Consider the following 115,343-nt stretch of genomic DNA (forward strand, 5'->3'; position numbering starts at 1 on the left):
ACCGGGTGGACGTTCTTCTGAACTCGACCACGCGACGGGATGCGACCGGCGCGATCGTCGGTGTGGTTGGCGTGGGCCAGGACATCACCGAGCTCAAGAAGTCGCAAGCTCAGGTGATCCATTCGTCAAAACTAGCAACGCTTGGCGAGATGGCCACTAGTGTAGCACACGAATTAAACCAGCCACTAAACGTAATCCGGCTTGCCGCAGGAAACTGCCGGATGCGTTTGGAGAGCAACGCCGCCAGTGAAGCATATCTGGAAAATAAATTGGAGCGTATCGAAGAACAAACTGCTCGTGCTGCATCCATCATCGACCACATGCGTATGTTTGGACGTAAAACCCTAGAGAGTGCGACGGAAATTGATATCGCATCAACAATTAGGAACGCTTTGGATCTGGTGGGAGAGCAATTGCGTTTGTCGGGAATCGAGGTGGTCTTGGATCTCCCAGAGCAAAGCGACGTATATGCTCTTGGGCACGCGATTCAGATGGAGCAAGTAATCCTAAATCTCATAACGAACTCTAGGGATGCAATCCTACAGAAAAACTCGGATGTTAAGCGGATCAGTATTAAGCAAGAAATAGAAGGAGATGAGGTGAAGATCAGGATTTCCGACACGGGTGGAGGGATTCCAGAGAAAGTCTTAGCAAGGATTTTTGAGCCGTTCTTTACGACAAAAGAAATCGGTCGGGGAACGGGGCTTGGGCTTTCCGTTAGCTACGGGATTGTAAATGATATGAAGGGGTCTATCGAAACTTGGAATGAAGAAAATGGTGCCTGCACGTTAATAAGGCTTCCTGTTAATCAGGTAGGATACGCCATATGAAAGTACTGATAGTCGACGATGAGAAGTATATCGGGGAAGAATTAGGAGAAGCGGTCCAATTGCTAGGCCATGATGCTATTGTGGTGCTGAGTGCAGACGAAGCGTTGTCTATTCTTCGGTCGGATGACAGCATTAATTTGGTGATTACCGACTTGAAGATGCCCCATAAATCGGGGCAAGAACTGATAAGCGAAACCAATAATACTATAAACCGAGACGTGAATTTTATAGTAATGTCCGGTCATGGCGGCGGCAATATTGATGACTATGAGGACTATGATCTTCTTCCAAATGCCTTTGCCTTTGTTCAAAAACCTGTTTCGTTCAAAGTGGTCGATAAAGTGCTGAAACAACATCAGAACTCTTAGACAGGCTGATCTTTTGATTTCGATAGTCTGAGCCGCATTCGGGAGACGCTGTTCGAGCGTTCATCAACCTCCATTTAGAAAGCACTAAAGATGCGGCCGCCACTGTTGTCGCCCCCTCGGAACAACCTCCAAGATGCGTAATTCGGACGAGATAGAACGCTTTAATTTATAGAGTTCGACATATTCGCAAACTTTGAAGCTTCCCCCATCAAATGGTTTCTTGTAAGTAATGTATGCAAGAGATGGCTGATTATTGGGCGCTACAACGATCTAATCCTCCGTTGGAGAAAGAAGTCGGGGATGGGGTATCGAGGGATTTTGAAGGCCAAAAGCCATGTCAGTGAGCCGCTAGCCTTCACATAATTTTTGTAAAGTGTAACCCTAGCAGCTAAGGGCAATCCCCAACATAAACTTTGGAGTGGATTAAACGAGGAACTCCAATTTTGGGATAATTGGAAACTACCAAATGTTTACCACTCAAATTCACATTTATGAGAATCGGGAAGTTCAAGAATTAGTCACTAGTAGTGCCCTTGATTTTGCGGAATTTATTGAGTTAAGGCGGCGAACCCGTGGTTGCCGTGGCGAGAACCCTCTTTTTATCTTTTTTTCAATCCCAGACCCGTCATTGTTCCTCGGAGAAAGAGCCGAGGATCCGTTTTTGGAAGCCATGCAAAATATGCCTGACGATATTATGGCGGCATGTTCAATAGCCGATAGGAATGGCGAAGCACTCTATGGCGAGATGCATGAATTTTTCGAGAATAAGCTAGCTGCTCTGGGTAAGCGGATCACTGTGCATCGGGCGAAAAACAAATCGGACGCTTTTGAATGGCTTTGCAAAGTTCCTTCGCCCTCTGGCAGCTTGGAAGCAGGCGAATGGATCGCGACGATGCACATAACAAAAGACAGATGTGTTTTCGAAACGAATCCGAAGGTGAGCATTGAACGCGCCTCCAGAACCATTGTTGAAAAAGTGGGCCACGAGGATGAGGTTTTCATTTTGTCCCACAGAGACGATTATTATGAGGGCAGAGATTTAAAAAACCAAGAAGAGGTGCGGGCCCGTTTTGAAGCTATGACCAATTGGAAACGAATGGTCGTACATAATGTGACAAAGCCAAGCGTTAGAAAAAAGATTGCATCACAGAGCCGGGCTCTGGACCGCGGCGCCAAGGAGATTGGTTTTTATATGGAGCATGCGACATTCTATGATCGAGACCTCGCCCTTTCTCGGCTCCTGAGTTACCCTCCTTTACCCAAGTCTAAAAGCTAGATGAGATCAGCTAACACAGCCCGTGGTCAGTGTTGGCACTCTTCTGGAAGTGTTTCATCTATTTTTTGAGAACAAAAAGTTGCTGCCGAAGCAGAGAATTTAGTTACCGCATCGAAACCATCGATTTGCAAAAAAGATTCTGCCGCCTTTCCTGAGTTGGTCCACCGTTATTTTTAGTGCACAACTGGTCGCGATTTTTTGGTGCGAATATTGAGTGATTGCCCTGTTTAGTGAGAAGGTATTCTGACTGCCTCATTGGAATAGCTGAGGATTGGTTCAGTTGTTTTTAGTCGACAACTTGGTTGCTCGTTTTTGGGTTAGCCGCATAGAAAGTGATGTGTTCTGTTCTGGCTCTTCGCCAACGAGGAGCTGTGGGAAGCAATGAGTCAGCTTTACCTGTTTTAGTGGTTTCGTTAGTTTAAATCAAAGAAGTGGGGTTGGTTCGCTTGAGCCCCCGAAAATGCCTTTCGATTGATAAGTGTTTCATTGGCTTCTTTGCTCAAGACAACGTCACACAACCTAGCATATTCGGCTTTGGGCTGAAATCTGGCCTGAAAAGTGTTTGTTCCCATCGCGATGATCGAATTGCTCTGTAAGGTGATTGTCGACACTGTGATCTTCAAGTTGGATGCAAGATTTCGGTGAAGTCAGGCTCCCGCAACCAGCTTTAGCACAATATATCAAACACTTAGCCCTGCCTCGCGCGGGGTTGTTCGCGTTTCCGTTTCCACGCTGGAAGCAACGTGGAGGCGAAATATTTTGCCTGTACAGACTGTCAGCCAAAAGAAACATAGGCATTTTGAAAATCACCAACAGCCGAAGACTTGACCCGTGGCTATATGACAGGCATCGTCGACGGGAAGACGAACTCCAGAATGAAAACGGATTCTACTGACCAGTGCGTGTTTGCGAGGGACTGAAGATTGGGCAATTAGTATTGGCGATGGGGGTTCTCTTCGTCACCTTAGCCCTGTCCGCAGATCAAGCTAGCGCGCATGGGGGCGACGGTGCCTTCCACGAGCCCGTCTCGGTTGGGTCCATCGTTGAAAACCATGTAGAGCAAGGGCATCCCGGACATTGTCACGGTGGCTCTTTCTGCGGTGGCGTCGCTGTCTTTGCAGGGGCGTTGCCATCGGTTCTGCCGATTTTCACTGCAATTCGGAACGCTATACCGACTGACCATTTCCGTTTGCTAAATATCAGCGCTTTTGATCCTCCGCCTCCGCGCCTTTTGTCCTGAAAAATGACACACCGCCCGCTCAAGGGCGCAACTACTTTTCATACAGGACAAGAAAATGAAACTTTCAAAACTTGCCGCCGGTGCTGCGGTGGTATCTTCGCTGGCAGTCACGGCTTTGGCACATGGTGGTGCGACTGGCGTCGTGAAAGAACGGATGGACGGAATGGGCGTCATGAAGGAAAGCATGAAAGTGCTGACCCCGATGATGCAGGGGAAAACGCCTTATGATGCCGATGTGATCAGAGAAGAGGCCAAAAAGATCGCCGCTCATTCAGGTGAGGCCATGACCAAATTGTTCCCGGAAGGGTCCACCGACAAACCCTCCGAGGCCAAATCAGAAATTTGGAGCCAGTGGGAAGATTTCTCCAATCTTGCAGCGCAATTGGAAGCCCTGTCCGAAGGGTTGGCATTGGCTGCTGAAAACGGGCTGATGATGGCGGGTTCCGGCCAAGGGAACCTGTTGGGAGGAAGCTCCATGATGGGTTCTGGTACCGGGATGATGGGGTCTGGAATGATGGGTTCCGGGATGATGGGCTCTGGCATGATGGGGAATGCTCCCATGATGGAACCCAGCGCACTCGCGCAGATGCCAGCTGACGGTGTCTTCACGATGCTTGGCCAGGCATGTTCGGCCTGCCATACCCGGTTCCGGGCAGAATGAACCCGAGCCATGAAAAAGCTATTCCGTTTGGGCCTTGCCGCCGCTGTTTCAGCGTCGGCGGGTTTCGCCGCAGTGGTGGCCTGGCCAATTGGCACCTCGCTGCAATCTTTTGATCTTGAAGGTGATGTGAACCGTGGGGCCTATCTGGCAAGGGCCAGTGGGTGTATCGCCTGCCACACGAACTTTGCCGAAGGTGGCGCGCCGCTGTCAGGTGGTGTGAAGCTGGATACGCCGTTCGGCACGCTTTACTCTCCGAACCTGACGACCGACCCGGACCACGGGATCGGGGACTGGACTATTGAGCAGTTTGCCAAAGCGGTGCGAGAGGGAGTTTCGCCGGAAGGTGACTCTTACTACCCGGCGTTTACCTACCCCTTCTATGCCAACTTCACGGATCAGGAAATTGCCGACCTTTGGGCTGCTTTCAAAACAGTTCCCGCCGTAGCCGAGCCGTCGAAGGAACAGGACATGGCCTTCCCCTTCAATCAGCGATGGGGTTTGAAACTGTGGCGGGCCGCTTTCCTTGAACCACCCCGGACAGATCCGGTCGAAGGTAATGATGATGTGTGGAACAGGGGGCGGCTTTTGGTCGAGGGGGCTGCGCATTGCGCTGCCTGCCATACGGGGCGGAACCTAGCCGGGGCCCGCAAGTCGGATACCGAACACTTCAAGGGCAGCGATGCCTTGCCCGGTGGCGGCAAGGCACCCGCGATCGACTTTGTTACCCTGCAAGAGGAAGGTTGGACAGTCGACAACCTTGCCTACGCCCTGCGTACCGGCCTGATGCCTGATGGAGACGCGTTTGGTGGTTCGATGGGAGAAGTCGTTCTCTACGGCACCAGCTTCCTGACGGAAGACGACAGGAAAGCCATGGCGACCTATCTGCTGGATGATCATTCCGGGGGATAGGTCAGAGTCCGAAGAGGACTTTGAAGTGCCTGTCAGCCGCAGGGCTATCTTGCCCGCGCCACCGCAAACTCAAGGTGCGGCGAGAAGCCGTCGCTGGTCGCGCGGAGGTACGCGACACAAGGCAAAAGAACTAAGTGCAATCCGAACTCTCGTTCGGGATTTCAGCGTCAACAAACGAAAAGGATGCAAACAATGATGGGAAATGGTTTTGGAATGGGCGGCATTGGTGCGCTGCTGATCTTGATACTCGTCGTTTTGGCGATCATCGCTTTGATAAAATATATCGCCAAATAATCGACAGCGCTCACTCCGAGTATGAACTAGCAATGGAGAACTCCGTGCCAATAAACAACTTCACTCGCCGCAGTGTTTTCAAAGGGGCTGTTGCGCTTTTCTGTAGCTCTGCCCTTCCTGCAAAAGCTCAGGACGCACCTCAACTGCATGTGTTGAAGGATCCAAGCTGCGGCTGCTGTGGATCATGGATCAAGATCATGCAATCCGAGGGGTTTGACCTGTCGGTTCAGAACACGTCGAATGAAGCCTTGTTCCAGTACAAACTCAGAAACGGGGTCAGTGAAGATCTGGCTTCCTGTCACACCGGACTTGTCGATGGATACGTGATCGAAGGGCATGTGCCACCCGCAGATGTCCGCCGCCTTCTGGCAGAGCGCCCCGATGCGGTCGGGTTGAGCGTCCCGGGCATGGTTGTTGGCTCGCCGGGTATGGGCCCCGAAAGTGAACGGGATGCCTATGACGTGATCCTGATCCGGAAGGATGGATCAACAGAGGTCTTCAGTCGCTATGAAGAGGGCTGAGCCATTGTTCTTTCGCTGTCTGTGAGCAGCAGGAACACGTGCCTAAACCCAAGTGGACTGGAGCCGCGTGATCAAGGCAGAGGCTGCCGTGATCGTCAGTGTGACGGCTCCAAATAGCGCGAGCGCAAGCAGGATCGGTCCAAGCTTTCCCGGAAGCTTGGACCTGAGATTCCGGAACCAATCTGGGCAGCGGTCACAGGTTTCAAGCCCGCGATCAATTACCGACGTGTAAAGTGGCAAGGCGCTGACCAATGTCGCGTAGAGATAAACGCCCGAAATATTTTCAAAGAACACAGACCGCGCCAGCGTCGGGCCAACCACCCGCAACGCCTGAAGACGGTCGCCCCCGAACGAACCAAACCAGTCGGCCGAAAGAACGTAGATCACAGCGTGCAAGAGGATGAAAAGGGTCACCCTTGCAGGCGGATCAATAAGTAGAACGCGCGAAAGAGCTGCCCCCTTTGCATGTTTGGAAGCGCTTAGCGCATACAGAAAAAAGCTCATGTAGTTGACGCAGAAGACGACCACCAAGCCGTTCGTCAGGACTTGCCGCAGCAATCGGCTGAAGGCTTGCCCACTGCCCAACAACATCGCGCCGAACCCCGGTGTCAGCACGATGTACAGCAACAGAATCGGCAGCAGGCCGAGGCAACTGAAGGCCGAAGTGTTGAGGGCAAACCGCCAGAACGGCATTCGGATGTCGAAATATTTTTCCATGATTGGCATCTTGTCAGAAAAGTCGCAGTAATTCGCGCAGTTTTGGGGCTTCGGTCCAAAGCCTTCTCAGACCTTCGTCCGATGCTGTTACATGGAAAGACAGGCATGTTGGGGTCAATAAACGAATTCAAGGAGCCCCCACATGTCCAAACTCTATCCATTCTCACTGTTCGGCACCGCCGCCACACTGGCATTCGTCTGGTTTTCTCCGTTCGACCTGAAGCTTTCCTTCGAAGACGGCGCACTGAAAGCTGAACCACGCTTCGCATTTGCTGCCAGCGGCAGCGGCAGCGAAGGCGACGGAGGTTCTGACGACGATGATGATGATGACAACTCTGATTCAGGATCTGACGACGACGATGATGACGATAACTCGGGTTCTGGATCGGGCTCTGATGACGATGACGATGATCGTGATGACGACGACGACCGCGACGACGATGATGATCGTGACGATGACAGGTCGGGCTCTGGGTCTGGGACGTCCGGCAGCACGTCGACCAGTTCTTCCAGCGACGACAGCGGTTCGTCCGGTCAGGTTGGCATTACCAAAGTTGAATCCACGGCCAACTCGATCGAGGTCCGCTATAGCGACGGCACCAAGGAAGAAATCGAAAACGGCATCTACGAGCGGAAAGACTCTAACAACCGCACCGTTGAAGAGCGCCCTGCGACACAGGCAGACTTTGATCGCCTGAACGGTCAGGTCGGCTCGATCTCGATCGACAATGTCCCGTCCAGTTCGGGTGGCGGAGATAGCTCTGAGGATATCTTGAAAGCAGAGGTCTTCGGCAACAACATCGAAATCCTATATGCCAATGGCTGGAAAGAAGAGATCGAGAACGGGATCTACGAACTCAAGGATCCGCGCAATCGCACTGTGGTCGAAAGACTTGCTACCGCAGAAGACATTGCACGCCTGACCGCTGCCTTGAACTAACCTCCTACCAAGACGAGGTTAAAACCTGAATGCCCCGGCATGTTATGCCGGGGCATTCTTTTATGGTTTGTGCATGCCCCAGGCGTCAGACGCGATCAGGGCGGCCTCGACCCGGTTGCGGGCATGCAGCTTGCTTAGGATGGCTGTCATGTAGTGCTTGATCGTCTTTTCCTGAAGGTCCAGTTCAAGCGCGATCTCCTTGTTGCTAAGGCCCTTTGCAACGCCCCGCAAAATGTCTTCTTCGCGCTTGGTCAGATCGTCGATCGGGCGCTTGGACGGCTTATCCATCTGCTGGCGCATAACCGACAAGACACGTGTGGCCAGAACAGGGGGGATGTAACTGTCACCTCGTGCAAGGCCACGAAGGCGTGCGCAAAGCTCGTCGCCTGATACGCCCTTCAGAATGTAGCCTTTGGCACCAGCCTCAAGGGCATCGGCAACGTCATCCGCCTCTTCCGAGACCGTCAAAATGGCAATGACAGGGGGGGCGTCCAACGCGGCAATGGCCCGCGCTGCATTGATGCCACTGCCCGGCATGGACAGGTCCAACAATGCGATGTCGGGGTTCAACCGTTTGACCAGATCAATTGCGTCCTGCGCGCTTTCACCGGTTCCGACAACTTCGAAATCGTCCGCCTCATCCAAGGTACGCGCGACACCGTCGCGAAAGATTGGATGGTCATCTGCAAGTATAATTCGGGTCACCATCATAGGTCCCTGCTTTGAAGGGGGAGGGTCAAAATCAATTCGCAACCTGCCCCCGGTTTAGATTGGATTTCCACCTGGCCACCAAGGCTTTCAGCTCTGTCGACCAGTCCCAAAAGACCCTGTCCGCCATCCGGGCGAATTTGCATCGCCTCTTCCGGATCGAAGCCCGGCCCTTCATCGCGGACTTTCAGGCAAACGGCTTTTTCACAGGCGCGTCCCCAAATCGTGACACCGGCCCCAGGCGCATGCCGGGCAGCGTTGGACAAGGCTTCTTGAAGAAAACGGAAGAGACAAAGTTTTGCGCTGTAGTCGATCTGAGGAGCTTCGTCGCCTTCGAAGGTCAAAACGGGAGGCGACGCAAAAGCCGTCGCTCCGTCCTGAACCGCACGATCAATCAATTTTCGCAGGGAAAGTCGGTCCAGGTCCGGAATAGCCAGACCGCGTGAAATGCTGCGGATCTCTGTCAGGGCGTTTGCAAGGGATTGGCGGATATCATCGACCTCGCCTGCAGCCTTTGTGCCTCCCAATGCCGAATCCAGCCTCAACGCTGCCAACGAAAGGTATTGTGCGGGGCCATCATGCAATTCGGCGCCCAACTGGCGCAGAAAACGGTCGCTTTGAGCCGTCGACCGTGAGGACGCTTCTACAACCCTGTTGCGCAGGCGCAGGTTCTGTTCCGATACCGCCTGAGTTTCCAAAAGTTGATCAAGCAGCATGGCCTTCTGTCTGCGGATGGTCCGCCCGCCAGCGGCTACGATTCCGAACAACATCAGGCCACTTCCTAAGAACGTGGCGCTGACAACCAGCCAGCTATTTCGCCGAGCATTGGTCATTTCAGCGGACAGCTCTTCAGCAGCCTCGTAAAACTCTGCCACAGCGATCACTTCGCCGCTCCATGCTTCGCGAATAGGGGTGTAGATTTCCAATAGTGGCACGCCAAGCGCCGCCTCAGATTCACTTTCGATATGATCAAGATCTTCAAACGTTGCCGCAACAGAGCCCAACCAAGCGCTGCGTAGGTCTTCGGTCACGGGAAAGGTCTTACCGATAATGTCCGGGTCAGAGGCATGCGCCACCAGCCCGCCCCGTTTCCACAACTTGTAAGAGACAATGCGGCCCTTGAGGGGGACAGTTTCAAAAACCTCTGCCAAAGCCCGTTGGGCCTGTATCGGCAGAACATCACTCTGGGAAAGATCCTGACTGATGGGGGAAACGAAACTCTCCATGAAGATCGCGGTGTCGTTGGCTGTGTTTTGAACAACCGCTTGCTCAATACGCGAAGACACCCATCCACCAACAAGCACCATCGCGACAATCATCACGACACCTCCTGCCGAGGCAAACTGCGTCGTAAGAGAGAGGTCGGACCATTTAAATTTGGTATTCATCAAAGACATACAGCCATACATACCCTTCCGGTTGGACTTAGGGCTACGGACTAAAGTCGGTAATTTCTAACTGTGTCTATAATTCTTCGGGGATTTGGAGGTGAGTCTTCAAACGAGGCTATGCCGTTGCCAGTGCTTCATAGCTATTGTTTGCTGGACAGCGTCGCATGCATTCCAAACAAAAACAAAAGGACTGGAGTTTAAGTTTTAAGATAGCGTTCAAGCGCCGCTTCGACGCCATGATCCCAAATCATGTTCAAATGTCTTTCGAAAGCGGCTGAAAACGTTTGGTTGTCCGCAAGATCTCCGTAGATCTCTCGCATTTCGAGCCATTTCAGAGGATCATCCTTGGCTAGCAGAGCAGTGCTTTGAAGATGGTCCCACACCGGATCATTTGGCTCAATTTCTGATCCATCTTCCCGAGTGCCTTCGCACATGCGAGCCCAAAGCGCCTGCACCAAAGCAAGGCCTTCGATCGAAGCCCCTGCGTCGATGGCCTCTCGGATGACGGGCAACAGCGCACCGGTATGACGAGATGAGCCATCAAATGCTACGCGGCGGACGGTGTCGACGATCTTGGGATTTGCAAAACGTTCCTCGATCAGATCGACATATTCGATCGGCGTCATGCCGGGGACCGCGCGTAAAAAGGGCGCCATCTCTTCCAGTGTTACTTTGCGGAAAAGGCCCCGGATCAGAGGGTTCTGCATGGCCTCTGCGATGGTTTCGATGCCAAGGATTTCGGCAGGGTCCGCGATGACCTGATGCCCACCGTTGAGGATACGCAGCTTCATGGCTTCGTAGTCGTGGACATTGTTGGTGAAGGTCGCGCCGACATCTTCCCAGGCAGGCCGACCTGCGCAGAAGTCGTCTTCAAGGACCCATTGGCGGAAATTCTCGTGCGTAACGGGCACTGCATCGTCCAGCCCAAACTCTTGCACCAAGGCCAGTTCGCGATTTCCGGTCGCAGGGACGATGCAGTCCACCATTGAGTTTGGAAAGCTGCAGTTATCCGCGACCCAGTCCGCGAATTCTGGATCCGTAAGGCGCGCGAGTGAAACCACGACTTTGCGCATGATCTCGCCGTTACCGGGAAGATTGTCGCAGCTTTGGATGGTAAAAGGGCCAGTTCCGGTAGCGCGACGCAGGCGCAGCGCGGCCAAAATCGCCCCGAAGGCTGTGGCAGGGGTTTCCGGAGTGGCGACGTCCTGCAGAATATCTGGATGGGTCGGGTCGAACGCTTTGGTTGACGGTGACAGGTAATAGCCGCCCTCAGTGACCGTCATTGAGACGATGCGAATATCGGGCTGTGCCATTCTTTCGATCAACGGGCCGTGCCCTTCGACGACGGGAATGTAATCGATCATGGACCCCACGATCTCGGCCGAGGTGCCTGAGGGGTCCAATTCGATCAAGGTGGTCAGATAGTCCTGAGGGGCCATCTTCAGGCGCTGCACCTCGTCATAGCTGCGCACGCCTGCGCCAATGATCGCCCAGTCCAGATCCTGACCCTGTTGGAACAAGCGGTGCAGATACCACGCCTGATGCGCTCGGTGGAAGTTTCCAAGACCGATGTGGATGATGCCGGGTCGCAGTTCTGCGCGGTCATAGGCCAAGCCTTTGACGCCTTCTGGCAGGTTATCCAACGCAGCGTTGTTTAGTTTGGTCCCCATGTTGCACCGGTTTTTTTGGCCTTCCTGTCGCGAAGGCGGGTTTCGTAGTTCATTTCTGGTCGCAAGCTGTTGTCAGCTCATCCAGTTGCCGCCGTCGACATTGTATGTCTGCGCGACGATGTAATTTGCGTCACTGCTGGCCAGAAAGACGGCCATGCCCGTCAGGTCTTCGGCTGTCCCCATGCGGCCATATGGGACGGCCTCGCCGACCTCTTTCTTCTTTTGCCCCAAGGGCTTGTTTTCGTATTTGGCGAAGAAAGCATCGACACCTTCCCAGTGCTCGCCATCGACCACGCCGGGTGCGATGGCGTTCACATTGATGCCGTGTTCGATCAAGTTCAGCCCGGCGGATTGAGTCAGGCTGATGACCGCCGCTTTTGACGCGCAATATACAGACACCAAAGCTTCGCCACGGCGCCCAGCTTGACTGGCCATGTTGATGATCTTGCCGCCCTTACCACGTTCAATCATGTGATTGGCGACGGCCTGCATGGTAAACAGTACCCCTGCGACGTTGATCGAGAAGACCTTGTCGTAATCGGCCCGTGTGATCTCGGCCAATGGGGCCGCAGTGAAGATCGCCGCGTTGTTGATCAGGATGTCGATCTGCCCAAAATTCGCGACGGTCTGTGCGACCGCTTGTTCGATGCTGCCTTGGTCAGAGACATCCATGCGCACAGCAATCGCTTGCTCTCCCAGATCCGCAGCGGCAACTTCAGCCGCGTTCAGATCGATATCGGCGATGGCAACACGGGCACCTTCGGCGATATAGGCGCGGGCGAATGCCAGTCCGATACCGCGTGCAGCACCCGTGATCAGGGCCGTTTTTCCTGCTAGCCGCGTCATTCGATCCGCAGGCCTTCAGCGTCAAACTTGTGGATGTTCTGCGACTGTGGGGTCAGGAAAACGGTCTCGCCGTTCTTGACCGACATGTCACCAGCCGCGCGCACCGTCATCGGGTCGCAGCCCTCAACGCCATGGACGTGGATGAACGTGTCAGAGCCCAGATGTTCGGCCACACCAACTTTGCCTTCCCACATCCCGTCCGTGGTCGAGACATCGATATGCTCTGGACGGATACCGATCGTTTGCGCGCCGTGTTTTGCGGCTTCGGACCCTTCGATCAGGTTCATTTTCGGCGAACCGATGAAGCCCGCGACGAACTTGTTGCGCGGCTTGTGATACAGCTCTAGCGGCGAACCCACCTGCTCGATCACGCCAGCTTGCAGAACGACGATCTTGTTGGCCATGGTCATCGCTTCGACCTGGTCGTGGGTCACGTAGATCATGGTGGTCTGCAACCGTTCATGCAGTTCGCCAATCTCAAGACGCATGCCCACGCGCAGCGCGGCATCAAGGTTCGACAAAGGTTCATCGAACAGGAATGCGGCAGGTTCGCGGACAATGGCCCGACCAATGGCAACACGCTGGCGCTGACCCCCGGACAGGTCTGCCGGTTTCCGGTCCAGATAGTCCATCAGGTTCAAAGACTTGGCCGCGGTTTCGACCTTCTTGTCGATCTCGGACTGATCCATCTTTGCCATGCGCAGCGGGAAGCCGATGTTCTTGCGAACCGTCATATGCGGGTACAGCGCGTAGGACTGGAACACCATCGCCAGACCACGTTCTGACGGGGGCACTTGGGTGGCGTCGTCCCCATCGATTTCGATGTAGCCAGAGGTCAGGTCCTCTAGCCCCGCGATCATGCGGAGGAGGGTGGATTTACCGCAGCCCGAGGGGCCAACGAACACCGTGAACTCTCCGTCTTCGATGGTCAGATCCAGAGGCGGAATGACCTGTGTGTTCCCAAAGCTCTTGGTCACATTTTTCAGTACGATACGTCCCATTGTCTTTCCCTATTTCACAGCGCCGAAGGTCAGGCCTTGGACAAGTTGTTTCTGACAGAACCACCCCAGTACAACGATGGGTCCGACTGCTGCTGCCGAGACTGCCGACAGGCGTCCGAAGAAGAGACCCTCTGGCGCTCGGTTGCCTTCGATTAGCTTGGACAGGGTCGCCGCGTCCGTAGTGGTCAGGCGAACAGTCCAGTAGGCTTCGTTCCAGCAGAAGATGAAGCACAAGAGTGCGGTTGATGCGATGCCGCCCCAAGCCAGCGGGATCAGGATCTCCTTGATCTCGCCCCATGTGTTCACACCGTCCATCTTGCCCGCTTCGATGATGTCCTTGGGGATCTCTTTGAAGTAGGTGAACAGCATCCAGATCACGATCGGCAGGTTGATCAGGCTTAGAACCATGACGATCAGGAACTTGGTGTCGAACAGGCCCACACTCTTGGTCAGGAAGGTCATCGGGTACAGCACGGCCGCAGCTGGCAGCATCTTGGTCGACAACATCCACATCAGCACGTCCTTGGTCGCACGGCTTGGGTTGAAGGCCATCGCATAGGCCGCTGGGATCCCCACGAACAGGGTGAACAGCGTCGCCATGACTGCAGTGATGACCGAGTTTTTGGCGAAGCGCCAATAATCGTAGTTCTCAGTCATATTCAGATAGTTTTCGAGCGTCGGGGTGAACCAGATCAGGTGCTCTGGTTTCACTGCGTCGGCGTCGGTTTTGAAGCTCGTCAGAACCATCCAGAAGATGGGGAAAAAGAAGAGCAGCCCGACAATCCAGGCCAACGTCGGCCGGCCGTATTTTCCGAACTTCGAGGATTTTGCAACAATAGCCATTGGTCTTTTCTCCTCTTATTCCATCAACGTCTTGCCAATCATGCGCAGCAGGAAGATTGCGACGATGTTGGCTAGGATGACTGCGAAGATGCCGGTGGCGCTGGCTGCGCCGATGTTGTTGTTGGCAAATTCACCGATCAGGTAGGGCAGGTTCTTGTTGCCGTTGCCCCGGCTTACGATTTCGATTTCCGCATAAAGCGACAGGTGGAAGATCGCCTGGATCATCACGACGATCGCAATCGGGCGGCCCAGATGCGGCAGCGTCAGAAAGCGGAACTGTGACCAGGCACCGGCCCCGTCCAGAACGGCGGCCTCTTTCTGCTGCTGGTCCTCAGATTGCAGAGAGGTCATGAAGATCAGAACCGCAAAGGGTGTCCACTGCCATGTCACCATGATGATCACAGCGTAAGCTGAGGTCTGCGTGGCGCGGAACGAGATTGGTTCAAGTTCTGGCCACAACGAGAAGAAGGCGCCAATCACGGGGGCTTCTCGAAGCGAGCCGATCAGATCGTTTATGCTGCCGACGGCGATACCTTGCAGGCCCAGAACCGGGTCAAGGATCATGTTGATCCACAGTACCGCGTTCACAGCAGGCATGACGAAGAAGGGCGAGATCAGCAGGACCCTTACAATACCCTGTCCGGGGAAGGTCTTGTTGATCAGGATGGCGATAACAACGCCAAGAATGACGGTCAGGAACAGGATGCTGCAAACGATCAGAAGGCTGTTCTGAATGGCGAGCACGAAGTCCTTGTTGTTCAGAACGAATTCGTAGTTCCCAAAGCCGCGCCAATTGCTAATGCTCGGGGTCGTCCATTCGGGGCGACGCAAGTTGTTCAGAACGTAGCGGATGAACGAGAAGTATAGTGTCAGCCCCAATGGGATCAGCATCCATACTAAAAGCAGCAAAACCGCGGGTGTTTGAAGAAGGCGGGGAAGCTTTCTGTCAGACATGATCCTATCCTCCCGGCAAAGCGATGTTTTGCCTTTGAAGCTTGGGTTAACCGATATTCGGACATTAAGCGTCGCAGGTGTGTGGGCTCAATAGATGCGACGTTGGGGCAAGAAGGCCCGGCGATCCCGGGCCTTCTTTAAGGCAAGTTACTCGTAGTAACCGGCTTCGCGCATGATCGAGTCTGCGGCTTCCTGCGAAGCGGCCAGCGCCTCTTCGACTGTCTTCGCGCCAGTCAGGGCAGCAGCCATTTCCTGGCCCATGATCACACCGATCTGCGGGAACTCAGGGATCGCTACGAACTGAACGCCTACATAGGGTTTCAGGTCGGTTGCACCCGGTGCAGCAGAGTCGATCGCCGCCATTTCAGCGTCTGCAAACTTCGCGACAGCCTTGAACTCGGGGATGTCGTAGGTTGAAGCACGCTGACCGGTCGGAACCGAACCCCAGCCAAATTCGGGGTGGTTGCCCACGGCTTTCACGTAGTCTTTCGATGTTGCCCATTCGATGAACTTCTGAGCTTCATCTGCGTTCGGCGAACCGGCCGGGATAGCAAAGGCCCAAGCCCACAGCCAGTTGGCGCCAACCGGGTTACCGGCGTTCGGCGACTGAGCATAGGCGACGTTCGGGTTTTCAAGGAAGGATGCAGCGATTGTCGCATCGATCCACAGGCCGCACTTGTCTTCGTTGTACAGAGCCAGAATCTCGTTAAACGAGTTGCCTTCCGAACCCGGAGGACCGTAGTTGCCAAGCAGGTCAACGTAGAAGTTAATCGCTGCGTTCCATGCGACCGAATCCAGGTCGGGGCGCATTTCTTCATCAAACCAGCGCGCACCGAACGAGTTCGCAATGGTGGTGATAAAGGCTGCGTTGTCACCCCAGCCGGGCTTGCCGCGCAGGCAGGCGCCGTAAACGCCGTTGTCCGGGTCGTGCATCGCAGCCGCCGCTTCTTTGACGTTCCACCAGCTGTCGTTGTCGCGAATGGTTACGCCTGCAGCATCAGCCAGATCCTTGCGGTACATAACCATCGAGCTTTCGCCGTAGAAAGGCGCAGCATAGAGCGTTCCTTCATGGCTAAGACCCGCACGCATTGCTGGCAAAAGGTCCTCGACGTCATATGCGTCAGAGAAGTTCAGGGGTTCGATCCAACCCGCAGCACCCCAGATCGGAGCTTCCTGCATGCCGATGTTGATAATGTCGTACTGGCCACCGCCGGTTGCGGTGTCTGAAGTGACCTGCTCACGCAGAACCCCTTCTTCCAAGGACACCCAATTCAGGTCGATGCCGGTTTCCGCAGTGTAGGCCTCTGCGACCTTCTGCATGTTGATCATGTGACCGTTGTTGACGATCGCGATTGTCAGTGACTCTGCCGAGGCGCTGCCTGCGGTCACCAGTGTTAGCGCGGTCGCCGCACGGAGTGCGTTCTTAACAAACATCCGTTCCTCCCTTTGTTGGATGTGATGGCAACAAGGTAGAGAGTAACGTGACGCGCAGTCAACTAAAATTTTACGCGCGCAAAGTTTAAGGGTGAGTTATGCGGAGTCCCTCATGACCAGCCTGCCTTCGAACAGCCTTGTTTCGTGTTTGTTTTCAGACCCTTCAATGGCTTTGAAAAGGGTTTCAACGGCGCACCGGGATATCGCGTCATAGTCCTGCGCAATCGTCGTCAACGGGGGGCATGTGAACCTAGAGAAAGGGTGGTCGTCCTGTCCGGCCACGCGAATCTGGCAATCCGAATCCCTTCCCACACGAACATTTTGCTCATAGCAGGCGGTCAAAAAACCGATGGCCAATCGGTCGTTGCTGCACAGAACCGTGTTACTTTTGAACAGACCTGCTGCAAGCGCTTTGCCGCCCTCGCTCCGCCCGATCTCTTCGAAATGCCAGCCCTCTCCATCGACCTGCACGACCTGAGGTTCATGCCCGCTTTGCTCCATCGCATTTATATAGGCGTGCCGACGCTTGTTGGCGTTTGGGTTGGCGGGGGTCTTCATCTCTAGGAAGCTCGGAGGTTCGCCGGTACGGCACAGATATTCGACAATCAGGGGCCCGAACTGAGAGTTGTCGGAGCCAACGAAGCCCAAGCCGACATCCGGAATAAAGCTGTCAAAGAGGATCGTGGGCACATCGTTACAGAATTTTTCGATCACCGCTTGGTTTGAGGTGCGTCCAAGCGGGGCCAGCAAAACACCAGCAGGTTTAAGCGATCGCAAACTGTCCAGAATGTCGTTTTCGCGGTCAGGATCCCCATAAGAACTGTAAAGCGTCGGTCGGAACCCGGCCGCAACACAGCGCTGTTCGATGTTGCGTGCGAGCTCTGCAAAGAACGGATCCGCCAAGTAAGGAACAACGATCCCAAGGTTCTTAGTCAGTTTTCGGTTCTGATTAATGGCGTAGATATTCGGACGGTAGTCGTATTTCTCAAGCGCGTCTTCAATCCTTTGTCGGGTCGATTGGCGAACACTCTCCGGGTCGTTGAAGTATTTCGATACCGTAGGACGAGAAATGCCACTTACGGCGGCAAACTCTTCCATGTTGCGGATAGTGTCCTTTGCCATTGCTGCCTCCAGATCGCGGGGAATTCGGTGTCGTTATGACACGTGTTCCCTCAATATTTTGACGCGCGGAAAATATTAGGAAAAAATTGTTTGACGCGAAAGTTAAATTTTTTTGACGAAGACGCTGGGGTGCAGCAGGAGCCATTTTTTAAATGCCGCCCAAACTTGTGCAATTTTTCGCGGAAATAGGGGCAAAGCCTTCGCTCATGCGCTCCCGTTGGGTTTAATGTCAGAACAGCCCGCCGAGCCCGAGAAGTTGCACGATTGAAGCGGTAAAGCGACGCGCGCCAGAGGCCCCTGGTTCAGCTGTGCGGGTCTTGGCGTCGACCTTGCCTGGCAAGATCCACTCAAGCTGCCCGGTTTCACTTTGAACAACCTCGTAAACCTGGCCAAGGGCAATTGGATTTGCGCGTCTCAGCACCCACTCGCTGAACGCCCGATCACGTATGACTAAGCTCGTTTCCGCGTTGTTCTTAACCGAAACGGGGTCGAAATTCATTGTTGTGACGATGGTTTCTCGGCGATCAATGACGGTCAGCTTTGAATGGAGTGTGGAGCGGATCCGCTCCTCACCCGGCAAGCCCGTCGCTTTTGGATGCAACTCGTAGATTTTGACACCGGCTTGCAGCAGTTTTTCCCGGAATGGGGCGTATCCCCCGTGGACCGCAGCATGGTTTGTAGAGGCGAGAGAATTCGTAACTATAGTCACATTAACGCCCCTCTTTGCCGCTTGGGTTAGTGCGTCCAAGCCATAGTTTTGGGGGATCAAGTATGGGGTAATAAACGTGATTTCATTCCGTGCTTTCGCAATAGACTGAAGATGATGTGCTACGACCAAGAACGGCCCTTCTGATCTGTCGTTACGCAACTTCAAGGGTCGGTCGGCCACCAAATTGGTTTGAACAGAAAAATTGGGAAGTTGTCGCGGAAGAAGACTTAGGTCTTCGCGGAGAAGATCTGGGTATTTCTCCGTTTGGGCCTCGACAGTGCGGCGGGCAATCAAAGGCTCTAACCGGTCGAATTGTGCGCCAAAGTCGATGTTTTCATACTTCCCGACCGGCACCGACCAAATGTCTTTCCAATATTCTTCAAATATTTTGGCCAATCCGGCGATTTGTCGTCCTTCGAGCAAAACATCGAAGTCAATAAATTCGGATCTGTCGTCGTCGCGAAAATACTCATCTCCTATGTTTCTGCCCCCAATAATGGCGCGTTGTTGGTCGGCGAGAATGACCCGGCTATGTTTGCGTCTGCTCACCCGGTCAAACTCTAGAACGAACCCCATGCTGGTTGTGCTGAACCGAGAGAGAGGATTGAATATCCGGACTTCTATGTTGGGGTGATGATCCATGACCATCAGGCGGCCAGCGGTAGATCGGTTAAATAGGTCGTCAACCAACAACCGGACTTTTACACCGCGTTTTGCAGCTTTGAGTATCCGGTCTACGAACAAGAAACCCGCGTGGTCTTGCCGAATGATAAAAGCACTAACGTCCAGCCGGTGTTTGGCTTCGTCAATCAGTTTAAGCCGCGCAAAGAGGGCATCATCTCCGTCGGCCAGAGGAGTAACGCGGGCCGTCGAAGAGGAAGTGATTTGATCCTTCGTGGGAGGGGCAGAGGCCATGACGGCCGACGACGTGCTAAGGCTGGCAGGTTGATCTGAAGATTTGGGAATTGGCGTGTAGGTGCAACCAGCTGTGGCCATCACTAAACCTACAAGCAGGCCGGCTAACCGTTTCCCGGCCAAGCAGGGTCCACCGTTTTTAGATTTTTCGCCCCCCGAGACCATATCCTCTCCGCTGAAAATATAATCACTGATTAATTAATATACATTGAAAATAATCGGCGATCAATTTATTAAATAAACTGCGATTTAACCTACAGAAACCAAACAAAAATCCATGGCGAGACGCTCTGATCACAGTCGACATGAGTTGAGAAAAATGATCCTCGATGCTACGCGAAGCCTTGTCGAGAAGGAAGGTTATTCAAAAGTTTCGATTCGCAAAATAACGAACGAGGTCGGTTACACATCGGGGACCTTGTACCTTGTTTTCAAAGATATTGATGAGCTCCTTCTGGAACTGCACATTGAAACTCTGGAAAGACTGCACGCCCTACTTCATGCCATTCCTATGACCGGCGACCCCGAGGCCGATCTGCTGAAGCTTTCAGATGGCTACTCAGAATTCACGAAGGAAAACAGGAACCTTTGGAATGCGTTGTTCGAGCATAAAATTGAAGATGGGAAAGTTCTGCCGGAAAGGTACGACAGGGCTATTTTCAAATTGATTGACTTGGCAATTGAAGCGATCCGACCTCTGTATCAAGGCGGAAGCGACGAGGACATTATCCACGATGCACGCGTTTTATGGGCGAGCCTCTATGGGATTTTGTCTTTGGATGCCTCCAAGAAACTATCCAGATATGAAGACACACAGTCTTTTATAGCTTCCTTGATCAAAAACTACGTTGCAGGCATTCGTTCTAACCTGTCTGACGCCAGCATCTCACTGTAAGCGTGGATGTCTCTTTTGACGCGCAGACATGATTGTTGTGGCGCCTGCTGACTATTACACGCCAAGTGTCATAGATTGTTGGTAAAGTTGCCGAATGGGATGGTCTAAAGACCTTCGGCCCGTACGACATTATCGACCGCGATTGAAAAGACTTGCTGCTCTGGTGAAAGGTTTGCGTTGGCGCGGGCCATAAGGCCCACGGGCCCCTTCGTGATGGCCGTGTCAAAGGGTAGCCTGATCAGGCGGCCGTCATTGATTTCGTTGGCAACAACACCTGAAGAGATGACCCATATCGCGTCGGTTTGTCGGGTATAGACGCGCCCAAAGGCACCGGACACGGTCTCCATCTTGTTGGGAAGATCCCCGACGCCGTGGGCGATCAGAAATCTCTCAACCATCGGCCGAATGGCCGAGTTCTCGGAGGGGTAGACCACTTGCCACTCGCCAATCCGCGAAAGGTTGGGGTCGTCCAAAAGCGGATGTCCAGGACGCACTACGAAATCCACGGTTTCGTTATAAAGCTGGGTAAATGCGATCCCTTTCATCATGTCTGGCGGCGCCAGACGTCCGATGACGACATCCAGCTCACCATCGCGCAGTTTCTGGATCAGATAGTTGATGGGCCCGTCTGAAATCTGAAGTGTGCTGCCGGATGACAGGTCAGAGTATTCCCGCGCCACCAAAGGCATCAACCGTGCCGCAACCGATGGCAGAGCCCCGACCTTAACCCGGGCCGCGCCTGCTTTTCCTTGCTGTTCGACCCCATCCAAGCCCTGTTGCAAGGCAGCAAGGCTCATCTCGGCGAAGTGCAGAAAGACCTCTCCCTGTTTGGTAAGCGAAATTCCGGCCCGGCTGCGTGACATTAGTTCTGCGCCAAGAATCTCTTCCAACTCTTTCAACGTTTTCGAGATCGCAGGCTGTGTCAGAAACAGCCGTTCGGCGGCAAGTTTCAAACTTTCTTGCCGACTGATTTCCACAAAACACTGGATATGGCGGAATTTAATGCGGCGATCGACCATTTGTTTTCCAAATATTGCAACTAAAAAGCAAAATAAGTCATTTTTATTGCAAAATACAATATTTTAAGCTGCTAGGAAGAGATAAGATCAACAGACATTCAGGAGGGCATGATGCAGATCGTCAACTTGCAGACCGTAGCGCTGCATGTCCGTGTGGATGGGCCGGAAGACGGTGTCCCTGTGGTCTTTGGCAATTCCTTGGGAACGGATCTGCGGCTCTGGGACAAAGTGGTGCCGCTGCTTCCGTCAGGTTTGAGGGTTATCCGTTTTGACAAACGGGGGCACGGCCTGTCGGACTGCCCTGCCGCGCCTTATTCAATGGACCAGTTGGTTGGTGATACAGAGGCCCTGTTGGATCAGCTGGGGGTTTCAGGGTGCGCCTTTGTCGGTCTTTCTATCGGTGGAATGATTGCCCAGAAACTGGCGGCGCGCCGTCCTGATCTGATTGCGTCGCTTGTTCTATCCAACACCGCTGCCAAAATGGGTGACGCTTCGATGTGGAAGGACCGCATTTCAGCCATCCAAGCCGGCGGTATCGAAGCTTTGGCCGATCCGATCATGGAACGCTGGTTTTCTGCTGAATTTTTGGCCTCGGACGAATTGGCAGCTTGGCGCAATATGCTGACCCGCACCCCGCGTGAAGGTTATATCGGTTGCTGTCATGCAATCGCTGGCACCGATCTGTCCGAAGCGACGTCTAAACTGACCCAGCCCACGCTGGGGATTGCAGGTTCGGAAGATGGTGCAAGCCCGCCAGAACTGGTCGAGGGCACCATTGCGATGATCAAGGGCGCCTCTTGCCACACGATTGAAGGCGCAGGCCATTTGCCCTGCGTCGAGCGGCCCACCGAATACGCGGCGCTTTTAACAGCCTTCCTGAAGGAGCTTGGCCATGTCTGACAAATTCGAACAGGGCATGAAGGTCCGCCGCTCGGTCCTTGGTGACGCGCATGTCGATCGGGCCGAGGCCAAAAAGACGGACTTTGACGAGCCGTTCCAGACCCTCATCACCGAAGGGGCCTGGGGGACTGTCTGGGCCAGTGATGGGATCAGCCCTCGGGAACGGTCGATGCTGACGTTGGCGCTTTTGGCCGCGCTTGGAAACTTTGAAGAAATACCGATGCATATCCGTGCCTCGGCCCGAACCGGGGCCAGCAAGCAGGACGTGCTAGAAGCCTTTCAACATGTGGCGATCTATGCCGGGGTGCCCCGTGCCAACCACGCGCTGAAACTGGCCAAAGAGACTTATGCAGAAATGGAAAAGGAATAACCGGGAAACGCGCTATAATCCCAGTTACTCGAAGGAGACCCGCCAATGCCAAAACCAGGTGAACTTTACCAACGGGACAGAGAGAGGCATCCGCCCGCACTGACCCGAGACTACAAGACCTCTGTGGCGCGTTCGCCGCAGTACTCGCTGATTTCCCTGCAGAACTCTGTCAGCGAAATTACCGGTCCGGTTTTTGGTCATAATGACATTGATCCGATCGATAACGACCTGATCCTGAATTACGCCAAGCCCGGTGAAAGCCCGATCGGCGAGCGGATCATCGTGCATGGCCGCGTGCTGGACGAAAACGGTCGTCCGGTTCCGAATACTCTGGTCGAGGCATGGCAGGCGAATGCCGGTGGGCGGTATCGCCACAAGAAAGACACCTATCTTGCGCCAATCGATCCGAACTTTGGCGGATGCGGTCGGACGCTGACCGACGAGAACGGATACTATTTCTTCCGGACCGTGAAGCCCGGTGCCTATCCGTGGCGTAACTGGGTCAATAACTGGCGCCCGGCACATATTCACCTGTCGATCTTTGGCACGGCTTTCGCGCAGCGCCTGATCACCCAGTGCTATTTTGAAGGCGATCCGCTGATCGACAAATGTCCGATCGTGAAAACGATCCCCAGTCAGGAAGCGCGCGACAGCCTTGTCGCCGCGTTGGATATGAATGGGAGCATCCCGCTGGATACCATCGCCTATAAGTTCGACATCGTGCTGCGCGGTCGTCGCTCGACCCTGTTCGAAAACCGGCTGGAGGGGAACTGATCATGGTACAGAAACTGGACTATCTACAGGAAACCCCGTCGCAAACCGCAGGCCCCTATGTTCACATTGGTCTTGCGCCCGGTGCCGCTGGGTTTGAGATCTACAAGCACGAGCTGGGCTGGGATATCGCCGGGCCGAATGCCAAGGGCGAGCGTATTCGCGTCGAAGGCCTTGTGATCGACGGAACCGGTTCTCCGGTCAAGGACGTGCTTCTGGAAGCATGGCAGGCCAATAGCGACGGCAATTATGCGCACCCCGAAGGCGGCGGTGACGTAGAAGAAGGCTTTCGCGGTTGGGGCCGCGTGATCACCAATTTTGAAACCGGTGAATGGGCTTTTGAGACCGTAAAACCGGGCCGCACCCAAGGCCGGAACGTTGGCGTTCAAGCGCCGCATATCAACCTGTGGATCGTGGCTCGCGGGATCAATGTCGGTCTTAGCACCCGCCTGTACTTCGAAGACGAAGTCGAGGCCAACGCCGCAGATCCGGTGCTGAACATCATCGAGTGGGAACGCCGCCGTGCGACCCTGATCGCCAAACGATCCGAGCGCGACGGACAGATCGTCTATCGCTTCGACATCAAACTTCAGGGTGAAGACGAGACGGTTTTCTTCGACATCTGAACCCTACGGCGCCGCCCTTACTTCCTGGGGGCGGCGTCACTAACTATTGGACGCGCGACATGACCAAACCCTGCATTATCTGCTGTGCCATCACGGGCTCTTTGCCCCGCAAGGAAAACAATCCGGCTGTACCGATTTCGGTTGAAGAGCAGGTGGAATCCACCCACGAAGCCTTTGAGGCCGGCGCCAGCATCGTCCATGCCCATGTGCGCAACGATGACGAGACGCCGACTTCGGACCCAGAGAAATTCGCGCGCTTGAAAGAAGGGCTGGAAAAGCACTGCCCGGGGATGATCATCCAATTCTCGACCGGTGGCCGCTCTGGCGCGGATAAAGAGCGTGGCGGGATGCTGCCTCTTCGCCCTGACATGGCGTCGCTGTCTGTCGGGTCGAACAACTTTCCGACGCGCGTGTACCAGAACAGCCCCGACCTTGTAGAATGGCTGGCAAGTGAGATGCGAACCTATAACGTCAAGCCCGAGATCGAGGCCTTTGACCTGTCCCACATCCATCAGGCCGCTGCGATGAATGCTGACGGCCGGATCCCGGGCGAGCTTTACGTGCAGTTCGTCATGGGCGTTAAAAACGCGATGCCCGTTGACCGCCCCTCGTTCGATTTCTTTATCGAAACCGTTAAGCGCCTAACGCCTAATGCAGAATGGTGTGCAGCCGGGGTTGGCCGCTATCAGATCACGGTAAACGAATGGTGCGTGGCCGAAGGTGGTCACTGCCGAACCGGACTTGAAGACAATGTGCGTATCGACAAGGACACGCTGGCCCCGTCGAACGCCGCACTGGTCAAGCGAGTGGTTGATCTTTGCGACAAGTACGAACGCCCGGTTGCAACGTGGCAGCAAGCCCGGGAAATTCTGGGGCTTCAGCAGCCCGGCTCGACAAACGCCTGATTTTCTCCGACTATCGCGCCAACTTCACTTCGGAGACTGCTGTGAATCCGCTTACACAGACCAATCGCTATTTCTCTGCTCTGTTCGAAGATACCGAGGTGTCAGACGCGTTTGGAACCAAGAGAACCTTGGGGCATTTCCTGGCCTTTGAGATCGCTTTGACCGAAGGCTTGGCGAAAAGCGGCGCTGTAGATGGGGCGGTTGCAGGGGCGGCTATCGAAAAGATGAAAAGCTTCGCTCCGGACATTGCCGCGATTGAAGCGAAGTGCCCGACAGATGGCTTGGCTGTGCCTGAGTTCGTGCGCCAGCTTAAGACCTATCTGGGTTCTGAGTTGACGCCAGCGGTGCACATCGGTGGCACTTCTCAGGACCTGATCGACACGGCAACCGTGCTGACACTGAAAGAGATCAACGGGGTTTTCACCACGCGTTTGGACTGTGCCATCGACGGCATCGCCCGTTTGATCTCGGAACATGGTGACAACACCATTATGGGGCGGACCCGTATGCAGGCCGCCTTGCCGATAACAGTGAAGCATCGGCTGGAAAGCTGGATCGCACCGTTGCGACAGCACCAAGATCGTCTGGCGGCCATGCGTCCCAAACTGGAAGTCTTGCAATTCGGCGGCGCCACCGGTGATCGAAGCGCTAACGGCGACAAAGCAGCACTGATTGGCGCAGTGATGGCCGAGCAGCTTGGTCTGACTGACCCCGGACGCTCTTGGCACAATGACCGTTCCCGTCTTGTTGATTATGCCGGTTGGCTGTCGATGGTTTCGGGCAGCCTTGGCAAAATCGGGCAGGATATTTGCCTGATGGCCCAGCAAGGCGTTGATGAGATTGCGCAATCCGGCGGAGGATCCAGTTCCGCCATGGCGCATAAGCAGAACCCGGTGACGGCGGAAATGTTGGTGTCACTTGCACAATACAATGCGGGGCAGGTGTCGTTGATGCACAACGCGCTAATGCATGAACAGGAACGTTCCGGCGTGGCTTGGACGCTGGAGTGGATGGTGCTTCCGGCCATGGCCTGCACCACCGGGAAAGCCCTGCAATTGGCAGACCGTCAGCTTTCTGCGATTACGCGGATTGGTTCCTGAATCTCAGGCGCTGGGCGGAAAAGGGGTAAATAGGGCCCCAAGCATTCGCCATCGCCACGTTTCCAGACGGTTTGCGGGATCCTAAGCCTCCAGTGTCGGGTTATCGGTTTTCGCTATGTCGCGAAGCACATGTTTCAGGATTTTCCCGGTGCTCGTTTTGGGAAGTTCACCGAAAACCACCAGTTTCGGGCGCATATATCCGGCCATCTTATCGCGGCAGTGCAGGATGATCTCGTCGCCAGAAACTGTGGCACTGGGTTTCAATTCGACAAAGGCGCAAGGCACTTCGCCCCATTTGTCGTCGGGTCGGGCAACGACGGCGGCGAATGCAACGTTCGGGTGTTCGACAATGGCGTTTTCGACTTCGATCGAAGAGATATTCTCGCCCCCCGAAATGATGATGTCCTTCGCGCGGTCACGAATTTCGACATAGCCGTCGGGATGCTGCACGGCCAGATCGCCAGACCAGAACCAGCCATCCTTAAAGGCTTTGTCGGTCTGTTCTTGCGATTTGAAATAGCCTTTCATGCAGATGTTTCCGCGGAAGACGATCTCTCCTTGTGTCTTCCCGTCCCAAGGGACAGGGTCACCGGTATCCGGGTCAATGACCAGCACATCCTCTTGCAACTCGTAAGCCACACCTTGCCGGGCCTTCAGGCGCGCACGTTCGTCGGCGGGCAGGTCGTCCCATTCTGGTTTCCACGCGCAGACCACGGCGGGGCCGTAGACCTCGGTCAGGCCATAAACGTGGGTAACGTGAAAGCCTTTCGCCTCGATACCTGCTATCACGCTGGCAGGCGGCGGGGCTGCTGCTGTCATCATTTCGACAGTCTGAGGGAAGTCACGCGTGTCTTCAGGCGCGGCATCAGCGATCAGCGACATGATTATGGGTGCACCACACAGATGCGTAACCCCGTGATCGGCAATCGCGTCGAAGATCGGCTTGGCGCGGGGCGCGCGCAGGAAGACATGGGTGCCGGCCAGCAGGGTAATGGTCCAGGGGAAGCACCAACCGTTGCAATGGAACATCGGCAGGGTCCACAGATAAACCGGGAAGTGCGGCATGGCCCATGTGATGGTGTTGTTGACCGCATTCACGTAGGCGCCACGATGCGAATAGACGACACCTTTGGGTCGGCCAGTTGTACCCGAAGTGTAATTCAGCGACAGCGCATCCCATTCGTCCGCTGGCAATCCATATTCAAACTCGGGATCTCCTTCGACCAGCAGGGCCTCGTAATCCATCGCCCCTATCTTTTCGCCCGGGGCTGCCGGATCGCAGATATCCACAACAAGCGGAGGGTTCTCCAGCGTGGCCAAGGCAGCCTTGGCAATGTCTGACAGTTCCGTGTCGACCAGCAGCACCTTTGCCGCGCCGTGCTCAAGGATATAAGCAATGGTCGCCGCATCCAGCCGGGTGTTGTTCGCGTTGAGAACCGCACCGATCATCGGCACCCCAAGGGCGCATTCCAGCGCTTCGGGGATATTCGGCGCCAACAGTGCGACGGTATCGCCTTTGCCAATGCCCCGCGCCTTAAGTGCCGACGCCAAGCGACGGCAGCGGGTTTCGACCTGTCCCCATGTTCGGCGCAGATCGCCATAGATCATGGCGGTGCGTTCAGGATGCACCCGTGCCGTGCGCTTTAACGTAGACACTGGTGACAGCGCGACATGGTTCGCGGCGGTCTTGGCAAGCTCGGGTCCTTCATAGATCGACATGACGGTTTATTCCCCGGTCCATTCTGGCATGGGCTTCTTGGTGACAAAGGCGCCAATTCCGCGTTCTGCATCACGAGCCATCATGTTCTCGGCCATTGTCCGGCCGGCAAATTCATATGCCTCCGCAAGTTCCATCTCGGCCTGTTGATAGAAAGCACCTTTGCCCATCTTAACGGCGACGGGGGACTTCCCAACAATGTTTTCAGCCATCTCACGCGTCGTGTCAGAGACCTTGTCCAGCGGGACCACCCTGTTGATCAGACCGTATTGTGCGGCCTTTTCGGCCTCGACGAATTCGCCCAGCAAAAGCATCTCCATCGCGGCTTTGCGTGGAACAGCCCGGCTAAGCGCAACCATCGGGGTCGAGCAGAACAGGCCGATATTGACGCCAGATGTCGCAAACCGCGCTGTGTCCGAAGCAACGGCAAGATCACAGGTGGCCACCAGTTGACAGCCCGCAGCCGTGGCTATGCCGGTCACTTCGGCGATCACCGGCTGCGGCAGGTTCACCATGGACAGCATCATCTTGGAGCAGGTGGAGAACAGATCGTTGAAGTACTGATGACCGCCGTCAGCGTCTTCACGGCGCGCGGTCATTTCCTTCAGGTTATGGCCTGCGCAGAAATGGTCCCCGGCTCCACGAAGGATCACGACCTTGACGTCGCGATTGGTGGCCAGGCCGTCCCAGGTTTCCTGCAACGCTGCCAGCATTTCTTCGGACAGGGCGTTGATCGACTTTGGCCTGTTCAGCGTAACCGTGGCAATGCCCGCTTCAATTTCCAGAAGGACAGGCGGGTCCGGGTTGGTCGATAGATCTTGCAAAGTTGTTCCTCCAAAATAGCTGTGCCAGCCCAAGGCCGACCTTCAGCTATCTCCCCCATTATTGTCGAATTTCGATATCAGAAATTCGCCAGCTCATGGTAGATAATTCTTGTTCTGGCAGCCAGATCGCAACCTGCCGCATGCGGCAAGCTGGCGTCCGAATAGGGTGTCCATCTTGCGAACCGGCATGGTCAATTAGACCAGCCTTCTGCTGGCTCAACACCTTTCAGTGGAAGCCCGCCAACCGGTAGAAACAAAGACCGAGATTATTCCAGTTCGGCGCGATCAACAAAGGGTATGCCGTCGCTCACGCGGTCGCTGGGGTGCACAACCACGCGGTCCCCGGGGGAGAGCCCGTCCAGCACCTGAGCGACGTGCGAATTCATACGCCCGAGTGTGACCGGAACTTGCCGCAGCACCGACCCTTCGGCGCGGAATGCATACCAGTTCCCATTGTTGCGAAACACGGCTGACAGGGGGACTTGCAGGATATCCTGCCCCTCCCATTCAAGCACACGCAGGAAGACCGCGAAGCCGTCTCCAAGCCCGGGGCGGTCTTCGGGCGGGCTAAGCAGGTCAAAGACAACATCAACCCTTTGCTCTTCGATCCCAAGGGCCGAGACCTTTGTGCGCGCAGACGGTTCAATTTTGCTCAGGACGGCCTCGAGTGGATCATCGCCCCCCCAACGTTCGACGATGGCCCGGGCACCCGGTGCGACCTTGACTGCGTCAGCAGACAGCAGGTCCGCAACGATTTCCAGATCTTCCCGCCGCCCGATGGTCAGCAGGGGTGCCCCCATCGTCACAGGGCGTTCCGAAATGCTTTGAATAGACAGAACAACCCCATCTGACGGCGCGTGCAACACAACGCAGCAAGAGTCATCAGCTGGGTTTTCCACGTCTGGCTGGATCAAGGCGGCCCGGGCGCGGGCCAAAGAGCCCTCGGCCATCGCTTGGCTGGATTGCGCGGCCTCAAGCGCTGCCTGTTTGATCGCGCGCAGCTGGGTGGCGCCTTCCAGTTGCGATGTGGTGGCGACCCCCCGGCTTACCAGTTCTGCTGTACGGGCGAAGTTGCTTTGCGACAGGGTCAGGTCTTCTTCGGCCTGCCGAACCTGGCTTTGAGCGACACGCAAAGCGGCCTCGGCTTCGGCAATGGCGGCTTCGGCGCTGGCACGGCTTCGGCTATCCAGAAGCGATGGCGCGACCGGTTGAACCACGGCAACCACTGTTTCGCCAGAGACCACCGGGTCGCCAACCGCAACCGGAGACCGCTTGGCCCGTCCGGTGATCGGCGCCGCGACCTCGTACACGTTGCGAATACGGGTTTTGCCATCGGCGTTCACGGTGATCATCATCTCTGCCTCGACCACCTCGGCCAGATCAACCGGTGCCGGATCGGCTCGGAAGCCCCAAGAGAGCAAACCACCAAGCGCCACCACAGCACATCCACCTACAATAAGGGTCTTTGCTTTCATCGCCTCATTCCCTTGTTTTCATTACTTCTATCAAATTCAATCGATCCAACCGCCGTCTGACCAGAAGTGTAGACGCGGCAGCAGCCGCCAGCACCACAACGCTGGACAGGGCAAAGGTATCGCGGCTCAGAACCAGCGGGATCGAGTAAAGGTCGCTTTCGAACCCCGCGATCATTGCTGTGGCAAGCCCCGCGCCCAACAGCCAGCCAATCGGTTGCGCCAGCAGGGCCAGAAATGCAATTTCACCGATCAGGATAAAGCTGACTTCGGTCTTGGTAAAACCGAGAATACGAAGAGAGGCCAGATCTCTGGCCCGTTCCGACAGTTGGATGCGGGCGCTGTTGTAGGTCACGCCAACCGTGATCAGCACGGCGATCACGATATAGACCACCATGCTGATGTTGATGTTCTGCTCAATGGTCTCTTCAAAAGCTTCAAGCGTGTCGGCAATCATCACGGTCCCGGCAAGCCGGGGCAGGTCTTTGATCGCGGCGTGAAATTCCTGTTCCTTGGCGGGGTCCAACGTGAGGTTGGCATAGCTGAAGGTCGAGCTGCGCCGCATCAAACGGTCAAGGGCTGTGTCCTCCATATAGGCTGGCAGCCCAATGTAGCTGGTGACGATCCCGGCGACATTCACAACATGGGTTTCGCGCTGTCCGGTCAGGAATTCCACGGTCAGCGGGTCGCCCACCCCAATCGCCAGTTGGCTGGCCAATCGCGTCGACAGCAGCAATCCGTTCGCGGGCGCCGCAACAACTTTGCCATCCTGATCAAGGATACGCGCCAGATCGGCCGTGGCAGGGCGGCCTTCGATCCCAACGCGTTTCTCCAGATGTCCGTTGCGCAGGATTGCCCCGTGCATCTGCGCTGGCTCTACCTGCAGAACGCCGGGCAGGCGACGGATGTCTTCCAAGGCGTCGCTGTTGACCTCTTGGGTCAGGATTAGCATCACATCCTGTCGATTGGTGGAATAGAAGGCGCTGTCGATCAGCTCTTCCAAGGTGTCTTCAAAGAAGAGGGATGCGACCAGTACCGCTACCGCCAGTGCAATACCCAGCATGGTCAGTCCGGCCCGAAGCGGCCAGCGCATGATGTTGCGCAGGACCATCATCGTTCGCTGCGAAGGGCGTGCCCGCAGCAATAGCCGGTCAATCATCGATGACTGATAGTTGGGCGGGGCAGGGGGCGACATTGCCACGGCGGGTGGCAGGCGGGCTGCACTAAGCGCGCTTTGGATCGCCCCAAGACTGGCCGTTGTCAGGCCAAGGGCTGTCGCGATGATGTAGATATCTGGCCGGACTGCAAAGATCAGATACGGGAAGCTGAAGAAAGTGGCGTAAAGCTCTGCCAGCCCGCGGGCCATCCATGTCCCGACAAGGATCCCAAGAAGCGTCCCAATCAGGGCGATCGCAACTGCTAGGGCAAGATAGTGCAAGCTGACTTCTAGGTTGGAATAGCCGATGGCCTTGAGCAGTCCGATCTCGGATCGGTCCAGCGCCACGATCCGACCGATGACCATGTTGACCAGAAAGATGGTGATGCCCAGAAAGACCGGCGGCAACACATAGGCCATGGATTGCAGCTGTTTAAGCTCGCCATCAATGAAGGCATGAGATTGCTGCTGCACACGATCATGCGCGCCCAGGCCACCGAACGGGTCCAACAAGTCATCCAACCGGTCGATCACGTCATCGCTTCGTGCGTGCCGGCGCAATTGCAGGCTGACATCGTTGAAGGCGCCATCCATGTCGAACGCGGCCGCCATGGCGGGTTCGGACATCCATAAAATCCCATAGCCCTGATTGTCGGGCATCATGTCTCCGGGCCCGATCGTATAGATGAACTCGGGGCTAAGGGCGGTTCCGGTGATGGTCAGTACGCGCTTTTGCCCATTCAGATTGGCCATCAGCGTGTCGCCGGGCACATACCCGTTGGCAATTGCGAAGGGTTCATTCACCATCACTTCGTCATCCGACTGCACGTCTGGGAAACGGCCAGAGCGCAAAAGCGGCAGGTTCAGGCGCGGCTCTCCGCTGGCGGGTAGGGAAATGAATTGGCCAACGGCGCTTTCCACCTGGCCCGGCAAATCAAGGATCGCGCTGCCCTTAACGCGTGTCTCGACAGCATATACCCCCTCAATTGCGGCGATTTCCGGCATCAGGCTTTGAGGCGCGCGTCGCAGAGAGGCAAAAACCTCGGCAAAGCGATTGCGTTCATAATAGGCCGCGCGGGTTTCCGTGAGCGCGGTGAACATGCCGTAGGACATCAGGAAAATCGCGACGCCACAGCCCAGCACCAGCGCAATGGCCAGACCCTGCGACCATAGCCGCAAGAGATCCCTGATCAGCTTTTTCTCCAGCGCGCGCATCTGATTACCACTCGATTTCCGAGGGTGTCAGGCGGGTTTCATTATGCTCGATCGAAACGATGCGTCCGTCCTGAAACCGAATTACCCGATGCGCCATTTTCCGGATTTCGGCAGCGTGCGTGATAATCGCAGTGGTGGTGCCCAAATCTTTGTTGATGCGATCAAGTGCTTCAAGCACCTGCACCCCGGTCTTGGAATCCAAGGCTCCGGTTGGCTCGTCGCACAGCAAGACTTCTGGCCGCTTGGCAATGGCGCGGGCAATGGCCACACGTTGTTGTTCCCCGCCGGAAAGTTCGGCTGGGAAGTGGTTCATTCGGTGGCCTAACCCAACGATATCCAGCGCCTCTTCCGGGGACATCGGGTTGGGGGCAATATCCGTCACCAGTGCTACGTTTTCACGCGCGCTAAGTGAAGCGACGAGGTTGTAGAACTGAAAGACAAAGCCGACATGGTCACGCCGAAACCGGGTAAGCGCGCGTTCGTTCAACTTGGTCAGTTCCAAGTCCTTGAACCAAACACGCCCTTCGCTGGCATGATCCAGCCCGCCCAGAATATTGAGAAGTGTGGACTTGCCACTGCCAGAGGGGCCAAGCAGCACCGTCAGTTCACCCGCGTGAAGCGTCAGATCGACGCCATCCAAGGCGACGACCCTGACCTCACCGGTCTCGTAGACTTTGGTTACTGCCTGCGTCCGAAACACAGCATTTTCTGCTAAAGTTTGATCCATAGCTTATCTTTAGCTGAGATTTCGGCGAATTCATTGATTAAGCTCAAATGAATGAGAACCTAAATCCGGCGCTCGTGACTGTCTGGCGCAGCAACCTTGGCGCTTGCCTCGGCCAAATGCCTATCAATGCAGCAGTCTGTCCGCAGGCTATAGCCTCTTCTGAAAAACACGCTAATTTGACGGCGGAAAGCGCTTCCGATTGGACATTCAATGTGTTTTGGGCCAAGAGGGGCAGCAAAGTGGAATGGGGGGAATGCAGTTGGTGAGGAAAAGCTCGATATTCGGCTTGATTTCTTGTGATTGCGAACACGCGAAACACCTTGGCGTGACCGACAAGACAGAACCGACTTCCCATGTTTTATTCCCTCGACCCGACGTGCTGGCGTCGCAAGCCGGTGGCGTTGGGCCCTGCTTGCAAGCCAAGGGCGCGTTCGGGCTGACCTCATTCGCACTGACTTCGCATTGATATTGTAGGAACGGGCCGTGTCACTTTTTCTTATCGTTGCTCTCCCTTTCTTTGGTGCCTTGCTGCCGGGGATCATGAATTCGGCTGGCCGTTCAGCCTGCTTTGGCGTCACTTTCACCGTCACGCTGTCGGCCTTCGTCGGGTTGCTAACAAACCTGCCCACCGTTCTGGCGGGCGAGGTTGTAATGGCCCGCGTAAACTGGATGCCAGAGCTTGGGCTGAACTTCACCCTGATGCTGGATGGTCTGGGCTTCTTCTTTGCCTTCCTGATCCTTGGCATCGGACTTTTGATCATCGCCTACGGTCGCCAGTACCTAAGCCGCGACGACCATATGGGCGAGTTCTTCACCTACTTGCTGCTTTTCCAAGGCGCGATGGTGGGGATCGTCCTAAGCGATAACATCCTGCTTTTGCTGGTTTTCTGGGAGCTGACCTCGCTGGCGTCCTTCCTTCTGATCGGATATTGGAAGCATCTGCCCGAGGGCCGTCAGGGCGCGCGAATGGCGCTGGCCGTGACCGGTATGGGCGGGCTGGCGATGATCGGTGGCATGCTGATCCTTGGCCAGATTGTCGGCAGCTATGACCTAAGCGTCATCCTGCAAAACCGCGAGGCCATTCAGGCTGATCCGCTTTACGTTCCGGCCCTGCTGCTGATCCTGCTGGGCTGTTTCACAAAATCTGCGCAGTTCCCGTTCCACTTCTGGCTGCCACACGCGATGGCCGCGCCCACTCCGGTGTCGGCCTATCTGCACTCTGCCACGATGGTGAAGGCGGGTATTTTCCTGATGGCGCGGATGTGGCCGGTCCTGTCGGGAACGCCCGAGTGGTTCTACATCGTCACGACTGCTGGTCTGGTGACGATGGTTCTGGGCGCGGTGATCGCGCTGTTTAAACATGATCTGAAGTCGCTTCTGGCGTTTTCAACAGTCAGCCACCTTGGCCTGATCACCATGCTTCTGGGCACCGGCACGGCCTTTGGTGCGCTGGCGGCGGTGTTCCACATCCTGAACCATGCAACGTTCAAGGCTGCGCTCTTTATGTCGGCCGGCATTGTCGATCACGAGGCGCATACCCGCGACATCCGTCGTCTGGGTGGCCTGCGCCATCTGATGCCGGTGACCTTTACCATTGCAACGATTGCCGCGTTGTCGATGGCAGGCATTCCGTTCCTGAACGGCTTCCTGTCGAAAGAGATGATGCTGGAAGAGGCCCATCATACGGTTCTCTTCGGTAGCCACTGGCTGGTGCCGGTGATGGCGACCGTTGGCTCGCTGTTCTCGGCGGCCTATTGCTTCCGCTTTATCGGGCACACCTTCCTGGGTCCGGTGCGCGATGACTATCCGCATAAACCCCATGATCCCGGCGCGGGTATGTGGCTGCCGCCAGCGATCCTTGTCGTTCTTGTGGTTGTGATCGGTGTTGCGCCGTTCCTTGTTCAGGACTTTGTCTTCATGGTCACTAAATCGGTGATCGGCGAAGCGGCAGAGCTGAAAACCAAATACATCAAAATCTGGCACGGTCTTGTGCCGGCGCTTTACATGTCGATCATCGCGGTTGTTGGCGGCCTAGCCATGATGCTGGTCTTCAAGCCGCTGTCGAAGGTCTGGGAGACCACCCCGCGCCCCGAGGCCAAGGTGATCTTCGAGGCCATTGTAGAGGCCATCGTGCGACTGGCACAGGCCCTGACCCATCCTCTGCACAACGGATCCTTCACGCGCTATGCGATGATCGGGATCGTTGCCATGATTGCGGCGGGCTACCACGCTTGGGCGACCGGAACTGTCGCTGACCCGGTTCGGGAACTGCAGGCCGCTGGACCTGTTCCCATTGCGGGTTGGGCGATGCTTGTTGCGGCAACGGGCGGCCTTGTGGTGATGCACCGGAACCGTCTGTTGGCATTGATCCTTATCGGGATCGTGGGCCTGATGGTGTCGGTCGGCTTTGTCTATCTCAGCGCGCCTGACCTTGCGATGACGCAGTTCACGGTCGAGGTCGTCACGATCATCCTTCTGTTGCTGGCGCTGAACTTCCTTCCGAACCGGACCCCTACCGAAAGCACTTCGCTGCGGCGTGTTCGCGACGCTGGTGTGGCGATTGCGGCTGGTCTGGCAACCTTCGGACTCGCCTATCACTATATGCTGCGCGACACCGTTGCGGCCTCGATTTCGGAATACCACCTTGCGAACTCGTACAAGGGTGGGGGCGGCACCAACGTCGTCAACGTGATCTTGGTCGACTTCCGTGGCTTTGATACCTACGGCGAGATCATCGTTCTGGGCATCGCGGCGCTACTGATCTATGCGCTGACCGAAACCCTTCTGGGTGGGCCGGTGCGCCGTCGCCTGCTGAACCGTATTCCGGACCAAGCGCGTTCGGGCGACATGCACCCGATGATGATGGTTGTCCTGACCCGCGTTATCATGCCGGTCGTCCTGCTGGTCGGCTTCTACATCTTCCTGCGAGGCCACAACGAACCTGGGGGTGGCTTTATCGCAGGCCTGATCGTTTCGATCGCGGTGGTGATGCAGTACATGGCTAGCGGATTCTCTTGGGCCTCGGCGCGGTTGAAGTACCCCTATCACGGGGTCATCGGCGCCGGTGTTCTGGTTGCAGGACTGACCGGTATCGGGTCGTGGTTTGTTGGAAAGCCCTTCCTGACCTCGGATTTCACCTATGTGCGCATCCCGCCGTTCCACAAGTTCGAACTGGCCACGGCGGCTCTGTTTGACCTTGGCGTTTTCCTTGCCGTGGTCGGGGCCGTGATGCTGTCGCTTGAAAGCTTCTCGAGGCTGGCGCGCCGTGCTGACACGGAAGACAGCGTACACCCAATGGATATCGATCCGTCACGCAATGCAGCTGCGTCGGGCAGTGCTGTCGACATGAAAGAGGACACCTAAAATGGAATTGCTTGTCGCCTCTGCTATCGGCGTCTTGACCGCGGCCGGGATTTATCTGGTCCTGCGGCTAAGAACCTTCCCGGTGATCCTTGGTATGTCGCTGCTGACCTATGCGGTGAACGTGTTCCTGTTCGCATCGGGACGACTGACCATCGGGGCCCCGCCCATCCTGTCGGACGACGTTACAACCTATACCGACCCACTGCCGCAGGCTCTGGTTCTGACCGCGATCGTGATTTCCTTCGGGATGACAGCGGTTGTCGTGATGATCAGCCTTGGCGCTTATCTTGGGTCTGATGACGACCACGTCGACGATCAGCCAGAGTCGACCGGTTCGGAGGCAAGCCAATGACCCACTGGATCATTATGCCCATCGTTCTGCCTGCCTTCCTAGCACCGTTCATCGTTCTGGCTGCGCGTTATCACATCGGCATTCAGCGCGTCTTTTCGTTGGCCGGTGTCGCGGCCTTGGTTGTTCTGTCAGCCAGCCTTGTCTGGCAGGTCTCGGACGGTTCGGTTCTGTACTATCGCCTCAGTGACTGGGCTGCGCCCTTTGGGATCGTTCTGGTCGGGGACCGCTTGTCCACGATGATGGTGCTGCTGACCTCTGTCCTTGCGCTTTTCGTGCTGCTGTATGCCATCGGGTCCGGCTGGGATGATCGCGGACGCCACTTCCATGCCCTGTTTCAGTTCCAGCTGATGGGCATCCTTGGCGCCTTCCTTACGGGCGACCTGTTCAACCTGTTCGTCTTCTTCGAGGTCCTGCTGATCGCGTCTTACGGTCTGATGATCCACGCAGGTGGGAACGAGCGGCTTCGGGCGGGCGTGCAATACGTCCTATTCAACCTGATCGGGTCGACCCTGTTCCTGTTTGCCTTGGGCTCGATCTATGCCGAAACCGGCACGCTGAACATGGCGGACCTGTCGAACCGCGTTGCGATGATCGGGGCCGAGGAAACGGTTGGCATCCGGATCGCTGCGGTTCTGCTGCTGTTGGTCTTTGCGATCAAGGCGGCCCTTGTACCGCTGCACTTCTGGCTGCCCTCCAGCTATGCCGAGGCCCCCGCGCCGGTGGCGGCGCTGTTTGCGATCATGACCAAGGTTGGCGCCTATGCGATCATCCGTGTCTACACGATGATCTTCCCGCCCGATCTGGAGGCCACAATGGGCCTGCACGAGGTCTGGCTGTTGCCAGCGGCACTGGTTTCGCTTGCGATTGGGATGATCGGTGTGCTGGCCGCGCGCAAGCTGGATCGTCTGGTCGCTTTCTCGATCATTGGCTCTATGGGCATGGTCATGGTGGCGATCTCACTCTTTGATCCTGCCAGCATTGCGGCTGCGCTGTACTACATCATCCACTCGACCTTGGCCGGGGCGGTATTGTTCCTGATTGCCGATCTGGTCCGAACTGGCCGAGGCAACCTTGATCTGACCCCACAGCAGCCGATGATCGGCACCCATATGACTGCGGGCATGTTCTTTGCAGGTGCGATCGCGATGGCTGGCCTGCCGCCACTATCCGGGTTCCTTGGCAAGCTTCTGGTGCTGAATGCCTCGTTCGAGGCCGACCTCATGGTCTGGGTCTGGGCGATCGTCCTTGGGTCCAGCCTGGTCAGCGTCGTGGGCTTTGCCCGCGCTGGCAGCGTTGTGTTCTGGAAAGCGCATGGCACGCCGGTCGGCGAACCTGTCGAGGGCACCGGAAAGCCCGCCGCACTTAGCTATGTTGCGATCGGCGGATTGTTTGCCCTTCTGGTCGCGCATACCGTTTTCGCCGGCAAGGTTCATGGCTACACCACCGCCATCGCGACAGAGCTTTTCGACCACAAGACTTATATGTCCATTGTTCTAGAAACGCCGGGCAAGCTGAGCGACTATAAGGGGGGACACTGACATGCTGCGCGTTTATCACTGGCTGTTTCCGCATCCGTTACTGACGCTGATCCTTGCTGTTGTCTGGGTCCTTCTTCAGAACAAGATCAGCGCAGGGATGGTCGTTTTCGGCATTATCCTTGGGATTATCATTCCACGGATCACGGCCATCTGGTGGCCTGACCGACCCAAGTCGTTCCATTTGGGCAAGATGATCACCTATAGCTTTATGGTGCTTTGGGACATCGTCGTCGCAAACATTCAGGTGGCGTGGATTGTAATTTCGGTCCCGAATTCCAAGCTGAAACCTGCATGGATCACTGTTCCGCTGGAACTGAAGCACCCCGAGGCGATCACGGTTTTGGCCGGAACCATCACCCTGACGCCCGGAACAGTCTCTGCCGACTTGTCGAGCGAAGGTAACAGCCTTCTGGTTCACGTGTTGCACACGGACGATCCGGATGCTGTCCGCGATGACATCAAATCCCGCTACGAGCGCCGCTTGCTGGAGATTTTCTCATGACGATAGCCCAAGGACTGTTTGATTTCGCGCTTATCATCGCGATGGTTGCGCTGGCGGTTGGTCAGGTCTTGTGCATGGCTCGACTGGTCATTGGCCCGACAACTGCAGACCGCATTCTGGCCCTTGATACCATGGTGATCAACGCTCTGGGCTTGGTTGTCGCCCTTGGCATGCATCAGGGCGTTAAGGTCTATTTCGAGGTTGGTGTTCTTGTCGCAATGCTGGGCTTTGTCTCCACTGTTGCGCTGGCCCGCTTCATCCTGAGAGGAGATATCATCGAATGACCCTTTCAACGATTGCAACATTCGCAGCAGCTATTTCGCTTCTGATCGGCGCGGTGTTCGTGCTGGTTGGCGCTATTGGGCTGTTGAAGTTCAACGATCCGATGACCCGCCTGCATGCGCCAACCAAAGTTGGTACGCTTGGCATCGGTATGTTGCTTTTGGCTTCGATCCTTTATGCTCTGGCACAAGGGGATCCATCGCTGCACGAACTACTGATCATGGCGTTCCTGTTTGTGACGGCTCCGGTTTCGGCAAACTTCATTGCCAAGGTGACCATTCACCGTGGTACTTGCGAAACACCCCCGTCGCCGCCGAAAGACAGCACGTGGTCGACGCTTAATGCGCCGGATGATGCCCAAGGCTGACCTCGGCGGGTTCGCTTGGGGTGATTTCCTTAGTCGTGGCAAGTTCGCGGGCATGAATGCCCAGCATCAATAGCGCAGGCCAAAGCAGGTAGGCTTCGATCTCAATGTTCTCGCCGAAGGACAGAAGGATGAAGACCATAACGATCCCCAGCGGCAAGTAGCCGCGTGGGTTCTTGGCGGCGTCTACCAGGCACAAGACGGTTTGCAGCAGCATCGGAATGCCAAAGGCAAGCGCCCCGGTCAGGCCCTTTACGAAGAGCAGCCCGAACCATGTGTGATGGCTGCCGATGGGCATGTATTCCACAAGATGGGGCCCGGGCTGCACGGTTCCGTGGCCGAACCAGACGGCTTCTTCCTGCCAGCGTTCTTGGGCAATGCGTTGCAGGGTTGCGCGGACGCGTGTGCTGTCAGCGCGGGCTGATTTGAACGCATCGACTCCTGCACCAAGGGTCTGCAGAAGCCAAACCCCGATCACAGATAAAGAGGCCGTGGCTGCAGACAGGGCCAGCCAAGCCCAGCTACGCAGGACAAGCGGCATCATTCGCGGCCCGATGGAACAGGCCACAAGCCCGACCAGCCCCATTCGTGACTTTGAAGCAAGAATCATCAGCGTCCCGGCGGCCAGACCGATGGCTTTCCAGCGGGGCTCTTTTTCTTCCAACGCAAACAGTACCGTTGTCACGCCAAGCAATGCAGCAAAGGGCGACCAAGGGGCATAGAACTGCCAACGCGGTGTCCATGATGCCGGGTCAAAGGTGAACAGATAGACCGAGAAATACTCGGGGCCCGGGCCACCTACAGCTTTGAGGGGCGAGGTGAAAATACGTTCGGGCAGGCCGATGTAAGGGGCGACCAGCATCAGCGGGGCAAGGCAAAGCGTCCATAGGGCAAGCTTGCATTGGGCGCGAACGATCACCTCGCGCCGGATTGGCAGAACGGCACCGGCAAGGGGGAACAATGCGATGAGCGCCCAGCCCTTGGCCCACCCAATCGAGGATTTGATGGTCTTCTTAACCCCAAGGTCCCAATCCAGATGCCCTACCCAAAGCGCAACAAGCATCACGACCATACCGGCCATCCATGCCCAGACAATTGGTGGGACCGGCCCTGTGGCGCGCAGGTCTTCCCGGATCGCAGGGCCAAGGTAAAGCGACAGGACCGCCAAGCCCCCAAGGATCCATGCAAGAACCGGACCGACCACGTACAGCGCACCGACGGCGTAGAAGGGCCAAGTCCAGATCAGGGTTTTCCAGACGATGGTCTCGGCCGGGTTCTTCGGTCCGATCATGATTTTGGCGTGCCTTTAGCCAGTAGGTAACCAATGACGGGTTTGCGGATCCAAGCCAACACCAAGGCCATGAACAGCATGAAACTGGCCGCACCACCTGCTGCTACGGCCAGTTTCCGCCGTGGCGAAGAGGGGGATTCCGCCAGGGTGGGGTCTTCGAGTACCTGAACCAACGGGTACGAGGCAAAGATGTCGGTTTTCGATGACTGCTGACGCGCAATTGCCGAGGCAAAGACGGCTTCAGCCACTTTGAAATCGCGCTGCCGGTCCTCAAGGCGGGCGGCCAGCGGCGCAAGTCTGTCAAGCCGCGCAGTCTGGGCCTGCAGCTGGTTCGATAGTTCATCGAATTGCGCGGCAAGCCCGTTGCGATCTGCTTCTTGTTGGACAAGGTCGGTCAGCAATTCAGCGCGTCCGCCATTAGGCATACGTTCCAAAGCAATGGGCTGACCGGTGACTGTCGTCGCGCGTTCCACAGCGGCGGCGCGCGCAGCGTTCAGGGCGGACTGCGCCCGTTCGACAGCAGGGTGTTGCATGCCATATCGCGATTGCGCATCGGTCAGTTCGGCGGCTTGTGACGCCAAAGTCTCCAGTAGGGCCAGATAGGCGCTGTCAGAGTTCAAAAGCAGGATCAGGGCCGCTTGTTGTGCGTCTGTGCCCAGACGGGCCTGAAGGCGTGCGACTGCGCCCTCTTTCCGCTTCAACTCGGTTGCAAGCGTGTCGACCTGCGCCCTCAAAGAGTCATTGGCATCGACCTGCCGCGTGAACTGTTCGGCTGAATGCAGGCCAGTATCTTGCTGAAGCCGCGTGATCTCTGCCCGGGTTTCCGCAACAGAGGCCTTGTATTCCCGGATCGCCCCCAGCCCACTGTCCTCGCGGGTGGCCATCTCGTCACTACGCAGGCGGTCGATTTCGGTGAAAAACGCGTTCAGTAAGGCCGTTGCGCGTTTCTGCGCGGCCTCTGGAGAGGGGCCGACCATCTCGACATGGATGAAAGCGGTCTGGTCGACCAGTCGCACACGCGGAGAGCCGAACAGATTAGGTTTATGCCCGATGGAAGCCGCTGCTGCGCGAACAACGCGATCTGCGCCAAGTAGACGTTTGTAGGTCTCTGTCGGGCTGATGGAATTGCTGGAAAAGGCAGAGTTCGCGTATGACGAGGCCTGACCGATGTTGTTCAGGTTCACCGAAGCTGACGCACCAGAGCCCGGCAGGATCAGCGACAGGTGACTACTATATTTCAGTGGGGCGGTCTTCAAATAACCGGTAATCGGCGCCCAGATCGCCGCCGAGCCCAATGCAAACAGCGCGATATAGCGCGGCAACCGCCCCGCATCGGTCAGACGACCGCCCATCAGGATGCGCGACAAGCGCAACTGCCGAAGAGGCTGACGGACAATCGCGAAAACCTGTCGCGGTTTGGGTAGGGCTGTCAGAATGGACATGGCGGGCTCCTTTGCCCGCAACCTAACAACGCACGCGTTTCAAAGCGCCCGCGCGCCGGGACAGGCAGGCGGGGCCTTTGGGCCGCCGCCTACCCGCAAGGATAGGGTAGGGTTAGTAAAGCCCTTCGTCCCGGGCCACCAAGGCGGCCTGAGTTCGGTTGTTGACGCCCAGTTTGCGATAGAGCGTCTTCATATGCAGCTTGATCGTGGGCTCTGTCAGGCCCAAGTCGCGCGCGATTTCCTTGTTTGATTTCCCCTCGGTTAAGGCTTTTAGAACATCGTTCTCGCGTGGGGTCAGGCGTTGAGCGAGAGGATGAGCCTCTTCTTCCTCGGGGGCCTTCATGAAATCGAGGGGGGCGTATTGCTCGCCCATGGCCATGAACTTGACGGCATTCACCAGCGACTTCGCGGGCAATGTCTTAGGGATGAAACCGGCAGCGCCCATTTCCAAGGCTTGTTCGGCGATCTCGCGCGTGGCCTCACCAGAGATCAGGGCGACGCGCTGACCACCCTCCATATTCAGAACTTCACGCAGGCTATCCAGCCCTTTCATTCCGGGCATTTTGTAGTCGAGCAAAACAAGATTGAAAGGCGACTCGGTTTGGATTTTCTGGACGGCTTCTTCCAATGTCGCTGCAGAAGCTGTTTCAAGAGAGTCCTCTGCCGACAAGAACGCCGTCAACGTGTCCCGCAGCAAATCATGGTCGTCAGCAATCAAGATTTTCATATTTGCCCTTCCTTGGCGATTTCCCACATCTAACCAGTTAACGCGCCGGTTGTTAAGGTCCGGTTCTTCTCTAATCGCGGGGCGCCCAGACAAGGGCCTATCCGTTTGGATGGGTTTTGGCGAATTAGGGGCGGATCACCCTCCACCAGAGAGATGTGAACATGCCTTCGGGGCGATGTCCTGTCCGGGTGCGGAATTGCAGCGAATAGGGGTGTTTGGGCAAAAAGAGGTCAACACAACTTACGAAAGTATGACCCATGAAACACCAGACAGACTTCCCCCGTCCCTTGAACTCAGTAGACGTTCTTGGCGTTCCTGTCGTGGACGCCACAACGCGCCAGACCATCGATTGGATCTTGGCTGGCGGCGCTCGGACTGTTTCGTTTCTGAATGCGCATTGCGCCAACCTTCGGTCGAAGGACCCCCATTATGCTGCGGCGCTTCGCCGGACCGATCTTATTCTGCCTGATGGCGTTGGTGTTGAGATGGCCGCTCGGATGACCGGGCAGTGCCTGACCGAGAACCTGAACGGCACTGACTTTACACCAGAGTTGCTGCGCGTGGCTGCAGCGCAGGGGCGTTCAATCTTTCTGTTTGGTGGTGTGCCCGGCACGGCAGAAGCTGCTGCGCGTCAATTACTGCTGAAAGTTCCTGACCTTCGCATTGTCGGCACCCGGGACGGGTTTGCAGGCGCTGCAAACCCAAAGGAGGCCATCAACCAGATCAACGCGTCTGGCGCCGATATTGTGCTGGTTGCGATGGGCGTTCCCCTTCAAGAGATGTGGATCGACCGTCATGAGCGCGATCTGAATGCCTCTTTGATCCTTGGAGTAGGTGCTTTCTTCGACTTCATGGCCGGTAATGTTAGCCGGGCTCCCAAGATGGTTCGTAAATCCAAGCTCGAGTGGGTCTGGAGGCTCGCGATAGAGCCCCGCCGCATGGCCAAACGTTATCTGCTGGGCAACTTCGCCTTCATGGCCCGCGCAGCGCGCTATGCCGTTAGCCGGACCTCGATTGATACCGTGTTGAAGCGTGGCTTCGATATCGCGGCAAGCCTTTCCCTGCTGCTGTTGATCTCGCCGATCCTGCTGACCGTTGCCGCACTGATCAAACTTGAAAGCCCCGGTCCTGCCTTGTTCCGTCAGGTGCGCGTCGGCAAGAACGGTGCCCACTTCACCATTCTCAAGTTCCGCAGCATGCACACCGATGCAGAGGCGCGTCTGGCCAAGATCCGCGAAACCTCTGACCGGGAAGGCGTTTGCTTCAAATCGCGTCATGACCCCCGCATTACCCGCGTTGGCCGCTTTATTCGCCGGTTCTCGATCGACGAGTTGCCACAGGTGCTGAACGTGCTGTTTGGTGACATGTCCTTGGTTGGTCCGCGCCCGGGCCTGCCGTCTGAAGTCGAGGCCTACCCGACGCGCGCAATGGAGCGTCTGCAGGCTCGCCCAGGGATTACAGGCCTGTGGCAGGTCTCGGGCCGCGCTGACATTGGCTTCGACAAGATGGTGGACATGGATGTCGCCTATGTCCGGTCGCGTTCCTTCCTGCTGGATCTGCTGCTTCTGGCACTGACCGCACGGGCCGTCTTGTCTGGCCGCGGCGCCTATTAGGCAAAGGTCTTTCCGGGCACCCTATCCGAACGGGTAGGGTACCCATCCCGAAACCCCTATGTCGGTAGTGATCATCGCTTGGTAGACACAGGAAGACAGTTAAGGAGTTTTCAATGATCGCGGCACTCAACCGACTAGCCCAAGCTCTCTGCCTTTGCATCGGTTTTGCGACCTTCACTCACGCGAACGATCTTGGAACGCCCCAAGGCGAAATTATCCTGACTGTCACTGGCCAGATCGAAGGCAGCAATGCAAGGGAGGCAGCTGTCTTCGATCTGGACATGTTGAGGGCGCTGGATGCGACACAGATCACCACCGACACCAATTGGACTGAAGGCGTGCACACCTTCACTGGGGTCCGCTTGGATATTCTGCTGGATCACATCAAGGCGAATGGCAATTTGATCTCGGCCGTAGCGATCAATGACTACTCAGTCGAAATCCCAGTTTCCGATGCCGAAGAAGGTGGACCCATCATTGCCTATGAAATGGACGGGCAACCCATGTCGCGCCGTGACAAAGGCCCCCTTTGGGTGATTTACCCGTTTGCCTCTTCAAGCAAATTCAGGAGCGAGGTCATATACTCTCGCAGTATCTGGCAACTCGACCGAATGGAGATCCGACAGTAGTTTTGGAATAACAGTATAAACGGAGGTCGCATCTTTTGCGCCTGTTTAAAGAAGTCACGAGCAGAAGATCTGCAATCCTGATCCTTGTGGCCGCACTTTGTGCGGCCACGATTGTGTTTCTGGCGATCGAGATCACCAGGGACTTGCGGTTGCTAAGTTCGGCCCGATCCGACAATGCACAATGGACCTTGTCGCAAGCGGAAGTCGAGTTTCTTGATTTCCAATTTGTGGTCGAACAGGCGCGCAACAGCAGCGACCCTGACCTCGCCTCTGTGCGCAGAGAGTTTGACATCTTTTACAGTCGCATTCGAATCTTGGCGCGCGGCGATCTGTACGCACCGTTGCGCGGTGTGCCGGAGTTTGATCGGGCGTTGACGGCGTCGCTTTCGGCGCTGGATCAGATGATACCGATCATCGACGGGCCTGATCAGGATCTGACAACGGCGCTGGCCCCAATTTCAGAGATGATGGCGTTGTTGCGGCCGGCTGTCCGTGAACTGGCAAATTCGGGCCTTCATGTCTTTGCCGAAGATTCAGACGACAGCCGGATTGCGCTTTCCTACACACTTTTACGTTTAGGAGGCTTGGCGGTTTGTCTGGTTATTGCGCTGCTGTACCTTCTTCAACACGCCCGCAAAGTTGGTCATGAGGCCAAGACACGCAGATCCGAGGCGGAAGGGGCCTTTAGGCGCTTGAACACGGTGCTTCAAACCTCGTTGGATGCGGTGGTCGTCGCCAACAAAAAGGGGGCTATCCTGCAGGTTAATGCCGCTGCCGAAAAGATTTTCTTGATCAACGCGAATGAAGTTGTCGGCAAGTCCATTGGCGAGATTTTCGTGCCCGACCATTTGCGCGACGCGCATGAGGCAGGCATGGCACGTCACGCCGCAGACGGCAGCAAACATGTGGTTGGCCATGGGCGCGTCCGTCTGGAAGGCAAGCGCCAGAACGGAGAGGTCTTTCCGGTGGAGCTTGCCCTTGAGACCGCTCAGTCTGGAGATGAAGATATCATTATTGGCTTCCTGCGGGATATTTCTCCGTTGGTCGAAGCCGAGAACGAACTGGTCGACGCCCGCGACAAGGCGGTGGCTGGTGAAAAGGCCAAGGCCGATTTCCTGGCGATGATGACGCATGAAATCCGAACCCCGTTGAACGGTGTGTTGGGGAACCTGTCGTTGCTGGAGGATACCAACCTTTCCGAACGTCAGGCGCGTTACACGCGTAACATGGATATTTCCGGCAAGCTTTTGATGGCGCACGTGGACGCCGTGCTGGACATCGCGCGGTTCGAATCCGGGGCCACTCAATCGCGCACCGAACCTGTGCACATTGGCCATTTGATGCAGGATATCGTCGACAGCCAGCTTAGCGCTGCCGAGGCCCATGGTAACCTGCTGGAGTGGAGCTGGATCGGCCCCTCAGAAAGCTGGATCGAAGCGGATCCGTCTCGTTTGCAGCAGGTCATTCTGAACCTTGTGGGGAACGCGATCAAATTTACCAGAAACGGGCGTATCGCGATCGAACTCGAACGTTCAGAGGGTGATGGATCAGGCCAGATCGAGATCCGTATAATCGACACCGGCATTGGGATTTCCGAAGAAGATCTGCCGCGTGTGTTCAACGATTTCGAAAGCCTGCACGCACCCTTGGAAGATGGGGTTGCGGGAACCGGTCTGGGACTGGGTATTGCGCGCCGCTTTGTCGAGGCGATTGGGGGCGAAATCGGCGCTGAAAGCACCTTGGGTGAGGGCAGTGTCTTTTGGTTCACCTTCCCCTTTAAGCGCGCGGAGGCACAGCTGGACAGTACACCTGAGGCCCCGACGCTAGAGGCTCGGGCTTTGACGATCCTTGTGGTCGAAGACAATGAAATCAATCTGCATCTGACCAACGAAATCCTGACGCGGCTTGGCCACGAGGTCATAGAGGCGCGCAATGGGCAAGAAGCCGTGCACATTGCCGAGACTCAGGCCTTCGACCTGATCCTGATGGATATTCGTATGCCGGTCATGGACGGATTGGCCGCAACCAAGGCGATCCGTGACGGGAACGGTCCCTGCAAATATATCCCAATCGTCGCATTGTCCGCGAATGTTCTTCCTGACGCCCGAGATCGGTTCACTGCGGGCGGAATGTCGGGATTTTTGGGTAAGCCATTGAATCGGGATGAACTTCAGATCGTTCTGAATAACGTGTCCGGTTCAAAAGACGCGGCAACAGCCGCCCCCAAGAAGACTGAAGAAAATGACGCGATACGCGGTTTCATCGATCGGTATCTGGTGGAGTCGAAAGAGCTGTTTGATTGGCTGGACACCACCCCTGATGATCTAAGCGCGATCGCAGATCGGTGCCATATGATTGCCGGAAGCGCGGCAGCCTTTGGTCAAGCCGACCTGCGGGAAGTCTTGGTTCAGGTCGAACGCCATGCCGACGCCGGGGACCAACCTGCGATGCTTGAAGCGATCAGGCTGGCTCGGAAAGCGTGGAAGGAAGCGCCCGAACCATCGGTCGGTTAGAGCTGCGCAAAAATCAGCGCGGCCCGACCCCGACCAAGCCCAGAACGCGCGCTACGTCGGCGACGTTTGTCACGCCGCTGTCGTAGCAGGCAATCGAGTCACCCGGCAGCACGTAAGGGTCATAGTCGTCCCGGTCCGCGCGACGCAGCTGGTCTTCAATGCTGCGCTCAATCACGATCGACACGCCGGTGATCGGGTCGCGGGTGAACAGCAAGGCCGACCGATGAGCGCTGGTCGCGCGCACGCCGCCTACGCAGTTGGTGTCAAAAACCGCCTGCATGAACCGGGTGCCATACGGCACTTCGCGGACAGAGCGGCCGATCGCCGATGACGCATTGCTGGTTGCTGGTTGCGTCAGGTTCGACATGAACAGCGACACGCCCGGAGGGCTGACCGGACTTGGCCGCATCAGGCCATCCTGAAAGCAAAGGCGTGAGGGCACAACGACCTCATCCCCAGACAACAGCATGACATCAACCATGTTGCGCCCTTGGAAAACTCCTGTCAGGTCCAGCTGGTATTTTTGCCCACCTCGATACAGCGTAATTGCGGAGAGATCGGCATCCGGGCGCACGCCTCCGGCAGAACGAAGGGCCGCCGACAGGTTTCGTGCTTCGGTCGACGCGCCAAGGGCGGCTTGGCGCGCACTGTCGATCTGATCGGCGGACTTGCCTCCGATCTCGACCCCGTGGGGCTCGAACACTGCGCCGGATACAGCGACCGAAACGCTGGCATAATCAGCCACCCGGACGGAAATACGTGGTGCGGAGGTATAGAAACCGTCTTCCACCAGAAACTGCGCCAAATCCGCTTCTATCTGGGAAGGGCTGCGGCCCTGCGCGCGGACCGCGGGAAGGAAGGGCAATTTCAGAAGGCCATCACGTGAGACCACGTAGCTGCCGTTGAACGTGTCGTCTTCACCGATGCGCACATCAATCAGGTCGTTCCGCGAGAGGCGCTCTCCGCGCAAAGAGGCTGCGGCTAGCGCCCCGCCTTTGCCAGCGCCATCACCCGTCAGGCCCAGATAGGGGCGACAAGAGGCAGCGTTCATCTGCTCCGACATCAAAACTGGCTCTGACCCGGATGTTTGTGGGTCCCGATATTGCGCCTGATAGGCCTCACCCGTTTTCACGGGCGGAAGGTTTTCAGGCGACGGCGCTGACCCACAGGCGGTCAGCGCAGCCACACACAGGCTGGCGCAGTAAGTCCTGGAGCTTTTGGTCAGCATGACATCCTCTAACGTATCTTTGCTCCAGAGATACTCTGAGTTGATTAATGACGCCAGTTATTGGTGCGGATTAAAAACCTATCCAAGGGGATAGGGCTTAAGACAAACGCGACCCATCCCCGTCCGGCCGCGCCGAAGACAGGCTGGGCCAACGCAGGGTAATAAAAGAGGATCCCCGACGGAGTCCTCGATTTGTCAATTAAGATGCCCCCATTTGTTAGCCAGTTGATGGCCTTTGGCGCCTCTGAGGCCGCAACCAAAGCCTCGCGCCTGTTTGTCGTGATTGCGGTCGCCCGGCTTCTTAGCCCGACTGACATCGGCATCGCAGCCGCGGCTTTGGCAACGGGCGACATTCTGAAGTCCTTAACTGAAAATGGCGTCGGTCAACGGATTATCGCGGCCAAGGATGACGCGCTAGAGGCCACCTGCGCCACGGCCCATCGGCTGTTCTGGATCTGGTGCCTAGGTCTGTTTGCTGTGCAGGCCGCGATCGCTGCGGCCCTTTGGCTAAGCGGTGGGTCGGTGATGATTTGCCTCCTGATCCTTGTTTTGGCGGGCGAGTACCTGTTCATGCCAGCCGGTCTGGTGCAGGTGGCGCTGGCCATGCGAGCAGGCAAGCTGCGCCGGATCGCGGCGATTGCTGGCGGTCAGCGGGTGCTGTCTAACCTGATGTCCGTCGCTCTGGCGCTGGTTTGGCCCACGGCGATTGTGCTGATTTTGCCGCGCCTTCTGACCGCGCCGTTCTGGCTGATCGCGGTGCGTCGCTTGCAGTCTTGGCGCCGCGCTCCGGGCATCCGTCCCGCCCCGGTGCGCCCATTTCTGACATTTGGCTGGGCCGTTCTGGGGATTGAGGTCGTTAAAGCCCTTCGTATGCAGGCTGACAAGCTGCTGGTTGGGCTTTTGCTGGGGCCGCAGGCGCTGGGCATGTATTTCATGGCCTTCAACGCAGGCCTTAGCCTTGCCTCCTCATTCTCGGTCGCCTTGTCGGTTGTCCTGTTCCCGCATCTTTGCGCCAGCGATGATCGGGCTGCGGCCCTGCGTCAGGGGATGACCTTGTCGCTTGGTCTGATCGCCCCGGCTGTCATCCTGCAGGCCATTCTGGCGCCGTGGTACGTGCCCCTTCTGTTGGGGGATGACTGGGCGCACCTGTCCGATGTCGTATCTGTCCTGTGCCTTGCCGCAATCCCCACCATCCTGTGGACCGCTGCGGCGGGTTGGATGCGGGCCGAAGGCCGCCCGGGGCAGGAACTGAAATCCACCATCTTTGTCACGCTGGCACTGATGCTGAACACGGTCGTCCTTGCGCCCTTTGGGCTGACGGCCATCGCCTGGGGCTACTTGGTCGTTTCGGGCGTCACCATGACTTTGGCGGCCTATCCGGCCCTTAAATTCGCCTTCTTCCGACCAATCAACGAGCGTTTGACCCATGCCTAAGTTCACCATTGTTATCCCGATCTACAACGCCGCTGATACCCTGCCGCAGACGCTGGACAGTATCCGTGCGCAGACCTTCACGGATTGGCAGGCACTTCTCGTCGATGACGGCTCTACGGATGAAAGCTTCGAATTGGCCTACCAGGCAGAGCTTGCAGACCCGCGGTTCAAAGCCTGCTGCAACAATGGGAAAGGCCCAAGCGACGCGCGAAACTATGGTGCTATGGTTCTGGCTGATGGAGATTACATCGCTTTTTGCGATGCAGATGACATTTGGCTTCCGGGCAAGCTGCAAAGCGTTGCTGATGCATTCGACACTCAACAAGCTGACGCCATCTATGGCCAAATCGGCTTCTTTCAGCACTGCCCCGACAAGCTTAGCACCGTCTCGACAGTGCCAGAGGGTCCGGTCTCTGTTCCCATGTTGTTGGGCGAAAACCCCGTTTGCACCACGTCGAACCTGACCGTCCGCCGCGAGGTGCTGATGTCTTTGGGTGGGTTCGACGACCGTATGATCCACAATGAAGATCTAGAGCTTCTTATCCGTCTGGTTGGCAACGGGTTTACCCTGCTGGGGGTGGATGCGCGCCACGTCCTTTACCGCACCAGCGTCGGCGGTTTGTCCGCTGATCTGGATGCCATGCGGATCGGACGCGATCGCGCCCTGTCCACCGCCGCAGGCTTTGGCTTTGCCCCGGATGCCGCAGCCGAAGCGATCCACCTTCGCTATCTGGCGCGTCGGGCCCTGCGCTTGGATGTGGAACCCAAAATTGCTCTTCGCCTTGCCCGTGCCGGTCTTTCGCAAGACGCACGAGCCTTCCTGTCCCCTCCGCGTCGTGGGGCGGCCACTGTAGTCGCCGCGCTTTGCGCGCCGGTTATGCCGGCCGCCCTGCGTCGTTCTTTGTTTGCCCAATAAGGAGCTTTCCAATGCCGAAGGCCTCTATCGTCGTTCCCGCGTTCAACTGCGCCTCCACCCTGCCAGAGACTTTGGTCTCGCTGCGTCAGCAAAGCTTTCGTGATTTCGAGATTGTAGTGATTGACGATGGGTCGACCGACGAAACCCCTCAGATCGCACAAGAGCACGCCCAGTGTGACCCGCGGATCCGCGTGGTTCGCCAGCCCAATCGGGGTCTGGCAGGCGCGCGCAACAGCGGGATCGCCGAAGCCAAGGGAGAGATCATTGGTTTTTGCGATGCGGATGACCTTTGGCATCCCAACAAGCTGGCCAACCATGTCGACCATTTCGACCAGTCTCCGCATGTTGGGCTAAGCTATTCCGGGTCAGAGCTGATTGACGAGGCGAGCCAGCCCACTGGGCACGCTCAACGGCCTCGCCTCACTGGGGTCACGGCTGCGCATGTCTTCAAGCGTAATCCGATCGGCAATGGGTCTGCCCCGGTATTTCGCCGTGCGGCACTGCAATCGCTGGCCTGGCGTCCCCGGCACGAGCGCCAGCGTGATTGGGTTTTTGATGAGACCTTTCGACAGTCCGAAGACATCGAATGCTGGTTGCGGTTTGCCCTGACCACGGATTGGGTGATCGAAGGGATCCCGGGACTTCTGACAGGGTATCGTTTGAACGGTGGCGGTCTGTCCGCCAATGTTGATCGCCAGCTGGAAACATGGGAGCGCGTAGTGACAAAGCTGCGTCCGCTTGATCCGGCTTTCTTCGCAAAGCACGAAGACACGGCGCGAGCCTATCAGCTGCGCTACCTTGCCCGCCGCGCTGTGCGCAGTAGCGATGCATCAACGGCTGTGACCATGGTTCGCAAGTCCATGCGCAGCTCGACCAAGCCCCTGCTGGAGGAACCGCTGAAAACGCTGACCACCTGGGCTGCGGCCCATGCCTTGGCGCGGTTTGGCGACGCCCCCCTGCGGCGGGCCCAATCGCTGCTTCGCCCAATGAAAACCACCCAAAACTAATACGAGGCTGTTATGAGTACCCGTCCTGTAATTCTGCATATCGTTGATGACACCACCCCCGGCGGCGTCATGAGGGTTTTGGAACATCTTGTGACCTGCCCGCTGGTAGCCCAATCTGCCGAGCACACGTTCCAGTCCGTGCGCCGCGACCGTCCGTTGCCCGGTGTTCGTGCAGACATCATCGTCTCGCACCTGTCGATCAGCTGGCGTTCTTTGCCGAAGCTGATCTCTTTCCGGGCCCGTCATGCCACCACTCCGTTGGTACATGTTGAGCACAGCTATACCGAGGCTTTCACGGCCCTGAACGTGCCGTCGCGCGCCCGGTTCTACACGCTGTTGCGCACGGCTTACGCCTTGTTTGACCGGGTAGTTGCTGTTAGCGAAGCACAAGGCGAATGGTTGCGTAATCGTGCCTTGGTGCGCGCGCAGGCGCTGCGGGTCATCGCGTCTTGTGTGAACCTTGATCGGTTCCGGTCTTTGCCGCGGTCCAATGCGGCCCCCACACGTTTTGGTGCGATTGGTCGTCTTGACCGCCAAAAAGGGTTTGATTTGTTGATCGACGCGTTTCGGGCTGTTCCCAACCCGTCGCTGCGCTTGGATATCTTCGGAGATGGGCCCGAGTTGCCCGCATTGAAGTCCCAAGCTGCCGGTGACCCACGCATTCATTTCCGCGGCCACAGCGCCTCGCCCGAGGCGGCAATCGCCAGTGTTGATGCGGTGTTGATGCCCTCGCGCTGGGAAGCCTTTGGCCTTGTCGCATTAGAAGCACGCTCAGCGGGCCGCCCGATGGTGCTGACCAAAGTGGACGGTCTTGCGGATCAGGCGACCGACGGCGTTACAACGCTCAAGGGGCATGTCGCATCAGCATGGTCTGACGCGATAGCAGCACTTTCGAAGCAAGCGCCTCAGGGTGACATCGCGGCCAGCACTGCGAATGCGGAAGCTGTGTTTGCCGAAGGTTGGAGCAGCCTGATTTCAGAACTTCATGGAGAAGTTGAAAAGCAGGCAGCCTAAGAACGGCAGTTTAGGAACCGGCCCATGGGTGTGATCTGCCTTCATCGGGGAAGGCGATCAATTCCCTTGAAGCATGGGGCTAGCACCTTCGTGTTACAGTTCGGCGGTAATGGCGCGGATGATGTCCTTGAAACTATCTTCTGACGCCGTTGCCTTTTGTCCCACCCGGTCGAGAATTCCAACAGGCCGCAGGATGGTTGGGTTTTCGATGGGTCTGAAAGTCACACGCTTGTCCGTAAAGGATGCAACAGCAGACAGGGGTAAAAGGGCAAGGCCGATCCCTTCAGACACAAAATCCAGCGCTGTGGTAGAGCGGCGGATTTCGTAGGACCACGGAAGCGGCAAGCCCGCGCGAGCCATGGCCTCGTCGATCAGCAGCCGGTTTCCCGTGCCTCTTGTCGGCACGATCAACTCCTCGCCGGCGATGTCAGTCCACGTGACCCTTTCTTTCGCAGTCAAAGGATGTTCCGCGCGCAGGGCCAGCACGATCTGATCGTCAAAAAGCGGCTCGAACCGGGTGTTGGGTTCTAGCTCGGGGATCGAGCAGATGCCGAAATCCGCCTCTCCGCTGGCGACAGCTTCGGCAACGGCGTTGGCATTGCGGTCCAGAACCCTAAAACGGGCAGATTGACCTTCCTCGTGGAACTGACGGATGGCTCTGGGCAGGATGGATTTTACCACGGTTGGAATGATGGCGACGGTCACAAGTGCATTGCGCTGGTGGGCGAAGGCCACGCTTTCGTCCCGCATGGCCAAGGTGGTTTCACGGGCATTCTCAAGGATCGCTTCGGCACGCGCCTGCAAGCGTTTGGCCGCGAGGGTGGGTTTGACCGCACGGGTTGTGCGCTCGAACAGGACGGTGTCCAATGCTGTCTCAAGCTTTTGCACGCGGCGCGTAACGGCTGATTGGGACAGGTTCAGCCGGTCGGCCGCAAGGTTGAAAGAGCCGGTTTCCTTGACGGTCAAAAAGGCTTCTAGGTCACTGAAATCATAATTTATGCGCATTATGCAATAATCGACGTAAAAGCATCATTGGTCAAATTAAAAGGCGGTTGATATCCCGGCTTCAAAGGGACAATGACCATGACCACTGAATATGACATTGCGGTAATCGGCGGTGGCAACGCCGCTTTGTGCGCGGCTATGACGGCCGCCGAAGCGGGTGCCAAAGTGCTGATCCTAGAGACCGCGCCCAAAGCCTATCGCGGCGGGAATTCTCGCCACACGCGCAACTTCCGTTGCATGCACGCGGGTCCACTTGGCCCGTTGGTCGAAAGCTACAGCGAAGAAGAGTATTTTGCCGACCTTATGAAGGTCACTGCGGGCAAAACCGATGAAAAACTGGCGCGTCTGGCCATTCGCACCTCTGAGGAGTGCCTGCCATGGATGGAAGAACGTGGTGTTCGTTTCCAGCCGTCATTGTCGGGCACCCTGTCGCTGGCCCGCACCAACGCGTTTTTCATGGGCGGGGGGAAGTCGCTTGTGAATGCGTACTACCGGACCGCCGCAGATTTGGGCGTGGACGTATTGTACGAAGCGGCGGTTACGCATCTAGAGCTGAACGGCGATCAGATCGACTGGGTGGATTACACCCATGAAGGTCAAAGCCATCGGATAACGCCGAAGGCCGTTGTCGTCGCCTCGGGCGGGTTCCAGGCCGATACCGATTGGCTGACCCGCGCATGGGGCGAACCCGCAAAGAACTTCCTGATCCGTGGAACGCCATATAACCGCGGGGTCGTTCTGGCTGATCTGTTAGAGCAGGGGGTTCAGTCGGTTGGCGACCCGACCCAGTGCCACGCTGTTGCTATTGACGGTCGTGCGCCCAAGTTCGACGGCGGGATCGTGACCCGTCTGGACTGTGTTCCTTTCTCGATTGTGGTGAACAAAGACGCAGAACGCTTCTATGACGAAGGCGAGGACACTTGGCCCAAACGCTATGCGATATGGGGCCGGTTGGTGGCCGCGCAGCCCGATCAGGTCGGCTACGTCATCATCGATGCTAAGTCGCTGAACCTGTTCATGCCGTCGGTCTTCCCGCCGCTGAAAGCGGACACGCTAGAGGAACTGGCTGGGATGATGGACCTGCCCGCCGACAAGCTGCGGGCTACGGTTAAAGAATTTAACGCCGCCTGCGGGGATACCTCTAATTTCCACCCAACAGAACTGGATGGGGTCACCACCACGGGTATTGAGCCGCCCAAAACCAACTGGGCGCGCCCGATCACCGAACCGCCATTCTATGGCTACTCGCTGCGCACAGGTGTGACCTTCACCTATCTGGGTCTCAAGGTTGACGATAACGCGCAATGTTCGACCGCCGATGGCCCGATCAAAAACCTTTGGGCTGCGGGTGAAACCATGGCCGGGTCGATCTTGGGGCAGGGCTATCTGGCTGGTTACGGCATGACTATTGGAACCGTCTTTGGACGCATCGCAGGACGAGAGGCCGCCGCCTATGCAAACTGATCTGCTTCAAGAGGCCCGCCGTCAGGCCGAGATTTGCAACGCCTGCCGCTATTGCGAGGGCTATTGCTCTGTCTTTCCGGCGCTGCATCGGGAAAGGGCCTTTTCGGATGGCGACCTGACCCAGCTTGCCAACCTCTGCCATAACTGCCGGGGCTGTTACTATGCCTGCCAATACACGGCACCGCATGAGTTCGACCTGAACCTGCCCAAAGCATTGGCCGAAGTGCGCCGCGACAGTTGGGAAAGTTTCGCATGGCCCGGCCCCTTTGCCCGCGCCTTCCAGACCCACGGGTTGCGCATTGCGGCCTTCAGCGTTCTTGGCTTTGCGGTTCTTTTCTGGGCGATCCGGGCGATCGGTTCAGCTGGGGGCGAAGGCTTTTATGCCGCGCTGTCTCACAATGCGATGGTCGCGATCTTTGCGCCTGCCTTTCTGTTCCCGCTGCTCAGCCTTGCAATCAGCCTGCGTGCTTACTGGACATCGGTGGGCGGGGGGTCTGTTCGCCTGTCTCATATCACGGCCGCGCTTGGCTCGGCTGCAAAGATGAAGAACCTCGCGGCGGGCCACGGTGATGGCTGCAACTTCGAGGACGAGGATCGATTCTCACACGCGCGTCGCCATGTGCATCAGGCCGTCATGTATGGTTTCCTACTGTGCTTTGCGTCGACCTCTGCCGGGACGGTGATGCACTATGCGTTTGGCATGCAGGCGCCTTATTCGTTTTTCTCTTTGCCAAAGCTGCTGGGCGTGCCCGGAGGTATTCTGCTGACCGCCGGCACCATCGGCATGGCGGTGCTGAAGACTAAGGCAGACAAAAACCTCGCCGACGTGAAAGCTTGGGGCGCCGAGATGGCCTTTATCCTGCTTCTTGGCTTTGTCGCCTTCAGTGGTTTGGTGCTTTATGCGCTTGGAGGGACAGCAGCCATGCCGCTTCTGCTGGCGCTGCACCTGGGCGCGGTTCTGAGTTTCTTCCTTCTGACACCGTACAGCAAAATGGCGCATGGCTTCTATCGGCTTGCAGCCCTGATCCGGGAAGAACAGAACCGACAGCCTGCGCCCGCCACGCGCCCGAAGCAGCATCGGGCCTAAGCGAACTGGCGCAGCAGCGAAACAGATCCGAATTGACTTGCGGCCCCAACCAATTGTTCGGCTGCTCTCAGGATACTGAAGAAAAGACCGCATCCTATTAAGCGGCAAGGTGTAGATATGTTGACTGACTTCCAAGCGCGCCTGAAGACACTCATCGCGGCCCTTGTTGGCTTAGGGGTTTTCTATGGGCTCAACTTGCCGCTGCCCTTCCTGTTTGGGCCAATGGCCGGGTGTCTGGTGGCGGCTCTGTCGGGCGTGCGGCTGAAAGGCTTTGGCCAGATCTCGGTTGGGGCACGCACGATCCTTGGAATTGCTGTCGGAACCTCGATCACACCGGCAGTGCTGGCCCAGGTGCCGCAGATGGCGGGCTCGGTCGCATTGATCCCCGTCTATCTTCTGGCGATCGGGCTGATAGGCGTTCCCTACTTCCGCAAGGTTTGCGGGTTTGATCCAGTCACCTCTTACTATGCTGCGATGCCCGGCGGGCTGCAGGACATGATCATCTTCGGGCAAGAGGCAGGGGGCAATCCACGTATCCTGTCGCTTGTTCACGCTACGCGAGTGCTGATGATCGTCACCATCGCGCCGGTCCTTCTGACCACGCTTTACGGGGCGGGGCTGACCAACCCGATTGGTCGCCCGGCGGCAGAGCTGCCTTTGACAGAAATGGCGTTGATGGTTGCCGCTGCCCTGATCGGGTGGAAGGGGGGCGAACGGATCGGACTGTTCGGGGCCTCTATCCTTGGTCCGATGATCGTTGCGACGGCCCTGTCCCTTGGCGATCTGGTCCATTCACGGCCACCGGCCGAGGCCATCCTGGCCGCTCAGTTCTTTATCGGGCTTGGGGTAGGGGTGCACTATGTGGGTGTGACCCTGAAAGAGCTGCGCCAGATCGTGTCAGCGGGCGTTGCCTTTGTTATGATCCTTGCGATCCTCGCCACGTTCTTTGCGAAACTGGCGACCTCGCTTGGGTTGGCGCCCTCTGTCGAAGCTTTCTTGGCGTTCGCCCCCGGTGGTCAAGCCGAGATGACCGTTCTGGCGATTGTGGCAGGGGCAGATCTTGGCTTTGTCATTGCCCACCACCTGCTACGTATCGTCCTTGTGATCACCGGGGCGCCAATTATTGCGCGATTTATGAGGTCCAAACCTCGGGATTGATCATGTGGATCGGCGCGCCTTCGGCATATGCGTTGACCTGATCGAAGATGTCGCTGAACTGTACCTCAAACTCGTCTTCGGTGACGAAGCCGATATGCGGTGTGCAGATCAGGTTGGGATGCGAAAGAAGCGGGTCGGACGGGTCGGTCATCGGTTCGGTGTCGAACACGTCGATGGCAGCCGTTCCGGGGCGGCCCGCATTCAAGGCCCCCAACAGCGCACCAGGTTCCAGAAGTCCTGCCCGAGAGGTGTTCACGAAGACCGCATCTTGGCCCATCTGTGACAGATCCTGCGCCGTGATGATCCCGCGCGTTTCGGCCTTCAGGCGCAGGTGAACCGAGACGACATCGCTTTCTGCAAAGAAGGCCTCGCGACTGGCTGCTACGGTTGCGCCGTCGGCGAGCGCACGGGCGCGACCGTCTTCAGAGGCCCACCAAACAACCTCCATTCCGAACGCCTTGGCATATCCCTCGACGGCCTTGGCGATCCGGCCATAGCCGTAAAGCCCCAGACGACGCCCGTTCAAGGTCTTGCCCACGCCCATTTGCCACTTGCCGGCCTTGGTCGACGCCATCTGAGCCGGAATCTGGCGCATTGCAGCCATGATCAGTGCCCAGGTCAGCTCTGCCGCGGCATAGTTCGTGGACCCGCTGGGGATCATGGAGCTTAGAAGCACGTTTTGGTCTGTGCAGGCTTCCACGTCGATGTGCGGATAAACATTGCGCTGGCTGATCAGACGCAGGTTTGGAAGACGCTCTAGCAATTCACGGGTCACCTTGGTGCGTTCGCGAAACAGAACCAACGCTTCGGCATCAGACAGGCGGTCGACCAAAGTGTCGATATCCGAGGCGTGATCGGTCCAGACGGTCACGTCATGGCCCGCCAGCTTGGCGAAGCAAGGCAGACCACGCAGCGTGTCAAACCAGTCGTCCAGAATATGTACCTTCATCACTAACTCCGCTGATTACTTATAAGCTTGAATGGCCCGGGCCACGCGATCATGCAAGTCCGACAGGCGTCTTGTTTCGTTGTCCGGATCTTGCAGGTCCAACCCCGGTTTCGAAAGTTTCTGTCCAAGTGCATCGCGGACTGCTGTCAGGCTTTTTATGGCAGCCGATACCTGATCCTGCGCTTCATAAAGGGTCATCTTCCTAGCTTCCTGATTGCGTTATTTAAGAACTATGCCCGGCCCAGACATTGCGCGGTACATAGACCTGCCCGTCGGCCAGCTTGCGCGCGGTACGGACCAGCCCGGCGGCGTTCAGCTCGAACCCGTTTTCGTTCGTGGAATCGACCAAGACGTCGATGGTGCCCGAGGCATGTTCCAGTACGACATTGGCGGGGTTTTCGTTGGGGCGGTTCAAAAGCCCGTCAGAAACCGATCCAGGCGTCAATGCGCATGAGGCCAGACATTGCGCGCCAGTCACGGCCATGGTCGGGTGGGTTTTCCAAGGCATGAAATAGCGCGCAGCAATCGTCCCGCCTTGGGTTGCCGGGGCCAAGAGCCCGAACTTGGGCGTGACCGATTTGGTCACGTCGCCCATGCCCATCAGTTCGCCGGCCTTCAGGCGCATGGCTTCCATCCGGTCAAAGAAGGCGCGGTTGTCGTCAAGCTCTGCCGCGGACTCATAACCAGTCAGCCCAAAAGCATCGGCGCGGGCAATGACCACGGGCATGGCGACGTCCATGCAGGTGACTTCGATTCCGTCGATCGTGTCGCGAAGGTTGCCGGTGGGCAGGAAGGCACCTGTTGAAGAACCGACGACACCCATGAATTTCAGCAACACAGGCGCAGAGGTTCCGGGCACACCCGCGATTTCTGCATCCCCATCGTAGGTCAATTCACCGTTGGGCGTTTCTACAGTGGCCACTATCTGAGCGCCTGTGTTCACGGCACGGATTTTGATTTCCGTCTTGTCGCCCTGCGGTGCGATCAGGCCCATTTCAATGGCGGCAGGTCCAACCCCTGACAGGATGTTTCCGCAGGTGGGTTTGAAGTCGACCAGCTTTTCTTCGACAGAGACCTGCGCGAAGAAATAGTCGATGTCCGCCCAGTCTTCCTCGCTTTTGGAAAGCATGGCGACCTTGGTGGTCACAGCGGCCCCGCCGCCGATCCCGTCGATATTGAGCGCATGGCCCGAGCCCACGACAGAAATCAACACCTCGGCGAGCGTGTCGAGGTCTTCGGGAAGGTCGGCCCGATTGAAGTAGGGGCCCTTGGAGGTGCCGCCGCGCATGAAGATATAGGGGATGCCGGTTTGGGTCATTGGAGTTTCTCTTGGATGATCGTTGTGATGTGAGTGGCAAAAGCCTGTGTGCCGAGCGCACCGCCAAGGTCGCCCGTGCGGGTTTCAGGAGAGGCGAGCGCGGCCGTGACTGCGGTGCGGATCAGGTCCGCAGCGCGACCCTCGCCGAGATGGCGCAAAAGCATTTCAGCAGAGAGCATCAGCGAGACCGGGTTGGCCTTATCCTGTCCCGCGATGTCGGGGGCAGAGCCGTGCTGGGCCTGCGCAATGGCGTGGTCATGTCCGAAATTGAGCGACCCGGCGAGGCCAAGGCCGCCAGAAAGCTCAGAAGCGAGATCAGAGAGGATGTCTCCGAACATGTTTGTTGTCACAAGAACGTCGAACCGGGCGGGGTTTCGAACGAGATGGGCGGCAGCAGCATCTACGAGAAGTTCGTCATAGACGACTTGGGGATGGTCCGCGGCAACTTCGCGGCAACACTCAAGGAACAACCCGTCAGAGACACGCATCACATTGGCCTTGTGTATGGCCGTGACGTGTTTGCCGGGGCGCGTTTCAGCCAGGTCAAACGCGGCACGGGCGATATTCATACTGGCGTCGCGGGTGATCTTGCGAAGGGCCATCGCCGTGTCGGGGTCGGGCATGAATTCGCCGCTGCCCGAATGCATGTTGCGATCAGCGTAAAAGCCTTCAAGGTTTTCGCGCATCACCACCAGATCGAAGGGGACCCGGGTCGGTGCCTCAAGGCCGCTCCACGTGGATGCCGGGCGGTGATTGGCGAAGAGTGACAGCTCTTTGCGCAGTACACCCGAAGGGTTGAGCCCACCTTGTTCGCGGGGTGGGTAAGCGTTGTGCGAAACCGGGCCAAGAATGACCCCGTCTGCGGCTTCTGCGGCGTCAATCACCTTTGGTGTAATGGTCGAGCCGGATTTCTCAAGCGAGGCAAAGCCGATGTCGGCATGGGCCAATTCAATCGGCTGCCCCAATGCAGGGGCAACCGAATTAAGCACGGTAAGGGTGGCTTCCATGATCTCTGGGCCAATCCCGTCACCTTGCAGGCAAAGGAGCTTCAGCGGCATCGCTTAACCACCTCCAAGCGGCCAAGGCAGTTCCACAGCGGCTTGCAGTAGACCCGGAGGGAAGTCGCGGTTCAGCGCGCCTGCCATCAGGCACATGAAGCCGATCCCACAGGCGGTCAGGATCAGGGTCTGCAGCCAGCTTGATCCTGCACGGAAGCGGAAGAAGGCAATCAGGAACCCGACCAAGGCCAGAATGAAGCCGACGAACCAAGTGGCCGCGATCAGCGCGCCAAACCAAAGCAGCGTTCCCCAAAGGCCATAGGGGGCCTCGGCATCTTCACCCGCGACTTCCTTGTCCGCGAAGATCGCATCGCCTTCGGGGCGACGCATCATCTGGATCAGAAGGATCAGGCAGCAGCCCAGAGAGACGCTACCAACGACCAGCGGGATCACCTTGTCGGTCATGTTGTAGTCGGGGATCATGTTGGCGTTGATCAGTGCGAAGATCAGGTAACCGGCGATAACCAGCAGGAAGACCAGCGGAGCGCGTTTACTGCCGGACTGAACTTCACCCTCGGCCATAATCGTCTTGGCTTGGCGGATACCCAGCACCACCGACACCAAAGTGACGATGATCAGCACGATGACGATGGGGCTGAAGATATACTCGATCCCCTCTTCAAAGCTTTTGCGGAAGCGGAAGCTGGCGATCTGGAAGGCCTGATTGGTGAATTTCTCAACCGGGTTCGACAGGACAAAGCCGATCAGGAAAGCCGGGCGAGACCAGTCGAAGCGGCGCAGGAAGATGCCGATCAACCCGATCACAAACAGGGCCAGCAGGTCTTCGAAGTTCTGTCCCGACTGGAAGGCCGCAAAGCTGATCAGCATGAACAGGAACGGCGCCAGATAGGTGAACTTGATTGTCGTCAGCTTGGCGATGCCGCCAGATGCCGCGATACAGATCACCGTGCCCACAACGTTCGCGAGGGCCAGCAGCCAGACGATCGAATAGGTAATATCCAGATTGTTTTTCAACATGCCCGGACCAACCTCGATATCGCCGGAACCCAACAGGGCCACCGCGCCGATAAAGATCGCCATCGAGCCAGAGCCGGGGATGCCGAACAGAAGGGTGGGGACCAGCCCGCCGCCCTCTTTCGCGTTATTCGAGCTTTCCGGCCCGATCACGCCGCGCACTTCGCCTTTGCCGAAGTTCGACTTGTCCTTGGTGGATTGGACCGCGTGGCCATAGGCGATCCAGTCAACAACCGATCCGCCCAAGCCGGGGATGACGCCAACAACGACGCCGATGATCGAGCAGCGAACCGACAGCCAGATATTGGCGAACCAGTCCTTCACCCCGTCCAGCCAGCCGGCCCCAAGGCTTGCGCCTTTGGCGATGGAGCGGTCCTGGCGCAGCAGCGAAACGATCTCGGGGATGGCAAAGATGCCCAGCCCGACAATGACCAGCTTCAGGCCGTCCGTCAGATAGGGAATGTCGTAGGTGGCCATGCGCAGGCTGCCGCCCGCGTCAGCCTCGCCGATCGTTCCGATCATCAGGCCAAGGCCCGCAGCAGCAAGCCCCTTCAGCGCGACGCGGCCTGCCAGAATGGCGACCATCGACAGGCCAAGGATCGTGATCATCAGCATCTCGGGCAGGCCAAAGGCCAGAACAAGGGGGCGGGCGACCAGAATGAAGATGGTCAGAAAGCTCGCGCCCACCAGACCGCCGAACAGTGACGACGCGAACGCTGCCGACAGGGCCCGCGCGGCTTCACCTTTCTTTGCCATTGGAAAGCCGTCCAGCACCGTCGCCTGCGAGGCCGAGCTGCCGGGGATCCCCATCAGGACAGATGCAAACGTGTCCGATGTTGGAACCACCGCAACCATCCCGATCATCAGCGCCAGACCAAGGATCGGGTCCATGCCGAACATGAAGGGCAGAAGAAGGGACAGGCCGGCAATGCCGCCAAGGCCGGGGAATACACCTACTGCAAGACCCATCACGACACCCAGCACAAGATAGCCAAGAACGATAGGTTGCAGGATCAGAGCCCACGCGTCACCAAGCGCAGGAAGTGCGGTCGCGAACATCTCCATAGGACTCGCTTTCGATAAAATGTCAGATTTGAAAGTGGCGCGCCCTTTGGGGGCGCGCCTGATGCGAAGTGCTTACTTCAGTTCAACGCCATAGGCTTCTTTGAGCCAGTTGACGACGAAGGCTTTCGCGTCGTCGGGAACTTTGGTCGCGCTGTCCAGCGCCAGTTGTGCCGTCTCACCGGTCATCTGCGGATAGATGCCAAGACGCTTGGCCGAGATTTCAGCGAAATCAGGGCGTGCTTTGACTTCTTCCAGCGCCGTAACCCAAGTGTCGATCGCTTCCTGAGGTGCGCCCTTGGGCAGGAAGAGCAGCTTTTGTGCAGGGAAGCCGGCGATGAAGAAGGCTTTCCAGGCTTCCCAGGACTCTCCGCTGGTTTCACAGCCATCGGTGGCTTCGCAAACTTCTTTGAAGCTTGGGATGTCGGGGAAGGTCGGGTCGCGAACAATGTTGCCATCGTCGTCAAGTGCGCCCCAGGTCATCATGGGAACCGCAGTGCCAGCCTCGACCAGACCAACCGACGCGCCCAGATAGGCCGAAGAGGTCTGGTAATCGATGTTGGCTTCGCCGCGTTCGAACATCAGGCGACCGTCGCTACGGCCTTTTACACCGAAGACCGGCTCGACATTCATGCCCAGCATTTCCCAAGCCAGCAGCGGCACAAGGTCAAGACGGGTTGCGCCCTGCGAACCGTAGATGAAATCGGTGTCCTTGAGGTTATTGGCCGAACCGTCGAACTTGGCGCCATCCTCGGGGTTCAGGTAGGCCACGCCGCCGGTACCAGAGGCCAGAACGGGGTGCCAGTCGGCATATTCATAGCGTACGCGCGGATCGCCCAGAAGGTAGGGGAACTGGGTGGAGCCGGAAGAGCTGAACACGGTGGTGCCGTCTTTGTATTCCTGATTCTGGAACCAGTTCGCGCCCTTGGTCGAGCCCGCGCCCGGCATGAACTTTACCACGATAGTGGGGTTGCCCGGCAGTGCTTCGGACAGAAGCGGTGCATAGAAGTTGGCCCATTTGGCCGATCCGCCGCCTTCAGAGAAGGGGATCACCCATTCAATGGTTTTGCCGGTGTAGTCGATTTCGGCAGCGGCCGGTGCTGCAATGCCCGCAGCCGCGATCATGCCGACGATGGCACGACGAGTGAATTTGGAAATGGTCATATGATCCTCCCTAATGACCAGTCAAACACACAGACGCCCTTGAGGCGACCTTGTCTGACAAATTACGGGGATTGATTCCCCCTCCGATCTGCCGATCATGGGAGCCCAACCTTGCGTGAACCTTGCGGGACCAAAGATGCGGATTGTCGTTGTCGAAGATAATGAGACCCTTGCAAAGGCGATTTCCTATCGCCTGCGTGACCGTGGTCATGCGGCGGATGTCTTGAACGACGGCGAAGAGGCAGATTCGTTTCTGGCCCGGGAAGGGGCCGATCTGGTGGTTCTGGACATCAACTTGCCGGGAAAAACCGGTCTGGATATTCTCAGAAACCTGCGCGCGCGCGGTGACAATGCGCCCGTTATCCTGCTGACGGCACGAAGCGAGACCAGCGATCGCGTCGCCGGGTTGGACCTTGGCGCAGATGATTATCTGGTTAAACCATTTGAAATGGACGAGTTGGAGGCCCGCATCAGGGCCTTGTCCCGCCGCAAGAATCTGGCCTTTGGAGCGGTCGAAACCATCGGCGTGATTTCCTTTGACCGAACGTCCCGGCAGGTCACTGCAAACGGAGAGAGTTTGGATATTCCGCGTAAGGAACTGGCGGTGCTGGAGTGTCTGTTGGAAAGGCGCGGACGGATCGTTTCAAAGCCGGTACTGACCGACCATGTTTATGGGGTCGGGGCGGCTGTCGATGACACAGCGGTTGAACCCCTTGTCTCGCGTCTGCGCCGTCGTTTGGCAGAGCATGGCGTGGTCATCAAAACCGCGCGCGGTCTGGGGTACATGCTGGAGACGGCCCAGACATGACGCATGTGTATTCCCTGCGCCAACGCCTGTTTTTCCTGATCCTGACGCCGCTTTTGTTCATGGCTGTCTTATTGGGGTTCTGGCGCTTAACGGTTGCGCAAAAAACGGCGGAAGAGCTGTTTGACCGGTCGCTTCTGTCTTCGGCACTTGCGATTTCTCGCGATGTAGCGATCTCGGGCGGGGATGCCTTGCTGCCCTCGACCAGCGAAATGATCTTTGATGCCAGCGGAGGGCAGGTCTTTTACCACGTGACGGGGCCGGGAGGCATCTATGTGACCGGCTACGCCTATCCACCCACGACGAACGTTTTGCGCGCGACCCAGCTTTCTGATCCGATATTTTTCGAAGCGACATACCGCGATGAAGCCGTCCGCGTTTTGCAGATTACCGAACAGGTCCTCATCGAAGGGGTGGCAGGCAATGCGGTGGTGACCGTCTGGCAAAGAATTTCGGATCGAAATCGCTTTGCGGCCCAGCTTGCCTTGCGTGCTGTCGCGCTAATCGGCGGGTTGCTTCTAACCTTGGCGGTGGTCGTTTGGTTTGGCGTCGAGCGCGGCTTACGCCCGCTTGTCGACCTACAGCAGGCGATTGCGATGCGCTCTCCTGACGATCTAAGCGAGATAAAGCGCCCCGTGCCAAAAGAAGCGAAGGGGATTGTCGACACGCTCAATCGTCTGTTTTTCAGGGTGCAAGCCAATATGACGGCGCATCAGGTCTTCATTTCCAACGCCGCTCATCAATTGCGTAACCCGGCTGCTGCGGTCCAATCCATGGCAGAAGCGCTGCGCGATGCCCCCAACACAGACGAACGCGGTCGCCGCGTCGAGGAGTTGGTAATCGCAGCCCGCGCCTCTGCGCGCGTTGCGGAACAATTGTTGTCGATGGATCGTCTGCGCGAGCCAATGCAAGACGGTCAGAAAGAGCAGTTCGATTTGACGGTTGAGCTGCAGAAAACATGCGCCGAGGTCGGTCCGGATGTGATGTCGCGCGGTGTCGAGTTTTCGCTCGACGCGCCCGATCATCCCATCGCCATCAGTGGCGACCGGGTTTTCATCGCAGAGGCAGTCAAGAACCTGATCCACAATGCGCTGAAACATGGCGGCGACCAACTGACCTCGATCTCGGTTACGCTGACCGATATCAAAGACGCTGCATTCATCACCGTTCAGGATGACGGCAAGGGCTTGTCCCCTGCGGATAGCAAAGCCGCTTTGGGCCGTTTTTCTCAGGTCGAACCGTCCGAGGGCAGTGGGCTTGGCCTTGCAATCGCGGCATCAGTGGCAGAGCGTCACGGCGGGGCGTTGGTGATCAACAAGGTGGATCGAGGTGCCAGTCTGACATTCTCGGTCAAGCTTTGAAGTCTGGGCGATCTCATCCCGAAATTCTACCTGTTGTGCGCCCCGTTCTGCGGGATCAATCAGTCCGCGCGGGGCACAAGCGCGCAAGTTGGACGCGTTTGCATGACAACTCTGGAGTGGATTGACTCTGATTGTTTGGCCATTTAATTTAGAAATTAAAATAAAGGGAGGAGCGTGCCGTGTATCTAGGTTTAGATTTGGGCACATCGGGTTTGCGCGGAGTCGTGACAACCGAAGAAGGCGCTGTGCTGTCAGAGGCAGAGGCGCAGGTTGAAACGTCAACGCCACACCCCGGCTGGTCAGAACAAACCCCTGCAGATTGGGTGGCTGCATGTCAGGATGTGGTCGCTCAGCTTCGTGCGGCCAATGCTGATTCGTTCTCCGAAATTCGCGGTATCGGTCTTAGCGGTCATATGCATGGTGCGACGCTTCTGGATGCCGATGGCGAGGTGCTGCGCCCCTGTATCATGTGGAATGATACCCGGTCGGCAGAGCAGGCTGAACGGCTGGATAAGCTGCCTCGGATGCGCGAGATTTCGGGCAACATCGTCTTCCCTGGTTTTACGGCACCAAAGCTGGATTGGGTGCGCGAGAATGAGCCGGAGGTTTTTGAAAAGACATCCATGGTTCTTCTTCCCAAGGACTATCTGCGTTTCTGGCTGACCGGTGAATATCTCAGCGAGATGTCAGACAGCGCGGGAACCTCTTGGCTGGATGTAGGAGCTCGGGAGTGGTCGAATGAAGCCTTGGCACTTGGTGGAATGCGCTCGTCCCAGATGCCTGGCCTTGTCGAAGGCAGCGAGCCGGCCGGAGAGCTGAAATCTGATCTTTTGCGGGAGTGGGGGCTTGCTGGCCCCGTGATCGTTGCCGGCGGCGCGGGGGATAACTCTGCCGCGGCTTGCGGGATCGGCTGCCTGAACGAAGGGCAGGGATTCATCTCGCTGGGCACCTCTGGTGTCTTGCTATTGGCCCGCGAAAGCTATGCCCCGGCACCCGAAACGGCGGTCCACAGCTTCTGCCACGCTGTGCCAAATCGCTGGATCCAGATGGGTGTCATGCTGTCGGCAACCAACAGCCTGAACTGGCTGGCGCGCAATCTTGGAAAACCTCCGGCAGAACTGGCCAAGGCTTTGCCTAGCGCGGTCTCGGGGCCGTTGGGCACAACCTTCCTGCCGTATCTGTCGGGTGAACGTACGCCGCACAATGACGCGGATATTCGCGGTGCCTTTCTTGGTGTTGATATCGCATCTGGTCCTGTCGACCTGACCCAAGCTGTCATGGAGGGCGTGGCCTTTGCCCTGCGCGACAATCTGGAGGCGCTGCGCGTCACCGGGGCCAATGTCGAATACCTTATGGCCGTTGGTGGCGGGACCCGTTCGCGGTTCTGGTTAGAGACGTTGGCGACGGTCCTGAACCTGCCTCTTTGCCTGCCGGGTGGAAGTGAGCTTGGCCCGGCAATTGGTGCTGCGCGCCTTGCGATCTGTGCCGTCACCGGTCGCAGCCCGGAAGAGGTGATGACGCCCCCCGATATCGCAGAAACCATCGCGCCACGCGCAGATCTGGTTGATGCATACGAGGCCGCGTATCAGACCTTCCGTGCCTACTATCAGGCCCTCGCGCCGATGGCGCGCAGGTAGGCCGCTGTGGTCGTGTCCGCCGATACCATCGAAAGCGTCGAGCTCGTTGACGGCTCGATGCGGGTTGCGCTGCTAAGCTATGGCGCGATCACGCAAGGTTGGTGGCTTGGCGATACGCCCTTGATCCTTGGGTATGAAGCGCCTGCCGACTATCTGACCGACCCATTTTTTATGGGGGCCATAGTGGGGCGTGTCGCTAACAGGATCAGTGGTGCTCGGTTCAGCATGAATGGAGCTGAATTTCTGCTGGATGCGAACGAAGGCGCAAACTGTCTGCATAGTGGGGCTATGGGTCTGGCCCGTCAGAACTGGATCGCCGAGAAGGTGTCCCAGCAAGAGGCGCGCTTCAGTTTGTTGTCGGAAGACGGTGCGGGGGGCTTTCCCGGTCGTGTGGTCTTTACGGTTTCGGTCAAACTGCAGGCGCCGCGGCTGACATATACGTTCTTTGCGCAGCCGGACCGTCCCACGCCGATCAGCCTTGCGCAGCATAATTATTACACGCTTGGGGAAGACACCGCCCTGCACCTGAAGCTAAAGCTGGCCTCTGACCGGTGCCTGGCCAAGCGAGACGACGGCATCCCAACGGGGGAGTTGAACAAAGCTTCAGGTAATCTGGATTTCGGAACCTTTCGCAGATTAGGTGATGCACCAGAGTTGGATCATTTCTATACCTTCCGGTCCCCCGGAATGGACCAGCCTATCGCAGAGCTGCGCGCGCCATCGGGTCTGGGAATGCGGGTTTGGTCCGATCAGCCCGGGGCGCAGGTGTACACCGGTCGCGGACTCTCGACGCCTTTCACTAAAAACGGCGGTATGTGTATTGAACCTTCCGGTTTTCCGAATGCACCGAATGTGGCAAGCTTTCCATCCATGATCTTCACGCCAGACCAACCGTACCGGCAGGTGCTGGCGCTTGAAATTGACGAGGGTGGCGCATGATCCGAGCAACGCTTCTGGGTGTCTTGATGTCGGGCAGCGCGATGGCGCTGGATATTGGTCCGGCCCCAGAATTTCCCGCACCAGACATGGCGCGGGTCGAGCTGGGCTGGTTGTTGTTTTATGATCCGATCCTGTCGGGCAATCGAAACGTCAGTTGCGCGACCTGCCATCACCCGCGGCATGGGACCTCGGATGGGGTGTCGCTGGCAATCGGAGAGGGCGGTATTGGCCTTGGCCCAGATCGCCGCATTGATCCCGATAACCCACCTGAACAACGCATCCCGCGCAACGCGCCGGCCCTGTGGAACCTTGGGGCCTCGGAATTCACGACCTTCTTTCATGATGGCCGTCTAGAGACTGACCCGTCCCAACCCAATGGCATCCGGACCCCGTTGGGGATGCAGATGACAGAGGGGTTTCAGTCGGCTCTGGCTGCACAGGCGATGTTTCCGGTCCTGTCGGCCGATGAAATGGCCGGGCACTATTCCGAGAATGATGTCAGCAAAGCTGTGCGTCTGGGGCTGATCACCCCGGAAGGCGGCGCATGGGACATCATCGCGGCAAGGGTCGAGGCCATCCCGGAATACAAGCAACGCTTTTCTGACGCTCTGCCTGACAAAGACATCACCTTTGCAGAGATCGCCAATGTGATCGCCGATTTCATTGCTTTTGAATGGCGGGCTGACAACAGCCCCTTTGATCAGGCGATGTGGGGGGAAAAGCCCTTGGAGGCAGAGGCGCAGGAGGGGATGGACCTTTTCTATGGCAAGGCCGGGTGTGGAACCTGCCACTCTGGCTGGTTCCAGACAGATCACGACTTCCACGCTATTGCGTTGCCACAGATTGGCCCGGGCAAGGCCGCACGGTTCGAGAACCACTCGCGGGACGACGGGCGACTGCGCGTGACTGGCGATGCCGCTGATGCCTTCGCCTTCCGTACCCCATCCTTGCGCAATGTGACACTGACGGCCCCCTATGGGCACAATGGGGCTTTTGCCTTGCTAGAGGATATGGTTCGGCACCATCTGGACCCCGTGCAATCCTTAACCGAATTTTCGCTGGCGAAGGCGGTACTGCCCGCGTTTCCGGGGGCAGTCGATACAAGCCAACTGGAGAACAAGGAGCAGACCCAAAAGATTGCCGAAGCGAATGATCTTGAACCTCTCGCCTTAAGCGACGCCGAGATCTCTGCGATACTTGCTTTCCTCAAGAGCCTCGAAGACCCGGCAGAGCGGCTTGGTGTGCCGAAACAGGTGCCCAGTGGCTTGCCGGTAGATCAGTAGTTACCGGCTAAGGGTCACGGTCTGGTTGGCCTGAACCTTTTGCCAATCTCCGATTTCGCCGCCCGGCCAGATCACTCGTATCTCGGCGGTTTCTGCAGGACCCAAGCCAAAGTGCTCTGCCGCTGCGATGCCGCTGGCATGTCCGCCACCAATGGTGATCTCTCGAGTTTGCACGCCCTGTTCGGTCTTAAGTTCGAGAAACGCACCGATGGCCATGGGGTTGGGGCGGTCTTGCGTCAGGGTCACTTTCAGCCAGTTGCCGTTTGTTGTGGTGTTCTGGAATAGCTCGACGGTAGAGGCGCGATTGACCACAACCAAATCAAGCCAGCCGTCTGCGTTCAGGTCGGCCACGGCAGCGCCGCGGGACTTCGCCATTGAGGCGACACCCGCTTCGGCCGAGCCTTCTTTGAAATCACCGGATGCGGTTTGCATCAGCAAGCTGTTGGGGTCCAGCATCGCGGCGTCGGGCATCTGTTCCACATTGCCTTTGGCCACGAAGATGTCGTCCAACCCGTCGTTGTCGACATCAGCAAACTGCGCGTGCCAACCGGTTGACGGTCGCCCATCGTTGCCAAAATGCGGCCGGTGCGCGGTGGTGCCCCGCTCATAGGTCGCATCGCGCCATGTCGGTCCGTCCGCGCTTGGGTCGAAGATTTGCAGTTTTTGGTCACCCATCGAGGTCAGGTAGACGTCCGAGAAGCCGTCACCAGAAATATCGCGAGAGGCGATCCCCATCCCCCAGATGGAATAAGGCATCCAGCCCTCATCCGCCGTGAATTCACGGGGGTCCCCATTGATCGACCAAAGCTGTTCTTGCCCACCGCGCACGTAATAATGTCGGTCATTGCTAACGCGCAGGTCAGCGCGGCCAGATCGGGACCAATCGGAAAACAGGATGGATAATGAACAGAAACCCGGTTGCAAATCCAAGAGCGGGGCATAGCGGTCGCCGTCTGGACGGTACAGAACCGTCGGCCCACAGGCGCCAAACGGCCCGTCGGGGTTGCTGCGATCGACATAGGTGCCAAAGGCAAGCGTTGGCAGGGTCTGCTCGGGTTCCCACGTGGCCGAGAAACCAGTGGTCCAATGGTCTTCAGTTTGAAAACCAAGCGTTTCGAAGGGGGCGAATTCGCAGTCGGGTAACCCGCGCATAAGCAAGTCTGGTCCGACGCGCAGAATGGCAAGATCCATCTGCCCGTCACTGTCGATATCGATGGGGTAGGCGCCAGTGACGCCAGTTATTTGCAGGCTTTCGGGTGTTCCTGCTGCGAAATCCAACCTTTCAGCCGAACGGTTCCGAAACAGCTGCGCCGGGTTGGTCCCGCCTGCCAAGAATATCTCGGGCAATGCGTCGCCATCACAGTCGAATACCGCGACCCCGCCACCAACAAAATGCTCCCATCCGCCATCATAGACGTGATTGGGGGCGTCGATCTGCTCAAAACTCGGCTGCGCGCAAACGGGAAGGGCGGCTGTCGACAGGCACAGTGCCCAAAACAGCTCAGGACGCATGAGAGGCCATCTCTTTCACCTTCAAAATCGAGACCTGTTCGATCCCATAGGCCGTGGCGCCCTTGGCCCACATTAGATCGCCCCAGTCATGAGGTTTGATCTCGGGCAGCGGCGCATCAACCTTTACCACGTTGCTCTTGATGCGCTCTAGCACTTCGTCAGAGCACAAGTGACCAATGTTCTCTTTTGCGCCAGACACGATAATCTGTTCAGGGTCGAATAGATTGATCAGGTTGGATACGCCCATGCCAAACATGCGGCTGGCCCGTTCCAGAACGGACTTTGCGCCGATGTCTCCGTCATCCGCTCTTTTCTGAATGTCCGAAACCGATTTCGGAGAGCTGTCCTGCATCGCAATGACAGCTTCGCGCATCAGGGCGTATTCACTGACATAGGCCTCTAGGCACCCGCGCTGCCCGCATTGGCACAACGCGCCGTCTAACTGCACCTTTGTGTGACCGAATTCCGCGCCGCACCCGCGTTCGCCCCGGTGAAGTTTGCCGTTAAGGATGATGCCAAGGCCGACGCCGTGTTCGATTGTGACGACCAGAAAATTCCTATGTCCGCGCCCCAGACCGAACAGTTGTTCTGCCTTGGCGACAAGGTTTGCGTCGTTTTCGATAAACGCGGGGCAGGGGAGGCCTGCTTCCAGTTTAGGCCGGAAATCGACATTGTTTTCAGTGATCGAGGAGGACCAATAAACAAAGTTTCGCTCTGCATCGATCATGCCAGCGAGGCCGATCGAAATGCCTGAGACGTCAGACAAAGACAGATCAGCCTGATGGCAGGTCTCTTCAACGGCCTTGCGGATTTCCTGTACGAATGTGTCCGCAGGCATCCGGGGGTCTTGCAGCATGTACTGGCTTTGCTTGATCTCGTTTCCTTTGAAATCGACAAGCATCACCAGGATCATATCGCGCGCAATTTTCAGACCGGCAATGACCTGAGACGTTGGGTCCAACTCCAGCAACACGCGAGGTCTGCCACGCTTGCCTGAGTCGGCGGGAGAGTCTCCGGCTGTTTCTCGAATCAATCCAGCGCTCATCAGATCGGCGGTTGCCGTTGTGACGGTCGCGGGGCTGGTATTCAGCGCGGCGGCAATGTCGATTCTGGATATCGCTCCAGAGGTCCGAATTTGCTCTAAGACCCTGAGGCGAGTGACGTTTCTTTGGTCCAAGCCGTTTTGAAGTTGGTTGTTTTTCAGCGTCCCGCCCCCCTCGGAATCTCATTTTTTCAGCACTTTAACCAAATCATCAGAGCAAGAACAGACTTTATTATTTTACTGGATGAAATTAATATGCTATCTACACTACACAGGGGCCGCGAATCGCATTCGATCGAAGAAAACGGTCCTGTTAATTGGGAGGAAACCATGAATCGTATTTTCGGGTTAACGGCTGCTGCCGTTCTGATGGGCACCGCAGCCTATGCGGATATGACGGTCGGCGTGAGCTGGTCGAACTTTCAGGAAGAACGCTGGAAGACTGACGAAGCGGCCATCGTTGCTGCATTGGATGCAGCAGGCGCAACTTACGTTTCGGCAGACGCGCAGTCGTCTTCTTCGAAGCAGCTTTCCGACGTAGAAAGCCTGATCGCTCAGGGCGTTGACGCTCTGATCATCCTTGCGCAAGACGCGCAGGCCATTGGCCCGGCAGTTCAAGCTGCAGCAGATGAAGGCATTCCTGTCATCGCGTATGACCGCCTGATCGAAGACTCGCGTGCCTATTACCTGACCTTCGATAACGTCGAAGTCGGCCGCATGCAGGCTCGTGCCGTATTCGCGGCGATGCCCAAAGGCAACTACGTCATGATCAAGGGCTCCCCGACTGACCCGAACGCAGACTTCCTGCGTGGTGGCCAGCAAGAGATCATTGCAGATGCGGTTGCATCCGGTGACATCAAGATTGTCGGCGAAGCCTATACCGATGGCTGGCTGCCGGCGAACGCACAGCGCAACATGGAGCAGATCCTGACTGCGCAAGACAACAAAGTTGACGCGGTTGTCGCGTCGAACGACGGCACCGCAGGTGGTGTTGTTGCTGCGCTGACCGCGCAGGGCATGGAAGGTATTCCGGTCTCGGGTCAGGATGGCGACCACGCCGCGCTGAACCGCGTTGCTCTGGGTACTCAGACTGTGTCCGTCTGGAAAGACGCCCGCGAGCTGGGCAAAGCCGCTGGCGAGGCTGCCGCAGCCTTGGCAGGTGGTGGAACGCCAGAAGGTTACTCCGAGTGGACTTCGCCTTCGGGTACCACCCTTCAGGCCAGCTTCCTGGCGCCGGTTCCGATCACCGCAGACAACCTGACGGTTGTTGTTGATGCGGGCTGGATCAGCAAGGACGCATTGTGCCAGGGCGTTTCGAACGGCCCTGCGCCGTGTAACTAACGGCTAACCGAATTCTGTGGCCCAGTTAGGTCAGGGCCACAGTCTACCTTATAAAAATCGCGCTGAATGAAGAGGTCTGGCATGGCTAGCACCACAAATCAGCCAATCCCTAAAAAGCAGAGCGGCAACCTGTTCCAGCAGCTGGAACTGGACACTCGACTTTTGGGCATGATTGGCGCCTTTATCATCCTTTGTATCGGGTTCAACATCCTGACAGATGGACGCTTCCTGACACCACGAAACGTTTTCAACCTGACGATCCAGACGGTTTCGGTCGCAATCATGGCCTCTGGCATGGTTTTCGTCATCGTGAACCGCCATATTGACCTGTCGGTTGGCGCACTGCTGGCGACAACTTCGGCTGTCATGGCGATGACGCAGACCCATATCCTTCCCAATGTTCTGGGTCTTGGTCTGGGTCACCCGATGATCTGGGTCATTACGATCTTCGTCGGTTTGCTTGTCGGCACCCTGATTGGCGCCTTCCAAGGCTGGCTGGTCGGCTACCTGACAATCCCCGCCTTTATCGTGACGCTTGGTGGGTTCCTTGTTTGGCGCAACGTTGCCTGGTACCTGACTGACGGCCAGACCATTGGCCCGCTTGATCAGAACTTCCTGGTCTTTGGCGGAACCAACGGCACCCTTGGCACCAGCTGGAGCTGGATCCTGGCCTTCGCTGCATCGGCGATTGCGATCTGGGCCCTTTGGGGCGCTCGCCGCGCCAAGGCTTCGCATGGGTTCCCGGTCAAGCCGATCTGGGCCGAGGTGACGCTGTCTGCAATGATCCTGGGTTTGATCTGCGGTTTCATCGCAACCCTAAACGCCTATACGATCCCCACCCGCCGTCTAGAGCGCATGTTTGAGGCCCGCGGTGAGGTCATGCCAGAAGGTCTGACAGTTGGGTACGGTCTGCCGGTTTCGGTTCTGATCCTGATCATTGTCGCGATCACCATGACCCTTGTCGGACGTCGTACCCGCCTTGGACGCTACATCTATGCAACCGGTGGCAACCCGGAAGCGGCCAGCCTGTCGGGCATCAACACCCGCCTTCTGACCGTGAAACTCTTCGCCCTGATGGGGTTCCTCTGTGCCCTGTCAGCGGTTGTTGCTTCGGCCCGCCTGTCCAACCACTCGAACGACATCGGGACTCTGGACGAACTGCGCGTGATCGCGGCGGCCGTCATCGGTGGCACCGCCCTGTCGGGTGGCTTCGGGACGATCCATGGCGCAATCCTTGGGGCCCTGATCATGCAGGCTCTGCAGTCCGGCATGGCGATGGTTGGCGTTGATGCGCCGTTCCAGAACATCGTGGTTGGTACCGTACTGGTCGCCGCCGTTCTGATCGACATCCTGTACCGTAAACGTTTGGGAGATGCGTCGTGACTACTGATACCAATAAAACCGCAGCTCAGCGTCGCGCTGATGGCGATACGCCGTTGGTGGAAATGAAAGACATCTCGATCGCGTTCGGTGGCATCAAGGCCGTGGACCATGTGTCCGTCGATCTACACCCCGGCGAAGTTGTGGGCCTTCTGGGCCACAATGGGGCGGGCAAGTCGACGCTGATCAAGGTCCTGTCGGGCGCCTATCAAAAGGACGACGGCGAGATCTTGGTCAACGGAAAGCATGTCGAGATCAACAACCCGCGGGATGCGCGTGCCAACAACATCGAGACGATCTACCAGACGCTCGCCTTGGCCGACAACCTTACCGCCGCGCAGAACCTGTTTCTGGGGCGCGAGTTGGTCACCCCGATGGGACTGGTCGATGACAGTGCGATGGAAGCGGAATGCCGCAAGATCATGGGTCGCCTGAACCCGAACTTCCAGAAGTTCAGCGATCCGGTCAGCGCCCTGTCCGGCGGTCAGCGGCAATCGGTGGCGATTGCCCGGGCGGTCTATTTCAACGCCCGCATTCTGATCATGGACGAGCCCACAGCCGCCCTCGGCCCGCACGAGACACAGATGGTCGCGGACCTGATCAAGCAGCTCAAGGCCGAAGGTATCGGTATCTTCCTGATCGATCACGACGTTCACGCAGTGATGGACTTGTGTGACCGCGCCAGCGTTATGAAGAACGGCCAGTTGGTCGGCACCGTGAACATCCCCGATGTCACTGACGACGACCTGCTTGGCATGATCATTCTTGGCAAAAACCCTGGCGAAGCTGACGCATCGTAAAAGAACAGAAATACGCGGCCCCGAAAGGGGCCGTTACACAAAGGGAATGACCTGATGAGTACAGGATTTTTTGAAGGCATTGAGCCGCAGAAATTTGTCGGTCCCGACAGCAAAGCCGAACTAGGGTTCCGTCACTACAACCCGGACGAGGTCGTCCTGGGTAAACGGATGGAAGACCACCTGCGGTTCGCAGTCGCGTATTGGCACAGCTTTGCGTGGGAAGGCGGCGATCCGTTTGGCGGTCAGACGCTGATCCGCCCTTGGCATCCGCAGGATGACATGGGCCGTGCCAAGATGAAGGCCGATGTTGCGTTCGAGATGTTCGAAATTCTGGGCGCGCCCTTCTATTGCTGGCACGACGCTGACATCCGCCCGGAACAGGGCATCTATGCCGAGAACCTCGCAACGCTGGAAGAAATCACCGACTATCTGGGTGAAAAGCAGGAAGCCTCGAATGTAGAGCTTCTGTGGGGTACTGCCAACATGTTCAGCCACCGTCGCTGGATGGGTGGAGCCTCGACCAACCCGGATCCGGATGTGTTTGCCTATGCCGCCGCGACGGTCAAAGGTTGCTTGGATGCGACCATGAAGCTGGGCGGTCACAACTACGTGCTGTGGGGCGGTCGAGAGGGCTATGAAACCCTGTTGAACACCGACCTGAGCTGTGAGTTGGACAATATGGGCCGGTTCCTGAACATGGTCGTCGACTACAAACACAAGATCGGCTTCAAAGGCGCGATCCTCGTCGAACCCAAGCCGCAAGAACCGTCAAAGCACCAGTATGACTATGACGCAGCCACCTGTATCGGCTTCCTACGCAAGTACGGTCTGGAGAATGAGGTTAAGCTGAACCTTGAGCAGGGGCATGCAATCCTTGCCGGTCATAGCTTCGAGCACGAGATCGCTGTCGCAGCCGCAGAAGGTATGTTGGGCAGCATCGACATGAACCGGAACGACTATCAGTCAGGTTGGGACACCGACCAGTTCCCAAACAACGTGCCTGAAGTTGCGCTTGCCTATTACCACATCCTGAAGGCAGGCGGTCTGAACAGTGGCGGTACGAATTTCGACGCCAAGATCCGTCGCCAGTCGATCGATCCTGTTGACCTGATCGCCAGCCATGTCGGTGGCATGGACATCTGCGCGCGCGGTCTGAAAGCTGCCGCCGCGATGCTGGAAGACGGTGGCCTAGAGGCGTTCCTTGCAGAGCGTTACGCAGGCTGGTCGACCGATGGTGCCAAAGCGATGCTGAACAGCGATTTAGCTTCGATTCAAGCGCGTGTTCTGGCCGAAGGTATCAACCCTGAACCTCGTTCGGGCCGTCAGGAGCGGTTGGAAAACTACGTCAATCGCTTCGTCTGATCGACCCACACCCTGACATGCCGCAACTTCCGCTGGGGGTTGAGTGCCTGACAAGGGTTACTTTTCGAATGGACTCTTACCGGCCGCCCTTAGGGGCGGTCGTTTAGTTTGGCCCATAGGCTGATCATCGCCACGGTCATCAAAATCCGCGCCAGATGATGTGCGGATACCAGAACCGGGCTGACGTTGAGTGTCAGCGCGATCAGGCTCATCTCGGTCACGCCACCGGGGGCGAAGCTGATAAGCATCGTCTGGAAGGACACCGGGGCCAATTGCACAAGCAAAAGCGCTAGGGCAGAGGCGATCAGAAGCGTTACGGTGATCGAGACACACCCAAGCCCCAATGACCGCACCATTTGTGATGGCGTTGCATTAGAGAAGCGGGCACCAAGACCGGCGCCAACGATCAACTGGGCAATGTTCAAGAGATTGGTTGGCCCCTGCAAATCAATGACGCCCGTAGCTTGAAGAACACCCGTGATGATCAAGGGTCCCGTCAGCGGAGCAGCAGGCAATCTAAGGCGCTGCCCGACCCAAAACCCGACAGTTGCCAAGACTGCGACCAACACCCAGTCCAAAAGATCAGCCGGAGAACGTTCAAGAGTCTCCCCGGCAGCAGAGCCGACGCTTTCGCCGGTAACGGCCAAAAACAACATTGGAACCGATACAATAACCACCACGATGCGCACAAAGTGCTGCATGCTCAGTTGTTCGACATTGGCACCCGCCTTTTCACCTAGCGTGATCGCCTCGATCAACCCGCCGGGCATCGCAGCGTAAGTGGCGGTTGCGGTGTCGTAGCCCCCGAGCCTGCGGAAAATGACAAAGTTTGCGCCCTGCACCAATACGACGAACACAGCCATCGCGGTCAGGGTCACCAGCAGGATGGGGGCCATCTGCAATACTTCTGGGCTGAAGGTGGATCCGATCATCGTCCCAATGACGGCGATAAACCCGCGCCGAAGTGTTTCTGGATAGAAGAGCTTCTGACCCGTCTTTCCAACGTATGCCAAGGACACGATGGCTGCCGCCAGCAGGCTGCCGATAAGAAACGGGATCGGCATCCCGATCAGAACCGCGAAAAAGGCGCCTGCTATACCTGCGCCAAGGACAAGAGCCAGTTGCGCGGACTTTTCTTTGATATTTTTCATTAGCTTAAAGGATCTCGTGCGCGGATGCGCGAGGGGCCGGACGGCCTATGGTCTTTAGCGCAACCTAACATCAACCTGTTACGGATCGCCAGCCAGAGTTCACTCCACAAAAGGGCAGTAGGTATTTTTATTATTGAATAGTTCATAAAGTGAAATATATGGCGAGTGAAATAATCGGAAGTGAGTCCATGACGCTCAAAGACAAACCCATTACCGACCCCGGCGACGATAGCGCTTTGACGCCTGAAATCCGTGCGATCATGGGGGTCTATTCCATCTTCACGCAAATTCAGAGCGCGATTGAAGCGATCGAAGCCGAGGATGGCATGACCGACCCGGCCCGGCGCCTTCTGATCCGGCTCGACCGGCCCTACCGAATGGGAGAGTTGGCTCGGATCACCAGATTGCTGCCCTCGACAGTCACTGCGCAGGTCGATGTGCTGGAGGGGTTGGAACTGGTCGAACGGCAACGCGACCCGACCGATCGCCGGGCATGGGTTCTGTCTCTGACATCCAAAGGTGAAACCCTGCGTGAAGAATTGGTCCACAAGGCGGGCCAACTGTTTCACGAGGTTACCGGGTTTGATGAAGCCGAAACCAAAGCCTTTGCCGCCCTGACGGACAAGGCGCGCAAGCACATAATCGATACAATCCTTGACGGGAGCCCATCATGTTGAATGCATTTTTCTTTGAAACCTTTTTGGTCAAAGCGCTCTCGCTGACGGGGCTGCTGGCCATTGCAGGTCTGGGGGCAGCCGTCCCAGATACCGCTTGGGCTCAAGACGGCGCCGTCCGCCCGGTAAAGCTGATGACAGTGGAGGAGCGCGCCAAAGGGGTGACCCGTCAGTTCTTTGGCCAAGTCGTCGCGCGCGAGACGGTTGATCTGGCGTTTCAAGTCGGGGGCCAAATCGAACAGTTCCCGGTGATCGAAGGGCAGCAAATCGCTGCCGGAGCGCTGATCGCCCAACTGGATCTAGAGCCGTTCGAGTTGCAACTGGATCAGGCAAACCTTCAACTGGATCAGGCCGAACGCACGCTGGCACGTCTAAGCCAGCTGTCCGGCACCGCTGTATCGCGGGTCGCGGCGGATGACGCAGAAACTCAGGTGGGCCTGTCCCGCATCGCGGTTCGCAATGCCGAGTATTCTATGGAGCACGCGACGCTTCACGCGCCCTTTGACGCGTTGGTTGCCGCACGCAATGTCGCGACTTTTACGACGGTCGCTGCTGGAACTCCGATCGTGCGCTTGCATGACATGTCGGACTTACGGATCGAGATCGACGTTCCGGAAATCCTGTTTCAGCGTGCAGGAGAAAACGCAGACGTCACGCTTATGGCGAAGTTCCCGGTACGCGATGAATTGTACCCCCTGAAAATTCGCGAATTCGACGCCGAAGCCTCTGCCGTCGGTCAAACCTTCCGCCTGACACTTGGCATGGATCGGCCTGCCGGGCTAAGCGTTCTTCCCGGCTCGTCCGTGACCGTGCTTGCCACGCTGGCAGACGAAGGCGCGCTGCCAATCATCCCGGTCACGGCCATGCAAATTGCCAATGACGGCTCTGTGCATGTGATGGTGTTTGAAGCCACCAGTGCCGAAGAGGGCACGGTTTCCAGACGCGAAATCACCGTAGAGCCGGATCGTGACGGGGTGTTCCAGTTGGTTTCGGGTCTGAACATCGGAGACGAGATCGTCATGACCGGGGCAAACGCATTGTCCGATGGCCAAGCCGTCCGCCGGTTCACCGGCTTTGCAGATTAACGGGTGAGTGTCATGAACATCGCACGCAGCTCGATTGACCGCCCGGTCAGCACATGGATCGTGATCCTGATCTGCCTTCTGGGCGGGATCTGGGGGTTCTTTTCGCTTGGTCGTCTTGAAGACCCGGCTTTCACCATCAAAACCGCAGTTGTCGCGACGCAATACCCCGGTGCATCTGCGGAACAGGTGATGACCGAGGTCACAGAGCCGCTTGAAGCCGCCATTCAGGGGATGGGAGAGGTCGACAAGATCACATCTATCAACCGGCCTGGGGCCTCGCGGATCGACGTTGAAATTCGGTCCACCTTTGATGGGGAAGAGCTTCCTGCGGTTTGGACCGACCTTCGAAATGCGGTTGTGGATGCGGCTGCGCATCTGCCCGAAGGGGTCCGCCCGCCGGTTGTGAATGACGGTTTCGGCGACGTGTTCGGGATCTTCTTTGCTGTCACTGCCGATGGTTTTAACGACGCCGAATTGCACGGGCTCGCCCGGTTCTTGCGGCGAGAGTTGCTGGCCGTGGACGGGGTGGCAGATGTGGCCGTGCAGGGCCTGCCGGATGAGGCGATCTTTGTCGAACCCAACCTCGCTTTGACGGCGCACCAGAATATCTCGCCCCTCGCGATCGTGGATGCACTTGCCTCTGCGAACTCTGTCGCACCGGCGGGTACGATCCGCGAAGACGGGATGCGGGTGCTTATTCAAACGCCCGAAGGGTCGGACAGTGTCGGGGAAATCGCTGGTTTGACGGTCGGGATTGGCGGTGAAGTGTTGAACCTCATTGATATCGCCGAGGTCAGCCGGGGCCGACAGGTCGATCCGTCTATCATGATCCGCCACAACGGGGTCGAAGCGTTCACCTTGGGTGTTGCGGGTCTATCGACCGAAAACATCGTAGAGGTCGGCAATCGTGTGGACGCGCGGATTGCCGAACTGATGGCCGATATCCCCTATGGGGTCGAGTTGCACCCGATCTATCAGCAGCATGTTGTCGTGGACGAGGCCTCGACGGCTTTCCTGATTAACCTGGCGATGTCGGTCACCATCGTCGTCGTGGTTTTGGGCCTGTTCATGGGGCCGAGGGCGGCAGTTGTCGTGGGGTCGACGCTCTTGTTGACGGTGGTGGGGACGCTTTTATTCATGGCGATCTTCTCGATCGAGATGGAGCGGATTTCGCTAGGTGCCCTGATCATCGCAATGGGCATGCTTGTAGACAACGCCATCGTGGTCGCTGAAGGCATGCAGACCAATATGCACCGGGGCCGCAATTCACGCGACGCGGCGCAAGAGGCGGTCGCTAAAACCCAAATCCCGCTTCTGGGGGCAACTGTCATTGGCATCATGGCCTTTGCCGGGATCGGGCTTAGCCCGGATGCAACGGGCGAATTCTTGTTTTCGCTCTTTGCCGTGATTGCGATTTCTCTGCTTCTGTCTTGGGTGCTGGCGGTTACTGTCACGCCGCTTCTGGGCCACTACTTCTTCAAGGTCGGCAATGCAGATGCGGGGGATGCCTATTCCGGACCGCTGTTCCGGGTATTTGGCAGCACCTTGCGGACCGCTTTGCGGTTCCGCTGGCTGGTGATCGTGGCGCTGATTGGTATCACCGTTGCCAGCTATTGGGGCTTTGGTCAGGTGCGGCAGCAGTTCTTCCCGAACTCGAACACGCCGATCTTCTTTGCCCATTACAAGCTGCCCCAAGGCACACCAATCGACGCGACCTCTGATCACATGAAGACGCTGGAGACATGGTTGAACGAACGGGAAGACGTCACCGCGTTTTCGACCTTCGTGGGGCAGGGTGCGACGCGCTTTTTGCTGACCTATCAGGGTGAAAGCGCCAACCCCAGCTATGGTCATCTGATCATCCGCACTGAAACCCTGGATGCTATTCCGCCGCTTCAGGCTGATCTGGAAGGTTTTGCCGCCGATGCCTTGCCCGAAGGTGAATTCCGCACGGCGCGGCTGATTTTTGGCCCGGGAGGGGGGGCACCCATTCAGGTGCGTTTCTCTGGTTCGGATCCGGAAGTGCTGCGCGATCTGGCGGACGAGGCGATTGCAGCCCTTCAGGCGGCGTCTCCGAACGTTCTGGTGCCGCGCACTGACTGGCGAGAGCAAGAACTGGTTCTGCGTCCCAACTATGTCACTGACCGCGCACAGACTGCGGGCGTGACCCGTGACAACGTGGCTGGTGCCTTCAGCTTTGCCACCGACGGGACGACGGCAGGGGTCTATCGCGAGGGGGACCGGCAGCTTCCAATCATCGTGCGCATCGCGCCAGATGCGGGGCTAAGTGTGATGGATCAACTGGTTGTCTCTTCCTCTGGAACGTTGGTTCCGGTCGAGCAGCTTGTCGACGGGCTGTCTTATGAAGCGCAAAACACCCTGATCCACAGGCGCGACCGCGTTCAAACCATTACTGTTGGCGTGGATATCCCGGCGGACATGACGGCCGCGCAAGTCTTTGCAGAAGTCCGTAGCGCGGTCGAGGCGATCGAGGTGCCACAGGGCTATCGCATGGAGTGGGGCGGCGAGCATGAGGCCTCGGCCGAGGCCAACGAAAGCCTTGCCGGGCAGTTGCCGATCTCATTGCTGATCATGGTTATCATTTCGATCCTGCTGTTCAACGGGTTGAAGCAACCGGCGATCATCTGGTTGTTGGTGCCAATGGCGGTGAATGGTGTCGCGATCGGGTTGTTGGCCACAGGCGTTCCTTTCACATTCACGGCGCTGCTTGGCCTGCTTAGCCTGTCGGGCATGTTGATCAAAAATGGCATCGTGCTGGTGGAAGAGATCGATCTGGTCCGCGCCGAGGGTGTCCCCCTACAAGAAGCTATCGTCACCGCCAGTACCTCGCGTCTGCGTCCTGTGGTTCTGGCGGCGGCCACGACCATTTTGGGTATGGCGCCGCTTCTGGGTGATGCGTTCTTTGTTTCGATGGCGATCACCATCATGAGCGGCCTGGCCTTCGCGTCTATCCTGACGCTGGTCGCCGCACCGGTCTTCTATTCGGTGTTTTTCCGGGAGCCAGCAAAAGCATGATGAAATCTGGGTCGGCTCGCCGGCCCAGATCACGTCATGACAGAAGGACACGATGCTCTGGCTGACCTTTGACCCGCATCGCCTCGGTGAAGGTTTGGCCAGCGCTTCCAACAGGCTCGGCGATCCCGTGCGCGGCAGAGGTGGCAAACATCGTGGTCAGCTCGGCGCCGCCAAAGGCAGGGCAGGTGATCTGAGTGGCAGGCAGCGACAGGGTTTCCAGCAGCGTGCCGTTTGGGGCATAGCGCGCTACGCGCCCGGCACCCCACTGGGCGTTCCAAAGGCATCCATCAGAATCCACCACGGATCCGTCGGGGTTCAGCCCTTGAGACGAGAGATCGACGAAGACTTTCGCGGTACCAATGGGCCAGCCTTGATCGTCAAGCTCTTGTTTCATGATCCGCCCCGTTGTGGTGTCGCTGAAATAGGCGGTTTTCCCGTCGGGCGCGAAGCAGATCGAATTGCTGATCGTGATGTCCTGAAACAGGGGCTCTAGCGCGCCTTGGAAATAGCGATAGATTGCCCCTTCGCCCGGCTCGGCGTCTTTGCCCATCGTGCCGATCCAGAAGCCCCCGAACGGGTCCGCGCGGCCATCGTTTGAACGGGTCAGGGGATCGTCTTCTTCCATTGCGACGACTAGGTCGTAATCGCCGGTTTGGATATCAAAGCGATAGAGCCCCGTCTCAGACGCAATCAGCAGAGTGTCATGATCCACCCATCCGGCGGCCGAGACATGCTCGTCAAACTGCCACTCAAGCGGCGTGGCCCCGTCTCGGGACAATAGCCGTTTTCCCAGAATGTCGAACCAGAACAACTGTTTGCGTTCGGGGTGCCACAGTGGGCCTTCACCCAATGCACAAACGCGACTGTCAAAGACGGACGAGGTCATTGAGTTGCCTCGTCAAAGGCGGCCACGATGGTGTTTGCGCGTTCGCTGACCTCTTCAGCTGAGAAGCCAGCCTTGTAGATACCGGTGCCAATGCCGAAACCAGTGATGCCTGCTTTCATCCAGTCGCCAAAGTTCTCGGGGCCCGCGCCACCGACAGCATAGGTCTTGGTGCTTTCAGGCAAAACCGCCGAGAAAGCTTTGAAACCTTCGATGCCGACTAGGAAAGACGGAAACAGTTTCAGCCCGTCCGCGCCGTGTCGAAGGGCGGTGAAGCATTCCGTTGGGGTGGCGACACCGGGGTAGGAGGCCAAGCCTGCGGCTTTGGTGGCATCGATGACCGCGGGGTTGCAATCCGGCGAGACGATTAGCTTTCCTCCGACGCTGGCGACATCTGCGACATTCTGTGGGGTCAGAACGGTGCCTGCACCAATCGCAGCGATGTCACCGAACGCTTCGGCCATCAGACCGATGGATTCCAGAGGTTCAGGCGAGTTCAGCGGAACCTCGATCGTGGTGATCCCGGCATCGATCAGGGCTTGTCCAATCACCAGCGCCTCATTGGGCTGAATGCCACGCAGGATGGCGATGATTTCGCGGCTCATTCGGGTGTCTCCTTCAAAGAGAGGTAGGCGGCAGTCAGACCGGCGAGGGTTAGGGCGCTGCCGTCGGCGATCGAGGCATCTGCCCCTTGGGCCAACAAGGCGGATTGATAGAGGCGCGACAGGGTTTCTGAGCCGATCAAAACAACCTTCTGGCCCAGCCAATAGGGGCGGGCGCCCGCAAGTTCGAGGCCAAGCAACAGACCCGAAAGGCGTGCCTTTGACGCCTCGGCACCGGTTCCGTGCAGCAACATTCCGGCGCGCAGGGAAAACAGGTCAGAGGCCAAGGTTTGAGGGCGGCTCATCGCGTCAGCTATGGCTGCCGCAAAGGCGTCGTCATCCCAGCCTTCTGTGTCTACCGAATGCTGGATGACCGAATGGACGGAAAGCAGCGCAAACAACTCTCCGGTCATGAAGGTCCGGAAGCTGACGATTTCTTTCGCGCTGATATGGACCCATTTGGTGTGGGTGCCGGGCAGGCAGAGAATGCCGTCGAAGTCGGGGTTCTGTGCGATATAGCCCGCGATCTGGGTTTCCTCGCCGCGCATCACATCGGCAGGCTGCATTTGCTTGACACCGGGCAGGATGTAGACGTCCAGCCGCGGGTCTTTCGCTGTCACGCGCCGGGCCTGTTTGGCTCCGGGGGCTTCGCAGGGGGCGGCAGCATAGGGGGCCTCGGCCCAGCCTTGCGCTGCACCAACCATGCCGCAGCAAATCACTGGAACAGAACCGATTTCAGGCAGGTGATCCCCGATCAAGTTCAAAAGCGTCGGCTCGAAGTCATTCGGTGACAAGGCGCCCATACCCTCACCGGATTCGAAGGTGGCAACGGGTTCACCGCTTGCGCCGACAGCCCACGCGCGCAGGTTCGACGTTCCCCAATCGACTGCGATCCATTCTGTGTCGGTGCTCATGGTTTACCCTGTCGTTGCGACCCACCCGACTGCCATCGCGTACACGGTCATGTTCTGGTGGGCGCCCATTGTCAGAAACGGCGTGACGCCCGCGAAAGCCTGAGGAGCAAGATGTTACCTCAGGCATTGTTTGTCCAGACAGGCGGCAAGGGCTTCAGGTGTTGCCCAATGTCCTAGTGTTTGTCGGTCAGCATAACCCGTGCAGGTTGGGCTGTTCACGTCACCTTGCAGGATGGCACGCAGGTGTTTATCCCGACACCTGAAACTGAACGCGCTGCGCGACCCTAACTGGAATAAAGATCATGACACCAAATCAGGCCACTTTCCGCGAATTTCTTCTGTCAGAACGCGCGAACGAGGGGTTGGACAAGGACTTGATCTTTCTACTTGAGGATATCGCGACCTCTTGCCGGATCATTTCGCACCAGATCCGTGGTGGGGCATTTGCTGGCCGGCTGGGGGCGACCCAATCCACCAATGTGCAGGGCGAGACCCAGAAGCAGTTGGATGTCATCGCCAATGATGTCTTCGTTCGCCACTGTTCCAATTGCAAACGCGTGGCCGCGCTGGTTTCGGAAGAAGTGGATGAGGTTTACTGGCTCAAGGACAAACCAGAGGCAGGCGACTATCTGGTCTACTTTGACCCGCTGGATGGGTCGTCGAACCTTGATGTGAACCTGTCCGTGGGCTCGATCTTTTCGATCTCGCAACTGCCTACCGCGATTGATGCGACCGATGATCGGTCTGTTCTGCGGGCCGGGGCCGAGCAGATCAGCGCGGGCTATTCGGTCTATGGTCCTTCGACGGCACTTGTTGTTACCACCGGCAACGGGGTGAATGGGTTTACCCACCAACAGGGTACGGGAGAGTTCCGCCTGACCTTCCCCGATATGACCATCCCGGAAGCGACAGGTGAGTTCGCTATCAACGCGTCTCGTTACACCCTTTGGGAGCCACCGATCCGCCGGTATTTCGACGAGTGTATTCAAGGCAAGAAAGGTCCCCGCGGGAAGACCTTCAACATGCGCTGGACGGCTTCGATGGTGGCCGAGGTGCACCGTATTCTGACCCGTGGTGGCGTGTTCATGTACCCCAAGGACGCAGGCAATGCCGATATGGGGGGCAAGCTGCGCCTGATGTACGAGGCAAACCCGATGGCGCTGGTCGTCGAGCAGGCGGGTGGCGCGGCCTCTACTGGGCAAGAGCGTATTCTGGATGTCCAGCCGACCTCGCACCACCAGCGGGTGTCGGTCATTCTGGGGTCGAAAGAAGAGGTCGAGGTTCTCGACCAGTACCACGCTCAGGCCTAAGGCCCTCAATTGCTTTGAAATCTAACGCTACTGCTTTTGCGAGTGGGGCGATTTGATCCGGCCGAGTGCGGCGTGGGTGTTCCAGTGTGCGTTCGGTTTCGCCAAGTCTTTTCTCAAGCAATAATTCGCTGAGGTTGCATTTTTTACTCGTAATGTTAGCGCAAACATAATAAGGAGTGTCTGAATCGCAATCCCAGTGGGTTTCACCCAGGAGAAAAGACCATGACCGTGAAAGTCGGCATCAACGGATTTGGCCGTATCGGCCGCGGCGTCCTGCGCGCCTTGATCGAGCAGGATACTCGTGACATCGAAGTGGTAGCGATTAACGATCTGGCCCCTCCACAGACCCAAGCCCATCTTCTGAAATTCGACAGTGTGCACGGCCGTCTGGGTGTCCCCGTTCAGGTCGAAGACGACATGATGATCGTTGGTGATCGCAAGATCCGGCTGACCGCCATCCGCAACCCCGAAGAGCTGCCGTGGCAGGATGTCGACATCGCCTTCGAGTGCACCGGCCTGTTCACATCCCGTGACAAGGCAGAGTTGCTGTTGAAGAACGGGTCAACGCGAGTTCTGATCTCGGCCCCGGGTGCCAACGCGGACCGCACCGTTGTGTTCGGTGTGAACCACGAAGATCTGACCGCTGACGATCTGGTTGTGTCGAACGCGTCCTGCACAACGAACTGTCTGGCGCCGGTTGCCAAGGTTCTGGACGAGGCCTTCGGTATCGAAACTGGCTATATGACCACGATCCATGCCTATACAGGCGACCAGCCAAGCCACGACACCGCGCACAAAGACTTGTACCGTGGTCGTGCTGCGGCCCTTTCGATGGTTCCGACCTCGACCGGGGCGGCCCGTGCCATCTCTTTGGTTTTGCCGCAGCTTGAAGGTCGCCTTGAAGGTTCGGCCATCCGGGTGCCAACTCCGAACGTTTCGCTGGTTGACCTCAGCTTCATGCCGAAGAAACCGGTCACCATCGAAGAGGTGAACGCAGCGGTCAAAGCAGCGTCGGAAGGCCCGTTGAAAGGCGTGTTGGGATACGAGGACGAGCCGGTCGTCTCGATCGACTTCAACCACGACCCGCACTCGTCGACCTTTGCCGCTCCACAAACCAAAGTCACCGATGGTGGCATGGTCCGTGTAGTTAGCTGGTACGATAACGAATGGGGCTTCTCGAACCGGATGCTGGATACCGGTCGTTGGATGGGCAAGTTTCTGTAAGTCTGACCAAACACCAAATTAAAAAGCCACGCCGAGCATCCTCGGCGTGGCTTTTTCGTTTCCAAGTGATTTTCGCGCGCCTCAGCTGGACCTTTTACTGGCCTCTTCCATGTAGCGGTGCGCCCCCAGAAGACCGAAGTCGGGTTCGTTCACCAGATGGACGCCGATGGCTTTGCGTTGCTTGGTGAAGCGTCCGCCGGAATGGAACGCTTCAAGGAAAGCGTCATCAAAAATCCAAGGGTTCTTCATCGCAATCCCGCCAACGAAATAGACGCCACCCCGTGCACCAAAGGCAAGCGCCAGATCTGCGGACACCTGGGCAATGCGGGTTTTGAAAATGTCGATCGTTTCGACGGCGAATGGATCGCTTGCGTCGCGCGCTTTCGCAAAAATTTCCCGTGGATCGAGCGCGGGACCATCGGCTTGGTGTGCCAGTTGAACCGCCCGATACAGATAGGGCAGGCCCGTACCGCTAAGCAGGCCTTCGGCCTCGGCGGTCAACGCGTCACCAAAGAAGACGTCCGGCCATAGAGATTTCAGAGCCTCAAAAACCTTGAACTCATGTTGATTTCTGGGGCCAACACCCACGTGACCACCCTCGCCAGAGATCCCGTGATAGCTGCCGTCAACATAGGCCAAAGCCCCCACACCCAATCCGGTTCCGGGACCAACAACAAGACGGGTGCCCGGGTCAGAGTCTTCTCCTTCGGACAGGATCGTCAGGTTTTCCGGGGGGATCACCAGCGTGGACCACGCAGCCGCGGCGAAGTCATTGATGATGAAGGCCTGCTGCGCGCCCGTTGCTTCCCGCAGTTCCGACCCACAAAGAGATCGGTTGGCATTGGTCAGATGAAGAGCATTGTCCTTCACCGGTCCGGCTGCTGCAACGACCGCCACCGTTGGGGTTTCAGGCAGGGCCTCTTGGCAGAATTTTCGCGCCATATCCAACAGGTCGCCACCATGCTTGGAATCGAAAACCTGCACCTCCATTTTGCGCCGCCCGTGAAAGGCGGCAAAGCGTGCGTTTGTGCCGCCAATGTCGGCGACGAGATACCAAGGATCGGACATGAATCTATTCCGCGAGTAGTGCTTTCTTCAGTTCGTAATACGATGCTTTTGGCGTGCGTACCATCGTTTCGAAGTCCACATGGACCAGTCCAAAGCGTTTTTCGTAACCCAAAGCCCATTCATAGTTATCCAAGAGCGACCAAAGGTAATATCCCTGTAAAGGAACGCCTTCCGCGATAGCCTTTTGAACGGCTGCAATGTGCTTTTCAATGTACTCAATCCGAGCGCTATCCGGCACGGCACCATCCGTCAGGTGGTCGTCATTTGCCATGCCATTTTCGGTTACAAAGATCGGCAAATCCCCTGTGTATTCTGCCGCGGTTCGAGAAAGAAGATTGGACAGGCCTTCCGGGAAGACCTCCCATTCCATCTGTGTTTTTGGCAGAGGGCCGGGGACCTCGTGATGATGGGGCCACGGGCCGTCGTTGGGGGCCAGTAGCTTCCGGGTGTAATAGTTGATCCCGCACCAATCGACGGGGGTCGAGATCGTATCGAAATCATTGTGCCAACCTTTGGGCAGGTGATCCTCCAGACCTTCAAGGGCGAGGTCGGGATAGGACTTGTTGAAGACGCCACTCAGGAAGAAGCGGTTGTAATAGGCGTCGTACACGTCGGCCGTGCGTCGCGCTTCATCCGTATCATCTGCCGGGTCTGCCCATTCCATGTTGAACACGGCCCCGAGGTTCGACATGCCAAGCCCACGCATAACTTCGGTCGCGCGGCCGTGGGCCAGCAACACGTGATGCATCGCTCTTGCCGTGGCCCGAATGTCGCGCAGGCCGGGGGCGTGGTGCCCTAGAAAGTGGCTTAGCCAGCTGACGCACCAAGGCTCGTTGATCGGGGCGGCCGAATACATGCGGTCGCCAATCCGTCCCATGATGACCTCTGTGAAATCGGCGAACCATCCGGCGATGTCCCGGTTTCGCCAGCCACCCAAATCGGAAAGTTGCGAAGGTAGTTCCCAGTGGTAGAGCGTCACACAGGGTTTGATACCACGCTCGAGCATGGCATCGGTCAGGCGGTCGTAGAAATCGAGCCCTTCTTGATTCACAGTACCGCGCCCTTCGGGCATCACGCGCGCCCAGCTTGTCGAGAACCGATAGGCGTCAAAACCTGCGGCAGCGACTAGATCAAGGTCTTGTTCATAGCGGTGATAGTGGTCGCATCCGCGCGCACCGTTCTCGGCGCGCGCAACGTTGCCCGGGGTCGCGGCGAAACTGTCCCAGTGGGTTGGGCCAGCGCCGCCAAATGCGTGACCCTCGATTTGGTATGCCGAGGTGGCAACGCCAAATAGAAAATCCTTAGGAAAATCACTTCGTTGAAAATTCATGGTTATTTACCCTGTGGGGCCGGCCCTGTGGAGCGGCCCAGAACGAGTTCTGCCTCTAGCATCCGCGATAGAGGAGCTTGACCCGGGTTGTGGATTCTTTCGATCAGCATTTCTGCAACAATCTCGCCGGCCTTTCGCACGGAAGATCGGGTCGCGGTAAAGATTGGCACGTCTTGGCCGTTCTTCAGGTAAGACAGATCGTCGTCATGCGTTATGACCGAGATGTCGCGCCCCATCGTCAGTCCGGCTTCCTCGATCGCGCGCCGAACGCCGATTGCGGAAATCATGGATGACGCGAGGATCGCAGTCGGCGGTTTCTCCATCCGCAGCATGTCGCGGGTCTGGTGGTGGCCAAAAACCTCGGTCATTTCGTCGGCCCGCATCAGCGAGGGGTCTACGTCGATCCCACGCGCTTTGAGCGCACTAAGATAGCCGTCACGCCGCCGCTGCGCGAAGTCCATTTGTTCTAAACCATTGATCAGCGCGATGCGTCTGTGTCCCAGGTCGATCAAGAATTCCGTCGCGCGCTCGAACGACCGCTTGTTGTTCACATCAACCCAACTGTAGCCCTCGGTCACTCCGGTTGATCGGCCATGAACGACGAAGGGTAAGCCAAGCTCGTTCAGCAAGTGAATACGGGGGTCGTTGACCGATGGGCCTTGCAGGATCACCCCGTCCACGGCCCGTTTGGCGAGAAGCTCTCGGTAGGCGGATTCTTCGGTGTCGTCCTGCACCCGCGTGAACATCATGTCATAGCCATACCGGGCATAGGCCTCGGACGCGCCGCCGACGAAATCACCGAATACCGGGTTTACCATCTCGTGCTGGGTCGACGATGGGATCACATGCCCAATCATCATCGCGCGCCCGGTCGCCAGCCCTTTGGCGCGACTGTTCGGGCGGTAGCCAAACTTGTCTGCAGCTTGTTGAACGCGCAGGCGCGTGGCCTCTTTAACCTCTGGATAGCCATTCAAAGCACGGCTTACCGTGGTCTGTGAAAGACCAAGCTCTTCAGAGAGTTTCTTGAGGTTGATGGACATTCAAAGCGCTTTCAAATTCCATATTAGTTACTGCAGAGAAAGGTGCCCTTGGTCAACAGGTTTCTTTTTATCACTTTGGGTGCGCGGCTTATTTCAAGCCCTTTATGAGGATTTTTGTTGACAGATGGCCGGGGTGTGGCGCTACAAGTCATTATTCAAAGCGCTTTGAAAAATGAGTCGCTTTATAAATTTCGTGCATGTGCGCACTCGGGAGGAAAAATGATGAAGAAGCCGTTTTATACGAGCGTTGCGGCACTGGCATTGCTGTCAGGCGCTGCTATTGCAGAGGATGTGACCGTGTTTGGGCCGTGGCTTGGTCCGGACCAGGAAAACGTCGAAGCTGTGCTGGCCGGTTTTGCCGCCGCGTCGGGTCATAACGTATCTTATGTCGGTTCCGACAGTTTTGAACAGCAAATCCGCATCGACGCCGAGGCAGGCTCTGCCCCCAATGTTTCTGCCTTCCCCCAGCCGGGTCTTGCTGCCGATATGGCGAAGGACGGCTTCCTGACACCTTTGGCAAGCGGCACCGGTGATTGGGTGCGCGAGAACTATGCGGCAGGTCAGTCGTGGGTCGATCTGGGCACCTATGCCGGTCCGGACGGATCGGATTCTCTGTATGGGTTCTTCTACAAGGTCGATGTGAAATCGTTGGTCTGGTACTCGCCCGAGAACTTTGAAGACGCGGGATACGAAGTCCCGACGACTATGGAAGAGCTGAAAGCTTTGACCGACCAGATCGTAGCCGATGGCGAGACGCCGTGGTGCATCGGGCTGGGGTCCGGCGGCGCGACCGGCTGGCCCGCAACCGACTGGGTCGAAGACATGATGCTGCGCACCCAGAGCCCCGAAGATTACGACGCTTGGGTTTCCAATGAGCTGAAGTTCAATGACCCGAAAGTTGTCGCCGCGATCGAAGAATTCGGCGCGTTTGCCCGCAATGACGACTATGTCGCGGGTGGTGCAGGTGCGGTGGCCTCGACCGACTTCCGTGACAGCCCCAAGGGCATGTTTGCCTCGCCGCCGCAGTGCTACATGCACCGTCAGGCATCATTCATCCCGGCGTTCTTCCCTGAAGGCACCGTTGTGGGTGAAGACGCAGACTTCTTCTACTTCCCGGCCTACGAAGGCAAAGACCTTGGCAGCCCGGTTCTGGGTGCAGGCACCGTTTGGGCGATCACCAATGACAGCCCCGGCGCGCATGACCTGATCGAGTACCTGAAAAGCCCGGAAGCGCATGAAATCTGGATGGCGCAAAAAGGCTTCCTGACCCCGCACAAGGGTGTGGATACCTCGAAGTTCTCTGACCCGACCCTGAAGAAGATGAACGACATCCTTCTGGGCGCAACCACCTTCCGCTTTGACGGCTCTGACCTGATGCCGGGTGGTGTGGGTGCCGGAACCTTCTGGACCGGTATGGTCGACTATGCCGGTGGCAAATCGGCACAAGACGTCGCGGATGAAATCCAGTCGTCCTGGGACGCACTGAAGTAATCCAACCAAACGGTTGAACCGGCAACCCGGCCTGCGTCGGGTTGCCAAGTCTCCAACACCATCGGGAGGGGATCACATGCATCCGGCGATTCAAGGTCTGCTGACCATCGCGATCGGAGTGTCCGCCTGTGTCGGTTACTTCGCCTTGTCCAACCAGTTTCTGGATAAGGTTCTGTTTCCCGCCAAGGGGCCGAACGCAGGTCGCAACATCAACCGAGCCAATCTCATTCGTCCCTGGCTGTTCCTGTTTCCGGCGCTTTTCGCGCTTGGGCTTTATCTGGCCTATCCGGTGTTCGAGACCCTACGCTTGTCATTCAGCGAACGTATCCCGGGTGGTGGGTATAAATGGGTCGGAACTGATAACTATGCCCAGATGCTAGATGACCGGAAATTCAAGGAAGCTATCACCAACAACATGCTCTGGTTGATCGTGGTGCCCGCGATGTCAACGGCCTTTGGCTTGTTGGCGGCTCAACTGACGGACCGCATTCGCTGGGGCAATCTGGCGAAGTCGTTGATCTTTATGCCAATGGCGATTTCCTTCGTTGGTGCCTCGGTAATCTGGAAACTCATCTACGACACACGCCCGGTGGATCAGGATCAAATCGGTGTCCTGAACGCAATCTATCTTGCACTTGGTGGGGCTGAGCCACAGACATGGCTTACCATTCCGCTTTGGAACAACTTTTTCCTGATGATCGTCCTTGTCTGGATCCAGACAGGCTTTGCCATGGTGATCCTGTCCGCAGCCCTGCGCGGCATCCCTGAAGGAACGATCGAGGCTGCGATTGTCGACGGGGCCAACCCCTTCCAGATTTTCTTCAAGATCAAGGTGCCGCAAATCAAGAACACGATCCTTGTTGTCTGGACAACCATCACCCTGACCGTCTTGAAGGTTTTCGACATCGTTTTCGCTATGACCAATGGCCAATGGAATACGCAGGTCCTAGCCAACTACATGTACGACAATCTGTTTCGCGCCAATGACTGGGGCGTGGGGTCGGCCAGCGCGATCGTAATCATGTTGCTGGTGACGCCGATCCTTGTCTGGAACGTGCGCAACGCGCGCAAAGAAATGCGCTGAGGGAGGCCACGATGGACAATATCGCCGGACGTAAATCTGCCTTGAACTGGGTGGTCCAAATTTCGGTCTTCCTGCTTGTGGCGCTTTGGCTGTTCCCCACTGTTGGGCTGTTCGTCAGCTCTTTCAGGACCGCGGATCAGATCGCGACCTCTGGCTGGTGGAAATCCTTGTTCCCGTCAGAGCAGAACCTGGTGATCCGTGCCGCAGATCCGGATGATTTCCGGATCGAAAAGGATGGTTTGTTCGTCGTCGAAGGGAACCTGTTCGACGGCAGCGGTGCAAAGGTGATCAGTGTTTGGGGCACCTCCTCGCGCGCTATCGACGCTTATGAGGCAGGGCAGACCGCCGATCTGGGCGATGGGGAAACGATGACCGTTCAGGCGAACGGCGACTATGTGTGGTCAGGCAATGACGAACAGATGGCCGGTCGTGGCCAACGCGTTTTCGCGACAGCCGAAACTCCCCCCGAATTCACGGTTAAAAACTATGATACGGTCTTATTTGGCACGACCGATGGAGCGATGGCCAAAGCCTTTTTTAACACGCTCACGGTTACGATTCCGGCCACCGTCATTCCAATCATTATCGCTGCTTTTGCCGCCTATGCACTGGCGTGGATGGATTTCAAAGGACGCGCCCTTTTGATTGCGACGATTGTGGGGCTTTTGGTCGTTCCCTTACAGCTCGCCTTGATTCCACTTCTTACGCTTCATGGTTCGATTGTGGAGCTCTGGATAGATATTCTTGGAAAGCCCGAGCTTGAAAATGCGAGGCGTTTCGCAGAGGTCAATCCTTTAGGCGAACTTCTTGGGTATCAACCTGGGGATGGCGTAAACGCTAAGGGCTACCTAGGCATCTGGATGGCGCATACCGGCTTTGGGTTGCCCTTGGCGATATACTTGCTGCGAAACTACATGGTCGGTTTGCCGCGCGATATCATCGAGAACGCCAAGGTCGACGGGGCTACGGATTTTCAGATTTTCACCAAGATCATCCTGCCACTCAGCTTTCCGGCTTTGGCCAGCTTCGCCATCTTCCAGTTCCTATGGACGTGGAACGATCTGCTTGTTGCCAAGGTCTTCCTGATTGACGCCAGCGGCAAAACAACCGTGATGACCAACCAGATTGTCGAGCTTTTGGGCACCCGAGGCGGCAACTGGGAAATCCTTGCGACTGCGGCCTTTGTCTCGATCGCGGTGCCGCTGGCGGTCTTCTTCTCTATGCAAAGATACTTGGTGCGCGGTCTTCTGGCCGGCTCTGTGAAATAGGACAGTCTAATGAATGCTCAGACTTCTTCAAAACCCGCGATGGCGGTCGGCCAAAAGCCTGAATGGTGGCAGGGTGGGGTGATCTACCAGATCTACCCGCGCAGCTTCCAGGACAGCAATGGCGACGGTATCGGAGATCTGCGAGGCATCACGCAGCGGTTGGATTACGTCGCCTCGCTTGGAGTGGATGCGATCTGGATTTCGCCTTTCTTCAAGTCACCGATGAAGGACTTCGGTTATGACGTCAGCGACTATCGCGATGTCGATCCGATGTTCGGCACTTTGGCGGATTTCGACGCGTTGCTGGACAAGGCTCATGGGCTGGGTCTGAAGGTGATGATCGATCTGGTGATGTCGCATACCTCGGACCAGCACCCATGGTTCGTCGAAAGCCGCGCCGACAAAGAGAATGACAAGTCGGACTGGTATGTTTGGGCCGACCCAAAAGCGGACGGAACGCCCCCGAACAACTGGTTGTCGATCTTTGGTGGGTCCGCCTGGCAATGGGACAGCCGCCGTCTGCAGTACTATCTGCACAACTTCCTGACCTCGCAGCCCGATCTGAACTTCCATTGCCCGGATGTGCAGGAAGCGCTGCTGGATGTGGCCCGTTTCTGGCTGGATCGCGGTGTGGATGGCTTCCGTCTTGATACGATCAACTTTTACTTCCACGACAAGGAACTTCGCGACAATCCGGCCCTGCCGATAGAGGAGCGCAACAGCACGATCGCGCCGATGGTGAACCCCTATAACCACCAGTACCACCTGTATTCCAAAAGCCAGCCCGAGAACCTTGCGTTCCTTGAGCGCCTGCGCGCGCTGACCGACGAATATGACGCCCGGGCCTGCCTTGGAGAGGTCGGCGATGCACAGCGCGGCCTGCAGATCATGGGGGAGTACACCGAGGGCGATAAGCGCATGCACATGTGTTATGCCTTTGAGTTTCTGGAAGGCCGCCGCGCGACAGCCTCTTGGGTGAAAGAGGTCTTTGATCGGTTGGCGACAGAGGCGCCTGACGGCTGGCCGTGCTGGGCGTTTTCGAACCATGACGTTGTGCGTCATGCCTCTCGCTGGGACCTGCCTGACGAGGCGCTTCCTGCCTATGTCACCCTGATGATGACCATGCGCGGATCGGCCTGTCTTTATCAGGGGGAAGAACTTGGCCTGCGTGAGGCTGATGTCGCCTTCGAAGACCTGCAAGACCCATACGGGATCGAGTTCTGGCCCGAGTTCAAAGGGCGCGATGGTTGCCGCACGCCGATGGTTTGGCAGGCGCAGGCCGAAAGCGCCGGATTTGGGGCCGAAAAGCCGTGGCTGCCAGTCAGCCCGGACCAAGCGGCCATGGCCGTAGATCGGCAAGAGGCCGACGCGGATGCGATACTGCATCACTATCGTAAGGTGATTGCATTGCGGCACGCCCATCTGGCGCTGATGACCGGTCTTCAAAACGATATGAAAGCCGACGGGGATTTGCTGACATTCCTACGCGATGACGGGGAGAAGACGGTCTTCTGTGCGTTCAACCTAGGCGGCGCTGCTGTGACGGCGGATCTTCCGGCTGGCGCTTGGGCAAATGCCGCCACCAGTTTGGATGGCGCGGCGGAACCTGAAGGGGGCAAGGTCTCGCTTGGCCCTTGGCAATATTGCATCGCAGTGAAAGAGGCAGGGTAAGACTATGGCTGGACTTAAGCTTCGTGGCATCGAAAAAACCTATGGCGGCAGCGTCAATGTTCTGAAGGACATCAATCTCGATATCGAACCCGGAGAGCTGATCGTTTTCGTCGGTCCGTCTGGCTGTGGTAAGTCCACGCTTTTGCGTATGATCGCGGGCCTTGAGCAGATCACCGGCGGAGAACTGACCATCGACGGTCAAGTCATGAATGACATTCCGCCCGCGCAACGTGGGATCGCGATGGTGTTCCAGACCTATGCGCTTTACCCTCATATGACCGTGCGCGAGAACATGTCTTTTGCACTGAAGATCGCCAAGAAACCGCAAGCCGAGATTGAAGAGGCAGTGAACAAAGCGGCTAAGGTTCTGCAGTTGGAAGACTATCTGGACCGTCTGCCCAAGGCCCTGTCTGGCGGGCAACGTCAAAGGGTGGCGATCGGGCGTTCGATTGTCCGCGACCCCAAGGTTTACCTGTTCGACGAGCCGCTTTCGAACCTTGACGCGGCACTGCGTGTGGCAACCCGGATCGAGATCGCCCGTCTGAAAGAGGCGATGCCGGATCGCACAATGATCTACGTGACACATGATCAGGTCGAGGCGATGACCCTTGCCAGCCGTATCGTGGTCTTGGCCAACAAAGGCATCGCGCAGGTTGGCACGCCACTGGACCTGTACGAACGCCCTGAAAATGAGTTTGTGGCCCAGTTCATCGGTTCTCCCTCCATGAACTTGCTGCCGGGGAAGATCACCGGGACCGGCGAACAGACCACCGTCACACTAGACGACGGTGGGGTGGCTGTTTCGGCCATTCCAACGATAGACGCCGACATGGGTAAGACCGTGAATATTGGCGTTCGCCCCGAAGATTTGGTGGAAACTGACGGCAATGCGATCTTTGAGGCCCGCGTCGATATCACCGAGGCTTTGGGCGAGGTGACATTGCTCTACTTTGAAAGCGAACAGGGTCAGGAAGGGCTGATCGCCAAGCTTCCCGGCATTCACAAGGAACTGCGTGGCAAAACGGTACGCATGACGGCGGCCCCAGCAAAGGTGCACCTGTTCCATAACGGACAGAGCATGCGTCGTTGATAAGGTGCAGCCCCGCTGAGGGACTGCATTCGGGTTTTATTCTTTGGCCCGCAACACCTGCGCCGGTCGCGCTGTCATTGGCCCCCAGACGAAGGCCAGACCAGCCAGCAGTGTTGCCAGAACACCGCCGCTGACGATCAGCAGGGCCGAGACGGGCTCGAAGCTGTAATCGACATGCATGACCCGGGTCATCACGGCCCAGCCTGCCACCGCCCCGACGGCTACAGCGACCAAGCCCGCCGCCAGACCAAGCAAGGCCGAACGATAGGCAAATGACAGCAATATTTGGCTGCGCACAGCACCAATGGTTTTAAGAACGGCCGCCTCAAAAGTCCTTAGGCGTGTCCCGGCCGCGGCTGCTCCGATTAGAACAAAGCCACCGGTGACCAGCGTCGCCAAAGCGCCATAGGTGATCGCCGTCGCTAGCCCCGCCAGAACGTCTGAAACGCGCGTGATCGCGTCGCGCACGTGGATGGCGGTGACGTTCGGATAGGCTTTGGCCAGATCGCGCAGCAAGGGTGCTTCGGCTTCTTCCTCGGCATAGACCGTCGCGATATGTGTGTGCGGGGCACCGGCCAAAGCCGCCGGATTCAAAGACAGGATGAACCCGATACCCGCGGTCGAGAAATCCACTTCGCGGAAGCTGGTGATCTGGGCTGTGATGTCCCGGCCAAGGATATTGACGGTGACCATATCCCCCAACTTCAGCCCCATCTCAGCGGCCTCTTCCGCTGCAAAGCTCATCTGTGGTGGACCGGCGTAATCTTCAGCCCACCACTCGCCTGCGGTGATCACGGTGTTTTCGGTGGGTTTGGCCGAATAAGTCACGCCCCGGTCGCCTTCTAGCACCCAATGGTTTCCGGCGGCTTCGCGCGCGGGGATATCATTGATCCGTGTAATAATACCCCGCAGCATCGGAGCAGTTTCAACACGCGAGACCTGAGGGTCGTTCGTGGTCCGATCCAGCAGGCCCGGAAGCTGGTCGTTCTGGATATCAACGATGAAATAGCTTGGCGCCACGGCGGGCAACTCGTCGGCGATTGAGGCGCGCAGGTTCGAGTCGATCTGCCCGACGGCGGCAAGCACCGACAGGCCCAAACCAAGAGACAGTACAACCGACACGGCCTCTCCGCCCGGCCCCCCGACAGAGCCGAGCGCCAGCCGCAACGCCGTGCGCCCGCGCACCGCGCGGAGCAGGGCGAGCCGTCGCGACAGCCAACGCGCCACCATGGCCACCACGGCCAAGGCTGCCAATGCGCCAGCGATGCCGATAGCCGCCCAGATAGCCAACCGCGGGATGCCAGACAGGTAGGCAGACAGCCCCACCAGAAGCGCCAGCACGACGGTCATTGCCAGCAACAACCGAGGGTGTGGGATGGCGCGGATCGGTGAAACAGCATCTCGGAACAGGCTCGCGGCGCGCACCTCTTGCGTGCGGGCAAGTGGCCATAAGGTGAAGAGAAGGGCAGTCAGCGCGCCATATAATGTCGCCTCGATCAGCGGGGTCGGATAGATGGCGACCCGCGCGGGCAGGGGCAGTTGATCTTCGATCAGCGGGGCCATTGCAATCGGCACCATCGCGCCAAGGGCAACACCCAGTAGGATGCCGAACAGGGACAGAACCCCAATTTGCATCAGGTAGGCCCAGAAGATGGTTCGGCTTTCTGCGCCAAGCGTTTTCAGGGTCGCGATGACCTCTGTCTTGGCTTCCAGATAGCTGCGAACGGCGGCGGCCACGCCGATCCCGCCAACGGCAAGGCCTGCAAGGCCAACGAGCACAAGGAAAGAACTTAATCGGTCGACGAACACCCGTAACCCCGGAGCGCCATTTCGACTGTCGCGCCAGCGCACGCCCTTGTCGCGAAACAGGTTGGTCGCCTCGGCCTGCAGTGCGGCCAAGTCGGTACCGTCTGGCAGGGACAGGCGGTATTCGGTTTCAAACAACGTGCCGAGTTGCAGCAAGCCTGATCCATCAAGAGCTTCGGCTTTAAGAAGGGTCGGCGGCCCAAGCCCAAACCCACCACCCGCATCATCAGGAACGCGGTTCAGGACCGCTGTCAGATGGTATTCTTTCTCACCAAGGAAAAAGGTGTCGCCAATTGTCAGGCCCAAGCGATCTGCCAAGACCCGGGCAAGCGCTGCGCCGTTCCCGGCCAGGGCCTGTTCGAGCGGGATCGCTGGTTCCAGCTCGACCTCTCCGTAAATCGGATACAGGTCATCGACAGCCTTGATTTGCGTTAGCGCACGTTCCTCGCCAACAACCACCATCGACCGGAAATCGAATACTTCCGAGGCTTGCAGGGCGTTCTCGGCCATCCAGGCACGCTCGGTTTCATCTGCCTGTCGATACGTGAATTGCAGCAAGGCATCACCGCCAAGCAGAACAGCGCCTTCCTCTTGCAGGCCCCGCGCGATGCTTTCACGCACGGTTCCGACCGCCGCAATAGCAGCGACGCCTAACGCAAGGCAGACCAGCAAGACGTAGAACCCGCGCAGCCCGCCGCGCAACTCGCGCCGAGCAAGGCGTACCGACATTGGCAACGTCATTCGGCGGCCTTTCTGGCGCTGTCCTCAACGATCCGCCCGTCTTCAAGCCGCACGACGCGGTCACAGCGGTTCGCCAGGTCCTGAGCATGGGTCACCAGCACAAGAGTTGATCCGTGACGATCACGTAGTCCGAATAGCAGATCCATGATCGCAGCCCCATTCGCGCCATCAAGGTTTCCGGTCGGCTCATCCGCCAGCAGGATATCGGGTCTTGTCGCTGCCGCGCGGGCCAGAGCCACGCGTTGCTGTTCGCCACCGGACATCTGTCCCGGGTAGTGGCCGATCCGGGCCTCTAGCCCGACGGCCTTCAACTCGGCCTCGGCGCGGTCGAATGCGTCTGCATGACCTGCCAGCTCCAACGGCGTGGCAACATTTTCCAACGCGGTCATTGTCGGGATCAGGTGGAAAGACTGGAACACCACCCCCATATGCTCTCTGCGGAAACGGGCCAGCGCGTCTTCGCCAAGGGCCGACAGGTCATGACCCAAAGCGGTTACCTGACCAGAGGTCGCGCGTTCGAGCCCACCCATGAGCATAAGGAGAGAAGACTTGCCAGATCCGGACGGACCCACCAGACCCAAAGTCTCTCCGCGTTCGACATTAAGCGAGATGTTGTGCAAGATTTCGACCGCGCCTGCATTGCCTGCAAGGGTCAACCCAATGTCATTTAGCGAAAGTATCGGTTCCGACATGAAACGTTTCTTCTCTTTGGTGTCTTTAACTCGATATGGGCTCCGCACGAGCATGGGCAAGGTCTTGGGCGGCATTGTTCTTGCGATGGGCATTGGATCGCCAGCGGTCGCAGAGCCGGTTGTGATCGCGGCACTGGGTGACAGCCTGACACAGGGGTATGGCCTGCCGCAAGAACAGGGCTTTGTCCCACAATTGGAAAACTGGCTGAACGCCAACGGGTCCGAGGTGCAAATGATCAACGCCGGTGTTTCGGGGGACACCACGGCCGGTGGGCTGGCGCGGATCGACTGGACCCTGACGCCAGAGGTCGATGCGCTGATCGTCACGCTTGGCGGAAACGATTTCCTTCGTGGGATTGATCCAGCCGTAAGCCGCACCAATCTGGAAGGGATTTTACAGAAAGCCCAAGCGCAGAATTTGCCGGTTTTGATGATCGGAATGCAGGCGCCGGGCAATTTCGGGCCGGCTTATAAGCGGGCTTTCGACACGATGTATCCAGAGTTGTCACAGCAATACGGCACGCTTTTGGTGGAAAGCTTCCTTGGCGCTTTGGGGGAAACCCCCGCCGAGGTCACGCCAAGTTTGCAACCGGATGGCATTCACCCCAATGCGCAGGGCGTCGCGAAGATTGTCGCTTCGGTCGGGCCAAGTGTCGTACAACTCGTCGATTTGGTGACTGCCGGCAAAGAATAGGCCTGCCGTTACAAAAGTTTCACGTGCAATCCACCTTATTTCGAATATTCAGGAAATATGGAAATAGAGATTGCCAAACGCCTGACAATTCTTGGCCACCCACAGCGCTTGGCCTTGTTCCGGCTGCTTATGCGTCGGTACCCGGACAGATTGCCCGCCGGCGAAATTGCCGAGGTGCTGGGGCTGAAGCCAAGTACTCTTTCCAGCTACCTTGCCGCGCTGTCGAAAGCGGGTCTTATCAAACAAACCCGGTCTGGCACCTCGCTGCTGTATTCTGTCGAAACCGATGTTGTTCGAGAAACCTTCGACTTTCTGTTGCTCGACTGCGGGCGCGGCCGCCCCGATGTTTTGAGTGCGCCGAACGCAGCTGACGATCCCGCGCCAATGGCAAGCCGAAAGTACAACGTCCTGTTTATCTGCACAGGAAACTCGGCGCGTTCGATCTTTGCCGAAACGCTTTTGCGCGACACAGCCGGGGGACGGTTCAATGCCTTCTCTGCCGGGTCCAAGCCATTTTCAGAGCTGAACCCCATCGCAGTCGATGTCCTGAAAACAAAGGGCCACGATGTCTCGCGCCTGCGTTCCAAGAATGTGTCAGAGTTCTTTGGTCCCGACGCCCCGCATCTGGATTTTGTTTTTACCGTCTGCAATCAAGCCGCGAATGAGGACTGCCCCGCTTGGGATGGTCAACCAATCAGCGGCCACTGGGGCATGCCTGACCCGGTCAAAGCCGAAGGCACCGCTGCGCAGAAAAGCCTTGCCTTCCAACAGGCATACGGCGCCCTGAAAAACAGAATTCAGGCATTTACCGCCCTTCAACTTAACACGCTTGACCGCAGCGCCCTGCAAACCGCCGTTGACGACATCGGCCGCCAATAAAAGGACCACCAAATGACAACCTATGCACTGAATGGCCTGGGCCGGATGGGAAAACTGGCGCTGAAACCGTTGCTTGAGCGGGGGGCAAAAATTGCTTGGATCAATGACGCCGTCGGCGACCCCGAGATGCACGCGCACTTGCTAGAGTTTGACACGGTGCATGGTCGTTGGGACGCAGAGTTTTCGTATGATGACGAAAGCGTCACGATCAATGGTACCAGCATCCCCTTCATCGGCACCCGTGACCTGAACGACCTTCCGCTAGAAGGCGTGGACGTGGTGATCGACTGTACCGGCGTCTTCAAGACCGAAGCCAAGCTGGCCCCCTATTTCGCGGCTGGGGTTAAGAAGGTTGTCGTTTCGGCCCCGGTCAAGGATGGCCCCACGGCCAATATCGTAATGGGCGTGAATGAAGAGACCTATGACCCGGCCGTACACCAGATCGTCACAGCCGCGTCCTGCACGACCAACTGCCTTGCCCCGGTGGTCAAGGTCATCCACGAAGGCCTGGGCATCAAGCATGGATCGATGACGACGATCCATGATGTGACCAACACCCAAACCATTGTTGACCGCCCGGCCAAAGACCTGCGTCGCGCACGCTCTGCGTTGAATTCGCTGATCCCAACCACCACGGGCAGCGCCACCGCGATCACATTGATTTACCCAGAGCTGAAGGGGCGTCTGAATGGCCATGCCGTGCGCGTGCCGCTGCTGAATGCTTCGCTGACCGACTGCGTGTTCGAGGTCGAGCGTGAGACGGCGGTGGAAGAAGTGAACGCCATGTTCAAAGCCGCCGCTGAAGGGCCGTTGAAGGGCATTCTGGGCTATGAGACCCGTCCGCTCGTTTCGACCGATTACACCAACGATGTACGCTCTTCGATCGTCGACGCGCCTTCGACCATGGTGGTGAATGGCACGCAGGTGAAAATCTATGCCTGGTACGACAATGAGATGGGTTATGCCCACCGTCTGGTCGACGTCGCCCTGAAAGTAGGAGCCTCCCTGTGAGCCACCGCCCCGAGGGCTTTTCTGCCTATATCGCCGTCACCGCCGCCTATTGGGCGTTCATGTTGACGGATGGTGCGTTGCGGATGCTGGTCCTGCTGCATTTTCACACCTTGGGCTTCAGCCCGGTGCAACTGGCCTATCTGTTCATCCTGTACGAGGTCGCGGGCATGGTCACCAACCTGTCGGCGGGCTGGATAGCCGCGCGGTTCGGGCTGACCTCCACGCTTTATGCCGGTTTGGGGTTGCAGGTACTGGCGCTGGCCGCGCTGGCGCAGCTTGACCCAAGCTGGGCTGTGAGTGTGTCGGTGGCCTATGTGATGATCGTGCAGGGGGCCTCGGGGGTTGCCAAGGATCTGGCCAAGATGTCGTCCAAGTCGGCGGTCAAACTTCTGGCCCCGACCGAGGATGGCGGGCTGTTCAAATGGGTTGCCGCACTGACCGGCTCTAAAAACGCGGTCAAAGGGGTGGGCTTCCTGTTGGGCGCGGCGCTGCTGGCGACCCTTGGATTTGACTGGGCTGTCTGGGTGATGGCGGGCGTTCTAGCCGCTATTCTGGTGGCCATCTCCATTGCCATGCCGCCGGGCCTGCCTAGGGGCCGCAAAGGTGCAAAGTTTTCCGAAGTCTTCTCGAAGTCGCTAAACGTCAACTGGCTGTCCGCGGCACGGGTGTTCTTGTTCGGCGCGCGCGATGTTTGGTTTGTTGTCGGCATCCCGATCTATTTCTATGCGGTCCTGTCGGACGGGAGCGAAGCGAGTAACCGCGCAGCCTTTTTCATGATCGGCACGTTTATGGCCGGATGGATCATTCTTTACGGTGTCGTGCAGGCCAACGCGCCACGTATCCTGCGGGCGAAGGACCGAAGCGAAGGGGCGTTGATCCGAGCGGCCCGCATGTGGGCTTGGGCTTTGTTCGTGGTGCCTGCTCTTCTGGCCTTGGCGACCATGTTGTCCCCCGCGCCACAGACTTGGCTGACCGTAACGCTGGTGGTTGGGCTGCTGGCCTTTGGGGCGCTGTTTGCAGTGAACTCTTCGCTGCATTCCTACCTGATCCTCGCTTTTACAAAGTCAGAGCGGGTGACAATGGACGTAGGCTTTTACTACATGGCGAACGCGGGTGGGCGCTTGCTGGGAACGCTGCTGTCAGGCCTGACCTATCAGATCGGTGGGCTTGCCATGGTGTTGGGCACCGCCGCTATCATGGTTGCGCTGGCTGCGCTTTTGTCGGGCAAGTTGCAAGAGCCGCAAGCAGTGTAAGGGGCCGTTACCGCAGCCCCTCGTTGATGCTGTTCAAAACGTGGCTGCCCGGGCAAAGCTCGTTCTTGCCAAGCTCGTTCAAGGGCCGTGTCGCCAGTTGCAGAGTGTGGGTCAGGTTCTGAGAATCCGGATCAAGATACAGAAGCCCGGTCAGGATCTTGCCCTCGGCATTCGCGGTTTGAACCTCTGACAGCGCGGCCTGACGGTCATTGGCAGCATAGTCCGAACTGGCCTTGTGCAGGTGGATGACCGAACCGTCGTGCAGCGTGACAGCCTGAGATGTTCCGGCGTCATATTGGGTGCGGATTTCTTCACGCATCGGAACGAAGTCCAGCGGCATTGGATCTATGTTTTCGCGCGTCGCGGAATAGCTTTTGCTGGCACCGGCATGGTTTGCAAAGGTCACGCAAGGGGACACGACATCAATAAACGCAAACCCCTTGTGGGCCATGGCCGCCCGGATCAGCGGCACCAACTGGTCTTTGTCACCCGAGAAACTGCGCCCGACAAAGCTGGCCCCCTGCAAAAGCGCAAGACTGGCCAGATCAATCCCGTCAAACGGGTTTTCAAACCCGATCTTGCTGATTGAACCAAGGTCGGTCGTTGCACTGTCCTGTCCCTTGGTCAGACCGTAGCAGCCGTTGTTGGCAACGATATAGGTCATATTCACGTTTCGGCGGATCAGGTGGATGAACTGCCCCATCCCAATCGAGGCCGTATCACCGTCCCCCGAGATGCCGATATAGGTCAGGTCACGATTTGCCACGCTCGCCCCCGTCGCAACCGAAGGCATCCGCCCATGGACAGAATTGAACCCATGGCTTTTGCCAAGGAAATAGGTGGGTGTTTTCGATGAACAGCCAATCCCGGACATCTTTGCGATCCGGTGCGGTTGGATGGAAGACAGGAAACAGGCGTTCCGGATCGCGGCAGAGATGCTGTCATGCCCACAACCCGCGCATAAGGTCGAGATCGACCCGTCGTAATCGGCAACCGTATAGCCAAGCGCGTTCGTGGGCAGCTTTGGGTGGCGGAATTTGGGTTTAATGTAAGACATCAGGCAGTCTCCGGACGCAGGGCGATGACGTCAGCCCCCTTGGTGTTCAAGGCTTCCCTGATCTGCGCAGCGATGTCGCGTGCGGTGATCGGGGTGCCGGAATAGTTCAGGACAGAGTGCAGCTTATCGGGCGCGATATGACACTCGTTCATAATCAGCTGCCGCATCTGGCCGTCGCGGTTCTGTTCGATCACGAAGATCATATCGTGATCATGGATGAACGTCTCAAGGCTTTCATGGAACGGGAAGGCCCGGATCCGCATCGTGTCGATCGGATAGCCCTCGGGTGCCAGCATCTCGACCGCCTCATAGGCAGGCGAGGCTGACGTGCCAAAGAACAGTGCGCCCAGCTTTAGCTTGGTCTTGGGTTTCTTCACCTCGATCGGCGGGTGCGTCTTGGGTTCCGGGACATAGGACTTGGCGGTCTCGAACTTCCGCAGCAGGCGGTCGACATTCTGGACATAGTCCTCGCCCTTCTCGGAATAGACGGCCATCTCGTTCTTGGACGATCCGCGAGTAAAGAAAGCCCCTTTGTCAGGGTGGGCGCCGGGCAAAGTGCGATAGCAGATGCCATCGCCGTCCACGTCAAGGTAGCGCCCCCAGTTTTCTGCCTCGTCCAGACCTTTTGCGTCCAGCACTTTACCGCGGTCCATCTGATAGCTGTCGTCCCATTCCAGCGGCGGCGACATCCAGTCGTTCATACCCAGATCAAGGTCTGTCATCAGGATGATCGGGGTCTGCAGCTGTTCCGACAGGTCAAAGGCCTGCACGGTCATGTCGAAGCATTCGCGCGGGGTGGCGGGGAACAGCAGTACGTGTTTGGTGTCGCCGTGGCTGGCATAGGCTGCGGCCAGAATGTCGGATTGCTGGCTACGGGTTGGCATGCCGGTCGATGGGCCAGAGCGCTGGACGTCGATCAGCACTGCAGGGACTTCGGCGAAATAGGCAAGACCCAGAAATTCCGACATCAGCGACAGGCCGGGGCCTGAGGTTGCCGTAAACGCGCGCGCGCCGTTCCAGCCCGCACCGATGACCATGCCCATGGCGGCCAGTTCGTCCTCTGCCTGAATGATGGCGAAGTTCTTTTTGCCAGTCCCGGCGTCGATCCGCATCCGCTCTGCATATTGCGAGAAGGCGTCAACGACAGAGGTCGATGGCGTGATCGGATACCACGCGGCCACCGTTGCCCCGCCATAGATCGCCCCAAGGGCCGCAGCGGTGTTGCCGTTCATCAGAATGTGGTCGCTTTCCAGAATGTGCGGCGCGACGTTGCCCCCTTGCTCTAATCGGATCGGCAGCGGGCATTTGAAATTCTCACTGGCGAATTGATACCCCATCTCAAGTGCGTGCACATTCGGCGAGATCAGCTTTTCCTTGCCTTTGAATTGGTCGCCCAAAAGGTCTTTCAGGATCGAAAACTTGATGTCCAGCAGCGCCGCCAGCGCGCCTACATAGACCACGTTTTTCAGAAGTTGCTGTAGACGGGGGGCCTTGAACTCGCGCATGCACATCTCGGTCAGCGGAATGCCGAAATAGCTGATGTCGTCGCGCTTCAGGTTCTGGGCGAGGGGTTTGGTGTTGTCATACAGGAAATAGCCGCCTGGCTGAACGCTGGCCACGTCGTCAGCCATTGTCTGAGGGTTCACACAAACCATCAGGTCCACACCGCCACGACGGCCCAGATACCCTTTCGAGCTGACCCGAACCTCGTACCATGTGGGCAGGCCCTGAATATTCGACGGGAAGATGTTGCGCGGGCTGACGGGGATGCCCATCCGGAAAATCGCCTTGGCGAAAAGGTGGTTGGCCGAGGCTGACCCGGTGCCGTTCACATTGGCGAATTTCACGACGAAATCGTTGATACCTTTAATCTGTTTCATCGTTGTTTCACCAATTTGGGCGTCGCCTTCGTTGTGTTGTAGAAGAACATCTGCATGTCCCATGCGGCGGTCGGGCAGCGTTCGGCGCACAGGCCGCAGTGCAGGCAGACGTCTTCGTCTTTCACCATGACCTTGCCGGTTTCCAGCGTGCCAGAGACGTAAAGCGGCTGTTCAAGGTTGTCCGCCGGAACCGCCAATTTCTGTCGTAGGTCATCTTCTGGTGCGTTCTGGATGAAGTTGATGCAACTGGTCGGGCAGATATCGGTACAGGCATCACACTCGATACAGCTGTCGGCTGTGAACACCGTCTGAGCATCGCAGTTCAGACATCGTTCTGCTTCGATAAAGGCGGTTTCTGGATCAAAGCCTAACTCGACCTCAAGGGACCGATCACTTAGCGCCTGATCCAACTCTACCAGCGGAACGATTTTGCGTTCGTCCGTGATAGGGATCGAGTCATAGCTCCATTCGTGGATCCCCATCTTCTGACTGATCAGGGTCACGTTGGGAGCAGGGCGGTCAGAGATTTTCTTGCCCTGACAGTACAGGTCGATCGACACCGCCGCCTGATGGCCGTGTGCCACTGCGGTGATGATATTCGCCGGACCAAAGGCCGAGTCCCCGCCAAAGAAAACCTCTTTCCGGGTCGATTGGAAGGTTTTGTCATCATTGATGATCGGCGTGCCCCAACTGGTGAAGCGGATGCCAGTCGATTTCTCGATCCAGGGAAAGGCGTTTTCCTGACCGATGGCGACCAGCACGTCGTCGCAGGGCACGAACACCGGATCTTCACCGGTCGAGACCAGCTCACGGCGTCCGTCGTCGTGATAGACCGGTTCGACCTTGTCGAAATGCATGCCTGTCAGCTTGCCCTTCTCGACCACGAATTCCAAAGGCACATGGTTGTCCAAAATCGGGATGCCCTCGTGCATGGCATCTTCTTTTTCCCATGGGCTGGCTTTCATGTCGTCAAAGGGGCTGCGAACGATGACCTTGACGTCATCAGCGCCCAGACGGCGCGCCGTCCGACAGCAATCCATTGCGGTATTCCCGCCACCCAGAACGATCACTTTCTTGCCGATCGTCTCGATGTGCTCAAAGGCGACATTGGCCAGCCAGTTGATACCGACGTGAATATTTGCGTCAGCCTCTTTCCGGCCCGCAAGCTTGGGCAGGTCCCGCCCTTTGGGTGCCCCGCTGCCAACGAAAACCGCGTCGTACCCTTTGGACAACAGGTCCGCCATGCTGTCGACGTAAGTGTCGAACACCTGCGTTACGCCCAGATCAAGAACATAGCCGATCTCTTCATCCAGAACCGACTCTGGCAGGCGGAAGGATGGGATTTGCGAGCGCATGAACCCGCCCGCCTTGGGTTGTTCGTCGTACAGGTGAATTTCATAGCCCAAAGGCGCCAGATCGCGCGCCACGGTCAGCGAAGCAGGCCCTGCACCGATCAAGGCCACCTTCATACCGTTGGGCTTACCCGCCTTGGGCAGGCGGTCGGCGATGTCGTCCTTGAAATCTGCGGCAACGCGTTTCAGCCTGCAAATGGCGACCGGTTCTTCCTCGACGCGGCCACGGCGGCAGGCGGGTTCGCAGGGGCGGTCGCATGTCCGTCCCAGAACGCCGGGGAAGACATTGCTTTCCCAGTTGATCAGGTAAGCGTCCGTGTAATTCTGTTGGGCAATAAGCCGAATGTAGGCGGGCACAGGCGTATGGGCCGGGCAGGCATACTGGCAATCGACGACTTTGTGAAAAAACTCCGGATCGGAGACATCGGTCGGCTTCACACGAAATCCTTTCGGTTTTCTTCCGCGTATGTGCTTGTGCATTCAATAGAAGCCGTAATGCTTTCGTTTGTAAAGATTTTATGGAAGGGCTTTCATTTTTCCGAATATTGCGCAGATGGGGTGGTCGGGCCGTTGTTCAGTCGAGGCCTTCAGTTTGCTGTTGGGCTGCCGTCCAAACGCGAGCCTCAAGATCTCAGATCAGCTCCATGGGTAGGGGCTGTTTGAGACAGGGTGCAGTTTGCCCTCGGCGTAGCGAGAGAAACGGAAGGGTTCCAGCAGGGCCGAAGTTTCACCCATGATCTCTTGCGCGACCAGTTCGCCGACACCGATCATTTTGTAGCCGTGGTTGCTGTCAGCGATCATGTAGATGTTTTCGCGGAACACATCGAAGACCGGGAAGCTGTCCGGGGTGAAGCAGCCAATGCCGCCCGAGGCCTCTTTATGATAGCGCGGCATGGTTCCTTTGAAGCGCGAATGACAATGCGCCAACGCCGAGACCCACATATGGGCAAACTCTGGCGAAGACACGAATTCTGTAGAGGACGGACCATAGGGGTCGATTGCCAAATCATCCGCCTCCTTGTGGATCGGATAGGGCATCGCGCCACCCTGAATGCCGCCAAAGTTGGTGTCGGGTTTGTAATAGATGCCCCACATCTCTTCAGTAATCAGGCTGCCGTCGGCGTCGGAATATAGTGGCGCGTCGGTGTCCACGTGGATGACCGGCGGCAGATTGCCGTCATTGGTTCGCAGCAGTTCGGGATCAACACGCAGGACGCCTTCTTCCAGCTGCCAGAAGGTCCACATGGGCAGGCCGTCGTGCATCTTGCCGTCAGTCCCCTTGATCGAAATCTTCTTGGGCAGCTCTGCCATGGTCCAGAAATCACGTGCCCAAGGGCCCGCAGCCACGACCACGTATTCGCAGTCAATATCACCCTTTTTGGTCTCCACGCCGGTCACGGCCGAAGTTGCGCTATTCGCAAACTTGAAGCCGGTCACGGTGATGCCTGATCGAATTGTGACGCCCTCGGCTTCTGCCATTGTTGCCAGGGCATAGACCGCAGGTGCGTTGTGAGCAAAGCCGCCCTTCTTCTCATGCAGGACAGAGGTGATGTTTTGCGCCGACCAGTCGTTGAACATAGCCTTCATGTATTTGTCGCTGTCGGCGGCGCCTTCGATGAACACGGACTCGTAGCCGATGGCTTTCTGCTGCTGATAGATGGCGCCGACATCTTCGCGCATCGATTCCGCCGATATCTGCAAATAGCCGACCGGATTGTACTGGAACGCCTTTGCGTTGGCTTCCCAATGTGCGACTGAATGCGCCATCAGCTCTCGCATAGCCGGTTGGAAATAATTGTTGCGCACAACTCCGCAGGCGATGCCCGACGCCCCGGCAGCAATACCTGCCTTGTCGATAACTAGGATGTCTTCGCCCGACCCGGTTCCGGCGGCCTTCAGTTTCCGGGCCAAGTGGGTGGCAGTGGACAGGCCGTGAATACCAGCGCCGATGATAAGATAGCGGGTGGACTTAGGCATGGTTCGCTCCGGACCTTCAGGGGGGGGCTTGGGTTTGAAAGTGCCTTAAGTTTGGCACAGGTGGCCCCCTTCAGTCAGTCAGGAATTTTCGTAACCTGTCCAGACCCTAGATTTCTTGCCGCCGCTTGCGTGGAGAAACGTGGTAAACTTCACGGAAGGCGCGGGCGAAGTTGGACTGGTTTGAAAAGCCCACGACCTCGGAAATCTCGGCCACGCTTAGCTTTGTCTGGCGCAACAACTCGTCTGCCTTGGCAAGGCGCAGACGGCTGTAGTGTTGTACGACCGAGCAATTGAGGTCTTCATGGAAATAGCGCTGCAACTGGCGCGCGCTGACACCGCTAAGCCTTGCCAGTTGCTCTACCGAAAGAGGGTCGGCGATATGGTCATCCATCAGGCGCAGGACGTTGCCGACGACCGGATGCAGGCTGGTCTCTTCGGTTTCGGCAAGGCGTTGCGCCTCGTCCGCCAGGCGGACCCGGGTGTGAATGAACCAGTCGCTGACAGCGGCGGCCAGTCCCGCACCGTGATCGGCCCTGATCAGCGCGTGCATCATGTCCAGCGGTGCGATGCCACCTGCGCAGGTCGCCCGGTCACGATCCAACACGAAAAGGCGTTTTTCCAGAAGCAGGTCGGGAAACTCTTCGCGCATGGCTTGCATGTGTTCCCAATGCACAGTGCAGCGTCGGTTTTCCAAAAGGCCTGCGCGGGCGAGTATGATCGACCCGCCCGAAATGCCGCCAAGTGCCAAACCATGTCTGGCGCGTTGCCTTAGAAATGCCGCCTCGGCTCGCGTGTTCAGTTGAAATGGATTGCCGCCAGCCACAACGAACAATTGCTGTGTGTCTTCTGGCAGGTCGGCCATCGGGATCGTTTCGAACAGCCCTCCGCATGAGGAGCGCACCAAACCGCCCTGTGCCGAGACATAGCAGATGTCATAGAGATGTTCGCCGGAGATCCCGTTGGCGGCGCGAAGGGGCTCTATCGCGGATGAGGCCGACAATAGGGCAAAGTCGGGCAGCATCAGGAATGCGATGGTTGCAGCCACAGATCTGTCCCTTTGCGAATGAATTTTGACAGTTTTAGAATTTAATAAAGAGGGTTTTACAGATGGCAATAGGACAAGGCCGAAAGAGAGTCCCGCGATGGATCGCACCGCCACGTTCCAACCTTTTTATCGACGGCTTCGCGATGCCGTATGTTGTCATTGGGAGAAAGCTGTTGTGTGTGACAGCCGAAGTCTGGGGGAACCGTGTTTAGGTTGGGGCGTTGCCCAAGGAATCCCGCTCAACGACGGTGGCTTCCAATTCCACACTTTGCTCGACATCTTCGCCGTTGCGCATCGCCAAAAGCAACTTTGCGGCACCGGCGCCCATGTTGCTGTGCGGGACGTGGACTGTGGTCAGGGCAGGGCTGACGATCTCGGCGATCTCGATATCATCGAATCCAGTGATCGAGATGTCTTGGGGCACCCTCAGCCCCTGTTTGCGTGCCTCTAACAGGGCGCCTGCAGCTAATACATCGTTGCCACACAGAACAGCGGTAGGCTTTGGGTCAGAATGTAAGAGGGTGGCCAATGCCTCTGCGCCGCAAGAGATGGTGTATTGGGTCTCGGTAATCTGCAGTTTGGAGGGGTCCAGTCCGCGTTCTTTCATTGCGTCCCGTATCCCTTCAAGTCGATGGCGCGCCCGGTCATTGCCTTCTAGCTGAGCTGAAATCAGTCCAAGCGACTGATGCCCATGATCCAGAACCCTTTCTGCCAGAAGCTTCATGGCCTTGCGATTGTCGAAGCCGATCGAGATACGGGCCTCGTTGTCGTCGTGAACCCAAGCGATCACATAGGGAATTTGCCGCTTTTCAAGAAAGTCGTAAGTGTCTGGCGTTCGGTCGTGGCCAATAAGAAGAAGTGCATCTGCGCCGCGCGCGACCAAGCTTTGGATCTGCTTATCTTCTAATTCGGGCCGATAAGAAGAGCTGGCAACCAACAGGGTGATCCCGTTACGCTCTAACTCTTCCTGAAAGGCCTGAAGGCCACGTGCGAAAATCGCGTTTTCCATGGTGGGGATGATCGCCCCGAACGTGTTCGTGCGCTTCGCAGCAAGGGCACGAGCGCCGAAATTGGGGGCATAGCCAAGGGCTTTGACGGCCTCCATCACGCGGGCCCGGGTTTTCTCGGAAACAACCGACGGGTTGTTCAGGCAGCGCGATACGGTCGCCGTAGAGACGCCAGAGCGCTCGGCCACGTCTTCCAGCGTGGGGGACTCGGCGGCCTTGTCTTGGCCTCGGTTTCTTTGTGACGGTGCGTTCATCATCATCTTCTTAGCTTTATCGCCCTTGGCTGGGGGGACACTGACCGCTGTAACGGATTCTATCATGACTCACAATGTAAGCGCTTGCATTATAAAATGTAAGCGCTTACGTTCGCGGGGACTCACCTACAGAAAAAGGAGCGGCCTGTGTTTTCGATCGTGGCGTTTTTCATCGCATGCGTCTCGGCGAACCCCACCGTTCTTTTGAAAGGTATCCATAATTAGGAGCCGAAAATGCCGAGAGAATACCTTAAGAAAGCGACGCTGACCTCGAAAAGCGATGCCTCGGAAACCAAGAAGATCGTTCGGGGTATCCTGGATGAGATCGAGGCAGGCGGGGATGAGGCCGCGCTGGCCTATGCCAAGAAGTTCGACAATTACGAAGGCGAAATCCTTCTGTCCCCGGAGGCGATCAAGGCCGCTTCTGCACTGGTCCCGGAAAAGCTGAAGCAAGACATTCAGTTCAGCCACGCCAACGTCAAAAAGTTTGCCGAAGCGCAGCTGGGCACGGTCAAGGACTTCGAAGTCGAGATCGTTCCGGGCTTCGTTGCAGGACAAAAGGCGATCCCGGTGGATGCGGCGGGCTGCTATGTGCCCGGCGGACGTTACAGCCATATTGCCAGCGCGATCATGACTGTGACCACCGCGAAAGTCGCGGGTTGCAAGCATATCGTCGCCTGTTCGCCCCCACGTCCCGATGTCGGGATCAATCCAGCGATCATCTATGCTGCGCATGTCTGTGGGGCGGATAAGATTCTGGCGATGGGCGGTGTGCAGGGTGTTGCTGCGATGACCTTTGGCCTTTTCGGGC

100 protein-coding genes (1 of these 100 running past the window's edge) are annotated in these 115,343 nt (G+C 57.5%); 55 read left to right on the forward strand and 45 right to left on the reverse strand.

Translation table 11 applies throughout. From position 1 onward, the window contains the following. The 7 genes from CLM58_RS06960 to CLM58_RS06985 all read left to right on the forward strand — a co-directional run. The coding region (locus CLM58_RS06960; protein WP_198950957.1) for a sensor histidine kinase at positions 1-830 on the forward strand (830 nt) is incomplete at its 5' end. Further along, complete coding sequence (locus tag CLM58_RS06965) at positions 827-1,198, forward strand: response regulator (RefSeq protein WP_095595232.1); 372 nt, start codon at positions 827-829, stop codon at positions 1,196-1,198. The genes CLM58_RS06960 and CLM58_RS06965, both read left to right, overlap by 4 nt. Before the next feature lie 466 nt (positions 1,199-1,664). Next, complete coding sequence (locus CLM58_RS06970; protein ID WP_095595233.1) at positions 1,665-2,474, forward strand: hypothetical protein; 810 nt, start codon at positions 1,665-1,667, stop codon at positions 2,472-2,474. 943 nt (positions 2,475-3,417) lie between these two features. Then, entirely contained in the window at positions 3,418-3,714 is a 297-nt protein-coding gene (locus CLM58_RS17120; protein WP_158221866.1) for a hypothetical protein, read from the forward strand. 55 nt (positions 3,715-3,769) lie between these two features. Continuing rightward, positions 3,770-4,375, forward strand: coding sequence for a c-type cytochrome (locus tag CLM58_RS06975; RefSeq protein WP_095595234.1), 606 nt, complete (start codon positions 3,770-3,772; stop codon positions 4,373-4,375). Between the two features lie 9 nt (positions 4,376-4,384). Continuing rightward, positions 4,385-5,284, forward strand: coding sequence for a c-type cytochrome (locus tag CLM58_RS06980; RefSeq protein ID WP_095595235.1), 900 nt, complete (start codon positions 4,385-4,387; stop codon positions 5,282-5,284). Positions 5,285-5,610: 326 nt separating this feature from the next. Further along, positions 5,611-6,099: a DUF411 domain-containing protein gene (locus CLM58_RS06985; RefSeq protein ID WP_095595236.1), complete on the forward strand. Its 489-nt coding sequence runs from the start codon at positions 5,611-5,613 to the stop codon at positions 6,097-6,099. 42 nt (positions 6,100-6,141) lie between these two features. Here CLM58_RS06985 and CLM58_RS06990 read toward each other — a convergent pair whose 3' ends face one another. After that, positions 6,142-6,816, reverse strand: a complete 675-nt coding sequence (locus CLM58_RS06990; protein ID WP_095595237.1) for a hypothetical protein — start codon at positions 6,814-6,816, stop codon at positions 6,142-6,144. Between the two features lie 142 nt (positions 6,817-6,958). Between CLM58_RS06990 and CLM58_RS17340 the strand changes: the two genes are divergently transcribed. Beyond that, on the forward strand, positions 6,959-7,756 hold the full coding sequence (locus CLM58_RS17340) for a hypothetical protein (protein ID WP_229666234.1): 798 nt from the start codon (positions 6,959-6,961) through the stop codon (positions 7,754-7,756). A gap of 60 nt (positions 7,757-7,816) precedes the next feature. On the opposite strand, the gene CLM58_RS07000 is transcribed toward CLM58_RS17340, so the two are convergent. The 10 genes from CLM58_RS07000 to CLM58_RS07045 all read right to left on the reverse strand — a co-directional run bounded on the left by CLM58_RS07000 (position 7,817) and on the right by CLM58_RS07045 (position 19,349). Then, entirely contained in the window at positions 7,817-8,464 is a 648-nt protein-coding gene (locus CLM58_RS07000; RefSeq protein WP_095595579.1) for a response regulator, read from the reverse strand. Further along, positions 8,464-9,852 (reverse strand): sensor histidine kinase, encoded by a 1,389-nt coding sequence (locus CLM58_RS07005; protein WP_158221867.1) that lies wholly within the window; start codon positions 9,850-9,852, stop codon positions 8,464-8,466. The genes CLM58_RS07000 and CLM58_RS07005 overlap by 1 nt, the downstream gene beginning before the upstream one ends. 200 nt (positions 9,853-10,052) lie before the next feature. Further along, the gene (locus tag CLM58_RS07010) at positions 10,053-11,525 is read right to left on the reverse strand and encodes a mannitol dehydrogenase family protein (RefSeq protein WP_095595239.1); all 1,473 of its coding nucleotides are present in this window, start codon (positions 11,523-11,525) and stop codon (positions 10,053-10,055) included. Between the two features lie 72 nt (positions 11,526-11,597). Further along, positions 11,598-12,371 carry an L-iditol 2-dehydrogenase gene (locus CLM58_RS07015; protein WP_095595240.1) on the reverse strand — a complete coding sequence of 258 codons (774 nt, stop codon included), beginning with the start codon at positions 12,369-12,371 and terminating at the stop codon, positions 11,598-11,600. Continuing rightward, positions 12,368-13,372, reverse strand: coding sequence for an ABC transporter ATP-binding protein (locus CLM58_RS07020; RefSeq protein ID WP_095595241.1), 1,005 nt, complete (start codon positions 13,370-13,372; stop codon positions 12,368-12,370). The genes CLM58_RS07015 and CLM58_RS07020 overlap by 4 nt, the downstream gene beginning before the upstream one ends. Before the next feature lie 9 nt (positions 13,373-13,381). Further along, positions 13,382-14,215 (reverse strand): carbohydrate ABC transporter permease, encoded by an 834-nt coding sequence (locus CLM58_RS07025; RefSeq protein WP_095595242.1) that lies wholly within the window; start codon positions 14,213-14,215, stop codon positions 13,382-13,384. Positions 14,216-14,230: 15 nt separating this feature from the next. Further along, positions 14,231-15,169 carry a carbohydrate ABC transporter permease gene (locus CLM58_RS07030; RefSeq protein WP_095595243.1) on the reverse strand — a complete coding sequence of 313 codons (939 nt, stop codon included), beginning with the start codon at positions 15,167-15,169 and terminating at the stop codon, positions 14,231-14,233. A gap of 147 nt (positions 15,170-15,316) precedes the next feature. Next, positions 15,317-16,603 (reverse strand): ABC transporter substrate-binding protein, encoded by a 1,287-nt coding sequence (locus tag CLM58_RS07035; RefSeq protein ID WP_095595244.1) that lies wholly within the window; start codon positions 16,601-16,603, stop codon positions 15,317-15,319. A 96-nt stretch (positions 16,604-16,699) separates the two neighbouring features. Beyond that, positions 16,700-17,725, reverse strand: coding sequence for a LacI family DNA-binding transcriptional regulator (locus CLM58_RS07040; protein ID WP_095595245.1), 1,026 nt, complete (start codon positions 17,723-17,725; stop codon positions 16,700-16,702). Positions 17,726-17,954: 229 nt separating this feature from the next. Next, positions 17,955-19,349 (reverse strand): phospholipase D-like domain-containing protein, encoded by a 1,395-nt coding sequence (locus tag CLM58_RS07045; protein ID WP_158221868.1) that lies wholly within the window; start codon positions 19,347-19,349, stop codon positions 17,955-17,957. A gap of 319 nt (positions 19,350-19,668) precedes the next feature. Here CLM58_RS07045 and CLM58_RS07050 point away from each other — a divergent pair, with 319 nt between their 5' ends. Beyond that, positions 19,669-20,244, forward strand: coding sequence for a TetR/AcrR family transcriptional regulator (locus CLM58_RS07050; RefSeq protein ID WP_158221869.1), 576 nt, complete (start codon positions 19,669-19,671; stop codon positions 20,242-20,244). Positions 20,245-20,348: 104 nt separating this feature from the next. Here CLM58_RS07050 and pcaQ read toward each other — a convergent pair whose 3' ends face one another. Beyond that, complete coding sequence (gene pcaQ / locus CLM58_RS07055; RefSeq protein WP_095595248.1) at positions 20,349-21,263, reverse strand: pca operon transcription factor PcaQ; 915 nt, start codon at positions 21,261-21,263, stop codon at positions 20,349-20,351. A 111-nt stretch (positions 21,264-21,374) separates the two neighbouring features. On the opposite strand from pcaQ, the gene pcaD reads away from it, so the two are divergent. Genes pcaD through CLM58_RS07085 form a run of 6 tightly spaced genes read left to right on the forward strand, consistent with a single transcriptional unit; the run spans position 21,375 to position 25,935 of the window. Next, positions 21,375-22,163 carry a 3-oxoadipate enol-lactonase gene (gene pcaD / locus CLM58_RS07060; RefSeq protein WP_095595580.1) on the forward strand — a complete coding sequence of 263 codons (789 nt, stop codon included), beginning with the start codon at positions 21,375-21,377 and terminating at the stop codon, positions 22,161-22,163. Continuing rightward, the gene (gene pcaC, locus CLM58_RS07065; RefSeq protein WP_095595249.1) at positions 22,156-22,533 is read left to right on the forward strand and encodes a 4-carboxymuconolactone decarboxylase; all 378 of its coding nucleotides are present in this window, start codon (positions 22,156-22,158) and stop codon (positions 22,531-22,533) included. Before pcaD ends, pcaC begins: the two co-directional genes overlap by 8 nt. Before the next feature lie 45 nt (positions 22,534-22,578). Beyond that, positions 22,579-23,307 carry a protocatechuate 3,4-dioxygenase subunit beta gene (pcaH, locus tag CLM58_RS07070; protein ID WP_095595250.1) on the forward strand — a complete coding sequence of 243 codons (729 nt, stop codon included), beginning with the start codon at positions 22,579-22,581 and terminating at the stop codon, positions 23,305-23,307. Between the two features lie 2 nt (positions 23,308-23,309). After that, complete coding sequence (pcaG, locus tag CLM58_RS07075) at positions 23,310-23,930, forward strand: protocatechuate 3,4-dioxygenase subunit alpha (protein ID WP_095595251.1); 621 nt, start codon at positions 23,310-23,312, stop codon at positions 23,928-23,930. A 59-nt stretch (positions 23,931-23,989) separates the two neighbouring features. Further along, the gene (locus CLM58_RS07080) at positions 23,990-24,835 is read left to right on the forward strand and encodes a BKACE family enzyme (RefSeq protein WP_095595252.1); all 846 of its coding nucleotides are present in this window, start codon (positions 23,990-23,992) and stop codon (positions 24,833-24,835) included. A 41-nt stretch (positions 24,836-24,876) separates the two neighbouring features. Then, on the forward strand, positions 24,877-25,935 hold the full coding sequence (locus CLM58_RS07085) for a 3-carboxy-cis,cis-muconate cycloisomerase (RefSeq protein WP_095595581.1): 1,059 nt from the start codon (positions 24,877-24,879) through the stop codon (positions 25,933-25,935). Between the two features lie 81 nt (positions 25,936-26,016). Here the strand turns inward: CLM58_RS07085 and CLM58_RS07090 are convergent, their stop codons facing one another. From CLM58_RS07090 to CLM58_RS07110, 5 genes are all read right to left on the reverse strand, one after another. After that, complete coding sequence (locus CLM58_RS07090; protein WP_095595253.1) at positions 26,017-27,654, reverse strand: acyl-CoA synthetase; 1,638 nt, start codon at positions 27,652-27,654, stop codon at positions 26,017-26,019. A 6-nt stretch (positions 27,655-27,660) separates the two neighbouring features. Further along, a complete protein-coding gene (locus CLM58_RS07095) occupies positions 27,661-28,476 on the reverse strand; it encodes an enoyl-CoA hydratase (protein WP_095595254.1) in 816 nt (271 codons plus the stop codon). 266 nt (positions 28,477-28,742) lie between these two features. Next, the gene (locus tag CLM58_RS07100) at positions 28,743-29,951 is read right to left on the reverse strand and encodes an efflux RND transporter periplasmic adaptor subunit (protein ID WP_095595255.1); all 1,209 of its coding nucleotides are present in this window, start codon (positions 29,949-29,951) and stop codon (positions 28,743-28,745) included. Between the two features lie 4 nt (positions 29,952-29,955). Then, positions 29,956-32,319 carry an ABC transporter permease gene (locus CLM58_RS07105; protein WP_095595256.1) on the reverse strand — a complete coding sequence of 788 codons (2,364 nt, stop codon included), beginning with the start codon at positions 32,317-32,319 and terminating at the stop codon, positions 29,956-29,958. A 4-nt stretch (positions 32,320-32,323) separates the two neighbouring features. Next, positions 32,324-33,046 carry an ABC transporter ATP-binding protein gene (locus tag CLM58_RS07110; RefSeq protein ID WP_095595257.1) on the reverse strand — a complete coding sequence of 241 codons (723 nt, stop codon included), beginning with the start codon at positions 33,044-33,046 and terminating at the stop codon, positions 32,324-32,326. Between the two features lie 483 nt (positions 33,047-33,529). Here CLM58_RS07110 and CLM58_RS07120 point away from each other — a divergent pair, with 483 nt between their 5' ends. From CLM58_RS07120 to CLM58_RS07145, 6 genes are read left to right on the forward strand one after another with little or no spacing between them, the layout of a single operon-like run. Beyond that, positions 33,530-36,409 carry a monovalent cation/H+ antiporter subunit A gene (locus CLM58_RS07120; protein ID WP_095595259.1) on the forward strand — a complete coding sequence of 960 codons (2,880 nt, stop codon included), beginning with the start codon at positions 33,530-33,532 and terminating at the stop codon, positions 36,407-36,409. Position 36,410: 1 nt separating this feature from the next. Further along, entirely contained in the window at positions 36,411-36,761 is a 351-nt protein-coding gene (locus CLM58_RS07125) for a Na+/H+ antiporter subunit C (RefSeq protein ID WP_095595260.1), read from the forward strand. Continuing rightward, a complete protein-coding gene (locus tag CLM58_RS07130; RefSeq protein WP_095595261.1) occupies positions 36,758-38,299 on the forward strand; it encodes a monovalent cation/H+ antiporter subunit D in 1,542 nt (513 codons plus the stop codon). The genes CLM58_RS07125 and CLM58_RS07130 overlap by 4 nt, the downstream gene beginning before the upstream one ends. Before the next feature lies 1 nt (position 38,300). After that, on the forward strand, positions 38,301-38,801 hold the full coding sequence (locus CLM58_RS07135; protein ID WP_095595262.1) for a Na+/H+ antiporter subunit E: 501 nt from the start codon (positions 38,301-38,303) through the stop codon (positions 38,799-38,801). Next, positions 38,798-39,085, forward strand: a complete 288-nt coding sequence (locus CLM58_RS07140) for a K+/H+ antiporter subunit F (RefSeq protein ID WP_095595263.1) — start codon at positions 38,798-38,800, stop codon at positions 39,083-39,085. The genes CLM58_RS07135 and CLM58_RS07140 overlap by 4 nt, the downstream gene beginning before the upstream one ends. Next, entirely contained in the window at positions 39,082-39,450 is a 369-nt protein-coding gene (locus CLM58_RS07145; protein WP_095595264.1) for a Na+/H+ antiporter subunit G, read from the forward strand. The genes CLM58_RS07140 and CLM58_RS07145 overlap by 4 nt, the downstream gene beginning before the upstream one ends. On the opposite strand, the gene CLM58_RS07150 is transcribed toward CLM58_RS07145, so the two are convergent. The 3 genes from CLM58_RS07150 to CLM58_RS07160 all read right to left on the reverse strand — a co-directional run bounded on the left by CLM58_RS07150 (position 39,422) and on the right by CLM58_RS07160 (position 42,907). Beyond that, a complete protein-coding gene (locus CLM58_RS07150) occupies positions 39,422-40,738 on the reverse strand; it encodes a capsular biosynthesis protein (RefSeq protein WP_095595265.1) in 1,317 nt (438 codons plus the stop codon). The genes CLM58_RS07145 and CLM58_RS07150 overlap by 29 nt on opposite strands. After that, entirely contained in the window at positions 40,735-42,180 is a 1,446-nt protein-coding gene (locus CLM58_RS07155) for a GumC family protein (protein ID WP_095595266.1), read from the reverse strand. The genes CLM58_RS07150 and CLM58_RS07155 overlap by 4 nt, the downstream gene beginning before the upstream one ends. A gap of 112 nt (positions 42,181-42,292) precedes the next feature. Continuing rightward, positions 42,293-42,907: a response regulator transcription factor gene (locus CLM58_RS07160; RefSeq protein ID WP_095595267.1), complete on the reverse strand. Its 615-nt coding sequence runs from the start codon at positions 42,905-42,907 to the stop codon at positions 42,293-42,295. A gap of 257 nt (positions 42,908-43,164) precedes the next feature. Here CLM58_RS07160 and CLM58_RS17415 point away from each other — a divergent pair, with 257 nt between their 5' ends. From CLM58_RS17415 to CLM58_RS07175, 3 genes are all read left to right on the forward strand, one after another. Continuing rightward, positions 43,165-44,520, forward strand: coding sequence for a WecB/TagA/CpsF family glycosyltransferase (locus tag CLM58_RS17415; RefSeq protein ID WP_095595268.1), 1,356 nt, complete (start codon positions 43,165-43,167; stop codon positions 44,518-44,520). Positions 44,521-44,633: 113 nt separating this feature from the next. After that, on the forward strand, positions 44,634-45,149 hold the full coding sequence (locus tag CLM58_RS07170) for a molybdopterin-dependent oxidoreductase (RefSeq protein ID WP_095595269.1): 516 nt from the start codon (positions 44,634-44,636) through the stop codon (positions 45,147-45,149). 86 nt (positions 45,150-45,235) lie between these two features. Then, positions 45,236-47,662: a hybrid sensor histidine kinase/response regulator gene (locus tag CLM58_RS07175; RefSeq protein ID WP_233133017.1), complete on the forward strand. Its 2,427-nt coding sequence runs from the start codon at positions 45,236-45,238 to the stop codon at positions 47,660-47,662. Between the two features lie 13 nt (positions 47,663-47,675). Here the strand turns inward: CLM58_RS07175 and CLM58_RS07180 are convergent, their stop codons facing one another. Then, positions 47,676-48,890 carry a polysaccharide biosynthesis/export family protein gene (locus CLM58_RS07180; RefSeq protein ID WP_095595270.1) on the reverse strand — a complete coding sequence of 405 codons (1,215 nt, stop codon included), beginning with the start codon at positions 48,888-48,890 and terminating at the stop codon, positions 47,676-47,678. Between the two features lie 204 nt (positions 48,891-49,094). On the opposite strand from CLM58_RS07180, the gene CLM58_RS07185 reads away from it, so the two are divergent. Genes CLM58_RS07185 through CLM58_RS07200 form a run of 4 tightly spaced genes read left to right on the forward strand, consistent with a single transcriptional unit; the run spans position 49,095 to position 53,261 of the window. Continuing rightward, entirely contained in the window at positions 49,095-50,324 is a 1,230-nt protein-coding gene (locus CLM58_RS07185) for an oligosaccharide flippase family protein (protein WP_095595271.1), read from the forward strand. After that, a complete protein-coding gene (locus CLM58_RS07190) occupies positions 50,317-51,240 on the forward strand; it encodes a glycosyltransferase family 2 protein (RefSeq protein WP_095595272.1) in 924 nt (307 codons plus the stop codon). Before CLM58_RS07185 ends, CLM58_RS07190 begins: the two co-directional genes overlap by 8 nt. Before the next feature lie 11 nt (positions 51,241-51,251). Beyond that, positions 51,252-52,247 (forward strand): glycosyltransferase family 2 protein, encoded by a 996-nt coding sequence (locus CLM58_RS07195; protein ID WP_095595273.1) that lies wholly within the window; start codon positions 51,252-51,254, stop codon positions 52,245-52,247. Between the two features lie 12 nt (positions 52,248-52,259). Next, positions 52,260-53,261, forward strand: coding sequence for a glycosyltransferase (locus CLM58_RS07200; protein ID WP_095595274.1), 1,002 nt, complete (start codon positions 52,260-52,262; stop codon positions 53,259-53,261). A 93-nt stretch (positions 53,262-53,354) separates the two neighbouring features. Here the strand turns inward: CLM58_RS07200 and CLM58_RS07205 are convergent, their stop codons facing one another. Further along, the gene (locus CLM58_RS07205) at positions 53,355-54,266 is read right to left on the reverse strand and encodes a LysR family transcriptional regulator (RefSeq protein ID WP_095595275.1); all 912 of its coding nucleotides are present in this window, start codon (positions 54,264-54,266) and stop codon (positions 53,355-53,357) included. A 78-nt stretch (positions 54,267-54,344) separates the two neighbouring features. Here CLM58_RS07205 and tcuA point away from each other — a divergent pair, with 78 nt between their 5' ends. The 3 genes from tcuA to CLM58_RS07220 all read left to right on the forward strand — a co-directional run bounded on the left by tcuA (position 54,345) and on the right by CLM58_RS07220 (position 57,975). Then, positions 54,345-55,730, forward strand: coding sequence for an FAD-dependent tricarballylate dehydrogenase TcuA (tcuA, locus tag CLM58_RS07210; protein ID WP_095595583.1), 1,386 nt, complete (start codon positions 54,345-54,347; stop codon positions 55,728-55,730). Continuing rightward, positions 55,720-56,817 carry a tricarballylate utilization 4Fe-4S protein TcuB gene (gene tcuB / locus CLM58_RS07215; protein WP_095595276.1) on the forward strand — a complete coding sequence of 366 codons (1,098 nt, stop codon included), beginning with the start codon at positions 55,720-55,722 and terminating at the stop codon, positions 56,815-56,817. The genes tcuA and tcuB overlap by 11 nt, the downstream gene beginning before the upstream one ends. A gap of 117 nt (positions 56,818-56,934) precedes the next feature. Further along, complete coding sequence (locus tag CLM58_RS07220; RefSeq protein ID WP_095595277.1) at positions 56,935-57,975, forward strand: AbrB family transcriptional regulator; 1,041 nt, start codon at positions 56,935-56,937, stop codon at positions 57,973-57,975. On the opposite strand, the gene CLM58_RS07225 is transcribed toward CLM58_RS07220, so the two are convergent. The 6 genes from CLM58_RS07225 to CLM58_RS07250 all read right to left on the reverse strand — a co-directional run bounded on the left by CLM58_RS07225 (position 57,950) and on the right by CLM58_RS07250 (position 64,501). Then, on the reverse strand, positions 57,950-58,924 hold the full coding sequence (locus CLM58_RS07225) for a D-2-hydroxyacid dehydrogenase family protein (RefSeq protein ID WP_095595278.1): 975 nt from the start codon (positions 58,922-58,924) through the stop codon (positions 57,950-57,952). The two genes, CLM58_RS07220 and CLM58_RS07225, sit on opposite strands and share 26 nt — an antisense overlap. Positions 58,925-58,939: 15 nt before the next feature. Continuing rightward, the gene (locus CLM58_RS07230; protein WP_095595279.1) at positions 58,940-59,122 is read right to left on the reverse strand and encodes a hypothetical protein; all 183 of its coding nucleotides are present in this window, start codon (positions 59,120-59,122) and stop codon (positions 58,940-58,942) included. Between the two features lie 25 nt (positions 59,123-59,147). Continuing rightward, positions 59,148-60,242, reverse strand: a complete 1,095-nt coding sequence (locus CLM58_RS07235) for a 4-oxalomesaconate tautomerase (RefSeq protein ID WP_095595280.1) — start codon at positions 60,240-60,242, stop codon at positions 59,148-59,150. Beyond that, the gene (locus CLM58_RS07240) at positions 60,239-61,300 is read right to left on the reverse strand and encodes an isocitrate/isopropylmalate dehydrogenase family protein (RefSeq protein ID WP_095595281.1); all 1,062 of its coding nucleotides are present in this window, start codon (positions 61,298-61,300) and stop codon (positions 60,239-60,241) included. Before CLM58_RS07240 ends, CLM58_RS07235 begins: the two co-directional genes overlap by 4 nt. A gap of 3 nt (positions 61,301-61,303) precedes the next feature. After that, on the reverse strand, positions 61,304-63,340 hold the full coding sequence (locus CLM58_RS07245; RefSeq protein ID WP_095595282.1) for a tripartite tricarboxylate transporter permease: 2,037 nt from the start codon (positions 63,338-63,340) through the stop codon (positions 61,304-61,306). A 72-nt stretch (positions 63,341-63,412) separates the two neighbouring features. Further along, positions 63,413-64,501, reverse strand: a complete 1,089-nt coding sequence (locus CLM58_RS07250) for a type 2 periplasmic-binding domain-containing protein (protein ID WP_188720559.1) — start codon at positions 64,499-64,501, stop codon at positions 63,413-63,415. Between the two features lie 136 nt (positions 64,502-64,637). Here CLM58_RS07250 and CLM58_RS07255 point away from each other — a divergent pair, with 136 nt between their 5' ends. The 5 genes from CLM58_RS07255 (at position 64,638) to CLM58_RS07275 (ending at position 70,526) form a co-directional block, all read left to right on the forward strand. Continuing rightward, on the forward strand, positions 64,638-65,309 hold the full coding sequence (locus CLM58_RS07255) for a response regulator transcription factor (protein WP_095595585.1): 672 nt from the start codon (positions 64,638-64,640) through the stop codon (positions 65,307-65,309). Further along, positions 65,306-66,667 carry a sensor histidine kinase gene (locus CLM58_RS07260; RefSeq protein ID WP_095595283.1) on the forward strand — a complete coding sequence of 454 codons (1,362 nt, stop codon included), beginning with the start codon at positions 65,306-65,308 and terminating at the stop codon, positions 66,665-66,667. Before CLM58_RS07255 ends, CLM58_RS07260 begins: the two co-directional genes overlap by 4 nt. A 179-nt stretch (positions 66,668-66,846) precedes the next feature. Beyond that, complete coding sequence (xylB, locus tag CLM58_RS07265; protein WP_095595284.1) at positions 66,847-68,304, forward strand: xylulokinase; 1,458 nt, start codon at positions 66,847-66,849, stop codon at positions 68,302-68,304. A gap of 12 nt (positions 68,305-68,316) precedes the next feature. Beyond that, positions 68,317-69,243, forward strand: coding sequence for an aldose epimerase family protein (locus tag CLM58_RS07270; protein ID WP_143226538.1), 927 nt, complete (start codon positions 68,317-68,319; stop codon positions 69,241-69,243). Further along, positions 69,240-70,526 carry a cytochrome-c peroxidase gene (locus CLM58_RS07275; protein ID WP_095595286.1) on the forward strand — a complete coding sequence of 429 codons (1,287 nt, stop codon included), beginning with the start codon at positions 69,240-69,242 and terminating at the stop codon, positions 70,524-70,526. The genes CLM58_RS07270 and CLM58_RS07275 overlap by 4 nt, the downstream gene beginning before the upstream one ends. Here the strand turns inward: CLM58_RS07275 and CLM58_RS07280 are convergent, their stop codons facing one another. Next, the gene (locus CLM58_RS07280) at positions 70,527-72,038 is read right to left on the reverse strand and encodes a CRTAC1 family protein (RefSeq protein WP_095595287.1); all 1,512 of its coding nucleotides are present in this window, start codon (positions 72,036-72,038) and stop codon (positions 70,527-70,529) included. After that, positions 72,028-73,215: an ROK family transcriptional regulator gene (locus CLM58_RS07285; protein WP_229666231.1), complete on the reverse strand. Its 1,188-nt coding sequence runs from the start codon at positions 73,213-73,215 to the stop codon at positions 72,028-72,030. The genes CLM58_RS07280 and CLM58_RS07285 overlap by 11 nt, the downstream gene beginning before the upstream one ends. A 195-nt stretch (positions 73,216-73,410) precedes the next feature. Between CLM58_RS07285 and xylF the strand changes: the two genes are divergently transcribed. The 4 genes from xylF (at position 73,411) to xylA (ending at position 77,963) form a co-directional block, all read left to right on the forward strand. Then, entirely contained in the window at positions 73,411-74,421 is a 1,011-nt protein-coding gene (gene xylF, locus CLM58_RS07290; RefSeq protein ID WP_095595586.1) for a D-xylose ABC transporter substrate-binding protein, read from the forward strand. 81 nt (positions 74,422-74,502) lie between these two features. Further along, positions 74,503-75,804, forward strand: coding sequence for a sugar ABC transporter permease (locus tag CLM58_RS07295; protein WP_095595289.1), 1,302 nt, complete (start codon positions 74,503-74,505; stop codon positions 75,802-75,804). Between the two features lie 62 nt (positions 75,805-75,866). Further along, on the forward strand, positions 75,867-76,601 hold the full coding sequence (locus CLM58_RS07300; protein WP_095595587.1) for an ATP-binding cassette domain-containing protein: 735 nt from the start codon (positions 75,867-75,869) through the stop codon (positions 76,599-76,601). A gap of 54 nt (positions 76,602-76,655) precedes the next feature. After that, on the forward strand, positions 76,656-77,963 hold the full coding sequence (xylA, locus tag CLM58_RS07305; protein WP_095595290.1) for a xylose isomerase: 1,308 nt from the start codon (positions 76,656-76,658) through the stop codon (positions 77,961-77,963). Between the two features lie 89 nt (positions 77,964-78,052). Here xylA and CLM58_RS07310 read toward each other — a convergent pair whose 3' ends face one another. Beyond that, a complete protein-coding gene (locus CLM58_RS07310; protein WP_095595291.1) occupies positions 78,053-79,114 on the reverse strand; it encodes an AbrB family transcriptional regulator in 1,062 nt (353 codons plus the stop codon). 188 nt (positions 79,115-79,302) lie between these two features. Here CLM58_RS07310 and CLM58_RS07315 point away from each other — a divergent pair, with 188 nt between their 5' ends. Genes CLM58_RS07315 through CLM58_RS07325 form a run of 3 tightly spaced genes read left to right on the forward strand, consistent with a single transcriptional unit; the run spans position 79,303 to position 83,909 of the window. Next, the gene (locus CLM58_RS07315; RefSeq protein ID WP_158221870.1) at positions 79,303-79,791 is read left to right on the forward strand and encodes a MarR family winged helix-turn-helix transcriptional regulator; all 489 of its coding nucleotides are present in this window, start codon (positions 79,303-79,305) and stop codon (positions 79,789-79,791) included. After that, positions 79,785-80,873, forward strand: coding sequence for an efflux RND transporter periplasmic adaptor subunit (locus CLM58_RS07320; RefSeq protein ID WP_095595292.1), 1,089 nt, complete (start codon positions 79,785-79,787; stop codon positions 80,871-80,873). The genes CLM58_RS07315 and CLM58_RS07320 overlap by 7 nt, the downstream gene beginning before the upstream one ends. A 12-nt stretch (positions 80,874-80,885) precedes the next feature. Beyond that, positions 80,886-83,909 carry an efflux RND transporter permease subunit gene (locus CLM58_RS07325; RefSeq protein ID WP_095595293.1) on the forward strand — a complete coding sequence of 1,008 codons (3,024 nt, stop codon included), beginning with the start codon at positions 80,886-80,888 and terminating at the stop codon, positions 83,907-83,909. Positions 83,910-83,943: 34 nt separating this feature from the next. Here the strand turns inward: CLM58_RS07325 and CLM58_RS07330 are convergent, their stop codons facing one another. The 3 genes from CLM58_RS07330 to CLM58_RS07340 are packed head-to-tail and all read right to left on the reverse strand — an operon-like array spanning position 83,944 to position 86,308. Then, the gene (locus CLM58_RS07330) at positions 83,944-84,795 is read right to left on the reverse strand and encodes an SMP-30/gluconolactonase/LRE family protein (protein WP_095595294.1); all 852 of its coding nucleotides are present in this window, start codon (positions 84,793-84,795) and stop codon (positions 83,944-83,946) included. Further along, complete coding sequence (locus CLM58_RS07335; RefSeq protein WP_095595295.1) at positions 84,792-85,397, reverse strand: 2-dehydro-3-deoxy-6-phosphogalactonate aldolase; 606 nt, start codon at positions 85,395-85,397, stop codon at positions 84,792-84,794. Before CLM58_RS07335 ends, CLM58_RS07330 begins: the two co-directional genes overlap by 4 nt. Further along, on the reverse strand, positions 85,394-86,308 hold the full coding sequence (locus CLM58_RS07340; RefSeq protein ID WP_095595296.1) for a 2-dehydro-3-deoxygalactonokinase: 915 nt from the start codon (positions 86,306-86,308) through the stop codon (positions 85,394-85,396). Before CLM58_RS07340 ends, CLM58_RS07335 begins: the two co-directional genes overlap by 4 nt. Positions 86,309-86,610: 302 nt before the next feature. Here CLM58_RS07340 and CLM58_RS07345 point away from each other — a divergent pair, with 302 nt between their 5' ends. After that, positions 86,611-87,618, forward strand: a complete 1,008-nt coding sequence (locus tag CLM58_RS07345; RefSeq protein WP_095595297.1) for a class 1 fructose-bisphosphatase — start codon at positions 86,611-86,613, stop codon at positions 87,616-87,618. A gap of 222 nt (positions 87,619-87,840) precedes the next feature. Further along, on the forward strand, positions 87,841-88,842 hold the full coding sequence (gene gap / locus CLM58_RS07350) for a type I glyceraldehyde-3-phosphate dehydrogenase (RefSeq protein WP_095595298.1): 1,002 nt from the start codon (positions 87,841-87,843) through the stop codon (positions 88,840-88,842). A gap of 81 nt (positions 88,843-88,923) precedes the next feature. Here gap and CLM58_RS07355 read toward each other — a convergent pair whose 3' ends face one another. Genes CLM58_RS07355 through CLM58_RS07365 form a run of 3 tightly spaced genes read right to left on the reverse strand, consistent with a single transcriptional unit; the run spans position 88,924 to position 92,274 of the window. Beyond that, positions 88,924-89,910 (reverse strand): glucokinase, encoded by a 987-nt coding sequence (locus CLM58_RS07355; RefSeq protein WP_095595299.1) that lies wholly within the window; start codon positions 89,908-89,910, stop codon positions 88,924-88,926. Between the two features lie 4 nt (positions 89,911-89,914). Beyond that, on the reverse strand, positions 89,915-91,240 hold the full coding sequence (locus CLM58_RS07360) for a GH1 family beta-glucosidase (RefSeq protein WP_095595300.1): 1,326 nt from the start codon (positions 91,238-91,240) through the stop codon (positions 89,915-89,917). 2 nt (positions 91,241-91,242) lie between these two features. Next, positions 91,243-92,274: a LacI family DNA-binding transcriptional regulator gene (locus CLM58_RS07365; protein WP_095595589.1), complete on the reverse strand. Its 1,032-nt coding sequence runs from the start codon at positions 92,272-92,274 to the stop codon at positions 91,243-91,245. Positions 92,275-92,502: 228 nt separating this feature from the next. Between CLM58_RS07365 and CLM58_RS07370 the strand changes: the two genes are divergently transcribed. The 5 genes from CLM58_RS07370 (at position 92,503) to CLM58_RS07390 (ending at position 98,884) form a co-directional block, all read left to right on the forward strand. After that, complete coding sequence (locus tag CLM58_RS07370; RefSeq protein WP_095595590.1) at positions 92,503-93,771, forward strand: ABC transporter substrate-binding protein; 1,269 nt, start codon at positions 92,503-92,505, stop codon at positions 93,769-93,771. Positions 93,772-93,847: 76 nt separating this feature from the next. Next, entirely contained in the window at positions 93,848-94,855 is a 1,008-nt protein-coding gene (locus CLM58_RS07375) for a carbohydrate ABC transporter permease (RefSeq protein ID WP_095595301.1), read from the forward strand. Between the two features lie 11 nt (positions 94,856-94,866). Next, positions 94,867-96,123, forward strand: a complete 1,257-nt coding sequence (locus CLM58_RS07380) for a carbohydrate ABC transporter permease (RefSeq protein ID WP_095595302.1) — start codon at positions 94,867-94,869, stop codon at positions 96,121-96,123. Between the two features lie 9 nt (positions 96,124-96,132). Next, positions 96,133-97,794, forward strand: coding sequence for an alpha-amylase family glycosyl hydrolase (locus tag CLM58_RS07385; protein WP_095595303.1), 1,662 nt, complete (start codon positions 96,133-96,135; stop codon positions 97,792-97,794). Positions 97,795-97,798: 4 nt separating this feature from the next. Continuing rightward, the gene (locus CLM58_RS07390; RefSeq protein ID WP_095595304.1) at positions 97,799-98,884 is read left to right on the forward strand and encodes an ABC transporter ATP-binding protein; all 1,086 of its coding nucleotides are present in this window, start codon (positions 97,799-97,801) and stop codon (positions 98,882-98,884) included. A gap of 36 nt (positions 98,885-98,920) precedes the next feature. Here CLM58_RS07390 and CLM58_RS07395 read toward each other — a convergent pair whose 3' ends face one another. Together CLM58_RS07395 and CLM58_RS07400 are read right to left on the reverse strand one after the other, a co-directional pair. Continuing rightward, positions 98,921-101,431 (reverse strand): ABC transporter permease, encoded by a 2,511-nt coding sequence (locus CLM58_RS07395; protein WP_095595305.1) that lies wholly within the window; start codon positions 101,429-101,431, stop codon positions 98,921-98,923. Continuing rightward, positions 101,428-102,123 carry an ABC transporter ATP-binding protein gene (locus tag CLM58_RS07400; RefSeq protein WP_095595306.1) on the reverse strand — a complete coding sequence of 232 codons (696 nt, stop codon included), beginning with the start codon at positions 102,121-102,123 and terminating at the stop codon, positions 101,428-101,430. The genes CLM58_RS07395 and CLM58_RS07400 overlap by 4 nt, the downstream gene beginning before the upstream one ends. A 52-nt stretch (positions 102,124-102,175) precedes the next feature. On the opposite strand from CLM58_RS07400, the gene CLM58_RS07405 reads away from it, so the two are divergent. The 4 genes from CLM58_RS07405 to arsJ are packed head-to-tail and all read left to right on the forward strand — an operon-like array spanning position 102,176 to position 105,960. Continuing rightward, positions 102,176-102,817 (forward strand): arylesterase, encoded by a 642-nt coding sequence (locus CLM58_RS07405; protein ID WP_188720558.1) that lies wholly within the window; start codon positions 102,176-102,178, stop codon positions 102,815-102,817. A gap of 57 nt (positions 102,818-102,874) precedes the next feature. Then, the gene (locus CLM58_RS07410; RefSeq protein WP_095595307.1) at positions 102,875-103,696 is read left to right on the forward strand and encodes a metalloregulator ArsR/SmtB family transcription factor; all 822 of its coding nucleotides are present in this window, start codon (positions 102,875-102,877) and stop codon (positions 103,694-103,696) included. A 12-nt stretch (positions 103,697-103,708) separates the two neighbouring features. Beyond that, positions 103,709-104,707 carry an ArsJ-associated glyceraldehyde-3-phosphate dehydrogenase gene (locus CLM58_RS07415; protein WP_095595308.1) on the forward strand — a complete coding sequence of 333 codons (999 nt, stop codon included), beginning with the start codon at positions 103,709-103,711 and terminating at the stop codon, positions 104,705-104,707. Then, a complete protein-coding gene (arsJ, locus tag CLM58_RS07420; RefSeq protein ID WP_095595309.1) occupies positions 104,704-105,960 on the forward strand; it encodes an organoarsenical effux MFS transporter ArsJ in 1,257 nt (418 codons plus the stop codon). Before CLM58_RS07415 ends, arsJ begins: the two co-directional genes overlap by 4 nt. A 7-nt stretch (positions 105,961-105,967) precedes the next feature. On the opposite strand, the gene CLM58_RS07425 is transcribed toward arsJ, so the two are convergent. The 6 genes from CLM58_RS07425 to CLM58_RS07450 form a co-directional block, all read right to left on the reverse strand. Next, positions 105,968-107,017: a 2-oxoacid:ferredoxin oxidoreductase subunit beta gene (locus tag CLM58_RS07425; protein ID WP_095595310.1), complete on the reverse strand. Its 1,050-nt coding sequence runs from the start codon at positions 107,015-107,017 to the stop codon at positions 105,968-105,970. After that, entirely contained in the window at positions 107,017-108,897 is a 1,881-nt protein-coding gene (locus tag CLM58_RS07430) for a 2-oxoacid:acceptor oxidoreductase subunit alpha (RefSeq protein WP_095595311.1), read from the reverse strand. Before CLM58_RS07430 ends, CLM58_RS07425 begins: the two co-directional genes overlap by 1 nt. Then, on the reverse strand, positions 108,894-110,687 hold the full coding sequence (locus tag CLM58_RS07435) for an FAD-dependent oxidoreductase (protein WP_095595312.1): 1,794 nt from the start codon (positions 110,685-110,687) through the stop codon (positions 108,894-108,896). Before CLM58_RS07435 ends, CLM58_RS07430 begins: the two co-directional genes overlap by 4 nt. 198 nt (positions 110,688-110,885) lie before the next feature. Beyond that, positions 110,886-112,226, reverse strand: a complete 1,341-nt coding sequence (locus CLM58_RS07440) for an NAD(P)/FAD-dependent oxidoreductase (protein ID WP_095595313.1) — start codon at positions 112,224-112,226, stop codon at positions 110,886-110,888. Positions 112,227-112,332: 106 nt separating this feature from the next. Beyond that, positions 112,333-113,271: a GlxA family transcriptional regulator gene (locus tag CLM58_RS07445; protein ID WP_229666230.1), complete on the reverse strand. Its 939-nt coding sequence runs from the start codon at positions 113,269-113,271 to the stop codon at positions 112,333-112,335. Between the two features lie 208 nt (positions 113,272-113,479). Further along, positions 113,480-114,535, reverse strand: a complete 1,056-nt coding sequence (locus CLM58_RS07450; RefSeq protein ID WP_373286818.1) for a LacI family DNA-binding transcriptional regulator — start codon at positions 114,533-114,535, stop codon at positions 113,480-113,482. A gap of 231 nt (positions 114,536-114,766) precedes the next feature. On the opposite strand from CLM58_RS07450, the gene hisD reads away from it, so the two are divergent. After that, positions 114,767-115,343, forward strand: partial view of a histidinol dehydrogenase gene (gene hisD / locus CLM58_RS07455; RefSeq protein ID WP_095595314.1) — the 5' end (the start) only. It continues 731 nt past the right edge of the window; only the first 577 of its 1,308 coding nucleotides appear in the window; it begins with the start codon at positions 114,767-114,769; its stop codon lies off the right edge, out of view.

Source organism: Actibacterium pelagium, from assembly GCF_002285415.1.
Lineage (GTDB): Bacteria > Pseudomonadota > Alphaproteobacteria > Rhodobacterales > Rhodobacteraceae > Actibacterium_B > Actibacterium_B pelagium.

What these genes read in the sequence shown, in the direction of transcription:
- CLM58_RS07320 (WP_095595292.1), top strand. Translation starts at nt 79,785, where the DNA reads ATGTTGAATGCATTTTTCTTTGAAACCTTTTTGGTCAAAGCGCTCTCG.
- CLM58_RS07345 (WP_095595297.1), top strand. Translation starts at nt 86,611, where the DNA reads ATGACACCAAATCAGGCCACTTTCCGCGAATTTCTTCTGTCAGAACGC.
- CLM58_RS07390 (WP_095595304.1), top strand. Translation starts at nt 97,799, where the DNA reads ATGGCTGGACTTAAGCTTCGTGGCATCGAAAAAACCTATGGCGGCAGC.
- CLM58_RS07335 (WP_095595295.1), bottom strand. Translation starts at nt 85,397, where the DNA reads ATGAGCCGCGAAATCATCGCCATCCTGCGTGGCATTCAGCCCAATGAG.
- CLM58_RS07325 (WP_095595293.1), top strand. Translation starts at nt 80,886, where the DNA reads ATGAACATCGCACGCAGCTCGATTGACCGCCCGGTCAGCACATGGATC.
- tcuA (WP_095595583.1), top strand. Translation starts at nt 54,345, where the DNA reads ATGACCACTGAATATGACATTGCGGTAATCGGCGGTGGCAACGCCGCT.
- CLM58_RS07135 (WP_095595262.1), top strand. Translation starts at nt 38,301, where the DNA reads ATGCTGCGCGTTTATCACTGGCTGTTTCCGCATCCGTTACTGACGCTG.
- CLM58_RS07195 (WP_095595273.1), top strand. Translation starts at nt 51,252, where the DNA reads ATGCCGAAGGCCTCTATCGTCGTTCCCGCGTTCAACTGCGCCTCCACC.
- CLM58_RS07205 (WP_095595275.1), bottom strand. Translation starts at nt 54,266, where the DNA reads ATGCGCATAAATTATGATTTCAGTGACCTAGAAGCCTTTTTGACCGTC.
- CLM58_RS07015 (WP_095595240.1), bottom strand. Translation starts at nt 12,371, where the DNA reads ATGACGCGGCTAGCAGGAAAAACGGCCCTGATCACGGGTGCTGCACGC.
- CLM58_RS07150 (WP_095595265.1), bottom strand. Translation starts at nt 40,738, where the DNA reads ATGATCGGACCGAAGAACCCGGCCGAGACCATCGTCTGGAAAACCCTG.
- CLM58_RS07190 (WP_095595272.1), top strand. Translation starts at nt 50,317, where the DNA reads ATGCCTAAGTTCACCATTGTTATCCCGATCTACAACGCCGCTGATACC.
- pcaH (WP_095595250.1), top strand. Translation starts at nt 22,579, where the DNA reads ATGCCAAAACCAGGTGAACTTTACCAACGGGACAGAGAGAGGCATCCG.
- CLM58_RS07260 (WP_095595283.1), top strand. Translation starts at nt 65,306, where the DNA reads ATGACGCATGTGTATTCCCTGCGCCAACGCCTGTTTTTCCTGATCCTG.
- xylA (WP_095595290.1), top strand. Translation starts at nt 76,656, where the DNA reads ATGAGTACAGGATTTTTTGAAGGCATTGAGCCGCAGAAATTTGTCGGT.
- CLM58_RS07340 (WP_095595296.1), bottom strand. Translation starts at nt 86,308, where the DNA reads ATGAGCACCGACACAGAATGGATCGCAGTCGATTGGGGAACGTCGAAC.
- CLM58_RS07230 (WP_095595279.1), bottom strand. Translation starts at nt 59,122, where the DNA reads ATGACCCTTTATGAAGCGCAGGATCAGGTATCGGCTGCCATAAAAAGC.
- CLM58_RS06985 (WP_095595236.1), top strand. Translation starts at nt 5,611, where the DNA reads ATGGAGAACTCCGTGCCAATAAACAACTTCACTCGCCGCAGTGTTTTC.
- CLM58_RS07050 (WP_158221869.1), top strand. Translation starts at nt 19,669, where the DNA reads ATGATCCTCGATGCTACGCGAAGCCTTGTCGAGAAGGAAGGTTATTCA.
- CLM58_RS07170 (WP_095595269.1), top strand. Translation starts at nt 44,634, where the DNA reads ATGATCGCGGCACTCAACCGACTAGCCCAAGCTCTCTGCCTTTGCATC.
- CLM58_RS07025 (WP_095595242.1), bottom strand. Translation starts at nt 14,215, where the DNA reads ATGGCTATTGTTGCAAAATCCTCGAAGTTCGGAAAATACGGCCGGCCG.
- CLM58_RS06965 (WP_095595232.1), top strand. Translation starts at nt 827, where the DNA reads ATGAAAGTACTGATAGTCGACGATGAGAAGTATATCGGGGAAGAATTA.
- CLM58_RS07395 (WP_095595305.1), bottom strand. Translation starts at nt 101,431, where the DNA reads ATGACGTTGCCAATGTCGGTACGCCTTGCTCGGCGCGAGTTGCGCGGC.
- CLM58_RS07300 (WP_095595587.1), top strand. Translation starts at nt 75,867, where the DNA reads ATGAAAGACATCTCGATCGCGTTCGGTGGCATCAAGGCCGTGGACCAT.
- CLM58_RS07010 (WP_095595239.1), bottom strand. Translation starts at nt 11,525, where the DNA reads ATGGGGACCAAACTAAACAACGCTGCGTTGGATAACCTGCCAGAAGGC.
- CLM58_RS07255 (WP_095595585.1), top strand. Translation starts at nt 64,638, where the DNA reads ATGCGGATTGTCGTTGTCGAAGATAATGAGACCCTTGCAAAGGCGATT.
- CLM58_RS07385 (WP_095595303.1), top strand. Translation starts at nt 96,133, where the DNA reads ATGAATGCTCAGACTTCTTCAAAACCCGCGATGGCGGTCGGCCAAAAG.
- CLM58_RS07140 (WP_095595263.1), top strand. Translation starts at nt 38,798, where the DNA reads ATGACGATAGCCCAAGGACTGTTTGATTTCGCGCTTATCATCGCGATG.
- CLM58_RS07145 (WP_095595264.1), top strand. Translation starts at nt 39,082, where the DNA reads ATGACCCTTTCAACGATTGCAACATTCGCAGCAGCTATTTCGCTTCTG.
- CLM58_RS07405 (WP_188720558.1), top strand. Translation starts at nt 102,176, where the DNA reads ATGGGCAAGGTCTTGGGCGGCATTGTTCTTGCGATGGGCATTGGATCG.
- CLM58_RS07245 (WP_095595282.1), bottom strand. Translation starts at nt 63,340, where the DNA reads ATGGAGATGTTCGCGACCGCACTTCCTGCGCTTGGTGACGCGTGGGCT.
- CLM58_RS07110 (WP_095595257.1), bottom strand. Translation starts at nt 33,046, where the DNA reads ATGGATCAAACTTTAGCAGAAAATGCTGTGTTTCGGACGCAGGCAGTA.
- CLM58_RS17120 (WP_158221866.1), top strand. Translation starts at nt 3,418, where the DNA reads ATGGGGGTTCTCTTCGTCACCTTAGCCCTGTCCGCAGATCAAGCTAGC.
- CLM58_RS07005 (WP_158221867.1), bottom strand. Translation starts at nt 9,852, where the DNA reads ATGAATACCAAATTTAAATGGTCCGACCTCTCTCTTACGACGCAGTTT.
- CLM58_RS07440 (WP_095595313.1), bottom strand. Translation starts at nt 112,226, where the DNA reads ATGCCTAAGTCCACCCGCTATCTTATCATCGGCGCTGGTATTCACGGC.
- CLM58_RS07375 (WP_095595301.1), top strand. Translation starts at nt 93,848, where the DNA reads ATGCATCCGGCGATTCAAGGTCTGCTGACCATCGCGATCGGAGTGTCC.
- CLM58_RS07020 (WP_095595241.1), bottom strand. Translation starts at nt 13,372, where the DNA reads ATGGGACGTATCGTACTGAAAAATGTGACCAAGAGCTTTGGGAACACA.
- CLM58_RS07100 (WP_095595255.1), bottom strand. Translation starts at nt 29,951, where the DNA reads ATGAAAGCAAAGACCCTTATTGTAGGTGGATGTGCTGTGGTGGCGCTT.
- CLM58_RS07200 (WP_095595274.1), top strand. Translation starts at nt 52,260, where the DNA reads ATGAGTACCCGTCCTGTAATTCTGCATATCGTTGATGACACCACCCCC.
- CLM58_RS06980 (WP_095595235.1), top strand. Translation starts at nt 4,385, where the DNA reads ATGAAAAAGCTATTCCGTTTGGGCCTTGCCGCCGCTGTTTCAGCGTCG.
- CLM58_RS17340 (WP_229666234.1), top strand. Translation starts at nt 6,959, where the DNA reads ATGTCCAAACTCTATCCATTCTCACTGTTCGGCACCGCCGCCACACTG.
- CLM58_RS07220 (WP_095595277.1), top strand. Translation starts at nt 56,935, where the DNA reads ATGTTGACTGACTTCCAAGCGCGCCTGAAGACACTCATCGCGGCCCTT.
- CLM58_RS07035 (WP_095595244.1), bottom strand. Translation starts at nt 16,603, where the DNA reads ATGTTTGTTAAGAACGCACTCCGTGCGGCGACCGCGCTAACACTGGTG.
- CLM58_RS07235 (WP_095595280.1), bottom strand. Translation starts at nt 60,242, where the DNA reads ATGACCCAAACCGGCATCCCCTATATCTTCATGCGCGGCGGCACCTCC.
- CLM58_RS07415 (WP_095595308.1), top strand. Translation starts at nt 103,709, where the DNA reads ATGACAACCTATGCACTGAATGGCCTGGGCCGGATGGGAAAACTGGCG.
- CLM58_RS07450 (WP_373286818.1), bottom strand. Translation starts at nt 114,535, where the DNA reads ATGATGAACGCACCGTCACAAAGAAACCGAGGCCAAGACAAGGCCGCC.
- CLM58_RS07400 (WP_095595306.1), bottom strand. Translation starts at nt 102,123, where the DNA reads ATGTCGGAACCGATACTTTCGCTAAATGACATTGGGTTGACCCTTGCA.
- CLM58_RS07080 (WP_095595252.1), top strand. Translation starts at nt 23,990, where the DNA reads ATGACCAAACCCTGCATTATCTGCTGTGCCATCACGGGCTCTTTGCCC.
- CLM58_RS07315 (WP_158221870.1), top strand. Translation starts at nt 79,303, where the DNA reads ATGACGCTCAAAGACAAACCCATTACCGACCCCGGCGACGATAGCGCT.
- CLM58_RS07240 (WP_095595281.1), bottom strand. Translation starts at nt 61,300, where the DNA reads ATGCCGCTGAAGCTCCTTTGCCTGCAAGGTGACGGGATTGGCCCAGAG.
- CLM58_RS07125 (WP_095595260.1), top strand. Translation starts at nt 36,411, where the DNA reads ATGGAATTGCTTGTCGCCTCTGCTATCGGCGTCTTGACCGCGGCCGGG.
- CLM58_RS17415 (WP_095595268.1), top strand. Translation starts at nt 43,165, where the DNA reads ATGAAACACCAGACAGACTTCCCCCGTCCCTTGAACTCAGTAGACGTT.
- CLM58_RS07360 (WP_095595300.1), bottom strand. Translation starts at nt 91,240, where the DNA reads ATGAATTTTCAACGAAGTGATTTTCCTAAGGATTTTCTATTTGGCGTT.
- pcaC (WP_095595249.1), top strand. Translation starts at nt 22,156, where the DNA reads ATGTCTGACAAATTCGAACAGGGCATGAAGGTCCGCCGCTCGGTCCTT.
- CLM58_RS07355 (WP_095595299.1), bottom strand. Translation starts at nt 89,910, where the DNA reads ATGTCCGATCCTTGGTATCTCGTCGCCGACATTGGCGGCACAAACGCA.
- CLM58_RS07330 (WP_095595294.1), bottom strand. Translation starts at nt 84,795, where the DNA reads ATGACCTCGTCCGTCTTTGACAGTCGCGTTTGTGCATTGGGTGAAGGC.
- CLM58_RS07425 (WP_095595310.1), bottom strand. Translation starts at nt 107,017, where the DNA reads ATGTCTTACATTAAACCCAAATTCCGCCACCCAAAGCTGCCCACGAAC.
- pcaG (WP_095595251.1), top strand. Translation starts at nt 23,310, where the DNA reads ATGGTACAGAAACTGGACTATCTACAGGAAACCCCGTCGCAAACCGCA.
- CLM58_RS07000 (WP_095595579.1), bottom strand. Translation starts at nt 8,464, where the DNA reads ATGGTGACCCGAATTATACTTGCAGATGACCATCCAATCTTTCGCGAC.
- CLM58_RS07155 (WP_095595266.1), bottom strand. Translation starts at nt 42,180, where the DNA reads ATGTCCATTCTGACAGCCCTACCCAAACCGCGACAGGTTTTCGCGATT.
- xylF (WP_095595586.1), top strand. Translation starts at nt 73,411, where the DNA reads ATGAATCGTATTTTCGGGTTAACGGCTGCTGCCGTTCTGATGGGCACC.
- pcaD (WP_095595580.1), top strand. Translation starts at nt 21,375, where the DNA reads ATGCAGATCGTCAACTTGCAGACCGTAGCGCTGCATGTCCGTGTGGAT.
- CLM58_RS07105 (WP_095595256.1), bottom strand. Translation starts at nt 32,319, where the DNA reads ATGCGCGCGCTGGAGAAAAAGCTGATCAGGGATCTCTTGCGGCTATGG.
- CLM58_RS06990 (WP_095595237.1), bottom strand. Translation starts at nt 6,816, where the DNA reads ATGGAAAAATATTTCGACATCCGAATGCCGTTCTGGCGGTTTGCCCTC.
- CLM58_RS07380 (WP_095595302.1), top strand. Translation starts at nt 94,867, where the DNA reads ATGGACAATATCGCCGGACGTAAATCTGCCTTGAACTGGGTGGTCCAA.
- CLM58_RS07180 (WP_095595270.1), bottom strand. Translation starts at nt 48,890, where the DNA reads ATGCTGACCAAAAGCTCCAGGACTTACTGCGCCAGCCTGTGTGTGGCT.
- CLM58_RS07310 (WP_095595291.1), bottom strand. Translation starts at nt 79,114, where the DNA reads ATGAAAAATATCAAAGAAAAGTCCGCGCAACTGGCTCTTGTCCTTGGC.
- CLM58_RS07280 (WP_095595287.1), bottom strand. Translation starts at nt 72,038, where the DNA reads ATGCGTCCTGAGCTGTTTTGGGCACTGTGCCTGTCGACAGCCGCCCTT.
- CLM58_RS07430 (WP_095595311.1), bottom strand. Translation starts at nt 108,897, where the DNA reads ATGAAACAGATTAAAGGTATCAACGATTTCGTCGTGAAATTCGCCAAT.
- CLM58_RS07130 (WP_095595261.1), top strand. Translation starts at nt 36,758, where the DNA reads ATGACCCACTGGATCATTATGCCCATCGTTCTGCCTGCCTTCCTAGCA.
- CLM58_RS06975 (WP_095595234.1), top strand. Translation starts at nt 3,770, where the DNA reads ATGAAACTTTCAAAACTTGCCGCCGGTGCTGCGGTGGTATCTTCGCTG.
- CLM58_RS07295 (WP_095595289.1), top strand. Translation starts at nt 74,503, where the DNA reads ATGGCTAGCACCACAAATCAGCCAATCCCTAAAAAGCAGAGCGGCAAC.
- CLM58_RS07045 (WP_158221868.1), bottom strand. Translation starts at nt 19,349, where the DNA reads ATGGCCTCTGCCCCTCCCACGAAGGATCAAATCACTTCCTCTTCGACG.
- CLM58_RS07370 (WP_095595590.1), top strand. Translation starts at nt 92,503, where the DNA reads ATGAAGAAGCCGTTTTATACGAGCGTTGCGGCACTGGCATTGCTGTCA.
- CLM58_RS07040 (WP_095595245.1), bottom strand. Translation starts at nt 17,725, where the DNA reads ATGGCAAAGGACACTATCCGCAACATGGAAGAGTTTGCCGCCGTAAGT.
- gap (WP_095595298.1), top strand. Translation starts at nt 87,841, where the DNA reads ATGACCGTGAAAGTCGGCATCAACGGATTTGGCCGTATCGGCCGCGGC.
- CLM58_RS06970 (WP_095595233.1), top strand. Translation starts at nt 1,665, where the DNA reads ATGTTTACCACTCAAATTCACATTTATGAGAATCGGGAAGTTCAAGAA.
- CLM58_RS07275 (WP_095595286.1), top strand. Translation starts at nt 69,240, where the DNA reads ATGATCCGAGCAACGCTTCTGGGTGTCTTGATGTCGGGCAGCGCGATG.
- CLM58_RS07160 (WP_095595267.1), bottom strand. Translation starts at nt 42,907, where the DNA reads ATGAAAATCTTGATTGCTGACGACCATGATTTGCTGCGGGACACGTTG.
- CLM58_RS07185 (WP_095595271.1), top strand. Translation starts at nt 49,095, where the DNA reads ATGCCCCCATTTGTTAGCCAGTTGATGGCCTTTGGCGCCTCTGAGGCC.
- CLM58_RS07410 (WP_095595307.1), top strand. Translation starts at nt 102,875, where the DNA reads ATGGAAATAGAGATTGCCAAACGCCTGACAATTCTTGGCCACCCACAG.
- CLM58_RS07225 (WP_095595278.1), bottom strand. Translation starts at nt 58,924, where the DNA reads ATGAAGGTACATATTCTGGACGACTGGTTTGACACGCTGCGTGGTCTG.
- CLM58_RS07090 (WP_095595253.1), bottom strand. Translation starts at nt 27,654, where the DNA reads ATGTCGATCTATGAAGGACCCGAGCTTGCCAAGACCGCCGCGAACCAT.
- CLM58_RS07030 (WP_095595243.1), bottom strand. Translation starts at nt 15,169, where the DNA reads ATGTCTGACAGAAAGCTTCCCCGCCTTCTTCAAACACCCGCGGTTTTG.
- tcuB (WP_095595276.1), top strand. Translation starts at nt 55,720, where the DNA reads ATGCAAACTGATCTGCTTCAAGAGGCCCGCCGTCAGGCCGAGATTTGC.
- pcaQ (WP_095595248.1), bottom strand. Translation starts at nt 21,263, where the DNA reads ATGGTCGATCGCCGCATTAAATTCCGCCATATCCAGTGTTTTGTGGAA.
- CLM58_RS07250 (WP_188720559.1), bottom strand. Translation starts at nt 64,501, where the DNA reads ATGACCATTTCCAAATTCACTCGTCGTGCCATCGTCGGCATGATCGCG.